The sequence below is a fragment of the Candidatus Streptomyces philanthi genome, assembly GCF_059553635.1.
In genome coordinates this window covers 1-92371 of the sequence record NZ_JCANQV010000001.1, presented here as the reverse complement: position 1 = coordinate 92371, position 92371 = coordinate 1, and the positions used below count along the sequence as shown (strand labels likewise).

The following is a 92371-nucleotide window of genomic DNA, read 5'->3' as shown; positions in this document are numbered from 1 at the left end:
TGGAGGGTCCGCCGTCCCGTTCCGCGGTGCGTACCCCGTCGTCCGGTTCCCCCGGGGACGGGCCCGCGACCGGGCCGGAGCCGTCGCCCGCGCTGCCGGTGCTGCGGGAGGGGTCCGGTGGGGCGGAGGTGGCGCGGCTCCAGCGCAGGCTGGGGCAGATCGCGCTCTACTTCGCGCCGGCCGACGGCCGCTACGGCGCGGCGCTGAGGGATGCCGTCGCCTATTACCAGCGTCTCTACGAGGTGCGCGGTGATCCCCTGGGCGTCTACGGGGCGGCCACCCGTGTCTCCCTGGAGTCCCGGACACTGACCCCGTAGCGGAGGCGCGCACTCCGCTGACCAGGGGCGGTTGTCGCTGCCCGGACGCGCTTTGTATCGTGTTGGAACAAAGTGGTTCCGCCCGCACTCCCTGACCGGCGGGCGGAGCCGCTTGTTCCCCCGCAGCACCCCTCGCCCCGCCGCGCCCAGGAGCCCCGCCGATGACGGCCACCACCACGCTCACCGCCCGCGCGCTGCTCCTCGACATGGACAGCACGATCGTGAACTCCGAGGCCGTGGTCGAGCGCTGCTGGCGCCGCTGGGCCGCCGAGCAGGGCCTGCCGGCGGACGAGGTCCTGGCCGTGGTCCACGGCCGGCAGGGCTGGGCCACGATGGCCGCCCTGCTCCCCGACCGCCCCATGGAGCTCCATCTGGCCGACAACCGCCGGATGCTGGAGCAGGAGACCTCCGACGTCGAGGGCGTCGTACCGGTACCGGGGGCGCCCGCCTTCATGGCCGCCCTCGACGCGCTTCCGCACGCCCTGGTGACCTCCGCCGACATCGCGCTCTCCGACGCCCGGATGGGCGCCGCCGGACTGCCCATGCCGCCCGTGCGGATCACCGCCGAGAGCGTGAGCGCCAGCAAGCCCGACCCGGAGGGCTTCCTCAAGGGCGCCGCCGAGCTGGGGTACGCCCCGGAGGACTGCCTGGTCTTCGAGGACTCCGAGGCCGGGATAGCCGCCGGGCGGGCCGCCGGGATGCGGGTCGTCGGGGTGGGCGAGCGCGCCGCGGCGTTCGCGCCGACCGTCTGCGTGCGCGATCTGACGCGGGTCCGCGTCGAGGCGCTCCCGGACGGCACGATCGCCCTGCACTTCACGGTCTGAGGCCGCGGGCGCGCCCCGGCGCCCCTCAGCCGGCGATCGCCTCGTACAGGCTCAGCCCCGCCAGCACCATCATCACCGCTGCGGCGACCTTGGTGATCAGCCGCAGCGGTACGCGCTTGAGCAGCGTGCGCCCGCCGACGATGCCCAGCCCGGCGACGGCCCACAGGCCCAGCACGGCGCCGACACCGACCGAGAGCGGGTCGGCGTAACGGGCGGCGAGGTTGGCGGTCATGATCTGGGTGAGATCGCCGAACTCGGCGACCATGATCATCGTGAAGCCCGCCCCGGAGACCTTCCAGAAGCTCTGGTCGGCGGGCGTCTTCACCTCTTCCTCGTCGTCGTCCTTCTTGAACAACAGGACGGCGGCCCCCGCCAGGAAGAGCACCCCGACGACCGCCTGCACCGGACGGTGCGGCAGCAGGGCGAGCGCGCTTCCGGCGGCGATGGCCAGGACGACATGGACGAGGAACGCCGCCGCGACTCCGGCGAAAACGTACGACGCCCGGTAACGGGTGCCGAGCATCAGGCTGGCCAGGGCGGTCTTGTCGGGCAGCTCGGCGAGGAAGATGACGCCGAAGACGACGGCGGCGACGGAGAGACTGAACACGGGAACGGGATACCTCGATCGGTCGGGCCGCACCGAGGAGGCCCGCCTTGAGGGGTCGCTTCGGCACGGCAGCGTCGGACACTGCGGCCGAAGGTCTCGCTGGCCCGTCGCGCGCGACGGGCCTCCGGGCGCCGGCCCACCGCGTCGTCGGGCGACGGGCGGGCAGTATGTCGACGGTCCGGCGAAGAGCTACTCCCCTTCTGCTGACGTCGAGGGTACGCGGTGCAGCCGTCCGCGCGCGACAAGCTCCAGCACCACCGCGACCGCCACCGCCTGCACCGCCATCAGCGCCACCAGCACGAACAACTGGACCGCACCGGCCTGTACGGGCGAGGCGCCGCCGAGCAGCATGCCGACGAACGCTCCGGGCAGCGTGACCAATCCCACCGTCCGGGTCTGGTCGAGCCCCGGCAGCAGGGCGTCGGACGCGGCCGGACGGGCGATCTCCAGCCGCGCGTCGCGGTCGAGCAGCCCGAGCGCCAGCCCCGCCTCGACCTCCCCGTGCCGCGCCTCCAGCTCGTCCAGCGCGCGGCGGCCGCCGAGGACGGTGGCGGTCAGCGCGCCGCCGATGAGGATGCCGGTGACCGGGATGAGGGTGAGTCCGCGCGGCGGGACCAGGCCGGTCGCCAGCAGAAGGCCGACGACGGGCACGACGCCCGCGGCGATCGGCGGCGCCGCCCACCACCACGTCCCGTTGCGGGTGATCCTGCGCCCCGCGGTGCGCACCGCCACGGCGAACATCAGCACGAGGAATCCCAGCAGCCGCGGCAGCGCGCCCACGACCCAGCCGATGAGGAAGGAGACCCCGGCGAGCTGGGCGGCCGCGCGCAGTCCGGCGACCGCGATGGCCCGGGCGTGCCCCAGGCGTGCCACGGCGGCGACGGTCACGGCGGCGGCCAGGAGGACGACGAGAACGATCCCCAGGGTGAGATTGACCGGCAGCAGCACGGGCCCACTGTAGGGGGCGCGTGCGCCGGTGCATTCCAACCCCTCGGCAACCGCACGCACATGCCTTGCCGTCAGATGGTTGATTCTGACGTGACCATGTCGTCACCCTGTTACCTGGCGCCCGTCCGGTGGTAACCCCACGCCTCCACCATGGGCCCGCGCAACACCTCAACTTCCCCCCACTTCATGGGAGTTCGGATGCCGAAACTCTACGCGCGTCGAGTCGCCACCGCCGCGGGATCGGCCATGGCACTGGCCTGCACCCTGATCCTGGGCGCGCCGTCCGCGCAGGCGGCGCCCCCCACCCCGCCGGACGCGGCCACCGCGCGCACGTACCTCACGCAGATCAAGGAGCAGGCCGAGGGATCGCTGGACGGCTACAGCCGCACCAAGTTCCCGCACTGGATCGACCAGGGCGACAACTGCAACACCCGCGAGGCCGTACTCAAGCGCGACGGCCGCGACGTCCAGCAGGACGACGCGTGCAAGGCGGTGAGCGGTACCTGGGTCTCGCCGTACGACGGCGCCACCTGGACCAGCGCGTCGGATCTGGACATCGACCACGTCGTCCCGCTGGCCGAGGCGTGGCGCTCCGGTGCGAGCAAGTGGACCACCGACCGCCGCAAGGCGTTCGCCAACGACCTGACGCACCCCCAGCTGCTCGCGGTCACCAACTCCGTCAACCGGAAGAAGGGCGACAAGGACCCGGCGAAGTGGATGCCGCCGAAGGCGTCGTATGCGTGTGAGTACGCCCGGATGTGGGTGGACGTGAAACATGTGTACGACCTGACGGCGGACACCGAGGAGAAGGCGGCCCTGAAGAAGATCCTGGACGGCTGCTGAGCCTCCGGGAGGTGACGACGCATCACGGATGAGGCCGCCCCGGGCACCCACCGGCCGCCACACGGCGCCGCCGGCACATGCCCGGGGCGGCCTCCGTCCGTTCACCGGTACACATGGAACCGGTGAGCGTACGCGTCACCCGGCACCCTCCGAGCAACCCAATTGGTTCAGACCAAAGGTCCCTTATGAGAGGAACTTGAACTTGCAAGCATAATAAGGCGTCCCTAACCTGGGACTTCATCGGTTCCGTCCCCCTCAGAAACCGAAGGAGCCCCTATGTCGGTCCCTCATCTGTCCGGCGGCCCAGCGCCCGCGAGGTTCACCCCCCACGCCCTCGGCCTCTTCCGTGTCGTGACCGGTCTGCTCTTCTCCTGCCACGGCATCGCCTCGCTCTTCGGCGTGCTCGGCGGCGCGGCCGGCAGCGGCGGGAGCGTCCCGACGGGCAGCTGGCCGATCTGGTACGCGTCCGTCATCCAACTCGTCGGCGGCACGCTGGTGCTGCTCGGCCTCGGCACCCGCACCGCGGCCCTGATCTGCTCCGGCTCGATGGCCTACGCCTACTTCTCGACCCACCAGGCGTTGGGGCTGCTGCCGATCCAGAACGGTGGCGAGGCGTCCGCGATGTTCTCCTGGGCGTTCCTGCTGCTCGTCTTCACCGGGCCGGGCGCCTGGGCCCTGGACAGCCTGATAACCCGCTCCCGCGGTCACGAGGAGTCCGCCGCCGAGGCGCGGCGCGAGCCGACCGCCGTCTGACCACCCCCAGGTCACCGCACCGGGCGTCCGCTCACGCCCGGCGCCACCGGCCCGTGCGACCGACCGGCCTCCGTCGGCCCGGTCGGCCGCCCGGGCCGGCCCCTTGAGATGAACGGCGTGCCGCTCACCCCGGACGGGTCGTCGCGCTCACCCCCCGAACGGGACGTTGACGCAGGCCAGCCGCCTCCCGGCCGCCCCCGCCCCGCCCGGCGCCCGGCCCGTGGCACGTTCATGGAGCACCACGGAGCGCGCCGCGCCCGGCCGGAACCGCCAGCCGTGCCGCGACTCCGCGGCGGCCGCCCCGCCGTCATCGGTCGCCACATCCAGCCACACCTCGTTGTCCGGATTGGCGTACGCCGGGTCCGCCGACGACCGCTGGGAACTCTCGCGGTCCTGATAGTGCGGCCCGGAGTCCTCCGGCCGCGCCCCGCACGCCCCGGTGTGCACATGCGCCCCGTACACACGCCGGGGGCGCAGGCCGCTCACCCGCAGCGCGACCGTCGTCGCGTTCCCCTCGGCCGACTCCTCCACCGCGATACGGGCTCCCGCGGGCACCGCCTCCTGGTCATAGGTGACCGCACCGGACGGGATGAAGGCGGTGGGCGGCGCGAAGCGCGCCTCCACCCGCACCTTCACGGCCCGCGCGTCACCGCCGTCCGCCGGCGCCCCGTCCGCCACCGCGGACACCGACGGCACCACGGCCGCCACGACCGCCGCCGCCACGGGCCAGACACGTCCCGCCCGCCCCGGCCGCCACCACGGACCCGGCGGGCCGACGCGACCCACTCGCCCCTTGCTCATCGCCCTTCTCCTCAGCTCGGTCCGCGCACTCGCGGCACACCGGGGCATACCCATCGATATGCCACCCACTGCCGAGAGGCTTCCCCGCCGGACCGCCGGGGAGTGCCATGCGGACGGGTGACAGCACCCCAGGGGCGCGCCACCAAACCGGGACACACGGGTGTGACGCGGACAACAACGCTTGCCCCGGGCAACGAATTGTCCGGGTCCCGGCGTACGCTGTGAGGGCTGTAAAGCCGCCCCTGCCGCCCCTGCGACGTCGCGGCGGGGTCCGGACCGGGAGAAGAGACGTTGGTGGAGAGCCTGGGGATCAGTGCCACCCCTTGGCTGTATGTGATCGTCAGCCTCTCGGTCGTCCTCGATGTCTTCGTCCCGATACTTCCCAGCGGCATCCTGGTGATCACGGCGGCCACCACGGCCGCCGGGGGCGCGGCCGGGACGGTCGGCGCCGTCCACGGCGGTGGCGATCCGGCCGCGATGATGCCGCTGGTGCTGTGCGCGGCGTCCGCCTCCGTCCTGGGCGATCTGATCGCCTACCGGCTGGCCTGGCGCGGTGGCGCCCGATTCGACCGCGCGATCAGCCGCTCCCGCCGTCTGACCGCCGCGCAGGAACGTCTCGGCACGGCCCTGGCCCGCGGTGGCGGCGGCATCGTCCTCCTGGCCCGGTTCGCCCCCGCGGGACGCTCGGTGGTGAGCCTGGGAGCGGGCGTGGCGCACCGTACGGCGCGCGAGTTCCTGCCGTGGTCCGCGCTCGCCGGTCTGATCTGGGCGTCGTACAGCGTGGGCCTGGGTTATTTCGGCGGCCAGTGGCTCGGCGCCTCCTGGCTGAGCACCGGCCTCTCGGTCCTCGCCCTGTGCGTCGCCGGCTCGGTCGCGGCCTTCCTGGTACGCCGCCCCGAACGGCACCCGACCCGCTGACGGACCCGCCCCTGGTCAACGCCGCGCCGCCGGCCGCGGCGCGGGCGTCCGGTGAGTGCACGGCCCTGGCACTGGGCCACCGGCCACACTCCCCGCACTCCGGTCCCGCCCCCGCCTCCCGGTACGGCACCCGGCCTCCCGCGCCATGGCCGGACGAGGCGTCCCTGGCGCTGTCCCCGGACGATGCCGCCCCTCCACCCGGGACGGTGCGCCATGCACCCGCCTCCGGTACCGGATGACACGGCGCGGCCCGGCGGCGTGCCGGGCCGCGTGGTGCTCCCCTCGGTGTTACGCGTCGCCGTCCGCGCCCTCGGGCCGGTCGGCGGGGACGACGGCGATCGGGCAGAGCGCGTGCAGCAGGACGGCGTGCGCCACCGAGCCGAGCCGGGGGCCGATCGGCAGCCGCCTGCGGTGCCGCGCCACGACGACGAGTTCGCTCTCCTGGGAGGCGTCCACCAGCAGTCCGGCGGCGTCCGCGCCCCGCAGCACCACCTCGACGGCGACGTCCGGGTACCGCTCGCGGTGCGGTGCCAGCACCTCCGCGAGCTGCTGCTGCAACGACTCCTCGTACCCCTGTTGCGATGCCTCGTAGGCCGCGACGTACTCGAAGGCCGGCGGCATCAGCATCGGCCAGGTGTAGCCGGAGAGCACCTTCAGCCGGGCGCCCCGGCGGCTCGCCTCGGCGAAGGCGAACCCGATCGCGCCGGGCTCCTCAGCGGTCGCGTCCACGCCGACCGCCACCTGCCTGCCGTCCGGTCCGGGGGCGGTGCCCTCGGCCGCGCGCCCGGAGCCGGCCCGGTCGGGGCGCGGCACGACGACGACGGGGCAGGCGGCGTGCGCGGCGCAGGCCAGGCCGTTGGAGCCGAGGAGCAGGCTGGCGAAGCCGCCGCGGCCGCGCGAGCCGAGCACCAGCAGCTGGGCCTCGGCCCCCAGTGCGGGCAGCAGGTTGTCGGTCAGCCCGCTGAGGGCACGGAACTCGATCTCCGGCAGATCGCCCTTCTCCGCCGTCAGCTTCTCCCGCAGTTCGTTCAGCACCAGGTCGCCGGTCCCCGCCGCCGCGGCGGCCGCGCCCTCCCTGGTGACATACGGCCACACGTGCACCGCCTGCAACGGCGCGGAGCGCAGCCGGGCCGCCTCCGCCGCCCAGCGCAGCGCCCGCTCGCTGTCCGGAGATCCGTCGACCGCGACAATGACCGGCAGGGTGTCCATGTACGCCTCCATACGACCAGCAGTGTGCAGTATGTCCTGCTCTTTTCATCCTCCCTCCCACCGGGCGCCCCCGACACGGGGCGAAAGTCCCGCCCTACCGGGGGCCTTGCGGTGCACGGCCGCCTCGACGCCGCCCTCAGCGCCCGGCACGGAGTAAAGTCGACCGTCACCACCCCGCCGTACCACTCCCGCAGGCCGCGCCGACCCGCGCCGCGCGAGCCGGCCCACCGCGTCCCCGCACCGGCGCCCGGAGGCGGTCCGAACCACTATCGCGAGGCACATTTCGGTGAACTCTCCGCCGGTCGTCGAATGGACCGAGGCCGACGAGGCCCGCACCGCCCGTTGGCGCTCCGAGAGCGGCGCGCCGCCCCCGCGCCGGATCGTGATCGCGGACGACCGGACCAGGGCCGACGCCGCGTACAAGCTCGCCTGCGAGGGCACGGCGCTGCTGTGGCGGGGCGATTTCCACAACGCCCGGCAGCTGCTGGACGCGATGGCCCGCCGCATCGACCGCCGGCCGCGCAAGGCGCCGCCGGCCGACCCCGCGCTGGCGTTCCACCGTCACCGCGCCGCCCAGAACCACCGTGCCCGCATCCTGGGCATGCTGCTGGTCCCCCTCGGCCCGGACCTCACGATCCCGCTGCACCGCGCCCCCGACGTCCGCGCGGCCTGCGCCCAGGCGTACGGGCCGCCGCGGCCGGAGGCATCCGGGCCGGGCCAGGACGAGCGGACCGCGACGGACTCCCTGGTCGCGCTCCGCGAACTCCTCGGCCTCATCGGCGCGTACGAGTGGCGCCGCAAGGGCGTGCCGGTCCCCGCACTGGGCGGCGACCGCATCCACCCGCACTACGGCGTCTTCTCACCGGCCCGCGGCGAATACGTCGACCTGGTGGCGCGGGCGCCGCTGCCCGCGCGGGACCTGGCCTTCGACATCGGCACCGGCACCGGCGTCCTCGCCACGGTCCTGGCGCGCCGCGGGGTGGCCCGCGTCGTGGCCACGGACCAGGACCCGCGGGCGCTGGCCTGCGCCCGGGACAACACCGAACGGCTGAGCGTCGCCGGCCAGGTGGAGGTGATCGAGGCCGATCTGTTCCCCGAGGGCCGCGCCCCGCTGGTCGTCTGCAACCCCCCGTGGGTGCCGGCGAAGCCGACCTCGCCCGTCGAGTACGCGGTCTACGACCCGGGCAGCCGGATGCTGCACGGCTTTCTCGACGGCCTGGCGGATCATCTGACGCCGGGCGGTGAGGGCTGGCTGATCCTCTCCGACCTGGCCGAACACCTCGGTCTGCGGCCCCGTTCCGCTCTGCTCGACGCGTTCGCCTCGGCCGGGCTCCGGGTCGTGGACCGGCTCGACATCGCGCCGCGCCACCCCCGGGCACAGGACGCCTCCGACCCGCTGCACGCCGCCCGCGCCGCCGAGGTCACCTCCTTGTGGCGTCTGGCCGCGGACGACTGAGGACCCGCCATGGACGTTCGGCATCTCCTCACCCGCGCCCGGCGCCTCGCGGCGACCGCGACTCCCGGGCGGCGCCGTCTGCTCGGGATCGCCGGGCCGCCGGGCGCGGGGAAGTCCACGCTCGCCGCCCATCTCGTGGCCGGGCTCGCGGGGCGGGCGGCGCTCGTCCCGATGGACGGCTTCCACCTCGCCGAGGCCGAACTGCGACGGCTCGACCGCCTCCACCGCAAGGGCGCGCCCGACACCTTCGACGCCGACGGCTACGCGGCGCTGCTCACCCGCCTGCGCTCCCCCGAGCCGGGAACCGTCGTCTACGCCCCCGCCTTCGACCGCCGTATCGAGGAACCGGTCGCCGGAAGCATCCCCGTGGCCCCGCACCTCCCGCTCGTCATCACCGAGGGGAACTATCTGCTGCTCGACACCCCGCCGTGGACGCGGGCCCGCGCCCTGCTCGACGAGGTCTGGTACGTCGATCTGGACGACGCGGAACGGGTCCGCCGCCTGATCGGCCGTCATGAACGCTTCGGCAGGCCGCGCGCCGACGCCGAGCGCTTCGTCCACGTCTCCGACGAGGCCAACGCCCGTACGGTGGCGGCCGTCCGGCACCGCGCCGACCTCGTCGTCACCTTCTCTCCGGGGGAAGCACCGCCACCGGCGGATGCCTGAATACGGGCGGCCTTCCGCCCCGCCGACCCCGCACTCACCCTTTCGTGGGAACGCCCTTGCCACACCTTCCAGAAAGACATCACCGATGTCATCATGACATCATGAGTGTCGACGAGGACGAGAGCGAGCCGCCCACCCGCACCGCCCCGGCCGGACGGACGGTCACCGATTCCCTAGGGGTTGAGCACCTTCTCCACGACGTCATCCGCCGCCTGTGGCCCCTGCACCGCACGATCGTCCGCGCCGTCGAACGCGAGCTGACCGGCACGGGCATGACCGCCGGCGAACACGCTCTCCTGGACGCCCTCCAGGCACAGGGCCCGCGGACCGTACCGCAGTTGGCCCGCACCCTGGGCCTCGACCGGCAGCCGGTCCAACGCTGGGTGAACCACGCCTCCGACCTGGGCCTGGTCGTCACCGCCCCCAACCCCGCACACCGCCGCTCACCCCTCATCCAGCTCTCCGACGAAGGGGACGAGGTGATACGCGGCATCCAGGGTTTCGAGCGGGCGGAGCTGCGCGAACGGCTGGCCGATGTGTCCTCGGACGAGATCACCACCACCCTCCGCGTCCTCGACCGGCTCGGCGAGGAGTTCCGGCACCTCGTCGGCGCCTCCCCCACCCCTGCCGGGGGTTCCGGTCACCCCGCGCACTCCGACACTTCCCGCGCACCGGACACCCCCACCACCTCCGCACACGCCGAAGGCCCGGGCACCACCCCTCCGCCTCACCGGACCCGCCACGCAAAGGACGGCACCGAGCAATGACCCACACCACGCCCACCTGGACCGAGGTCGAGAACGGCACGGTACCGATCACCGACGGCGAGCTGTTCTACGAGGCGGCCGGCACGGGCCCCGCCGTGGTGCTGATACACGGCGGGATGCTCGACCAGCGCATGTGGGACGAGCAGTTCTCCTGGCTCATCGGATCAGGGCTCCGCGTGATCCGCTACGACGCCCGCGGCCACGGCCTGTCCTCCAGCGTGTGCGGCGACTACGCCAACCACGACGATCTCAGGGATCTGCTCGACGCCCTCGCGGTCCCGCGCGCGGTGCTCGTCGGCCTCTCCCACGGTGCGCGCATCGCCCTCGACACGGCGCTCGCCCATCCGGCCCGTGTGACGGCCCTCGCGCTGGCCGCTCCCGGCATCAGCGGTCGCGCCTTCACCGACCCGTTCCTCCTGGAGAACATCAAGGAGCAGGTCGCGGCGGTCGACGAGCCGGACGGCACCGAACGGTACGTCGAGCACTTCCTGCGGATGTGGGTGGACGGTCCGCACCGCGACCCGTCCGCCGTCGATCCCGCCCTGCGCGAGCGGATGCGCGCCTCGGCCCAGGCCAATGCCGAGGTACACGCCGACGGCCTGGGCGCCGGCATCCCCCTTGAGGTCGGCGCCTTCGACCGGCTGTCGGAGATACGGGTCCCCACGGTCGTCCTGGACGGCGACCTCGACAGCTCGGACATCTCCTCCAACGCCCATGCGATAGCCCTGGCCGTCCCGGGCGCCCGACGGGTCCGCGTCCCCAGCGCCGGCCACATGGTCAACCTGGAGAACACCGCACTCTTCGATCACGAGCTGCACGCCTTCCTCAGCTCGCTGACCTACTGACCACGGGTCCGACGCGGCCCCCGGCCGTGCCCGGCGCACTGCCCCGATGGCGTAACGGAGGGGCGGGCCGGTCGCTCGACGACCGCCCCGCCCGTCCGGGTTCCCGCCCCGCTCCGGCGGGCGGATATGCCTTCTCTACTGGTGACTCACTTGCGGATCAGCAGCACGATCGCGGCGGCCACCACACCGAGAACCAGCGCGGCCACGCCGTACACCAGCCGGTGGGAGCGCAGAACCGGAAGGAAGCGGTCGACCGCGTAGCGGCCGGGGCCGGTCAGCGCGAGCGCGCCCGCACCGGCGGCCAGGATGATCTCGTACTCCACCCCGTCGGGCAGGAAGAAGCCGGAGCCCCACTTCACCGCAAGGGCGTTGATCATGATGCCCAGCACGGCCGCCGCGGCGAGCGGGGTGAACAGGCCGACGGCCAGTCCCAGGCCACCCAACGTTTCGCTGAGCCCGGCGATGACCGCCATGGTCTTGCCCGCCGGATAACCGCTCATGCTGAAGAACTGCCCGGTACCGTCCAGGCCCGGCCCCCCGAACCAGCCGAACAGCTTCTGGACGCCGTGAGCCGCCATCGTGAGCCCGATCACCAACCGGAACACCAGCAGTCCGACGTCGTAACCGTGCGAGGACGACGCGAGAGGCATCCGCTCCCCGGCGCGCGAGGTCTGGAGATTGGTCAGGGGATTCGTCATGACAAGGGCTCTTTCCCAATATCGGGGACACAACGGGCCGGCGGGCGGACCGCCAACCATTTACTTGAAACTTCAAGTCATCACTTTCGACCATACACAGCAGCCCCGCCAGGAACAACCGTCACCAGGAGAAAGGCCCTCAAACCAGACATTCACGCAATATTCGCTCGCGACCTGCCCGACGCCCCGAGGTAAGGGGAGACCTGCGACCACGGGCCACTCGCCTCACCCGAAACTTCCACGCCCCCAAGGGACTTCACCTACGATGACGGCCCCGTCGCTCCGGTGCCCCCACAGAAAGGCCCCTGTCCGCCCGCAGGCGTGCACGCATGTATGCACGTCCATCACAGAGAGCACCCGGCCCACGTGATCCAATTCAGCATCGGCAAGCTCGACGAACTCTCCGAGGACGGCCCGGCAGGACGCCCCTGCCTCGGCTGACGTGAGGGCATGCCCCCGGAGATCATTTACGCCTTGAACAGGGGCTGCTGGAGCCTCGGGGAGGAGGCCGCCTCCCATACGATCGCGCTCTTCGCCTCGGCGGGCGACGGCATCGTCCGCCTCGCCGTCGGCATCACGCGCATAGCCCCGTGGGCAACACCGCGCTCAAGGCCATCGAGGGCACCGCCCTCGGCCCCGGCCACCCGGTCCACGACCGCTATGTCGACAAGCCGGCGCCCGAGCAGCCGACCCAGCCCTTCCGCTACACCACCGCCGTCTGCGGCGTTCACGCCAAGGGAAAACACACCCCCTGCCCGTCACCGGCGAAGTGGATGATCTCCGTCGACGGCGACCATCCGGACCACCTTGCCTGCGGCCAACACATCACGGCCCCCTTGCACGGCGCCGCACCCCCTTTCCGCGCGACACCCTTCCGCTGACCGGAGGAGCCACCGCCGCCCCTGCGCCGAGCCCTCCGCACCGCAAACCCCTATCAGTTTCCTCACCGCCAATCCGGATATGTCTCCGCCCACCCACCAGCCCTTTCCCAAAGGACCGATTGACCGGCAGTCATTCCCCGCCCTCGGGCCAGCCTTTTCCCTCCCCCACAGACCGACGGCGTAAAGCAGCCGTGAGCCCCCTCTCCGGCTACCTCGCCTCGACCTCGTAAGCGGTCATGGCAAGCAAACGCCGTCGAAGACCTCGCCAATTCCAGCGGAGGGTCAACGGCGTCGTTCCGCATCAACGCGTCAGTCCGGTAGCGCCAACAAACCATCAGGTCATCCCGGTATCTCCGCCCCCGGGAAGCACACCCCGACAGTCATCCCTCCGCCGCTCGCTCGGCGCGCCATGCCTCCGCCGCCTCCGGGCAGCAAAGCGGCCTCCCCGCCTCGTCAATCGACCCCAATTCCGGGTAAATGTGGGCGAGATCAACGGTCAGTATTTCGCGCGGCAGATCGCAGATGCCGCACATCAGGTGCACTCCACTGCGATAGGTGCGGTCGCTCACGCGGCTGCCCGCCTCAGTCGCGGCAGGCAGCACCACATACACACGGATGGGCACCCCGGCGCCCCGTATGACGAAATCCAACACGGTCTCGCCCGTCGCCCACACACAGCAGTCGACGGTCGCGGGGTCGATGCCCAGCGCCTCCCGCCACGCCTCGAAATCGAGGGCGGTCCATACCTGCATATCGATGGTGCAACGCCCGGCCATGTACGCGCCGGGCAGTTCCGGGTGCGCCTCCGCCAGATCGGACAATGCCCGCAACGCTGGGCGCTGCTCGTGCAGGGTCGGGGTCATTGTGCTCACGGGAAGCGCCTCCGATTCTGGATCCGGTGGAGAAGCACGGACCGCGGGGGTCGCGCCAGGGGCGAGCCGGTTGACGTCCCCGGCTTGTTTCGGGGAAGGCCAGGCGTTCGGGCCTGCTCGGCAAACGGCTCGTTGGCGCCGAGGGGCGATGTGCGGCGTTTGTCCTCCCGGGTTCGGGCGGTCAAGCAGCCATCGGTGTGAGCGTAGATCGTTCGGACCTGCGCATCCTCTCCCGGATCTTGCACCACGACCACGTTCCCCTCACAGGCCCCCGACCACCGGGGCAATGCACCGCGGCCGTCGAGGCGGTTCGCGAAGGCGGTGAGCCGTGCACCAGGGTGGATGACCGACCGGCCCCCGCTCCGTAAGCGCGGCGGCATCAGGACCGCCTACCGCGCGGCCCACCACCCGCAACCGTAAGGCCTCCCACACCGGCGGCGACAACGGTCCTGACTCCCCCGCCAGTTCACTCGCGCCACGGACAACGGCCCAGAATCACAGCTGTTTCGGCCGACGAGGGAGCGAACACTGCCCGCTCTTCGGGACAAATCCATGGAAGATTCCGGCCCGCTATGTCGGGCAGGGAACGACGACCTGGACGGCGGCCTGCAGGCACTGAAAAAGATCGGACCGAAGGGGCTCGGCTTCGATTTTCTGGACGATTCGTGTGCACATTTCCAGGAAAAGTGGGAGTACGGCCTCAAGCAGGTCCGGGAGTGCGTGAAGACTCTCGCGACGATCTGAGGCAGGTGCAGAAGAACTACACCGGGACCGAACAGGCGAACATGGAAAGCATGGGAGCGAAGGGCTGATGGTCGGCGCAGAAGGCAACTGGCCCGGGCTGGGCTTCGACCCGGCACCGGGCGACGGCGGGACAGCCCATGGCCTCTCCACCAGCCTCGCCAAGGTCTCGGAGCGTCTGATGCACGTCCACGACGTGCTGGACAAGATCTCCAAGGGGAAGGGCGAGTGGACCGGTGAAGCCGCCGACGCCTTCGCCGGGAAGCTCGGCAAGTTGCCGGGATATTTGAAGGACGCGGGGTCCTTAGCGTGACCGCAGCTGTGGTGGGCGTGGCGGCCCTCTTCCTGCCCATCCTGGCACCGGTGGCGGTACTCCTGAGCGTGGCCGCTTTCGCCGGTCACGCCGCCCAGTACGCCGGGAAGGGCCAGCTCTGGCCGCCGGGGAAGAACATCAACAACTGGCTGACGCTGGGGGGACGCCCTCGGCGCCATCCCCGTAGTGGGAGCGGTCGGTCGTGGCCTGGCGTCGGGCGCGAAGGGCGCCAAGTTCGCCACCGGGGCAGCCAAGGTGACGCAAGGTCTGCGGGCGGGCGCCGTAGGTACGTCTCGGGGCGTGGCCCAGGGGTCGAAGGCAGCGATGGAGAACCCACTGTTCGCCAAGGGAGTCAGCCGCGCCGCAGCCGAGCTGGGAGCGAACCCCGCTGTGGCCGGGAACATCGCCAAGGGAGCTCAGGGAGCCTCGCAGCTCGGCCTGACGGGGCCGACGGCCGCCACTTTGTTCACCAGTGATCAAGGCGTGGGGGACGCTGCCGCCAAGACCACTGGCGCCAACAGCGTGATCACCGGCGCAGGCGGCCTATTCGGTGGCGGAAAGTCCGGTGCGGCCGGTGCACTGATCGGCATCGCAAACATGTTCGGTGCGGCCAAGGTGGGAGCAAATGGCTGAAGCCACTACGCCCTACACGGCCCCTGAATCCGCTGCACCCCTGCCCACCGTCCCCGTCCCGCTGTGGTTCGCCCTCCGCGAGGGCTTCACGGAGCTGCCCTTGGACGAGCCTTCGGACGAGCGGATGGCACGCCTCGCCCAGATCATCAACAACCTCTACCCGGACGAGTCCCCGGAACAGAAGCTGACCTATGTGGTCAACAGTGAGCTCATGCTGCTGGAGCTGCTGGAGCAGGACGCCGTCCACGTCTCCAGTTGCCTCTATCGCGTGGACGAAGACGAGCCCACGCTCACCAACGGCATGTTCAGCGTCTTCGTCCGCGACCAGCCCACCGGGCCGCCCGAGACTTTCGCCCGACGCACTGCGGCCGAGCTCGCGTCCCAGGACGTCGGCACCGGTGAATACCGTGAGGTGGCCACGATGCTGCTGCCGTGTGGGCCCGCCGTCGGTGTGGTTGAGGAACGCCAGGCGCCGGGCGCGGGTCGTTAAGTGGGCGACGAGGCAACCGGGGACGAGGAGAGGGAACTGATCCGCCAGGCGCAGCTCTTCCTCCCCTTCCCCAACGGGCGCCAGATCGCCGTCTTCTGTTTCACGACCAACGATCTTGAAGAGTGGGAAAGCTACTTCCCGTTCCTCACCCACATCCTCGGGTCGATCTCCTTCAGCCAGCCCACGCTGGCAGTGCCCCGCTCGCCGGATGCGGAGGCGGAGGCGGAGGCGGAGCAGGTGGCCGCCGAGATTGCCAACGTCTTCGGATGACGACTGCCGCCACATCGGTGATCATGGTGACGAGACTTCAGCCTGGGCTGTGGTCTCGTCGCCTGTAGTGGCTCCTGCGCCCGGTGTTGCCATCGGTGCCAGCGTGACCGGTCCAGGACGTGGTCGACTCTGCGACGAGCAGGCTTTACGGGGCGGGGGAACGAACGAAAGCCCAGGTCGGCACACGGCCTGACCTGGGCTTTTCGCTGGTGGAACTGGTGGGCGCAGACGGGTTCGAACCGCCGACATCTGCTTTGTAAGAGCACACCCCTTCCGCGCGCGTCGGTGTGGGCCCTTGTGAGCCTCAGTCGGTTTCGAGGGGCCCGGCCTCTCGGCCCCAAAGTGAGTTTCAGGCAGCCGCGATGAGTCTCGGTGAGGGGGTTTTGTGGACTCTATGTGGACCCTGGCTCCAGAGGGTCACGAAACGACCCGGAGTCCACATTCACCGCCTAGAGCTGCGCGAACCCGCTCCCGGGACCCTTCACTCTCATGCGTGTAGACCCACGTAACGCGGCCCCCACGGTCCTGTCCGAGCACCGTCTGCGCATCCTTCTCCGGCACCCCCGAGGCGTGCAGGCGTGTCGTCACCAGGTGGCGATACTCGTAGATCCTCGGCCACCACTCAGTGCGCCCCGTCTCCGGGTTCACGACCTGCCGGGCCACCCCTGCTTGCGTGATCGCTGCGCGCCACACGCGGCCGCTCAAATTGTTGGTGTTGAGAGCTTTCCCCTTCGGGCCGCGGAAGACCAGCTCCTCAACGTGCAGATCGGTTCCGTCGCCGATCGCGGATCGAGTCCGCGCGGGCTTCCACTTCTCGACCATGTACGTGACAGCCGAAGCCGCTCGCGGGGTGAGCGGCACTGTGCGGAACCCGGCCTTGGTCTTGGGAGCGGCCTGGCGTCGAAGCTTTCCGTCGTCACTGACGATGATCTCTTTGATATGGACCACCATTTCTTCCCAGTCGACGCAGTGCAAGCGGAGTCCGGCGTATTCCCCTGGCCGCATTCCCGTTTCGTGCGCAAAGTCCCGCAGGATGACCTGGTAGTACGGAGGGAGCGCCGCATGAATCAGTTCGTACTGTGCGGCAGTCGGCGGCTTAAGATCGTCAGGGTGTCTTTCTTTCCGCGTCGCCGTAACCTTCAATTTAACGGCAGGATTTTCGGGAATCCTTTTACCATCCAAAACCGCTGTCTCCAGTAGGGCGACGAGAACTTCTTTGACGCGTTTCTGGGTTTCGTGGCCCTTCACTTCTTTTGTGAGCCACGCTTGTAGTTCCGTGAGTTCCAGGTCCGCGATCCTGTACCCGCCCCATCGCGGTTCAATGTGCACGCGCCAGACGCCGTGAATGCGGTTCCGCGTGGTGACGCGCCCCTGATGCCGACGGATCTCCCACCACGTGTCCCACCAGGCTGACAGCCTGATCTGCCCGCGCTTCGGGTCGACGTACGTCCGCTGGCGGACCTGGGTGCGCACCTCATCCAGGAACTCGTCCGCCTCTTTCTTCTTCTTGAAATTCTTCGCTCGCTGCTTTCCCGTGGGGTCTCGATAGCGGGCTTGCCATGTTCCAATGCAATCGCGCCGGCTTTTGCGTTCACCGTGCTCGGCCGGCGGGTAGTGCTCCAGACATAGGCTGCAACCACAGTATTTACTGCGGTTCTGCCTGGGGTTATTGAAAGCCCTAGGCGCCATAGCGCGTCACCGCCTCGGCCTGCCGCTGCTGGGGAACTCGCGGGAGGATCCGAACGGCCTCTCCGCAAAAGCACATTGGGATACCGGGATCAGGCTGTGGTATAGCGAGTTCCCTGAGGATCTCTCGCACCATGCGGAGGGTGTAGACCTCGGAGAGGTAACTCGGCAGAGTGATCACCTTTTGCCGGTGATCCCATGGGACGGTAGGCAGGAACGGCGCGTACTGGACGCGGATGCACACAGAGACCCCCGGGCAGGCTGCGGAACACGTTTCGTGCGGCTGCTGGCTGGCCGTGGGGGAGGACATCGGCCTGTGTCGAAGTTATCGCGATTTAGTTCAGGATGCGACCACCCTGAACGCCCATCTTCTCACGGAGAGTGAGAGGTTCAGGTGGACCGGTTGCTGTCGCGCCAGGCCCGGAACGTGGTCTCCGCCAGCTCCTGCTGCTCTGCGGTGAGGTCCCGGAACATCTCCAGGATTCGCTCCTCGGCGTCCGGGCTCAGAGGGCCGGGCGACTTGCGGCCGGCGGCCGCGAAGATCTCCTGCTCGGAGAGCTTTGGGAAGGCCGCGGCGAGGGCGCGCAGGTTGTCGACGCGGGGGCCGCGGCCGGTGCCGCGTCGGCGGTTGACCCAGCCGTTGACGGTGGCCGGAGCGACGCCGATCCGTCGCGCGATCTCGCTTTCGCTGACGCCGTAGGTGCCTTTGAGGCGGGCGATGAGCTGCGCGAGGTCTTCGGGTCGCTTCTCGGTGCTCGTCACGCTGTAAGAGTGCACGCTGATCTTCTACTTTCGCAAGCGAAAGTAGGAGCGTGGCGCAGAGTGGCGCAGACCGATATGCGCTCCCGCGGCCTCCCCGCCGCGTGGTGGAGCGGTGGCGTATGCCACAAAGTTAGAACTTATGTTCGGAAAGCTCCTCCCCTGAGCGCAAGTCCCTGAAACTCACGACGCCACACTTGCGCTCACTGTAACTGACACAGTAAAACTGTAACAGCGACCGAGAGGCCGCCCCAACCGTCACTCGGTGCGAGGTGCCACGCATGCCCACCCTGATCCGCAAGAGCGAAGGCCAGGCGCTCCGGGTCGCCATGCAGGCGGCCGGACTCTCCGGCCCCAAGCTCGCCGCAGCCACTCGGGCCGCAGACCCGAGCGGGAAGGGCATCAGCCCGGCGATCGTCGGGCGGCTGACTGGGCAAGGGACGTCGGCGCGCGAGCGCTGCCGTCTGCGCACCGCACGACTGATCGCCGAGGCACTGGGGCGCCCCGTCGAGGACCTCTTCGTCGCGCCGTCAACTGCAACTGACACAGTGAAAAAGTAGAAGGGATTCCAGTTCATGGCAACCGACCTCGCCGAAAGGGCTTCAGCTCTCCGCCCCATCGGGATCACGCCGCTCCTGACCACTGACCAGCTCGCCGCGTACTACGGCGTCACCCGCTGGCTCATCAACGAGTGGGTCAAGCGCGGCTGCCCCGTCGAGCCCACCGCGTTCCGCGGTCGGCGGTTCGACCTGGACCGCGTGAAGTCCTGGACCGCCGCGAACTCGAACTCGCAGCTCGACGCGGCCTGAACGAAATCGGGGCCGCCCGGACGGCTTTCCGGTGCGACCCCTACGGCTCACCTCACCAACCAGAAATGAGGCTCACCGTGAGCAACATCATCCCATCCGAAACGCTGCGCGAGCAGCGGCCCGCGCTGCGGGCGCTGGACCGCCTGGCGGAGCAGCACCCGGGCCTGCCCAGCGCGTACATCGCTGGGACCCGCGACCTTGATGTCCAGGTGCGGTCCGCCACGCACTTCGAGGCGTGGCGCGAGGCGCTGGGCATCGACCCCATGGCCGTCGACAGCCGCGAGTGGACGACGGGCGAGACGGTGCTGGAGTTCGTGGCACGGGAGGACGAGGCTGGCGCGCCGGTCCGTGTGTACGTGGTGCTGCCCGCCCTGCCTGCCGAGGCCGTGGCGGTGGCCGCGTGATCTGGCTCCTGATCTGGATCTCCCTCGGATTCCTCGTCTTCTGGCTCCTCACGCTGCTCCTCGACTTCCTCGGAGGCACCGATGGCCGCTGACCACACGCCCGTGACCGGCCCGTTCCGGATCGGCGTCAGCCGCACCCCGGCTGGCATCGCTCTCGACGTCTCGCACTTCATCGAGTCCCTGATCGTCGAGCTCGTCACCGAGCACGCCGACGCTCTCGCCGAGATCCTCGCGGAGCAGGCGGAGGACCGCCCGTACGACGGTCACCGTCCCGAGACGCTGCTCGTGGAGCAGCTCGTGGACACGCTGGACCCGCGCATCCCGGTGTACGGCGCGCAGTGCCGTGTGCTGGCTGATCGGATCCGGGCGTTGGCGGGGCCGGTGCCGGTCCCGGCTCAGCGTGCCGCTGAGGGGGGTGCGGCGGCGTGAAGGACCGTACGTACCGCTCCGGGACCCACTTGATGTGCGGCTTCTGTGACCTGCTGCGCGAGGAGCTGACTGCCGATATCGCTCGCGTCTACCCGGAGCTGGGGACGACCGACGAGCTGGGCATCCCGCTGTGCTGCGATGAGGCGGCCAGGGTGTGGCGCGCGGCGCGGCGCACCGTGATCCGTGTGGAGCTGGCCGCGACTGGCGGCTGGCGTGTCCGCTGGCGTGAGGGCGGCCGGCAGCGGTCCCGCACGTGGGAGACGCGCCGCCACGCCTCCGGGTTCGCGGACTACCTCGCCACGGGCGGTGAGGCATGAGCGCCCGCGACGACATCCTGGCGGGCCTCCGCGCGGCGGAGGGCTCGGCTGTCGGCGACGTGACGGCCGAGGAACTGCTGGCTTCCTACCGCACCGAGGTGCTGCGCGAGGCCGCCGACTCCCTGGACGAGTCTGAGCGCCTGCGCGGCCTCACCGACGACCACATGCGTGACGTGTACGCCGCCGCGAACGAGCTGCGCCGGATGGCGGCCGAGGCCGGGAAGGACACCCGCAAGGGCGAGTCCACCCGCGCCGCCGCTCCGGCGCCGTACGGGCCGGATCGCTGCATGCACGGCGTCTCCATCAACGTCGAGTGCGGCGGTTGCGACGCGCTCGGGCAGATCGGTGGTGGCGCTGTATGACGACGACCGTGCTGGCCGGGGCACACGCCCCGGCCGCCGGGCCGACCATCCTCGGCTGGTTCGCGCCTGGCTCCCCCGAATGGCACGCCGCCCGCGCCGCCGGCATCGGCGGCAGCGAGATCGCCGCCGTCCTCGGCCTCTCCCCGTACGAGAGCCAGTTCTCCCTCTGGCACCGCAAGAAGGGCTGCGTCGCGCCGGCCGAGGAGACCGACGTCATGTACTGGGGTACCGCCCTGGAGCCCGTCATCTGCTCGGAGTTCGCCCGCTGGCACCCCGAGTGGGACGTCCAGCCCGCGCCGACCTACGCCGCAGCCGACCGGCCCTGGCAGATCGCCAACCCTGACCGGCTCCTCTCCGATGGCGGCGAGACCGCCGCGCTCCTGGAGGCGAAAACGTCGCGGGACGACATCGGCTGGGGTGAAGAGGGCACGGAGGAGATCCCGGTGCACTACCGGGCCCAGTGCCTGCACTACCTCGACGTCCTCGGCCTCGCCCGGTGCCACGTCGCCGTGCTGATCGCCGGGGCGGACTACCGCGAGTACGTCGTCGAGTACGACCCCGTCGACGCGCTCCAGATGCGGGCGGCCGGCGCCGAGTTCATGCGGTCCCTCGCCGCCAACGAACGGCCGGAGATCGACGGGCACAGCGCCACCTACCAGACCGTCCGCGAGCTGCCCGAGGGCCTGGACGACATCGACGTCGAGATCCCGACCCGGCTCCGCGACCGGTGGCACGCCGCGCAGGACGCCTTCTGGGCCGCCGAGGACGAGCTGACCGCCTGCAAGGGCGAACTGCTCGACGCGATCGGCACCGGTCGCCGCGCGGTCTGTGAGCGCGACCGCGTCGCCACCCGCACCGTCCGCAACGGACGCACCTTCCAGCTTCTCCCCGCCCGTACCCGGAGGACCCGATGACCACCGAGACCATCAGCAACGCCGTTGCCGTCCGCGAGTCCGGGCCCGGCGCCATGGTCGAGCACTACAAGGCCGACCTCGCCCAGGTCATGCCGAGCCACGTCAAGCCCGACACCTTCGTCCGGCTCGCCGTCGGCGTCCTGCGGCGGGACCGCAACCTCGCCCAGGCCGCTCAGAACAACCCCGCGGCGCTGATGGGCGCCCTCATGGACGCCGCCCAGCTCGGGCTCACCCCGGGAACTGAGCAGTTCTATCTCGTCCCCCGGAAGACCAAGGGCCGCATGGAGGTTCAGGGCATCCGCGGCTACCAGGGCGAGATCGAGCTGATCTACCGCGCCGGCGCCGTCTCCTCCGTGATCGTCGAGACCGTCCGCCAGGCGGACCACTTCCGCTACTCGCCAGGCCGGGACGAGCGCCCGAACCACGAGATCGACTGGGACGCCGAGGACCGCGGCCCGCTCCGGCTGGTCTACGCGTACGCGGTGATGAAGGACGGCGCCACGTCGAAGGTGGTCGTCCTCAACCGGGCCCAGGTCATGGCGGCGAAGGCCATGTCGCAGGGTTCCGACTCGCCGTACTCCCCGTGGCAGCGCCACGAGGAAGCGATGTGGATGAAGACCGCCGCGCACCGGCTGACGAAGTGGGTGCCGACCAGTGCCGAGTACATGCGGGAGCAGCTCCGCGCTGCGGCCGAGGTCGCCGCCGAGCAGCAGCCGACCGTCGCGCCCGCCGCCCCGGTGCCGCAGCCCGCGGTTGATGACGAGGGTCCGATCGAGGCGGAGTTCGTCGACGCAGACGAGGTGCACCCGTGACCACCCGTCCTCACGGCTACGCCCGGTACCGGCTCGACGGCTGCCGCTGCTACACCTGCGGATACGCCCGCAGCCAGTACGACGACAACCGGAACCGCGCTCTGGCATACGGCACCTGGCGTCCCTGGGCTGACGCCGAGCCCGTGCGAGCCCACGTGCAACACCTCCAGGCGTGCGGCATGGGCCTGCGGACCATCGCCGCCGCCGCGGGTATCGACCGCAAGCGTCTCCAGGCCGTCCTCGGCGGGCGCCCTGAGCGTGGCACCGGCCCGCAGGAACGGGTCCGTCCGGCACTCGCCGCCGTCGTGCTTGCCGTCGAGCCGACTCTCGACACCCTGGCGCCGAGGACGATCATCTCGGCCACCGGGACCACCCGGCGTCTCCAGGCGCTCGTCGCCGGGGGCTGGCCGCAGGACAAGCTCGCTGCCGCGCTGGGGATGACCCCGGGGAATTTCGGCGGGGTCATTACGGCGGCCCGAGTCACGGTGCAGACCGCTCAGGCGGTCCGAGACCTCTACGACGCCCGGTGGCGTACCGATCCCGCCGAGCACGGCGCTTCCCCGGGCGGGATCACTCGGGCCCGGCGCCGGGCGGCCGCCGCCGGGTGGGCGCCCGTCGGGGCCTGGGACGACGACTCCATCGACGACCCCGCGGCCTTCCCGGACTGGACCGGCCGCTGCGGCACCCCCGCGGGCTACCGCGCGCACTTCTCGCTGAGCATCCCGCTGTGCCAGCCCTGCCGCAGCGCCCGCTCGGCCAGCCGCAGCAGCCAGTGCGAGGTGGCGGCATGACCTCCCACGCCTTACCGCGCCCGTGCGGCGCGCTCGGCCAGCACTCGGGGCGGGTACGCCCGTACCCCTGCGGCTACCGGTGCTCCGCTCACGCTCCGTGGGCGCTCGCCGGGCGCCCCGAGCCGCAGCCCGGCCCCGGCTGGCCCACCGACGCGTGGGAGACGCCGTCTCCGCAGTCTGCCTCCACCCTCATCGATGAGCGTGCCGTCGCCTCCGGCAAGCGCCGCTCCAGCTCTCACGTCTACCGCGCCGCGCAGATCGCCGTCGGCGCCCGGAAGGACCACCCATGAACCCTCCCTGGCACACCGGCCGCCTCGCCGGCTTCGACCTCGAAACGACCGGCATCGACGTCGAGAACGACCGCATCGTCACCGCCTGCATCGTCCACTGCGGTGGCGGACAACCCACCCAGTCCGCCACCTGGCTCGCCGACCCTGGCATCGAGATCCCCGAGGGCGCCGCGGCCGGGCCCCGGCCCCGCCTCTACCGCGTCGCCGGGCTCGACATCAGCCTCACCGGCACCGGCATCGCCACGGCCGGTGGAACCGTCCGCGTCCCTACCAAGGGGCGCCGCAAGGACAGCATCACCGACCGGCATGCCCGGCTCCGCTACATCGCCGCCCGCGTCATGGACGAGATCGGCACCGTCGACCTCGCGTGCGTCGAAGGCCCGTCCCACGCCTCCATGGGCCAGGCCGGGCACCACGACCTCTCCGGCCTGTGGTGGCGCATCGTCGGCGCCCTGACGGACCGGGACATCCCCGTCGCCGTCATCCCGCCCATGAGCCGGGCCAAGTACGCGACGGGCCGCGGCAATTCACGGAAGGCCATCGTCCTCGACGCCGCCCGCACGCGGTACGGCGCGATCCTCCCGAGCGACGACGAGGCCGATGCCCTCATCCTCCGCGCCATGGGCCTCGACCACCTCGGCCAGCCCCTCGCCGAGGTTCCCGACGGCCACCGCGCAGCCCTCGCCGGCTGCCAGTGGCCCGTCCTCCCGCACCTCTGATCCATCCGCACGGCCCAGGGGCGGGACGCCCAACGCCCCGCTTCTGGGCACCAGCCAGGAGACGCCGCCATGCCGTGGTTCAAGATCGACGACGCGTCGCACAGTCACCCCAAGTTCATCAAGGCTGGCAACGCCGCACTCGGCCTGTGGCTGCGCTGCGGCGCTTACGCCGCCCAGCACCTCACCGAAGGCGTCGTCCCCGGCGTGGTCGTCCAGCTCTACGGCAGCGCCGCCCAAGTACGGAAACTCCTCGCTGCCGGCCTGTGGCACGAGCACGGCCACGAGTGCACCCGATGCCCTCAGCCGCCCGCAGGCGACTACATGATCCACGACTTCTTCGAGGGCGGCCGGAACGTCACGAAGGCACAGCACGAGGCCAACAAGAAGAGCGCCGCCGAGCGCGCCGCGAAGAGCCGCGCGAGCCGAAAGAGCAGCAAAAAAGCCGAAGATTCTTCCGCGAAAAGTTCTTCAAACGAAGACGAATCCTCCGAGAAAACTCCTCAAAAAGACCCCCGCTTTTCCGGATCCGCCGCAGGTCAGGAGGGATCGTCACACCGCACGCCTGCTGACACCGTCACACCTACCCAAGCCAAGCCAAGCCCTCCGTCTCCTCCAGAGGAGGAGACGGAGGAAGGACAGCTAGCTACGCGCGCGGGCGCGAGCACGACCGACATCGCCTACATCGGCGACCGCCCCCAAATCCCCGCCGCCTCCCAGCCCCTCGTCGCCGCGCTCCAGGCCGCACGCCTCCACGTCGGCTGGGACCTTCGCCCCGAGGAATGGCTCCTCATCGAGGCCCTCATCCGCCGCTGCGGCATCCCCGCCCTCGTCGCCTCCGCCACCGCCAGCTGGCAAGGCGCCCGCACCACGCCCCGCAGCGGCAAATACTTCCTCCCCGCCTGGCGAGCCTTGCCCTCCGCCGCCGCGGCCCCGGACGGCCTGCCAGCAGCCGTAGGCGGCGCGGTCATCCCCTTCGGCCCCACCCCCCGCCCCTCGACCACGGACCAGCGCGTCCAGCAGGCCATCGACCTCGGCCGCGCCATGCAGGCCCGCCACGACCAGGAGCACCAGTGATCACCTACGAGCAGATCGGCGAACTCCTCGGCCTCGCCGCCGCCCGCGACCAACGGACCGTCGGCCAGGCCGACATCCTCGCCTGGCACGACGACCTCAACGCCGCCAGCATCACCTACGCCGACGCCCGCGCCGCCCTCACCGCCTTCTACATCGCGCAAGGCGACCTGCGCCCCGAGGACCGCTTCCGCGTCACCACCCCCGACGTCATCCACCACGCCCGGCGCCTCCGCCGCGAGCGCCTGGCCAACTTCACCTACGAACCTCCCGTCGGCGACGCGGACCCGCACTACCTCGCCCGACTCCGCGGCCAGATCGCCGCCGTCGTGAACGGGAACGCCCCGACCGCCATGACCGCACCTGCCCTTGAGGGCGGACCGCACCCGACGGTCCTCGGGGCGCTCACCAGCGTCGGACGAGAAGTGCCAGACGAAGAGCAGGACGCGGTCGTCGCCCAGATCCGCCGCCCCGGCCCCCTCGGCGTCGAATGCCCCACCTGCCACGCCCCCATCGGCCGGCCCTGCAAGACCCGGCCGCGGAAGAACACCCCGCGCCCGCACGGCGCCCGCCGCCGCATCGCCGCCGGCCAACCCGCCACCACCGAAACCCCTGCCGAGATCGAGCGCCGCCGCGCCGCCGCCCTCGCCTACCTCTCCCGGGAGGGCGCATGACCGGCGCCCCGATGCCGCCCGAACTCCGCCGCAACCGGCCGCCCGCACTCACCGTGCCGTGCCCGTACTGCCGAGCCCAACCCGGCAACCGCTGCACCACCCCCAGCGGCCGGCGATACACCGCCCCGCACCCCTCCCGCCTCGACCACGACCGGAGAGCCCGATGACCCATCAGCCCACTGACCACCTACCGCCCGACACCGCTCACACTGCGCTCTCCGAGGTGCTGCGCATCGTCTCCGACTGGTGCATCGAAGCCAACGACGTCGGCGGCATCGACGCGGAAGACCTCGCATGGCGACTGGAGCAGGCGGGCCACCCACTGCCCGACGCGGAGGAGGACCGGTGATCAGTGACGCCGCCCTCGCCGTCATACGAGCCGCCCTCGACGACTACCAGCTCACCACCCCGCCGTCGCACGCCACCCCCGACGGCCAGACCACCCAGATAGCCCACTACCTCACCAGCAGCGGCTACACCATCACCCCCAACACCCCCGAGAACGGCCGCAAAGACCCCTCAGGGCGGCGAACAGGGGTCGCCGAACCCTTTCCGTGAACAACGCCCCGAACGGCCGTCAAAACGCCATACAGAGCCCTCACTCAAACGACACACAGAACGGACACCCATGACCACCAACGCACTACCCCACGACCCCTACATCACCGCCGTCACCACCGCCCTCACCGAAGCTGGACTCCCGCCCACCGACCACACCTGGACCGACGACTGCGAGACCCGCGGCACCTGGCGCTACCTCAACGCGACGATCACCCTCGACCCCAGCAACGTCATCGGAGAAGACCCCGACACCGTCCCTACGGGCACTCCGTGGCCGCACGGCCTACTGCTCATCTGGGAGTGGCACACGGGCCGCGAGGACGGCATCGAGGCCGGCCCCCTCTGGGAGTTCGCCGCACTGAACTCCGACGGCTCCAACCAGTACCCGACGGGCCTGCCGGTGAACGGCTACGCCTCGCCGGATGACGTGGCCGAGGCGGCCCGCCTGGTGGTCAACGGACAGATCCTGCCGGGCCACTTCCACAACTTCGGCCGGCCCGGTTGGGACGGCGGCCTCATCGGCGGGAGCAGCAGGTGGGGACGTGCCAGCGAGCTGGAGGCCGCGTGCACGGCGTGGGGCAAGGACGAGATCGCGTGACCGACCACCACATCCACCCCGGCCAGACCTACCGCAGCTGCGACCCCCGCAGCTCCACCCGCATCCGCATCACGTCGTACGAGCCCAGCCACGCGCACGCATGCGTCGTCGACGCCGTCACTGGGAAGCGGCCCCGCTGGATCCTCGTCCACTCCCTGCACGCCAGCCCGACCACCGCCACAGGGACGCCCCGCCGCACCGGATACGCCCTGGAGACCGACGAGTGACCCGCTGCGGACTGTGCGGCCGGCGCCTCCGCCGACCCGCCGCCGACGGCCTCGGCCCCGTCTGCCGCCGCGCCCTCCGGCTCCGCCCGCGGGCGCCAGTGACCGTCCCGGAGACCCCAGTGACCGCAGTCCCCGGGCAGCTCCCGCTCCCTATCCCGACCCCCACCAGGAGGACCACCTAATGACCACCCGTCGCTTCACCCGCGAGCAACTCGGCGCCCTGGGCGTACCGCCGTACGCCCCCGAGGAAGTCGTGTACAGCGACGTCCTGATCGCCGACGAGCACGTCACCACGCTGAAGTACACCCAGCTCCGCAGGTGCATCTTCCGCTTCGACGGCCTCGCTTACGCCGTCAAGTACGAGGCAGCTCTCGACACGGGCGCCTTCGAGGTCGGCGACGGCGGCCCGGCCCACCACGGCTGGCACGGCGACACCGTCGAAGCGACCCGCGTCGAGCCGCGCGAGATCACCGTCATCCGCTGGGAGCCCGTCAAGGAAGGCGCCTGATGACCAACGACCAGCTCGCGACCCTCGCGACGTTCGCCGCCCTCTGGCCCGTCCTCGCGGCTGGCCACGCCCTCGCCGACCACGTCCTCGGCCAGACCGACCACCAGTCGGCGAGGAAAGCCGCGCCGTCCCGAGAAGATGTTGAACTCTGGGGAGAGAACCCCCGCTGCGGGTGGGGTGCGTGCCTCGCGCACGTCGCCCAGTACCACCTCGTCCTCGGCGTCCTCATCGCCCTCGCGTGGGCCGTGCTCCCGCTCCAGGTGACGTGGGTCGGCCTCGCGGCCGGGCTCGTCGTCTCCGCGAGCACGCACGCGCTCCTGGACCGCCGGTGGCCGGTGCGCTGGATCCTGGAGCACACCGGCTCGCCCCACTTCGCGGTCCTGAAGTCGGGAGGGATGAATGGCCCGTACCTCGCTGACCAGGCCCTGCACAAGACCGCCCTCCTCATTGCCGCGGGGCTGATGTCCCTGCTGTAACCGCCGTCCGGACGGCGTCCGCGACCACCGGACAGCCTTCGGACAAAGCATCCGGACACGCCCCTCACCTGCACGGACATCGTCCGGACACCACAACGGGCGCGCCGACCGCCACGGCCGGCGCGCCCACCCCGAACAGATCACCGCACAGCAAGGACGCCCCATGGAAGCCGCCTTCTTCCCCACTTTCCTCGACGCCCTCGCCCCCGGCGAGCACACCCCCTGCTACGGCAACGCCGACCTGTACGTCACCAAGGACGGCGACTTCGGCCGCCTCCGCGCCACCTCCGCCAGGACGCTCTGCGCCCAGTGCCCCGTCCAGCAGGAGTGCGCCGACTGGGCCCTCCGGACCGGCGAGCCCGACGGCATCTGGGGCGGCCTCACTCCGCAGGAGCGCCTCGCGATCCGGAGGCGCAGCGTCAGGCCGCCGCAGGCCGAGTGCGGCACCGAGACCGCCTGGCGCGCCCACCTCAGCCGTGGCGAAGCCTGCCACCGCTGCCAAGTCGAGCAGGACGCGCGGATACGCGAGGGGCGCCTCGACCGGCTCGCCGTTGAGCACCAGCGGGGCGGCAGCGTGGCCGGGTACCGGCTGGAGCTGCTGCTCGGACTCCCGACGTGCGCAGCCTGCCGGGCCGCCCGGACCGCGTACTACCAGGGCCGCCCCCGCACTCCCAAGTGGTACCGCCGCAGCGCCACGTCCGTCCGGACGGCCGCCTGACACGTCCGGACACCCTCACGAGACACCCGGACACACCCCACCTGACCAGCACGGACACCCATCCGGACACCCCGGGCAGACAGTGTCCTCACCCGAACGGACAACCGTGATCACCATCCTCGTTATCGTCGCCATCGCAGCCTGGCTCCTCTACCGCGGCCAGCATCCGAAGACCGGCGCTGGCGCCTCCGCCGAAGCCCGCGCACGCCAACTCCGCACCCCGCTCATCCAGTTAGCCGACGCGTTCGGCATCCAGACCCGCCGCGGCCGCCAGGCCGCCCGCTACCGCGCCGGCGCCGAGGGGGAGCGCCGGACCGCCGCCCGCCTGGCCCCGCTCCGCCACGAGGGATGGGTGGTCCTCCACGACCGCGCGCTGCCCACCGGCCGCGCCAACATCGACCACCTCGCGATCAGCCCCCGCGGCACCGTGATCCTCCCGGATACGAAGCGGTGGTCCGCCAAATGGCGTGTCCGCGTCGTCGACGGCCGGCTCTTCCACGGTGACTTCGACGTGACCGAACGCCTCCGTGGAATCCGCCACGAGACCGCTACGGTCTCCACCGTCCTCGGCGTCCACGTCACTCCGCTCGTCATCATGGACGGCGCCCCCGTTGAAGGCGGCGAACTGGTGCTCGGCGGCATCCGCATCGTCCCCGCGGACCGCGCCGTCGATGTCCTCCGCGAACTCGGGCAGATCCCGGGGCAGCGTCAACCCGCGGAACTCGCCCGCCAGGCGGCGCGGCTGCTGCCGGAGTACACACGCGCACACCGGTAGCAGCACCCGAAGCAGAACAGCCCCGGCGATGAGCCGGGGCTGCTTACGTTTCGAACCACACCCGCCCCACCCATCACAGATTTGCGCTTCTAGGCACACCGCTGACCCGCGACGCCTATAGAGAGTGATGGGCCTGCCAGGGCCCGCGACCCGAAGGAGACTCTCATGACGGCAAGCACAGTGGACTCGGAGACGGTAGCGGTGGGCGTAGCCCAACGGCCGGGCACAGACCTGCCCTGCGCTGACGGAGCCCACACCCACCAGCAAGGCGACCAGGTGTACGCGGCCGTCGTGGACGGCGCCGGCCACCACGAAGAAGTCGTCGACTTCGCCAAGCACGCGCCGCCCGCGATCACCCTCATGGGAATGGCCATGGGCGGACTCACCGGCCTGATCACCGCCGGACGGATGGCAGATGCATACGACCGCCCGCCGCACATGTCCGCGATCGTCGCCTCGATGGAGCCAGGGCGGCCCACGAGTGTGCACTGGATCGGCGACTGCCGCGCCTACGGCTGGGATGGGAAGGCTCTAACCCTGTGGTCGCGCGATCAGACCATGGGCGAGTGGCTGCGCTGGAACGGCGGGGAGACCATCGAGATCGTCCCCGTCGAGGTCGCGGAGAGCCAGGACAACTGGGCGCGGCTCGGCCTCGCGCAGGCCACGGAGATGACGTGCCGCCAACTGGAGATCCCCGAGGACGTCCCCCTGGTGCTGCTCGTCAGCGACGGGATCTCCGACCAGGTAGACCAGGAGACCGCCGAGGCCCTGTGCCAGCAGCACGTCGACGACCCGCAGGCCCTGGCGGACGCGCTGGTCGCTGCTGCCGAGGACGGGGACGACGGATATCGCGACGACGCCACGGCGGTCGTCCTGCTGCGGCGCGCTACCTGAGAAGGCCGGGCTCCCCGGCGCGCGGCCAGCTCCTCCTCGGCCGCGGCGAGGGACTACCCCCGCGGGGGTAGTCCCAGTCCCGGCTCATCGCCAAGGCTGCTGGCGTTCCGGGCCACACCCTCGACCAGACGAGGTCTGGGAAGGTCCTCACCCCAGGGGGATGACGTCGAGCACCGCGACGGACTTGTGGGTGTGGCTCACGAAGATCAGGGCCACGGCCCCCTCGACGACCACCGAGCGGTTCCACTCGTCAGCCTCCCCGCGGGCGCGGGTCTCCCCGATCGGGTCGTAGCAGGCCGCCTCCAGCGCCAGCGTCAACGCCTCGCTCGCGGCAGGAGGGAGTCCGTCATGGATCGCCTCGGTGCCGGGGTCGTAGATGAGCCGGTACAACGCGCTGACCTCCCGGTCTGCCTGGATCACACGGCCGCCGGTGAGGTCGGCATGCAGATGCAGGCAGAGTATCGGATCGGCGACACTCCGTTACGCGGAACGAATCAGGCGGCACCGCGGGCACGGATCCGGTCGGCGTCCTCGGCCAGCCGATCAGTCCGGTCGACCCATTCCCCGGGCAGCGTTTCCCCGCGAGCCTCATGCTCGGCGAGTGCACGGCCCCGGTCGGCGGCAGCCAGGATGCGCTTGGCGACCGCCTCCCACTTCTCCGCCACGACCACGAGCCGGTCCACCGGAGCCTTGTTGATCTCGCTCAGGAAGCGCTGGGAGAGGGCCGGGTCGCCGAGGGCTTCGCAGATCGACTCGATGGTCCACTCGGTGGTCATGCCCGCCTCCTGGTATGGGATCACCAATCGTCTGCACGATAGCGCACGGGCAGGCGCGCAAAGCGGCGAAATATGCCACCGGCAGGTTCCATATCCCCTGTTCAGGGGGCACTCGTGAAACGGCGGAGCCCCCGCAGCAGCGGGGGCTCCACGCCTGTCTGTCGGCCGTCAGGTCCGGTCGACCTGCGTGACCCGCACGCTCTTGATGTCCGCGATCTTCCCGTTCTCGATCTCCGCGTCCAGCGGGGCGATGTCGCCCTTCTTCACCTTGCCCGCGCCCAGCTTGTCAGCGGTGATCCCCGTCGTGCCGAGCACGTCGCCGTCGGCGTCCAGGAACTCCAGCCGTGCGAAGTAGTCCGCGGCCTTCGGGCCGGTGTTGTGGACCTCGTAGTGGACCACGTACGCCTTCTTCCCCCAGACCTCGTGGTCCTCGACGCCCGCCCTGGTGATCTTCACGTCCTTGGAGGCGGCCGGCTTCTCGTCGCTGTCCGTCGCAGGCGGCTTCGCCTCCGCCGCGGCGGTTGACAGCGGTGTGGTGTCCTTCTTCGCCACCTCGTCGCCGCCGGAACATCCGGCCAGCAGGCCGCCGACGACAGCAGTCGCGGCGAGCGTGAGCGCGATCCTGCGCATGATCCCCTCCAGTGCCACGCGGCGATACCCCCGGCACCTGTGATCCGCGACGGCTCCCGCCGGACGGTACCGGCCAGCACGCCCCTCTTGGGGTAAAACGCGCAACTCCGCCCCCACCGGCACCCGGCGGAGACGGAGCTACCGCTACTCGCCGCGGTCCTCCCGGGGCCAGCGCGCGCTCTTGTCCCGAGGTACGGGATACAACAGCGCGAACCGATCTGCCGGCGTGCTGGTCCGGTTCACCTCAACCACCCGATCTCCAACACGCGAGATCCGCGTCACGATCAGCACAGGCAGACCAGCCCCTATGCGCAGCTCTCGCTGCTCACGGTCGCTTGCTGGGCGGGCCGACACAACCTCCTCCCACTCGATCGCCTCGCCGAGATGCTCTTCGATCCGGTCATAAATGCCACCAGGGCCCGTCTCCGCTGCCCCCAGGACCGGAAGCTGGCCGACGAGCCACATCGGCAGGTAGGACGTGGCGAGCTGGGACGCATACTCGGCATCCGGGGGGCCGACGGCGCGATCCCGGACCGTGACGTGCTCGCCCCGAGGGGTCCCGAGGATGTCGGCGATGTCGTCCGGCGGCACTGCGACTTCTCGCGTCGGCGTGCCGATGCCACGCCAGTCCTGCGCGGCCGGGTCGAAGTAGTAGCCGATCTCATCCCGGTACACACTTCGGTCCCTGATGAGAGTGGTCGCAGGGGCCGGCGGCCTAATGAACGTGCCTTGGCGCCGGATTGTGTAGAGCAACCCTTCCGCTACCAAGTGCTTGATCGCGCGGGTAATCGTCGCGCGCGCCGCGCCGTACCGCACCCGCAACTTCTCAATACCTGGGATCGGGCGGCCGACTGGCCAGGTACCTGCTTCTACGTCGCGTCGGAGCCGCGCTGCTACGTCTCGGTAGCTGGCCATCTCGTGGTCCTCTCGGGTCATCTTCCCTCCTACCCTACCTAGACCCCACCTACATGGGGTAGTGTGGTCTGTGTCAGAAAAGCAAGTGGCCCTGACCCGGTCTCGCACACCAGGTCAGGGCCTTGCGAACCCCTACCTGTCCAACCAGGAGGAACCCGCATGGCAACGAAGCCTACCCTGACTAGGACCGGGCTGTCGGTTTTGACCGCCCACCCGCGCCGCCGCATCGCCCGGCGCCACCTCAACGCCGCCGCCCGCGTCGACCGCGGCGTCCTCTACACCACCATCAGCGCCGGAATGATCCTCATCCGCCGCTACCTCGTCACCCGCGGCGCCAGCGTCGAGTTCGCTGACCGCTACGGCTCCGCCTTCGGCCGCGTCGCCGCCAAGGCCTACCGGGCCTCCCGCGACGCCGAACCCCGCCGCGCATGGTCCGACTCGACCGGGAAGTGGCGCCGCGTCATGGGCTACCTCCCCGAGGACACCCCCGTCCTCGACCGCGCCCTCGCCGTCTACCCCCGCACTGCGGGCCTCGCCCAGGAGCTGGGGGTGGCGGCGTGAACCCCGAGTACTACTGCGGCGCCTGCCGCAGCTGGCACGCCGGCCCCTGCAACATCACACACCGGCGGTAAGCGCTGATGCCGATCTGCTGCGGTCGCCCCATGGTCCGCCAGGGCCCCGACTACTGGACCTGCGACATCTGCTACGGCTCCTACCAGGGCGCCGGAGGCATCTGCCCGACGACCGTCGCCCTCCTGGCCGTCCTCGCGCTCAAGGGGGTGACCCGGTGACCCGCCGCCCCACTCCTCCGCCGCCGCCCCGCCAGGAAAGCCTCTGCCCCTGGTGCGGCACCTCGAACGAGCCGCCCTGCTGCAAGAACTGCGGACGCATCTTCGCGTGAGTGTCGCCGCTCGCCTTCCGCAGTGACAACCGCCCCGATGGTCGTGCCAGGTTCGACCTCCGGCCGGGGCACTCCCAAACCGCTCACCAGGAGCCTTCGCATGCCCAAGACCACCGAACCCACGGCGCCCGTCGCCATCATCCGCTACCTGAACCTCGGCGGCGCCACCGTCGAGATCCGCCCGCACCGCTACACCACCCGGTCAGGGCCGGGCCGCGCCTACATCGCCGAGCCGCGCGAGGTCGACGGCTACGTCTGGATCTGCCGCGGCTGCGGCACCGACGGCAAGACCTCCACGCGCGGCCACATCCGGCTCGACAACGGCTGCTACTTCCCTGCCGAACTGCCGGAGGCACGCGAGGACGCCAACACCCACGCCGCCATCTGCCGGGCTCTCCCGGCCATCGAAGGGGCGTAGGTGTGGACACCATCGGCGCCCTGAGGGTGGTCGCTATCGTCCTCGGCATCCTCATCTGCCTGCGGACCCTCATCCTCTCGGCTGCGGCGACCTTCCATTTCGTCCACGTCTGCCGCCCGCGGCACACCTCGTTCTGCTGCCTCACCTGCGATCGCATCGACCGCGTGTGGCTCCTCCGGCGCCTCTGACGGCTCTCCCCTCACCGTCCGTCCCGTACTGGCGGTGAGGGGAGCCGGAAAGCCCAGGACCGGCCACCGACCACTTCGGAGACGCCATGACCACGCAACACGCCACCATCCGCGGTCCCCAGGACCTGCGCCAGGACGACCTCGTCCTCTACCGCGACCCCATCCGCTACTGGGCTGGGGACACGCCGCACACCTTCGTCTGCCGCGTACGGGCTTACTACGGGGGCCAGTACGACCTTGTCTCCCTGAAGACCGGCCGGGTCTGGGAGAGGCCGCAGATCGCCTACATGCGCCGCGTCCTGCCGGAGGAGGCAATGCGGGACATCGACACCGCGCCCCTGCACGACCCGGCGGCGATCGCCGGGCTGGAGTCGGCCTCGGCCGCCTGGCTCCGCCGGCAGGCACACGCCTGACCACCACCTCTCACCCCGAAGTTAGGAGAAAAGGATGAGCACCAGCACCACCTGGCCCGTGGGCGTCCTCGCCCGCTACCTCACCGTCGCCAGCGCCACCATCGACATCCGCTACGACAACGGCCTTCTGCGAGCCGCGTGCGGCGGCGAACGGTGCCCGTGGCAGGACCGTAGGGCCCCCGAGGTCTTCTACAACGACGGCCCCGAGGAGAGGGACAGGAAGATCGCCCAGGTACTTCCGGACCTCCAGCGAACCGCCCAGTCGCACGCCGAGAAGTGCCGCGCGATGACCCGCCCGGAGGCGTGAGATGCGGTTCCTCTACTTCCTCGCCTTCGCCTGGCCGATCGTCCTCGCCGCCTACTTCCTCGGCGCCCACTTCGCCCGCTGAGCCGACGGCCACCCGGGCCGTCCCCGTCCCCGTCCGCCGGGGCCGGGTGCGGTCCGAGGAGCCGCCGGCTCGATGCGCTCGCTCCACTCCCCACCAACACCGCACTGGAGACCGCCATGCTCCCCTGCCGTCTCAAGGCCCGACTCATCGCCGCAGAGGCCCGCCGGATCGACCGCGCCGCCGCCGTCTACCTCGCTCTCCGGGCTACGAACCCGGACTACGCCGAGGTCTACGCCGAGCGCAAGGCCCGCCGCATGAAGCGCCGCGAGCGCCTCCTCAAGCACCTGTAACGACGATCCCGAGGACACCCCATGGACACGTCCGGACACCCGGACACCGACACCGGGCAGCCCCGCATCCCCGGCGTCCGGTACCGCGAGGCCAAGCGGCACCGGACCGAGACCACCACCATCGACGGCATCAGCGAGACCCGCGACGTCGAGTACACGGTGTACGAACCGATCCCCCCGCGCGACCTGGACGCCATCGTCCTCCGCGCCGTCACCGGCGTTGCCATCGGCGTGACTGCGCTGTCGGTCGCCGGGACCACCGCGAGCATCGGTGGCCTCCTCGGCCACCTCATCCCGACCCCGGTGGCCTACTCCGTCGCGCTGGTCTTCGATTTCGTCTGGCTCGCCTGCCTGGGCGTTGAATGGCTGGAGCGCCTGGACCCGAAGCGTGCTCGGCCTGCCTGCGTAGCTGGTTGGTTCGCCCTCCTGATCAGCATGGGCGCCGTCGCCGCGTACGGCGCCACCCTGCACCAGCCCGTCGCAGGAGCCGCCGGTGCCGCAGTCGGCCTCCTCGCCAAGGGGCTGTGGACGCTCGTGCTCCGGCACTACGCCGTGCCGCTCTCCGATGGTGTCGCCCACTGGCTGCGCCGTCGCCGGGAGAAGATCACCGCGGCGACGGCAGTCTCCGCACAGCTCCGGCGCCTGGACCGGCACGAGGCGTACATGCGCGCGGCGTACGGGACGACCGCCGTGACGGCCGCCGAGGTCACGGAGATCAGCCCGCCGTCCGCGCCTGTCCGGACAGCGCCCGCGCAGGTGTCCGCGCCGGTGGTCGAGTCCGTGCCGGTCGCGGCTCCGCCTCAGCCCCCAGCGAGCGTTCCCGCCCCCGCTCCCGCCCCGCGTCCGGACACGCAGGACAGCACGTCAGCGACCGCCCCCGTGCCGTCCCCGCGCCCGACAGACACGGCCCCGCCCACGTCCGGACAGGGCGTCCAGGACACCATCCCGGATACGTCTCCGGCCGTGGTCGCGCCGATAGGGCAATCCATCGCCGCCACTATCCGGACCGCTCTCGCCGACACCCCTGGCATCACCGACGAAAACCTCCTCGACCGCATCCGTAGCGTTCACGGCGACCGGTCCAACCTGGCCGACACCGTGACCCGCACCCGGCGCCGCATCGAGCGGAAGAAGGCGTCATGACCGCCCTCGTCGCGGTCGGCGTCTGGTGGTCGGTCAGCGTCCTCGCGCTGGCCGGCCTCGCCGCCACCGACCACCAGGCCGTACTCCCCGCCGTGCGGAAGACCGCCACCCTCCTGCCGCTCGCCGTCATCGTCGCCCTGATCTGCGCCCTCGGAGGCCACCATGCCTGAGAAGCCCGCCCCCTTCGTGGCCGTCACCCCGTTCGCGTTCGGGGACCCCGGCGACATGCTCGTCGCCCCCAAGAAGAAGCCAGCGCCCAAGGCAGAGAAGAAGAAGCGGCTGCCGGGGTCCGAGAAGACCGCAGGCGACGCAGTCCTCTACACCTCGCCCACCGAGCTGCTGGCAGACGCGAAACGCGAAAAAGACCGGAAGAAGCGGGAGCAGCAGGGAGCACGCGTCCGGCTGATCAAGGCACCCCGCCCCGCCCCGCAGCCGCCCGCCACCGCCGTCCCACCGCGGCTGGGCGAAGAAGAGTGGGTCAACCCGGGAGTGCCCCGCAGGCAGGTAGCGCCGCCCGCCCCGCCGAAGCCCACCGCCCCGCCGATCGGCGGGGCCCGCCTCCCCACCCCCGGCACCACCGTCGCCCTCGACGACCGCACCACCGGCTGGTGGCACACCCCCACCGCGCCCACAGGCACGCCCGAGGCGACCGAGGAGGTCGAGCCTGCGGCCGCGCCGCCCCCGGAAGCCTCCAGCGAGCTGCCCAACGCACCAGCGGTCGACCTTCAGAAGGACACCACCACGCAGCCCGACGCTGCCGATGAGGCGGCAGAGGAAGGGCAGGAGGCCCCCCGAGGAGAGACGCCCCCTCCGACTCCGGCCTCGTCCTCGTTCACGGAGAACCCTCGCCTCCGCGCCCTCGCCTTCAACGCCACTGCGGCCGCCATCGGCTACGGCATCGGTCTCGTGGGCCTGGCCAGCCACGTCTACCCGTTCGCCGACGAGCACCCCGAAACCGCCGCCGCATGGCCCCTCACCATCGTGGGCGCCTGCGCGGGCTGGAAGCTGGCCCGTACCGCCGCGGTCCAGGCGACCCTCCCTGGGGCCGTGGGGACGGTGGCCATGGTGGGGATGCCAGCCTTCGCTGCGGCGGCCGGGCAGCGGTGGACACCTGCCGCTATGCGGTGGTTGGCCGAGCAGGGCTCAGCTATCGGTCTCGGCCCCAGCACCGTCTCCCTGCTCGTCACCGCACTCGGTATGTGCGGCGGCCTGTGGTGGCTCGTCGACCGCCGGACACGCGCGTGGCACTGGACGTGGCGGCTCGCCGCCCGCGTCCCGCTGGCCTCCGCCCTCCTCTCGACTGCCCTGTACGCCCCTGGCACCTTCTCCTGAAAGCGGCACGACTATGAACTTCCTCGGCTCTATCACTCTGCCTGGCCTTGCCCTTGCTGCTGCCCTTGCTCTCCTCTTCGGGCTCCGCGGCTCCGACCGCATTAAGATCAATACGCGAGACAAGGCTGGAATCTGGGGCATCGTCACCGGCACCCTGTGGATTGCCGCAGGCGGGACCTGGGCCAACATTGCTACTGGCATAGGGGACATCCCCAAGTCCGTTATCGGGCAAGGTGGCTTCTGGGGCAACCCGCAGGCTGGTGGCACGGCCCTCATCCTGACGATCCTGATCTTCGTCCCGAAGTGGAAGCGGCTTGTATGGCCCGCCCTTCTGGGAATTGCCGCTGCGGTCATTTACGGGAGCGCGGGCGGCGTGTGGAGCATCTTCTCCAATGCGGTCCGTATGGGTATCGCAAAGCTCACGGGCGCCCTGTGATGCCCCTTCTGGAGATCTGCCGCGAATGCGCGGCCCCATTCCGGGGAATGCGGGTGATCGCTGGGTCGAGGGTTCTCCTCACCCCGGTTGTGCGGTACGTGGTGCGAGCACTTGTCGCGTTCGTCGACGGGCGCCCCGCTGGGGATGCCGGCGGGAAGAAGAAGGGGCCCCGGAAGAAGGGAGAGAAGGCCGCACCGGCCGATGACACCTCGAAGGCGCCGGAAGCACCGTCGCCGTCCGGTGGAGATCGGCTGGAGCGGCTCGGGATTCTTGCCCTCGCGTTGCTGGTCGGGTTCTCGGTCCTCGCTGCGGCGGCCCGCGCGGCCGCCGCAGCGCTGGCCCCGTATTCGGTGTACGTCCCGTACGCGCTGGCTGGGTTCGCCTCTGTATGGATTGTGGTCGCGTCGGCTGTGGCGCCACCGAAGCCCAAGAAGGTGAAGAAGGCGAAGAAGGGGCAGGTGGGGCGCCCCACCTCTCAAGTTGATCTTGAAAAAACGGCAGGGGAGACGCGCGACCCCGCGAACCCCGCCACCCAAAACGATCATGAAAAAAATGCGGGGGAGCAGCACAACTCAACAGACCCCGCCACCGCCCGCATCCAGGCCGCCGACATCTGGCTCACCCGCCACGTGATCACCGCCGTCCACGACGCCGTCCGTGCCGGCCGACGCGGCGTCCACCTCGCCACCATCCTGGCCAACACCCCCGGCCTCACCTGGGAAGCGGCCACCCTCCGAGCCCACCTCGACCGCCTCGGACTCCCCCACCGGCGCACCCTCAACATCCGCGGCGTCGGCAACACCGGGGGGATCCACGCCGACGACCTCCAGGAGGCCCTGGGAATGCCCCTGGAAGACGCTCTCCGCGCCCTCCCGGACACCCCCCTCTCTACCCTCTCCACCACCCCCGCCGAGAGGGCAGAGGAGGCCCCCGCCGAGGGGCCGGACGAGGGGCCTGTCGACACCCCCGCCGAGGCCCCCGCCAGCCCCCTCTCCAAGGGGGCCGTCAGGCCCGCGCTCGCCCGCTTCCTCCGCCCTTCCGCCGCCCGCTCCCCCGAGACCGCCCCGTAACCCCTACGGGCCCCATCTACCACCCCGGTAGATGGGGCCTGACCTGCGTATCTACCAGTTCATCAACCATCCATCTACCACCCCATCTACCGTGTCATCTACCACTCGCCCGACCGCCAGGACCCCCCCGATGCCGTACTGCTACCGGTGCCCCATCTGCGGCACCGAGTCCACCCCGTACGTGACCCGCCTCGCCGCCGAGCAGCACGGGGCCCGGCATCGGAAGCGCCGGCACTACGGCGACCGCCCCATTGGTGAGCGGATCGCCCGCGTCGCCTACCGGGGGCCGCAAGACGGCAATTGGGCCCCTATCGCGATCGTCGGCGCTCTGATCCTCATCGCCCTCATTGCCAAGATGCTCTGACCATCTCGGATCTGCCGATCAGGAGGACCACGCAATGCCCGAGACGCACAACTCCGTCGAATCCAGCAATGCCCAAGCGAACGGCGAGGCCCTTCGCGGGGCCTCGCCGTTCGCTGCTCCTGGGTATCCGGTACGCGCCCCTACCCTCGTCGCAGAAGGGAGTGTGCGGCATGGGGAAGAGCATGATACGCAGGGACGGGGCCCGCGCCCGAGAGCTAGAGATCGTCCGACTCAGAGTCCGGGGGCACTCATTCGACGAGATCGCGGAACTCGTCGGGTACCACGACAGATCAGGCGCGAAACGGGCGTGGGACCGCGTCATGGCCCGCGAACTCGCCGACCAGGCGCCGGACCGAGCCCGCGCCGCGCAGGAGGAGCTAACGCGTACGGACTGGATCATCGCCTCCATGGCGCCCCGAGTCGAACAAGGCGATTCGAGGGCCGCGCAGGTGGCCCTCAACGCGATTGAACGACGCTGCAAACTCCTGGGACTGGATGCGCCACTGCGCGTCAGCGTGGACGCCGAACAACTCGGATCCGAAATCATCGGGCTAATGGCCGACATCACGGAAAACTCCGATGGCAGCTCCTCCTGATTTCCGCCACATCACACGCCAGATCCACGACCTCGTCCACGCTGGCGACGTCCAAGCGCTTCGGCAAATCCGCGACCAGCTTAAGAATGAGGCGGACCGCCGCGCCGTCGGCCGGCGCGCGGAGCGGTATGCCTCCGATCCGGTCGGCTGGGTCGAAGGGCGCCTCGGCCAGGTGGTGTGGTCCCGGCAGGGGCAGGTGCTGGGGTCCGTACGGGACCATCGGCGGACCGCGGTACGGTCCGGGCACGGCGTCGGGAAGTCGTGGACGGCAGCCCTCGCCGCATGCTGGTGGCTCGACGTACACCCGCCCGGCACCGCATTCGTCGTCAGCACGGCGCCGACATTCGCACAGGTCCGCGCAATCCTTTGGCGGTACATCCGACGCCATCACAAGGCCGCCGGGCTGCCAGGCCGCGTGAACCAAACCGAGTGGCTGATCGGCGACGAGCTGGTCGGCTACGGCAGGAAGCCGGCCGACCAGGACGAGTCCGGGTTCCAAGGAATTCACGCTCGGTACGTCCTCGTCATCATCGACGAGGCATGCGGCGTCCCTGAGCAGCTCTGGGTCGCGGCGGACGCACTGACGACCGGACCGGATTGCCGGATCCTCGCGATCGGCAACCCGGACAACCCCGCGAGCCATTTCCGGAAGGTCTGCGCGCCGGGCTCCGGCTGGCACACCATGGGCATCAGCGCATTCGACTCGCCGAACCTGACCGGCGAGGAGGTGCCAGAGGAGATGGCCCTCGCTCTCGTCGGCCGACCGTGGGTGGAGGAGAAACGGAAGGAGTGGGGCGAGGACAACCCCCTCTACCGCAGCAAGGTCCTCGGAGAGTTCAGCGATGACGCCCCGACCCAGGTGGTCCGGGCCTCCGACGTGGCCGCGTGTCGTATCGCCCCCGACGAACCGCTGGAGAGCGACGTGCTCCTCCCCGTCGAGCTGGGCGTCGACGTCGGCGGGGGGTCGGACGAGACGGTCATCCGCGAACGCCGCGGCCGCCGCGCCGGCCGGGAGTGGCGTGCCCGTACGGACCGGCCGGAGCGGATCGCGCCGATGGTGCTGTCCGCGATCCGGGAGACCGGCGCAACGAGCGTGAAGGTCGACTCGATCGGCGTCGGCTTCGGCGTGATCGGCGAGCTGCGGAACGCTGCCCAGCGCGGCGAGCACGCGGCGGCGATCCGGGCCGTGAACGTTGCCTCCGCGGCGAGCCGGCCCGACCGGTACGTGAACCTACGCGCCGAACTCTGGTGGGAGATCGGCCGGGAGCTGTCCGCCGACGGCGGGTGGGACCTGTCCGCGATGGAGAACGCCGACGTCACCGTCGCTCAGCTCCTGGAGCCGCGGTGGGATCTCGACCCGCGGGGTCGGATCCGGGTGGAGAAGAAGGAAGAGGTGATCAAGCGGCTCGGCCGGTCGCCGGACAACGCCGATGCGCTCCTGCTCGCCTTCGCCCACGGACAGACCGCAGACGCGATCAGCTCCCCTGCGGGGGTGTCCCTCTCCCAGGTCGGGCACGCGCGGCCGGGAGGACTCGGCGCGATCAGCCTCGGACGTAGCGGACACCTGCGCTGACACAGGTCCGGACAGTGTCTGCGCTGGTCATCACGGTGTCCGGCGTCGCCGTCCGATCGCCCCGGCGTCCGCCCGGACATGCCCCCGGACACAGCCCGGACGGTGTCCGGGGAACCACGGCGTACACGCCCTTACCCTCCGAATGTGGCCACCCAGCAGATCATCATCGCGCTCCTCACCCTCGGCGCCATCGCCCGGACGACGCGCTTCATCGTCGACGACACCCTGTTCCAACCCGTCCGTACTGCCGTCGGGAAGCGCGGCGGCCGGCGATTCTTTGTATGGCTCGCCGACCTGATGGCGTGCTCCTGGTGCACGAGCATCTGGGTCTCGGCCGCCGCCGCGGTCGCCCACTGGCTGTGGCACGACACCATCGCCTTCCAGTACGTCGTCGCCGCGCTGACCGCGTCGTACGTCGTCTCCTTGGCCGCGTCGTGGCTGGACTCCCCGCCCCCGCCGCGGCACATCGTCCTGGACCCGCTCGCCGTCGACATGGCCGTCCGCGACCAGCGGCGCTGACGAGGAGGAGCAGCGATGGCATGGTGGAAGCTCCACAAGGCCCACAGACACGACGAGGCGGGCCGGCCGGTGCCCGGGGGCGCCGTCTTGGCCTCCGCCGCGCTCATCTCCAAGGACCAGGTCCGCACCGTCGTGGGGAAGCGCGAGGACTGGCAGGCCGAGGGATGGGACTTCTACCGCGCCGTACCCGAGCTACGGGCCGGAGTTACGTGGGCCGCGAACGGGTGCAGCCGCGCGCGCTTGTACGTGGGCAGGATCGACCCCGACGGCTCCAGCGATCCCATCCCTGTCGATTCCGACGGCGACGACGTCACACCGGAGCAGGTCGCGACGCTCCTCGCCCCGCTGGAAGAGCTGGCCGGCGGGCAGCTCGGGCAGTCCGAGATGTTGCGGCGCCTCTCCGTCCTCCTCGACGTGCCCGGAGAGTCGTACCTCCTCGGCTACGACGATCCCTCGACCGGCGCGCGCCGGTGGCTCGTGTGCTCCCCTTCGGAGATCACCAGCGTCTCGGGCGGCGGCACAATTCGCGTGCAACTCCCGGAGTCGGCGACCGCCCGCGTCGACCTGCCGCTGGAGACGTGCACGCTCCTGCGGCTGTGGCGGCCGGACGCCGAGATAGCCCACCGGGCGGACTCCCCGGTCCAGGCCCTCCGCGACCCGCTCCGCGAACTCCAGGGCCTGTCAGCTCATGTACTCGCGACGGTGGAGTCCCGACTCGCGGGCGCCGGCCTGATGCTGCTCTCCGACGACGTCGCCCCCGCGACACCGCAGCAGTCCGACGGGCCCAACCCACTGCACTCCAACCCGGTGGCCGCCGCGCTGCTGGAGTCGATGGCGACGCCGCTGAAGAACCGCGATAGTGCTGCCGCGATTGTCCCGCTGCTGCTCACCACGCCGGGCAGCCCGAAGGACAAACTGCTGTACGAGACCTTCGCAACCGATCTCGACGCGAACGTGCTCCCGCTGCGCGAGGCGGCGATCAAGCGGATCGGTACCGGCCTCGACATGCCGCCAGAGATCCTGACCGGTCTCGCGGAGACCAACCACTGGAACGCATGGCTCGCGGACGAGACCGGCATCAAAATCCACCTGGAGCCCAAGCTCGGCTTGATCGCAGAAGCGTTGACCGAACGGTATTTCCGGCCTGCCTGGGCGGCACTCGGCGTCCCCGACCCCGAGGCGTGGGCGTGCTGGTACGACACCAGTGAATTGCGACAGCGGCCGAACAGGGCGCCCGAGGCCGCCGAAGCGCACTCTCGCGGCGTGCTCTCGGATGCCGCGTATCTGCGGGAGTTGGGCTTCAGCTCCGAGGACATGCCAGACGACGAGGAGCAGCAGCGCCGTCTCCTGCTCCAGCTCGCCACCAGCCACACGCAGCTCGCGCCGGCAGCGCTGGAGGCGCTCGGCGTGCATCTCCCGGGCAGTGTCCGGACGGCGGTTGCGGACGCCGTCCGGACGCCGGTCACGGTGTCCCGGCCGCCCGCCGAGCCGGAGCTTCCGCGCAACTCGCCGCCAGCTCTGCCCGGTGTCACCGCGTCGGCCGCTGCGGAGGAGTGGCGGATCACCTGCCTCGACATGGCCGTCCGCCGAGCGCTGGAGCGGGCCGGGCAGTGGCTCCTCAACCGGGGCGGGAGGGCTCTCCGCGGCCAGATGCGCGACGTGCCACTGCACCGCATCCACGTTCACCTCGCCGCCGGTCAGGGCCAGCTCGACCAGATGCTCACCGATGCCTACCGGGAATTCCGCGCCGCGACTCCCGGCGAAACGTGCCTCCACCAGGCCGTCGACCGATACGTGAGGACTCTGCTCCTCGCGCGTGAGGAGCACCGTCGCGACTATCTCGCCCGTGTTCTCGCGCAGGCGGACGGGTGCGCCGAGGAGGCCGCCTGATGGCCGCCCGTGATCCGTGGTTGGCTGCGCGGATGCACGACCGCGCCCGTGTCGCCGAGGCGGAGCAGGCACTCGGCCCGGCCGTACGCGCCGCGGTGGGCGAGTTCCTCGCCGAGGTGCGCGCTGGGCTCGGCCTGGGCCGCGCGGTGACCGCCGCCGCGACGCCAGACGGCGGGGAGCCGGACTGGAGCGGGTACCCCGATGCCGGACTGTGGCGGCGCCTCGTACAGCAACACATCGTGCCAGTCTGGCGGCGGATCTGGTGGGGCGCCTACGGCAGGACCGCACCGCAGGCCCCGGCCGGGGCCGGAGAGCCGCGCGGGGATGATGAGGCCGAGGCGCTGGTGGAACGGCTGCGGGGATGGCCGGGGCGGGTGTGGGACCGAATGCGCCGTACGTGGCGCGACGGCCTCGCCCGCGGGGAGTCTCCGGCGCGACTACGCCAGCGAGTTGCTGAGCTGGCGACACTGGAGGGCTGGACCGGCGACGCCGCCGGCATGACCCGCACCGAGGTGATCGGCGCGCTCAACGCTGGCAGCCTCGGGGCCGCTCTGGACGACCAGGCCCGCACCCGGAGGCCCTGGGTGAAGGCGTGGCTGGCCACGCATGACGACCGGACACGCCCCACTCACCGGGCCGCCGACCGGCAGGAACGCCCGCTCGGTGAACCGTTCAGCGTGGGCGGGGACCGACTCCAGTTCCCCGGCGACCCCCGTGCCCGCGACTTCGGTCAGATCGCGAACTGCCGGTGCTCGATGACCTTGCGCCCGGCGCCCGACCAGTAGGAGAACTGCTGTGCTCATCCCCTGGACCTCAGCCCTCGTGGCCGCCGCGGAGTCCGCGGCGGTCGATATCGCTGACGACGGCACCTGGACCGGCACGATCGCGCTGGTCAACGAGTGGTCCGCCGACGGCCGGATGCTCCAGCTCGCCGAGGACGCGCCAGTCGATGTCCGGCCGCTTCCGCTGCCCGTGACCGTCCAGTACGTCACCGGCCGGGGGCACGACGGTGCCACCGTCGGGCTGATGACGCTGGACGAGGTGTCGCGGGACGGCTCGCGGCTGCTCGGCCGGGGCCGGATCGACACCGAGGACCCGCAAGGCGCGGCACTCGCCCGAAAGATCAAGAACGGGTTCTTCCGCTTCGTCAGCGCGGACATCGACCGGGCCGCCGGCCGAATGGTGTGCGTCGGCGAGGACGGCGACGGCGCGGAGGCCGGGGAGCTGTACACGCAGTGGCGCATCATGGGCGCGAGTCTCTTGGCTCACCCTGCGTTCCCCGAGGCGCAGATCGGCATGGCTGACCGGTCCGACGGCGCCCCGGCGGAGGCCGAGGAGGACGGCGATGCGGTGACGGCCGCCGCGTTCCGGTACGACGGCTGGGAGCCGCCCACCGAGTGGTTCCGGGCGCCCGACCTGGCCGACCTCCAGCCCGTCACGGTGGACGACGACGGCCGCGTCCGCGGCTACCTCGCCGCGTGGGGCGTCGCGCACCGCTCGTACCCCGGCCGCGCCGTCACGCCGCCGCGGTCGGCCTCCGGGTACGCGCTGTTCAACTCACGTCCGATCGCGACGTCCGAGGGGCTGGTGGACGTTGGCCTGATCACCATGGGCACTGGCCACGCCGCCCTTGGCCTCGATCGGCAGTCCGCCGCGGCACACTACGACCACACCGGCACCATGGCGGCCGTCGTGCGGGCCGGGGAGGACTCGCGCGGCATCTGGCTCGCGGGCGCCGTCCTGCCTGACCTCACGGACGAGCAGCGGCTCCGCCTCAGCCTGTCGCGGTTCTCCGGAGACTGGCGGCAGGAAGACGGCGGTCTCGAACTCGTCGCCGCCCTCGCGGTGAACACCGAAGGTTTCCCGGTACCGACCAGGAGGCGGACCGATCAGGGTGACTACGCGCTCGTCGCCGCCGGGGCACTCCCCGCTCCCGTCGAGGCGGTCAGCGCCCCGGGCATCGCCGAGCTGGTGGACGCCGTGCTCACTGAGCAGGACCGCCGGGCCCGCGCAACGGCTGCCGCGGACCGCGTCCGTACGGCCCGCGCGGCAATGGCCGCTCAGCGTCTGCGTGCGCCGCGGGTGACGCAGCTCGCCGCAACGGCGGACGCTGAGCTGGCGAACTGGGTGGAGAAGGCGGGTGGGTTGCCGAAGTACATCAAGCGGATCGCCAAGCACCTCCAGGAGAAGGGCATGACGGAGTCGCGTGCGATCGCGACGGCCGTCAACGCCACCAAGAAGATGTGCCGGACCGGCGACTTGAACTTCCCGGGCCGACAGAACGTGAACCCGGGATCGCGCGCCGAGGCGTGCGCGGCCGTTGCTGAGTGGGAAGCGAAGCGGGCCAAGTCGCGCGCCTCGTCCTGACGAGAAAGGGACCGATCATGGGATGCAACTGCGGCGGACGCTCGGGAGGGCGCGCCAGCATTATCAACAGCGGTATCCACAGCGTGTGGAGGCACACCGACCCCTACGGCGGTCAGGTGTCGTACGCCACCCAGAAGGGCGCCGAGATCGCCCTCCGGGCCCGCGGTGGACGAATCGAGGAGATCGACCCCCGAACCGGGAACGCGATCTCCAAGTAGACCACCGCGTACACGCCCTTACGATGTGATGACTCCGCTGGCTGGTGGGCCGGGAGCTGACGCCACGATCCCTGAAAGGGGCCGAAGCCGTGAGCTTCCTTGACGACGTCCTCGCCCAACTCAGCGAGGCCCCGGCCGACCAGCACGCGGATATCCTCCGCGAGACCATCGCCAGCGCCAGCGACCTCGACCCGTCCGCCGTCACCGCCGAGATCCTGAACCGCTTCGACGCCGCGACCGAAGGCGACGGGCCGACCGACGACAAGACCGTCACACTCCTGGAGCACTTGGCCACCGTCGCCGATGCGGTCACCGAGCACCAAGCGGCGATCGACGCCCGCGCCGAGCGGGCCTCCGCCGCCAGCGACCGCCTGCGCAGCCTCCAGGCCCCGGCCGCCGAGACGGATGCCGCGCCCGAGACGCAGCCCGACGCCCCGGCAGAGACCGCTGAGGCACCGGAGCCCACCACCGAGCCCACGACCGCGCCCGCCCCGGAGCCGGTTGCCGCCTCCGTCCGGCCGCGCGTCCCCCTCGGCCTGCACAGCACCACACCGCCCGCACCCGACGCGGACGGCCGCACGACCCACACCCTCGTCGCCGCCGCCGACGTGCCCGGCTTCGCCACCGGGCAGCAGCTCGGCGGCCTCGCGGACTTCGGCCGAGCGTGGGAGCAGCGGATGATGCCGCTCATCTCCTCCGGCGGCCGCGGCGGCGGCCGGCAGCGCGTCGGCGTCGCCCGCATCCAGCGGGACATCCCGCAGGAGTTCACCATCCGCGACGACCGCGAGGCCGACGAGGTCATCAAGCGCGCGACCGACGAGACCCAGCTCACCGGCGGCAGCCTCGTCGCGGCTGGCGGCTGGTGTGCCCCGTCGGAGACCCTGTACGACCTGTGTGACCTGCGGATCACGCAGGACGGCATGGTCAACCTCCCGACCGTCACCGCCAGGCGCGGCGGCGTGCGGTATCCCGCAGATTTCGACTGGGCCGCGATCTTCGGCGCCTGGGAATCCGCCGGATTCCACCAGACCGAGGCCGACGCCATCGCGGGCAAGGAGAAGCCCTGCCTGGAGGTCCCCTGCCCTGACGACATGATCGAGTGCCGTCTCGACGTCGACGGCGTGTGCCTGCGCACCCCGATCCTCACCGAGCGCGGCTGGCCCGAGAGGGTCGCGCAGTTCACCGAGGGCGTCCTCGCGATCCACGCGCACAAGCTCAACGCGTGGAAGATCGCGAAGATGGAGGCCATGTCGACGGCGGTCACCATGCCGGCCCCGGCCGCTCCGGACCCGAACGCGGCGATCGTCGACCCGCACGGCCCCGGCATGGTCGAGTCCGTACTCAGCATGCTGGAACTCCAGGTCTACTACCAGCGGTACCGGGAGCGGCTGTCGCCGACCGCGACGCTGGAGATGCTGGCGCCGATCTGGCTGAAGCCGATCCTGAAGTCGGATCTGCGGAAGAAGCAGGCGATCGAGCGGCGCTGGTCCGTGCCGGACGGCGACATCGACGCCTACCTCCGGTCGGTCGGCGTCAACCCGCAGTGGGTGTACGACTGGCAGGACGCCTACGCTGACCAGGACCCGGCCGGGTTCGGTGGCGAGGCGGTGCCGACGGTGTGGCCGGGCGAGGTCAAGGTGCTGCTCTACCGCGCGGGCAGCTTCTTCCAGCTCCAGGCCGACGTCATCAGCCTCGATGGCGTCTACGACCACGCCAGCCTTACCCAGAACATGTACACGTCATTGTTCACTGAGGAAGGCGTGCAGGTCTGCATGCGCTGCGGCGTCTCGTACGTCGTGACAATCCCGCTCTGCCCGAGCGGGCTGTCCGGCGGCCTCCAGACCACGAGCTGCGCCGCGCCTCCCGCGCCGCCCGCTGGCTGACCCCGTAGACCGGGCGGCTCGCCTGGCTCCGTGATGCACCCGCCGGGGCCTCCCCCGAGGCGAGCCGCCCTCCCCCTTCTTGAGAGCGCGGAGGCGCTATGACTACCCCACCCCCTCCTGCCCGCGGGGCGCGGACGGAGGTCGATCCGCCCGCTGTCGAGCCGTACTCCTACGGCCTGCTGGCGGCTGCGCAGGTTGTGACCGGTGATGGCCGGTGGCAGGCCGGCGGCGTCGAGTACCCGACTTCTGCGTGCGCTCAGGGCGGGTACGTCCTCGGCGCGTGCCCTGTCCCCGGCGAGGACGGTGCGACCAGCCACGACAAGCCTGTGACGGGCGCCCCGGAGTGGGTGGACGGCTCGGCGCCGTTCACGGTGTACTCCCGTGTCGACTGCTCCTCTGTCGGGTTCACCGCGGCGTCCGCGACGGCGCTGGCCCGGCTGCGGTACGTGGAGCAGCGCGAGGTCGAGCGGTTCTTCTCCGCGCAGGTCCTCGGCGCGAGCGACCCGCGACTGCCGGTCGGCTCGGAGCCCGTTCCGCTGCTGGTGGCGCTCGGCGCGCTGGAGCAGGATGCCGCTCTGCGCTATGCCGGGCAGCCGGTGCTGCATGCGCCGCGGTGGGCTCAGCCGTGGTGGACGCGGGATCGGCTCGTCTCCCAGCAGGGGCCGGTGCTCCGTACGGAGCTGGAGTCGGCTGTCGTGTTCGGGGGCGGGTACTACGACGTGCCGTCGGCTCCGGCCGATCCGGCCCCGGCGGGCGGGCAGTTCTGGCTGTACGCCACGGGCTCCGTACGGGCGATCCGGTCGGAACCGTTCGTCCACGAGACGTTCACCCCAGCCACCAACCAGCGTCTCGCCATCGCCGAGCGCACCTACGCGCTGGATCACGACTGCTACGTGGCCGCCGCGCTGGTGTCCCTGAACGGCGCCGGGGGTGCCGCTTGATGACGACTTTCTACCCCGAGGCAGACGAGACGCTGCCCGCCCTCGTGCGGCGCGTCCTGCCCGGTCTGACCCCCGAGGTGAGGGCTCGGGTGCAGGTGGTGACGGGTGGTGAGCGTGCTGGGCTGGTGGTCCCCGAGCACGCCACCCCCGTCGCCGAAACGCCGACCGCTGTCGCCCCGTCCGCGAGCGATCCGCCGGCCAGCGAGCCGAACCCCGCCGAACCGCCGACCGCCCGCCGCTCGCGGCGCCGCGCCACCCCGAAGGAGAACTGATGGCCTGTCCCTCCCTGCTGCGCGGCGTGGTGCTGCGCGCGACCCGACTGGACGCCTGTGGGCGGCCGATGTACGGCGACTGCAACCAGGTCGTGTCCGACGGTTTCATCACCGTGAAGATGTCCGCCGAGACCGAAGAAGGCGAGGACATCAGCGTCACGAAGGCCAACGGTCAGACGTGCATCGCCGAGTCCGGGTGCGAGCAGTTGTCGCACTACACCACGGAGATTGAGTTCTGCGAGGTCGATCCCGATCTCGTGCAGATCATGAACCCGTCGTTCGAGATCTACCGCGACGCTGACGGCAATCCGATCGGCTGGGACGACTCGGTCGAGCTGCGGTGTGACACCGGGTACGCACTGGAGGTCTGGAGCAATGTCTACGCTGGGGCCTCCGACGCGTGCTCCGGCGCCGGAAGCAAAGGGCAGTGGGGGTACCTCCTACTGCCGTGGGTCGTCGGCGGCGCGCCGGGTGACCTGGAGATCGGCAACGACGCCGTGAGTTTCACCTTCAACGGCCGCACCAAGGTGGGGAGCGGCTGGCGCAAGGGCCCGTACAACGTGCAGGCCGGGCCTGGCGGCATTCCGTCGCCGATGCTCAAGCCGATCGGGCCGAAGGTGCCTCGCCGCTTCTTCGTGACGACGATCCGGCCGCCCGAGGCGGAGTGCGGCTGCCAGCCCGTGGACCGGCCGACCCCGGACCCGGCAGACCTGTACGTCACCGGCATCGCGAACGAGTCGCCGCGCCGGACCGTGCGCTTCCGGGCGGACAACCACGGATTCGGCCCCGTCACAGTCGACTTCAGCGACGGCTCGCAGCCGCAGGAGGTCGCCGACGGCGCCTGGGTCACCCACGTCTACACCGGCGACGGCGAGCACACGATCCGGGCGTGCGACAAGGAGACGCCGGTCATCTGCGCTGAGCGGCCGGTGACGATCCCGCTGCCGGCCGACGAGCCGACGCTCACGCTGGAGACGAAGAACGCCGCCAACCCGTATGAGGTGACGGCGGTTGTCGGGCTGCCGTCGCAGTCTGACGGCTCTGCGCTGATCGACTGGGGCGACGGTACGGAGCCGGAGCAGATCACCGTCGGCGCGGACGGCACGGTGTCCGTGCTGCACGTCTACAGCGTCCCGTCCGTCTACACGGTGATGGTGCGCCGCGGCGACATCGACACGTACCGCACCCGTGAGGCGATCCTCGTGCCCGGCCAGGGCGAGGGCGGTACGCCGCCGCAGGTGACGGCCGAGCCGGACCTGTCGGACGCGTCTGGCCGCACGGTGCTCCTGCACATCGACAACACTGGCACGCCCACCAGCACCCCCGAAGCGACCGCCGCCCCGGACCCGGCTGACCCGTCCGGCAAGACGGTGCAGCTCACCGTCGACAACACCCCCACGGCCTGAGAGGACCACGACCATGGCAGGACCCACCACGATCGACTGGGGCGACGGCTCGGCGCCGGAGGACGGGCCCGAGAAGGGCGACATCTCCCACAAGTACACGAGCGACGGCCCGAAGAAGATCACCATCACGGACACCGCCGACCCGAGCAAGGCGACCACGATCGAGGTCACCATCCCGCTCGGCGGCTCCGGCACCCCGAAGGTCACTGCGGTAGCTGACCCGGCTGACGCCACCGGCAGGACCGCGAAGGCGACGTGGTCGGGGTTCCCGACCGGCACGGTCTCGGTTAACTGGGGTGACGGCACCCCAGCGCAGACCGGCCAGCCCGCATCGGGGGCGCTCTCCCACGCGTACGGCGATGGGGTGGCGGACGAGCAGACCATCACCGTCACCAGCGAGAGCGACGCCACCAAGAAGGCGATCGCGTCCTTCACGCCGGCCGCGCCGGCCCCGGACCCGAGTGTGACCGCGGAGACAGACCCGGCCGACGAGTCCGGTCGTACCGTGGCGATCACGCTGGCAGACTTCCCGGCCGACGGGGCGGTGAGCGTCACCTGGGGCGACGGCACCGAGGCGGAGACCGTCCCCGCGGGGACCGCAGCCGCCAAGCATGCCTACGGCCAGGGCGTCGAAGGCGAGCAAACCATCACCGCCACCTCGGCAACGGACCCGTCGAAGACCGCGACGGCCACCTTCACCCCGAAGGCGGCGGAGCCGGAGCCGGAGCCGTCGGTCACCGCCGCTGCTGACGCGGGCGACGCGACGGGCCGCACCGTGGCCGTCGCCCTCGCCGGTTTCCCGGCCAGCGGAGCGGTGCGCGTCGACTGGGGTGACAGCACGGCGGCCACGGAGGTGCCGGCCGGGACGACGACGGCCACGCACGCGTACGCCGCGGGTGTTGAGGGCGAGCAGACGATCACGGCGACGTCCGCGACCGACGAGACGAAGACCGCGGCCGCGAAGTTCACCCCGAAGCCCTCGCAGGAGCCGGAGCCCCAGCCGTCGCTGACGGCGGCGGCTGACCCGGCGGACGAGACCGGGCACACCGCGACGATCACGCTCGCCGGGTTCCCGCCGGAGTCGCCGGTCTCGGTGGACTGGGGTGACGGTGGAGCGGTGGAGGAGATCGCCGCGGGGGCGACGAGTGGCTCTCATGCGTACGACGCGGCGGTGACCACGGAGCAGACCATCACCGCGACGTCGGCCGGGGACGCCACGAAGATCGCGTCGGCGACATTCACTCCGGGCGGCGGCGCCGCGCTGCGGGCCGCGCGGAAGCGCAAGTAGAAGAAGGGGGCCGGTCATGCCGGAGGTGCTCGATGGGCCGTGCGGTCCGTGGCCGCTTGACGCGTCATGCTGCCCCGGCTGGCCGGCCGATCCGTCGGAGTGGTCGCCGGGCCAGCGGGCGGCGGCGGAGATCGCGACGGATGTGCTGTGGCGGCTGACGGCGGGGCGGTACGGGCTGTGCGAGGAGGTGATCCGGCCGTGCCGCCGGGGGTGCGATGAGCCGCCGCCGGCGGCGGGTACGGGGTCGCCTCTGCGGCCGGTGCTGGATGCGGGGCGTTGGTATAACCGGCCGTGCGGCTGCGGCCCTTCGGGGTGCTCGTGCGTGCCGCTATGCGTGATCGACCTGCCGGGCCCGGTGCACGAAGTGCTGGAGGTGAAGCAGGACGGACAGATCGTGGACGCGTCCGGATACGTCCTGCACCGGACACCGTCCGGAGGCCGCCTTGTCCGGACAGGCGGGGAGTGTTGGCCCTTCTGCCAGGACCTTCGTCGTCCGGACACTGATCCGGACACGCTGTCCGTCCGGTATCTGCGGGGCCTGGATGTGCCCGCCGCGGGGCGCCGGGCGGTCGGGCAGCTCGCGTGCGAGATAGACAAGCTGTGCGCGGGGACGGGCGGATGCACCCTGCCGACGGGCACCAAGAGCGTGACCCGCGAGGGCGTGACGTACGAGGTCGTGCCGCCCGGCTCGTGGCCGGAGACGCTGGAGGCGCATTTCCCGCAGGCGTGGGCGTGGGTGCAGTTGGTCAACCCGCACCGTCAGGCTCAGCCCGCGGCTGTCTTCTCGCTCGACCTGCCGCCGGCCCCGGTGGCGGCGCGGTACCGGCCGGAGGCGACGTGGTGACGACTCCGAACGACGTGCTGCTGCCGGACACGGATCCGCTCCTCGGGCCGGTGCTCTCCGGGCTGACCGCGTGCCTGTGCGCCGTGCTCGCCGACGGCGGCCGCCCGACGTGCGCCTGCTGCCTTGTCTGGGGTAGCCAGCCGCCGGCGCAGGACTTCTGCGCGTGCGACTGCGCCTCCGGGCACGGGCAGGCGTGGGTGCGCGTGGTCCGCCAGGAGCCGGCCGTCGTGGACCAGCGTCGGCGCCGCTGCCAGGTGTGGCGGATGGAGACGGTCATCGAGGTCGGCGTCGCGCGGTGCGTGGCTGTCGTGGCGCCGGATGGGCAGAGCGCGCCGACGTGCGAGCAGCGTGAGGCGGATGCGTGGGGGTTGGTGTTGGACCAGCGGCTGCTGCGGGAGGCGGTGGCGTGCTGTTCGGCGCTCGCTGACGTGCAGGTGCGGCCGGGGCCGGTCACGCCGATGGGTCCGCAGGGCGGCTGTGCGGGTGTGACGATGCAGATCACGGTGGAGGTGTAGCGGTGGAGGGCACGACGGCTCTCGTGTGGATCCTGCTCGGCGGGTGCGTGGTGGCGCTGGCGACGGTGCTGGCGCGGGCTCGGGTGGAGATGGCGCGGATTCAGGCGGACGCGGAGCGGCGGCGGAAGTGAGCGTCCGAGTCGAGACGGATGTCGACGAGGCCGCCGTCGCGCGGCTGGTGGCGGACATCGTGGGCGAGGTGACGACCGAGGTGGCGAACGCCGCGCGGCGCCGCTGCCCGGTCGATCGCGGTCCGCTGCGGGCGTCGATCCGGGCTGAGACCCGGCAGCGGGGCTCGGAAGTCGTCGGCGAGGTGTGGTCGGCCCTGGAATACGCCGCCTACGTGCACGAGGGCACGGGGATCTACGGGCCGACCGGCCGGCCGATTCGGCCGGTGCGAGCCCGGATGCTGTCGTGGGAACAGCGCGGCGTGGGCCGGGTGTTCGCGCGGGAGGTACGCGGGCAGCGTCCGCAGCCGTTCTTGGCGGATGCACTGGAGGAGGTCTCGCCATGGCCGGTCGACAGGACCACCCGGTACTGACCCCTAACCTGCGGCCATGACTACCGAATTCACCATCGACGGCGACGCCGGCCACGACCCCGATGCCCTGCCTCTCGTTTCTGTCCGTATCGACGGTGAGGTCTACGAGGCCCACTGCCCGAAGGACAGCGTGGGCCTCCTGTTCGCCGACCTCGCGGAGCGTGCCGAGGACCCGGCGGAGCAGCGGCGGATTGTGGAGCAGATGCTCCGCATGGTCCTCGGGCCCGACGACGCCGCGGCAGTGATGGACAAGGTGCTCGACATGGGCAACCGCCGTGTGGGGATCGGGTACGTCACCGACCTCGTCCAGCGCATCGCGGAGCACTACGAGCCACTGCTGCGGGCCCAGCGGGAGGAGATGGGGATCTCAGAGCCGTCGTCGGGCCGCTCCCAGCGTCGGGCCGGGGCGAAGATGACCACAGCGAAGAAGCCGCGGGCGTGAGGTTCGGCCCCGCCGTGCCGGGGCCACTGCCCATCACCATCGACGGCCGCTCCTACACCCTCGTCATCCCCGACGGCCGAACCCTCGCCGGTATCGCCGCAGCCGGCCAGTGGCCGCTCCTCGTCCCCGGCCTCATCGGCGAGGAGGACCGTACCGAGGTCGAGGCGCGACTCCGCGACCCCGCCGACCGGCTCGGGCTGTACGCGTGCTGGCGGATCGTGCTCGGTCTGGCGCCGGAGGTGTTCGGCGTGGAGTGGTGGGCGGCGCAGCGGCTGTGTGCGTTGGCTCAGGAGCGGTGGAGGGACTGGTCCGCGTGGTGCGTCCGCCGCGGCATCGACGTCGACGCAGCATCCGGGCATCGGATCGTGTCGTCGGTGTGGGCGTGGGTCACCGACAGCATCCAGGAAGAGAAGGACCTCGTCCGCGCCGAGCGGGAGATCTTCGATCCGCCGCCCGAGCTGCGCCGAACTCGCGCGGTGGTTCCGCGAGGGTTCTCTCCAGAGGAGTTGGAGGCGCAGGCTCGGCAGCTCGCCGCGTACGCCGATGACCCTCACGAGTAGGTGTTATCCCAAAGGCGCCGACGGCCGCCTTCCCGACCGCTACGGTCGCCGCATGGACTGCGAACACGCGCCCCCGCGCGTCTACGGCTGCTACCCCGACGATCCCCACCCCGGGCCGGAGCCTGGCCACGTCTACCGGGAGTTGGTCGGCGGCCCGCTCGACGGCCTCCTCCTGGACGTGACGGGGATGACCGACGCTGAGATCGCCGAGGGCGCCTACCTGATCACCGAGCACGGTGCACACGGGCCCGGCGGTCGGGCCGCGTACGGGCCGCGCGACGGCGATCCGGCGGCCCCCTGGGCGTGGGAGGGGGCTGTGTCGTGACGGACGACCAGCACACCGCCGATCTGCGGGGCGCGCTCCGGCAGGCGATCGCCTGGCTCCACTTCTGCGCCGGGCGGGAGGCCGCCTCCGACCCGGCGGTCGCGGCCTGGCTGACCGAGGCCGCCGACGGCATGCAGGGCCTCCTGGCCCGCACCGCGCCTGAGGGCGGACCTGAGGGGGGTGCGGGGTAGGGCCAAGCGCGCTTCATCTACCTGTGGGCCGGGTTCGCGCCTTCCTCTTGCTTCATTGTCATAGCTATGGCTAAGTTGGCCGCGAAGCCGTCCGCGACCGAGGGGTACGCAATGACCGAGCAGATCACCGGCGACTGGGCCGACGTCGCACGCAGCAGGGGCTGGGAGCCACTGGAGCCCGCTCCTCGCCGCCTGGACTGGTGGCGGCTGCGCTGCGTCAAGTGCGGTGCGGAGGACCGTCGCCAGTACGCGGCGCTCTCCCGGTGCCTGCACTGCCGCCCGCTGACCGCCAAAGAACAGGCGAAGGCGGACGAGCTGGCTCGTACCGCGGAGGCCCGGGTCCGTGACGCGGGCTGGGAGCCTACGGAGCCGTTCCCCGGCGCCGTGAGGGCCGGATGGTCGCTCAAGTGCCTGGAGTGCGGGGAAGTCGTGCGGCGCGAGTCCACCCCCGCCGTGGTCCGGCCCTGTGTGCACCGGAACCCCGCACCCAGCGACCCCGTCTGGTACACCGAGTGGCGGCAGCAGTACGAGGCCGGTGACACCGAGGCTGACAGGGACTGGCTGTGGCGCAATGACTGGGAACCGGTGCCCGGATTCCCTAGGCAGGCAGACGCCCCGGTACCGGTCCGGTGCATCCGCTGCGGCGCCGAGCGGGAGATCCCCCTGGGTGAGATCGTGCTCGCCGGGGAGACGCTGCCCGCATGCCATCACCCTGAGGGCAAGCCCCGGCGCCTGACCCCGGAGGAGGTCAGCCGACGTCGTGCGTCCCTCAGGGCGTTCAAAGACGACCGGTGCGAGCAGGAGGCGGTGGAGGCGGGCTGGGAGCCGCTGGAGCCCCGGCCCGCGCAGACCACCTCCCGCTGGCGGGTCCGTTGCACCAAGGCCGAGTGTGACCTGGAGGTCTACGTCCGGGTGTCCGAGCGACAGCACACCAAGCCGTGCAAGCACACGCTGAACACTACCGAGAAGCGGGGCCATGCCAAGTTCGAAGCGGCGGGCTGGACGGTACTGCGCCGCCCCGTCCGGGGTGGCCTGTCCACGAAATGGGACATCCGGTGCCCTACCTGCGGATACGAGACACAGCGCAAGGTCACCACGAAAATCGCCCCGTGCACGCACCCCGGCGCCCAGGGGGCCCAGTGACGATCGCGACGACCGTGTACGGCACCTGGAGCAGCATCGTCGATGCCTTCTCCAGCAGCCCGGACTGGGACGTCGACGCGCTCGTGGAGCCCAGCCCCACGTACCCGCTCCTCGTCGCCTCCGGAGCACTGATGGCGCTGCGCGCCGCCTACCGGGCCGAGATCGACGCGGCCCTGCCGCCCGATGTCTCCCTGTGCGGCGAGCGGTTCATCGGCCCCGCGGCCCCGGCTCCCGGGGAATGGGACGGCTATCCGCAGGGCAAGGACGGCCGCCTGGACATCCGGGCCTGCGTGAAGGCGGTTGATCTTGACGCGCTCGTGGACCGCCACGAGGTCATCACGCTGGAGCAGATCGGCCGCTCCGAACTGCGATCCGCGGCCGCCAACCCGTCGTCGGCCGCCAGCAAGGCTCTAGGCCGCCTCGGGCTCAAACCTCTGGCCCGCTGCCAGATCGACGGCCGCGGCCAGGCCGTCGCTGTCTACTACCTGCACGATGTACGGCAGGCCCTGGGCAGCAGGAGGGGCCGCGGCGCCCGAACAGATCTGTCGAAGACATCCTGAGCCGTCCCGCACCGACACTTGCCGCCGCCAGGACACCCACGACGACCTGGCGGCGGCGTTAGCCGCCCCACGGCGCGGTAGGCCGACCACCGTGTACACGCCCGAGGATGGGCCCGGGGGCAGGCCAGGGGGCGGTGCGGGGTAGGGCTAAGCGCCCCCTCATCGCACGGCGCGACGACCTCCGCGTGCGCGCCCTTGCAACGGGGGCGACGACCAGTAGATCAGCAGCCCGCAAGAGCCTCGCGCAGCGCTGTCATGTCCAGGTATTCGATCTCGACCTGCGTACACGTGTCGGCGCCGTACTCGTCATCCCACTGCGTGCTGTAGACCGTCGTGGTCGGCGTTTTCAGGGTGATGTGGGTGGGGGTCTTGCTGATGACGACCCCTCGGCGGTCGGGGATCCCGAGCGCTCGCCAGTCCGTCCACCCCTTGTGGGCGATCACCTGGTCCAGGGCGGCCACCAGGGGCGCCGCGTGGGCGATGGGGACACGCAGGGTGTGCAGGTCAATGTGCTCGATCTCGCTGCGGGCGGTCGCTTCCTTGGAGTTGAGGTAGAAGGACTCGCTGCGGATCTCCGTGGAGTACGGGCCCATGGCTCGGGTGGACTCCTGAATGGCTCCCATGACTACTTCTCCTTCAGGTCGGTGCGGGCGCCCTGGCCGGGCATGGCCTTCCGTGCGGCGTCGGCGTCGCTCCGGTTGTAGAGCATTGCTCCGGTGGCGAGGTCCCGGTCTACGGGAGGTACGTGCGCCAGGATGCTGCGGGCCCTTTTCGGGCTGACGCCCCATGAGGCGGCGCACTGGCGTGCGGTGACGAGTGCCATGCAAGGAACTTACGGGCACCATGCCCGGAAGTCAAGTGGTCGGGCACCGCGTACGCGCCCGTATCCTGACGCATAGCCGCTGGCTGGTGGGCCGGGCACGCACCCCGTGACGCACGGGGATGCCGTGCATGCCTGGAGGTGCCCGCCGATGCCGCAGGTCGGCCGTACCTCCGTCCAGATCACCAGCGACACCGCCGCCTACGCTGCCCAGCTTCGCGCCGAACTCACCCGTGCCGGGCGCGACGCTGGGCAGGCCCTCGACGACGCCGTCCAGCGGGCCGTACGCACCACGGGCGAGCGCGCCGGCCGCCAAATCGGCCGCGACATTCAGCGGGCACTCCGGACCGTACGGGCACAGGTCCGCGTCGAGCCAGACTTGCGCCGGTTCGAGGCCCAGCTCCGGCAGCAACTTCGTGCCCTTCCCCCGGTAGCGGTCCCGGTCCGCCCGGACACCACGCGCTTCCGCCGCCTGCTCCAGGCCGAGCTGCGCGGCCTGGACGCCGTACGGGTGCCGGTCACCCCGGACACGGCGCGGCTCCGCGCGGAACTCCGGCAGGCGATACGAGACGTCACCGCGACCGTTCGCGTCGAGCCGGACGTCCAGCGGCTCCGGCGGGAGTTGGAGCTGGCGGCGCGCGGCGTCACGGTCACGGTGCACCTCCGGCCCGACGCGACGCGCCTGCGTGCCGAGCTGGCTCGTCTGCGGCTGACGCCGATCGAGGTTCCGATCCATGCGGACTCCGCTGGGCTGGGCCGTCTCGGCTCCCTGAGCGGCCAGGCCGCGGGTGGTCTGGATCGCCTGGGCTCCAGCGCCGCCGCGGCGGAGGGCGGCGTGCTCACGCTGGGCCGGGCGCTGGTCGCGCTCGGGCCGTCCGTGGCGGCGTTCACCAGCCAGCTCGTCCCCGCAGTGGGCATCCTCGCGGCCACCCCGACGACGATTCTTGGGGCTGTCGCCGCGTTCGTGTCGCTGCGGGTGGCCCTGAGCGGGACCGGCGACGCGTTCAGTGCTGCGCTGCACGGCGACGCGAAGGAGTTCGGCGAGGCGCTGGAGGACCTTTCGCCCAAGGCGAGGTCCGCGGCCCGCGAGGTGCGTGCCCTCCAGCCTGCTTTCGACCGGCTGAAGGAGAGCACTCAGGACGCGTTCTTCGGCCAGCTCGCCGGGGACATCGCCAAGACCGCCGCCGCGCTGAGCCCACTGCGATCAGCGATGGCGGGGGTCGCCGCGGGGTGGGGGCGGATCGCCTCGGCGTCGCTGGCAGCCGTGCGGGCGCAGTCGTCGGTGTCGGCGCTCGGGAGCGTATTCGGCGCGGTGCGCCGCATGCTGGATGCGATGGCCCCCGCGATCCAGCGGATGCTCCAGGGCTTCATCGCGATGGGCGGCGCGGTCGCGACGGCTTTCGGCGGCCGGGCGGCGACGGCGATGGCCAACCTTACCGCGCGCTTCGGGGACTTCATGGCGCGGGCGGCGCAGTCTGGGCAGGCGGTGGCCTGGGTCCAGGGCGCGATCACCGTCTTCCGTCAGCTCGGCGCCGTACTCGCGCCGCTCGGCGGAATCATCGCGGATGTCTTCGGCGCCCTGGCGGCCGGTGGCGGCGGGGTGCTGGGTGCGCTCGGGCCGGCGCTTCAGACTCTGCGGTCCCTGGTCCAGCCGCTCCTGCCGACCATCGCCCAGCTCGCCGCGCTGATCCAGACGGTTCTGGGCACGGCGATGCGGGTAGCGGCGGCTGCACTAGGTCCGTTCATCAAGGCTCTCTCCGGCGGCCTCCAGCAGGTGCTTCCGGTGGTGTCCCAGGCTTTCACGCAGCTCGGGGCCGCGTTGCAGCCGGTGGCGCGCGAGTTGGGCGGTGGTGCGCTGGCGGCGGCGGTTCGTGCGCTGGTGCCGGTGGTGACCGCGCTCGCCCCGGTGGTCGCCAGCCTGGGGAAACTCTTCGGCGCGGTGCTCGGTGCGGCCCTGAAGATCGTTACACCTCTCCTGGCCCCCCTGGGGCAGGCGATCGGCGGCGTGCTGACTGCGCTACAGCCGCTGGTCCCGGTCGCTACGCAGGTGGCGTCCATGCTGGGTAGCCAGCTCGGTTCCATGGCGCAGGCACTCGTGCCGGTGCTGACGTCCCTGGCCGGCGTCGTAGCCCAGGTCACCAGGGCCGCGGTGCCGCTCGTCAGCCAGGCCCTGCGGGCGCTGCTGCCGCTGCTGCCGATGCTGGCGGGCAACTTCCGGGCCATGGTCGGGGCCATCGCCCCGCTGATCCCGCCCGTCGGGGATCTGCTGGTCAGCATGGCGCCGCTGCTGGCGCTGCTGCTCCGCCTCGCCACTCCCGTGATCAAGGTCGCGGCGGCTTTCGCGAGCTGGGGGCAGCTCACCATCGTCGTGCCGGTCGTCGCGAAGATCGCGTCCGTTGTCGGTGACGTGATCGGCGTGCTCGCGTCCTTCGAGTCCGCCGTGGCGTCGCTGCCAGGCCGCATCATCTCGGCGCTGTCGTCGCTCGGGTCGACGGTCGGAGGGTTCTTCTCCTCTCTGTGGCAGTCCATCACCTCCGGCGTCTCGACGGCGGTGTCCTCCGTCGTCCAGTTCTTCTCCGCGCTGCCGGGCCGGGTTGTCGCTGCTCTCCAGGCGCTGCCCGGCATGCTGTACGAGGCGTTCACCTCGGCGATCGCTAGTCTGGGGATCGTCGTCCTGAGCGCCTTGGCTGGCGTGGTCTACGTGTTCACAGAGCTGCCGGGGAAGATCGTCTCCGCTCTGTCGTCTCTGGGCAGCACGATCGGCTCGTTCTTCGGCAACGCCTTCTCCTCGGCGCTGGCGGCTGTCCGGTCGTTCATCGCCTCCGTCGGGTCGTTCTTCGCCGCGCTGCCTGGTCGCGTCGGGTCGGCGCTGGCGGCCCTGCCCGGCCGGGTGGTGTCCGTCTTCCGCTCGGCAGGGTCTTCGGCCCTGAGCGCGGTGCGGTCGCTGGGCTCGTCGGTGGTCTCCTTCTTCTCCGCGCTGCCGGGCCGGATCGGGTCGGCTCTGTCGTCGGTCGGGTCCCGGATCGCCGGGGTCTTCAGCCGGGCGTGGGACGCGGCCAGGTCGGCGGTCGGCTCGCTGATCTCCGGCATCGCCTCCATGTTCACGTCGCTACCGGGCCGGATCGCTTCGGCGCTCGGCAACATCGGCGCCACGATCGTCAACAAGATCAAGAGCGGCCTCCCATCGGCCGTGCGCGACCTGCTGCCCTTCGCTGACGGCGGCATCGTCCGCGTAGCGACTCCCGCACTCATTGGCGAGGCAGGCCCCGAGGTCGTCATCCCGCTAACACGTCCGCGGCGTGCTGCCGAGCTGGCGCAGCAGTCCGGTCTCCTGGACCTCCTCGCCCGGCATGGCGCCGGTGGCAGGGGAACGCAGATCACGAACAACTGGAACATCAGCTCGCGTATGTCCGATCCGATGGTGCTTGCGCAGCACCTCCAGGGGCAGATCGCCCGAGCGGCGGGGGTGTAGCGGATGCTCGCGGACTACATGGACCTGGCGGGCAGCGAGATCGTCAACTCGGCCCGCGCCGCCGTGTACGCGCGGGCCCGCGGGGTGCCGGTGCAGTGCGATCCGTGCCCGGAGCTGCCGGCCGCGCTGGGGGACATGCCGTACGTGGATCCGGCGACGGACGAGGCGCCGTGGTTCGACCGGGCGGTCCCGGAGTCCGCAGGTGTCCTCGGCGTCCTCGGGCTCAGCGTGGCCGGGTTCGACTCCGCTCCGGTCAGCCGCGAGCCGACGCAGCTCATCGGGGACGGTGCCGCACTCGGCCCGATGCGGCGGAAGCATCGCGAGATCGCGTACACGGTGCTGCTGATCGCCGTGGACGAGTGCTCGCTGTCGTACGGGCTGGAGTGGCTGGCCAGCGCGCTCCAGGGCAGCGCGTGCGGTCCGGCGACGTGCGGCGGTGACGAGTTGTGTGTCTTCTCGTGCTGCCCGACCGACGGCTCGCGAGAGCTGCGGCACGTCTACGACGTGGGGCTTCTTGACGGCCCGCAGGTCACCGAAACGAAGTACCTCGGCTCGGGCGCGGTCTTGGCGACCGTCACCTTCAGCCTCGCCGCAGGTACGCCCTGGATCTACCGCGAGCCGCTGGTCACGCGGTCAGACGGCTGGGTGTCGCTCGGCGGTGGCGAGATCGTGCCGTTCGTGGACCCCGATCAGGTCTACGACGAGTGCCTGACGCCGCGCCCGTGCTTGGAGGACCCGCTGTGCCCGTCACCGGCCCTGCCTCCTCGGCCGCCGGCGCCGGTGAGCCCGTGCTATCCGACGGGCCTGGGGGATTTCCGGCGGACGCGGATTCAGGTGTCGCCGCTGGAGCAGCCGTCGTGGCTGGAGACGGTGCCGGTGCTGGAGGTGGAGACCGGCGAGCACGAGATGCGGCGGTTGATCGTGCGGTTCTGGGCGAATCCGCAGGGGTCCCCCTGCGGGGAGTACAACGATCCGTGCAACGCGTGTACGGACATGGTGATCAGCTACCTGCCGGGGGGCTCCACGCTGACGGTGGACGGCCGTGTCCAGCGGAGCGTGGTGGAGTGCCCGCAGGAGCCGATCGGCACGGCGACGGCCCCACCCACGATCTTCGGGGCGCAGGGCGCTTCCTTCCAGTACCCAACGTTCAGCTGTCCCACGGGCCTGTGCGTGGAGATCTGGTCGCGGCTGGACTTCACGGCGCCTGACGCGCGGGCACGGGTGCTGCTGGTGCCCCGATCGGATGTGGGGTGACGCAGATGCTGGGGTGCGCAGAGAACTACACCGCGGCCATCCACTGGCGCGGCGGTGCGCAGGCGTTCGTGGCGGAGTCGGCAATGGCGGGCCTCACCTCGTGCACTTGGGGGCGGACGTTGAACGACGTCTCAGAGGCCCAGATCACGGTGGCCAAGGGCGGGCCGGGGCCGGACTGCTGCTCGGCTCTCGGGCAGGTGGAACCGTGGGTTCACGAGCTGACGATCTACCGGGATGGTGAGTTGGTGTGGCAGGGGCCGGTCACCAAGGTGACGGAGCACCGGGACAGCATCGTTGTGGACGCGCAGGACGTTTTCGCGTGGCTGGACAAGCTGGTGAACACGACGCTGATCCGCTACGTGGACGCGTCGGGGCCGGACGGCCGTTACCGGGCGCCAGTCACGCACATCGCCTGGAACGTCCTGCGGCTGAACTTGCGCGACGAACTGTCGCAGCCGCACGACTATCCGCAGGTCATGGACTACATCGTCCGTCGCGACCCGAGCGAGCGTGTCCGCTTCGAGAAGGACGGCACGCACAACAAGTCCATCTGGAACACCTACGTCGGCGACATCTGGCGCGAGCTGGCGAAACGTGGCCTGACGTGGACTGCGGTGGGGCGCTCCCTGCTGCTGCGGGGTCGGCCGACGGACTCAACGGTCGCGCTGGCCCGGCTGGAGCTGGACCACATCCTCGGGGACGTCGAGGTCATCAAGGACGGCACGAGCGCAGCGACATACGGGTGGGCCACGACTCAGCAGGAGCAGGACATCGAGGACGGTCTGACGGTCGGCACGGGCCGCACGGGCACGCCGTACGGGCGCCTGGACACCCTGGTGAAGGTCCAGGGGCAGGACACGAGCGCGGCCGATCTTCGGCAGGCGGCACGGGAGGCAGTCGCCGGCCGGTATCCGGTGCCGATGACGATCAGCGTGCCGGACGGGAGCCGGCTCTCCCCGCTGGCCCCGGTCGGAGTGGAGGGGCTCGTGCCGGGCGAGCGAATCGACGTGCTGGCGGCCGACTTCTGCATGCCGGTGGCGCAGGGGTTCGCTCTCACAGACGTGGTAGCGGAGTGGGGCGATGGCGGCGAGAAGATCGGGATCACGCTCGTGCCGCTCGCGGATGTCGACGAGGCGGTGGCGTCGTGAGCGCGCCCGTAGCGGGCCAGCGGGCCGGGCAGAGGCCGATGCGCGCGGCCGTCGCAGCGCAGCGGGCCCTGGGCCGTATGGCTGCTGATCAGTCGTCGGTCTCTGGCGAGCTGATCGTGAACATCAGCGGCCGTTGGTACCGGCAGCACATCGACGACCGTGGGCAGATGCACCGGGACCCGATCCCGGCCCCATGAGAGGAGAGTAGACATGGCCAGGTGTGGATGCTCAGGGAGCTGTTCGTGCGTCGTACGCGGAGCAGCGCCGATCACGGTGACGGGCAACGGGTCCGTGCAGCAGCCGTACGTCGTCGGCCTCGGGCAGGACGGGCAGACGGGCTGCGAGGCGATCACCGCTTGCGTGGCGCAGAACCTCGGACCCGGTCTGGCGTACGACAAGGGCACCGGAAAGATCCAGGCGCGGCTCTCCCGCGACGCCGGGCAGACGCTCCGATTCGGGTCGGACGGCGGCCTGCTGGACACCGCAGGCGGCGCCCCGTCGCCGGAGACGTGCGGGCGGACGATCGATTCCCTGCCGGCCGCGCCCGACGTGGTAGGGGCGTACGCGCTCGCGGGCCTGCACAACCCGTACTCCAGCCCATACGGGGTCGATTACTGCCTCGCGCACCAGGTGGACATCATCGGCATGTCGGTGGCGACCACTTCGGACGACGTGGGCGTGGTGAGCGACTACGACGACTGCAAGATCACCGAAGGCAGATCGTCCGTCTACGTGACGCAGGACATCCGGCGGATGAGCGCGTCCACGGTGAACAGTACCTACAACTACGCAGGCAACGTGGACGATCCGATCGCCTACCAGAGGCCGCAAGGCGCCCCCCGCAGTGACCGCCGCGGCGGCTGGTACGGGTGGCTGGCTCAGCGGTACCACCAGCCGCTGCTGACGGACATGCTCAACAAGGTCGGCGGCAAGGCCGTGGTGATGCTCCAGTGCCACCTGCCGGAGGGGGCGGCGCACCCGACGGAGGCAGAGAACATCGGCGGGGCGATCCGGTCGGTGCTCCAGTGCTGCGCGCAGGCATGGGCGATCATCGCGGTCCGCGAGTTGGAGACGGCCACGACGGTCGTGAACGCGGGCATCACCGCGTGCGTCGTGCCGCCGCGCGCCAAGGTGTACGGCGACACCCGTGTACCCATCCCGCCTGCGGACGTGGTGGCGAGCGGTGCCACCTGGGTCATCTTGGATGACCTGTACCACAACAAGGTCTACGAGGCGTACCGGGACGCCGGGCTGAATGTCCTGATGTGGGGGAACTCCCGGCACTCCTGGAGGGACCGGGTGCAGACGCTGGGCATCAGGGGCGGCTACGTGCTGGACCCGGTGTACTACCGGGGGCCCGAGGAGCACGACTACCGCGGCGAGGTCGACCCGTGGGAGCACCGCCGACCTGGGGTCGGGCAGCTGACGTACCGGACGGATCACCGCGACGTGATCTCCACCGGCGGCTACGTCCGCGGCCGCGCGGAAGCCGGCGAGCAGGGGCTCATCATCCCGGGCGGCTACGGCGACGGACAGGGACGCCCGAGCATCCTGATCGGCTGGCTGTGCCCGCTCCCGGATCCGAACAACTACACGCTGAGCTGGGCAATGAAGTGGAACGGGCTGCCGAGCCCCGCCTCGGCGACCACGAAGATGGGCATGCTCTTCGGTGCTGCGAGCGACGCGGATACGTACGAGTGGCCGCAGAACGATCCGGTCCTGAACCCGCTGCGGGTCCTTCCCGGCCAGACGGCGATGTACCGCGCCTACCAGCGGACGAACGGCGAGATCGGGCTGGCGAAGTGGGTGCAGGGCGAGTACCAGTACCTTGCCACGAAGTCGTCGCCGGCCATCGCGGCAGGGGTGTGGAACGACTACGAGCTGCGCGTGCAGCCCGACAGGATCACGCTCACCCGGATCACCTCTGGCGGTACGCGGTACACGGTGGCTGCGGCCGATACCGAGTACCGCGGCCCGTACTTCTTCCTGGAGAAGGAGGAGTCCCTGGCCGGTCAGCCGGAGCACCGCTTCGAAGCGAAGGTCAAGAACATCGCGTATCGGGCCGGCGGCTGAGCCGCGCCCGCAGAAAGGAATCTCCATGATCAAGGGTGTCGATGTCAGCTCGTACAACACGTCCTACTCCGCGGACGGCCAGGACTTCGTGTTCGTCAAGGCGACCGAGGGCCGCTCGTACATCAACCCGCACCAGTCGGCGCAGGCGGCGAAGGCCCGCAAGGCGGGGGCCGTGGTGGGCTTCTACCACTTCCTGTGGCCCGGCAACATCGCGGCGCAGGCACGGTACTTCGTCGAGAAGTGCGCCTCGGTACAGGGCGACCTCCTGGCCGCCGACTGGGAGCGGACCGGCTCTGGCACGGCGGCGAGTTGTGCGGAGAAGGACCAGTTCATACGCGAGGTGAAGCGACTCAGGCCCGGTCACCGGGTGCTGCTGTACTGCAACCGGGACTTCTGGTTGAACCGGGACACCTCGTCGTATGCCGGGGAGGGGCTGTGGATCGCGGACTACGTCACGGCCGGGCGGCCGCGGGTGAAGGGGAAGTGGCTGATCCACCAGTACACGGACCGGCCGCTGGACAAGGACGTCGCGGACTTCCCGAGCAAGGCCGCGCTGAGGGAGTGGGCGGGCGGCAGCAGCGGAGGAAGCCGGCCGTCGGTGGAGCTGGCCAAGGTCGTCGCCGCGGCCAAGGCCGACCCACCGAAGGCCGGCACGCCGGTGTCGTACGTCGGCGTCCGTACGGTCGAGGCTGCCCTCGCTGACGAAGGTCTCCTCGCTCGGGGGTACGTCGATGGGCACTTCGGTACGCAGACCAAGGCCGCGTACGCGACGTGGCAGCGCAAGCTCGGCTTCTCCGGCCGTGACGCGGACGGCATCCCCGGCAAGACCAGCCTCGCCCGGCTCGGGGCGAAGCACAACTTCGACGTGAAGGGCTGACGATGACGACTGCTGCATTCTGGAAGGCGACCGTAGAACGCGTCCTGCGCACCTTCGCGCAGGCGCTGATCGCCGTGCTGGGGGCTGGTTCCTTCGGGCTGCTGGACGCGCCGTGGGGCGCCGCGCTGAGTACGGCGGGGATGGCCGCGGTGCTGGCGCTGCTGACGGCCGTGGCAGCGTCCGGGCCGGCGGGCGGTCCCGGGATCACGGAGATGGTGAAGCGGAGACCGGAGGTCGGCCAGTGACTGAGCCGCAGGCGGTCGCGGCGGAGTTGGCCCAGCTCCGCGGGGAGATCGCGACGGGTCTGGCCGAGATCAAGGGCCAGCTCGCCGTCATGGCAGAGCGGACTAGCCGGACCGATCAGGATGTCGCGGATCTGCGGACGGAGGTGGACGAGCTGAAGCGCCGCCGGTGGCCGCTGCCGGCCGTCGGCGCGTTGACGGGGCTCGCTGCTCTGGCGGTTGCTGTGGTCGAAGCGACGACTCGGTGAGCATGCCAGCTGCGCGAGCTACCGGGTACGCAGGATCTCGTCGGCCTTGTCGAGAGCGAGGTGCCAGGGGAATGGCCGTCGTTCTCCGGGCTGGTTGGGCTCGAACCCTCCCCGGCCGTACAACATGTTCACGCCCGCCCCGCGCAGTGTCGCAATGGACTGGTCGAACTGGGGATGCTTCGCGTAGGCCGCGTTGACGCACGGCATCGCCACCATAGGGATCCGCTTGCCAATGCCCTCGGCGACGACGCCGATCACGAACTGGTTCGTGAATCCGAGCGCCCATGAGTTGATCGAGTTGAAGGTCGCGGGGGCGAACAAGATGGCATCGGCCCGCGGCCACGCATCGCTGGCCCCCGGGGCCTTGTACTCGGAGCGCACGGGGTGCCTGGTCAGTTCCTCGATCGCGGCGATGTCGTCGGCGAGCCAGCGGTAGGCCGTCGGCGTCAGGCCGACGCACACGTCGTACTCCTGCTCCTGGAGGCGGCGTGCGACGTCCGGGACGTCGTGCACGGGTGGGGCGGCGGACCCGAACAGATACAGCACAGGGCGCGTCATGTGGCTATCCCACCACACGCAACCGCCCCTGAACCGGCGGGGTTCAGGGGCGGAGGTGCTGCTCCCGCGTGCGCGGGTATGTTCCAAGTGGCTGCAAGGAACCTGGAGACCATTATGCCTTCTTACGGCGACGAGCACACGGGTGCCCGCATTCGGCGCGAGCGGAAGCGGGCCCACCTGACGCAGCGTGGGTTGGCAGCCCGCATCCCGTACTCGTACAGCCTGCTGAATCAGGTGGAATGCGGTGCGCGGTCAGCGAGCGACGACTTCCTCGTCGCGGTGGCCGGCGCGCTGGGTATCGACGTCACGGTGCTGCTGGGAGACAAAGGCATGAGCAACGACCGCCTTGCTGACTTAGTGCGGCCGATCCGGGCCGCCCTCGCTCTCTACGACCTGGAGCCCACGGGCACGGTCACACGGACGGCTGACCAGCTCGCGGTAGCGGCTGACGGCGCGTGTCAGCAGGTGCGCGCCACACACCTCCGCAAGGCGTCGGCCGCCCTGCCGGGCATCATCGGCGACCTCACCGCCCTCGCCGTCTCGGCGCCGTCGACGCGCACCTGGCAAGCGCTGGCGTCGAGTTACCGCACCGCGGCCGACATCTCTCTGAAGGTCGGCTATCACGACCTGGCCGCCGTCGCCCTGGACCGCATGGGCTGGGCCGCCGAGCGCGCCTCTGATCCGTGCCTGGGAGCGATCCGCCAGTACAAGCGGGCACTCGTGCACAAGGCCGGCGGCGGGGGGCCGGACCTCGGCCGCCGGTTGATCGAGTCGGGGCACGCGATGCTGGATCAGCAGAGGTCGAGAGAGGCGTGGGCGGTCAAGGGGCAGCTGCACCTCGGCTTGTCGGCGGTGGCCGCGCGAGGCGGCGACGGAAGCGCGGTCGAGAGACACATTGCGGCTGCCCGCGAGATCGCGAAGCGGGTCGGCGGGGAGGCCGGCGAGGTGCACTGGTTGTCGTTCGGGCTGCGGAACATCGCGCTGCACGAGATGGGGGCGGCGTTAGCCATGTGCCGGTATGACCAGGCGCTCACCCAGGCGCGGAGCATCAAGCTGCCGCCGGCCGCGCTGACTTCCCGGCGCGCTCGGTACCTGGTGGACCGGGCCACCGCCGAGATGGAGACCGGGCATCCGAATGCATCCCTACAGCACCTGGTGGAGGCGCGGCGGATGGCCCCCGAACAGACCCGGTACCACCCCGGCACGCGCGCAGCGATCACGGGCCTGGTGCACATGGCCCGGCGCACTCCGGACACCCTCGGTCACATGGCCGCCTGGATCGGCCTGTAACTGCGCGCGCTCACAAATCTGTGAGCGTTGTGAGCGTGGAGGGGCGTCACGCTAGCCCCGTACCTGCCCGTTAAGGCGAAATGGGGGCAATCGTGAAGCCCGAGGAGCACACGCAGCACCGGCCGTCACCAACCGACTCGGTCGACGTGGAGGTCATACGGGCGTCCGTCGGCCGTGCGACGGCGCTGCGCAGCGACTCGCGGTCGCTTGTCGAGTTGGTGGAACTGGTCCGGGTGCTTCAGGGGCACGTCGAGGCGCTGCTGCCAGTCGCCGCGGCAGCGACCGATCGCCTGTGGCACGGCAGCATGGAGTGGTCCGTCGCTGCTGGGCGACTGGGCGGCATCCGCTTCGATTTGAGGAGTCAGACCACCCCCGACAGCCTGCTGGGCGCTCGGGCGCAGGTCGGTCGGCTGGTCCGCGACGTCGACTGGCTGCTTTGCCATCTGAGTTCTACGAAAGAAGACGGCCAGTGATCTGTTGCCGATGTGACAAGCCCATCGAACGCGGCGAGAAGTTCACCACACATGTGCACGACCGGCCGTCGGGGGCGCCGGTCATCACGTACTCGCACGCGGTGCTGTGCAAGCCCCTCCCCGTGCAGACGACTCTGCTCAGTCGGTTTCGATCCCGATGACGAGGTCCGCGAGCGGGATGCCCAGCGCGTCGGCGATGAGCAAGAGGGTGTCGAGGACCGGGCTGGCGTGGCCCTGCTCGATCCTGTTGATGGTCTGCCGGTCGACGCCGGCGCGCTCGGCGAGTTTCTCCTGGGTGAGGTTGGCGTGCAGGCGTGCTGCGCGGATGCGGCCGCCGATAGCCCGGCGCCGGGCGACAACCCGGGCAGGTGGCGGGACAGGGGATGGCACCTGTCCACGCTCGGGTGATCATGGAGTGAAGTCTGTATCGTCAACCGTACTTTTTTGGATCTTGTGCACGATGCGCATGTGATCCAGTTCGAAGCAGGGTGACCGCCGGCGTCCACGTATCCGCCGTGAGCGGCCATTCCTGGCTCTGATTCGGTCAGAGCGCACCGCCCCACCCCGTACGCGGGGTGGGGCGGTCTACGTTTATACGAGCGGTCCCCGCCGACTACCTCGGCGGGGACCGCTGCCTGCGGGCCGGGCCTCCCCGCCCGGCGCCGCAGGATGCGGCGAGCACGTATCTGGCGCGTGTGAGGAGCCACGCCAACCCTCGCCATCAGGGCCACTGTAGACGGCACGGACTTGCTGCGGGACCCAAATGGAAGATCCGCTTCGGGGAGTCCTCGTGGGGATGTGGACTCTATGTGGACTTTGATCTTGGCGACAGATCTCGCTACGACGCACTAGACGCCGTTGACCTGCACCTGGAGCTGGTGGGCGCAGACGGGTTCGAACCGCCGACATCTGCTTTGTAAGAGCAGCGCTCTACCGCTGAGCTATGCGCCCTGGATGAGCCGACAGACTACCTTGCCTTCGGGGCGGAACGGCAAACTCGTGCGGGAAACGTGAACTCCTGGGCTCGGTCGTTCGTTTCCGTCAAGTGGGAGAATGGCATCCGGCCAGGGGCGATGCGATCGGGAGAGGGATGTGACGGCGAGATACACGCGGCCGCGGGAGCAGCGAGGACGCCGTCGGGTCCGCGGGGGTCCGGTCCGTGATGTGGTGGCGCTCATGTTGCTGCCGTTGCCGCTGTGGGCGGCGCTGGCGCCGGCCGCGTTCGCGGGCGGGGGGACGCGGCGCTGGTTCGGGCGCGGGGAGAGTCAGCGGGCCGAGGCGCAGGCCGCGAAGGACGCGGCCGCGGCGGCGTTCTACGAGCTGGACACCACGCAGCGGGAACTGCGGATCTCCATCGAGACGATCACCGCGGTCGACGGTTCGCCGCAGGCCGTGCAGGCCGCCGCGGACTTCGAGCGGTTCGAGCGGCGGATCGACGAGATCAGCCAGGCGTACATCGCCTCGGTGGACGCGCACGATCTGGACCGCGACGATCTCGACAGCGGGGCGGCGGCGCGGGCACGGGCCGATCTGGCCCGGGCGAAGGACGATCTGGAACGGACCAAGATCGATCTCGACCGGTTCTCGCAGACACTCGCACCGTTGTTGCAGGCCGCGGAGACGGAGCTGGCGCGTCTGGCGCCGGCCGTGGAGCGCGCCCGGCAGGCCCTGCTGGCGGCGAGCAACGCGCTGGACGCGGCGCGCGGGCAGGGCCTGAGGGCCGACGATCTCGCGGCTCGGCTGGCGGCGCTCGCGCCAGAGCTGACCAAGCTCAATCAGGGTGCCGGGCAGCACGGCGTACAAGAAACGATCCGGCGCGCCGACGAGGTGCTGCGCAAGGCCGAGGAGGTACGGGCGGAAGCCGGGCGGCTGCCGGAGCGGGCGGCGGAGATCGACAAGCGGCTGGCCTCGCTGCGCACCCGTACGCAGGCGGTCGCGAACCGCGCCGAGCAGGTCGAACCGGTCCTCAGCGAGCTGCGGCGGCGGTACAGCGCGGCGTGCTGGCAGGACCTCCAGCACGTACCGGAGCGGGCGGCGCAGTCCGTGCGGCGGGCCGAGGCCACGCTGGGTGAGGCGCAGCAGGCGCGCGACGAGCAACGGTGGGCGGACGCGACCAGCCGGCTGGCGACGGTACGGGCGCTGCTGGACACCACGGGCGAGTCGGTAGCGGCGGCCGGTGAGCGGCTGAAGCGGCTGGACGCGGTGTCGTTCGACCGGCAGCAGGAGGTGGACCGGACGCGCTTCGCACTCCGGGACGCGCAGCGACTGGCGATGGCCGGCCGCCACACCGCCGATCCGCGGCACGCCCGCCCGCTGGACGAGGCGGTGGCGCGCCTGGACCGGGCGGTCGCGGGCTTGGACGGCCGGCACCCCGACTGGTGGCACTTCCTGACCGAGACCGAGGCCGTACGGGAGACGGCGGCACGGGTGGTGCGGGAGATCCGGGAGGAACGGGGCGGCACGGGGGTGTGAGGCGGTGGACGCGGGGGCATCCGGTCTCCGGTCTTCGGTCTCCGGTCTCCGGTCTCCGGTCTCCGGTCTCCGGTCTCCGGTCTCCGGTCTCCGGTCTCCGGTCGTGCGACGCAGGGTGGAGGCAACGGGTTCCCTTGACGTGTCCGGGCGGGGCCCGCTCCTACAGCTATTCCGTACGTGCATCCCTCTCCGTGATCGCGTACACGTCCCTACGCGCTGTGTACGTCCGCACGCGCAGGAGCGCGCCCCCGTCCTCCCGGCGCGTTGGCGGGACGTCGGGTGGGGGCGGATGCTGAAGGGGAGTACGGCCGGAGCGGCACCTCTGCGCGAAGGAGGCCGGACATGGCTACCGCGAGCACCCCACGGACCGGCCCGAGTGGTCTGTACGGGCCGTCGAACCTGTTCCGCAAGGGCAGACTGCGGCACACACGCCTCAACGAACATCTGCCGGTGGATCACCGGCTGAGCAAGGTCTACCGCGTCGGCGCCGGGTTGATGGGGCTGGTACTGCTCGCCTTCGGCATCCTGGGGCTGGTTCACAGGATCGGGTTCTTCGACACCGGTGGCGCCACGGTGGCCGGGCTGAACACCAACGGTGCGCTGAGCGTGCTGTCGATCGTCGTGGGCGCGATCCTCTTCATCGGGATGGTGATCGGCGGGAACTTCGCGTCGACACTCAATGCCGTGCTCGGCGTCCTGTTCCTGCTGAGCGGGTTCGTGAACCTTGCGCTGTTGCAGACGAGCGCGAACTTCCTCGCCTTCCACATCCAGAACGTGCTGTTCAGCTTCGTGGTCGGGCTGATGCTGCTGGTGTTCGGGCTGTACGGCCGGGTGAGCGGAGGGTTGTCGCACGACAACCCGTACTGGCAGACGCGGCATCCGGAGGAGGTCCGGCGGCTGTCCCAGGAGTTGCGGCATCCGCTCAGCGGGGCGGCTGTGGCGCGGCAGGCGGAGCTGAACCGGCGCCGCGCGGGCATGGAGCGGAGCGAGGAGGAGCGACGCCGGGATCTCGGTGAACCCCCGCGGGAATGAGGACTGCCGCTGTCGCGGAGGCCGTGGGGGCGGAATGCGGGACTGCGGGGCGCGGAGCGTCACACCAGACGCAGCACGCGCACCCGCCACGCTTGGAGCAACTGGCTTACCCCGTACCGGAAATACGAAGTACCAGACGCATCGGGTGCACCACTGGCCCGATGCGTTTCATCTTGCGGGCAGGCCCTGGATTTTCCGCCGAAAATAATTGCTAATTAACGACTTCTTGTGCGACCATAGCAATCAGCGGATCACGGAGCGTCACGATGATCGGGGGAAGTGATGACGCAGCAGGTAAGCACAGCTTCGTACGTCGGGCGGGGTGTCCACCGAACGGCGGTGGAGGCCCTGGCCGAGCGGATCTTCGACGGTACGTACGCCGAGGGGGACACCCTCGATGTGCGCGGACTGATGGCGGAACTGGACGTCAGCCAGACGGTCCTGCGCGAGGCGGTCAAGGTGCTGACCGCCAAGGGGGTGCTCGACGCCCGGCAGAAACGCGGCACCTTCGTCCGTCCCCAGGAGCAGTGGAACCTGCTCGACGAGGACGTGCTGCGGTGGAAGCTGGCCGCGGGCGCGCCACCCGCGTTCTTCGCCGATCTGCACGCTCTGCGGCGCGCCGTGGAGCCCTCCGCCGCCGCGCTCGCCGCGCGGTACCGCACCGACGCCGATCTCCGGGCCCTGGACGCCTCGCTCGACGCGATGGCCGCGGGCGGCCGCGATCCGGCGCTGCGGGTACGCGCCGACGCGTCCTTCCACACCGCGCTGCTGACCGCCTCGCACAACCGCTTCCACTCACAGATGTACCGGGTGATCGTGCCCGTACTGATGGAACGCGACCGTGCGGTGCACTCCGGTGGGGTTCACGCCCCGCATCCCGCGCACGCCGAGGTCGTCACCTCCATACGTGACCGGGACGCCGCGCGGGCCTCGGCCTCGATGCTCGCCCTGCTCGACCTGGCCGCCCGCGACCACCCGTAGCGGCGGCCGGCGGACCGTCTCCCGCGGGCCGCCGCGACCGGCAGTACGACGCGACGAAAGGACGGCACGTTCATGAGGATCAGCCGTATCGAGACGTTCCTCGCCCCGCCGCGCTGGATGTTCGTCCGGGTGGAGACCGACGAGGGTGTCGTGGGGTGGGGGGAGCCGGTGGTCGAGGGAAGGGCCGAGCCGGTCCGAGCGGCCGTCGGTGTGCTGTCGGAGTATCTCGTCGGGCGGGACCCGGAACGCATCGAGGACCACTGGCAGGTGATGACCAAGGGCGGCTTCTACCGCGGTGGTCCTGTGCTGTCCTCCGCCGTCGCGGGGCTGGACCAGGCACTGTGGGACATCAAGGGCAAGCGGTGCGGCCTCCCGGTCCACCAGTTGCTCGGTGGTCCGGTGCGCGAGAAGGTCCGCGCGTACTCCTGGGTGGGCGGGGACGATCCGGGGGCGGTGCGGGAGGCGCTGGCCGCGCAGATCGAGGCGGGTTTCACGGCCGTCAAGATGAACGGCTGCGGACCGATGGGCGCTGTCGCCACCCGCGCCGAGATACGGGCCTGTGTACAGCGCGCCGAGGTGGCACGGGAGGTCCTGGGCGACGAGCGGGACTTCGGGCTCGACTTCCACGGCCGGGTCTCCCCCGCCAACGCCCGCCGTCTGCTGCCGCTGCTCGCCGACGCCGCGCCGATGTTCGTGGAGGAACCCGTCCTTCCCGAGCACGAGCACGCCCTCCCGGACCTCGTCAACGCCTCGCCGATCCCCCTCGCGCTCGGCGAACGCCTCTACGGTCGGCGGGAGTTCCTGGCCCCGCTTCGGGCCGGGGTGGCGATCGTGCAGCCGGACGTCTCCCACGCGGGAGGCATATCGGAGCTGCGCCGGATCGCCGCGCTCGCCGAGGTGTACGGGGCACAGCTCGCGCCGCACTGCCCGCTCGGCCCCGTCGCACTCGCCGCCTGTCTCCAGGTCGCCTTCACCACACCGAATTTCCTGATCCAGGAGCAGTCCCTCGGCATCCATTACAACCAAGGGGCGGAACTCCTCGGCTATGTCGCGGACCCGGAACCGTTCCGCTTCCACGACGGTTCGCTGCTCCGTACCGACCGGCCGGGGCTCGGCGTGGAGGTGGACGAGGCGGCCGTCCGCGCGGCCGACGCCCGGGGCCATGCCTGGCGCAACCCGATATGGCGCGACGGGAACGGCGCGTTCACCGAATGGTGAGGGGCCTCGCGATCCGCCGCCGGGCGGAGAAGCCCGTCACGGGCGCGCGGGTCGGCCTGGGGGCGTGGCCCGGCACGGGCGCGCGGGCCGCCCCGGGCACATGGGCCAGCGAGGGCGCGCGGACTGCCACAGACAAGCGGGCCGCCCGCCGCAAGGCTCCCCGCAGGGGCGCCCGCCCCCGCCGCCGACGCCGTACCAAACGCCCGATGCCACTGCCCGAACCGTCTGCCCGCCCCCTCCCCAGCACCCCGCCCTCGCCCCCTCCCGTAACCAGCCTCCTGACCAGCAGCCACCCGCTCACGGCGGAGAAAGCAGGAATCTCCATGGACTTCACCACAGCGCTCCGGGCCGAGCGGCTGGTGGCCATCGTTCGCGGCCGGGACGCCGAGGCGTCCTTCCGTACGGTCATGACGCTCGCGGAGGAGGGCATCGCACTGATAGAGGTCTCGCTCAGCGGGACCGACGCCCTCACCGTGATCCGGCGGGCCCGGGCCGCCCTGGGCGACGAGGCATGGATCGGGGCCGGCACGGTCCGTGGCGCGCGGGACGCCCGCCTGGCGGCGGAGGCCGGGGCGAACCTCATCGTCACGCCCGGTCTCGGCGCCGGGGTGGAGGAGTCCGTGCGGCAGGGACTTCCGGTCCTCGCCGGGGTGCTGACGCCGTCGGAGGTGATAGCCGCCGAGGCCCTGGACGTCGCGGCGCTGAAACTGTTCCCGGCGTCGATGGGCGGGACCGCGTATCTGAGGGCGCTCCGCGCACCCTTCCCCGAGCTGCCGTTCGTCCCCGTCGGCGGGGTGGACGCGGCCGGGGCGCAGGCGTATCTGGCCGCGGGTGCCGTGGCGGTGGGCGTCGGGTCCCCGCTGGTCGGTGACGCGGCGGACGGCGGCGACCAGGCGGCGCTGCGGGAGCGGGCCGCCCGGTTCCGGGAGGTGTGCGCGCGATGACGGACCGCCCCGACGTCCTCACCTTCGGCGAGACGATGGTGGCGCTGCGCGGCAGCGGCCCGTTGCGGCTCGGGGGCACGATGCGGGTCTCCGTCGCCGGTGCGGAGAGCAATGTCGCGATCGGGCTGGCCCGGCTCGGCCACCGGGTGCGCTGGTCGGGCGCGGTCGGGGCGGACGAGGCCGGGGAGCTGGTGCTGCGTACGCTGCGCGCCGAAGGGGTGGAGGTGTCCGGGGTCCCGGCGGACCCCGGTGCGCCGACCGGGCTGCTCCTGTTCGAGCCCCGGCTGCCCGAGCTGACCCGGGTGCACTACTACCGCGCGGGCTCGGCCGCCTCCCGGCTGGCCCCGGAGACCGTCGAGCGGGCGTTCCTCGCGGCTCCACCGCGGGTGCTGCATCTGACCGGTATCACCCCGGCACTCGGCCCGTTGGCGCGCGCCGCGGCGGACGCGGCGCTGCGCCTGGCCGGGCGGTACGGCACTCTGGTCTGCCTCGACGTCAATTTCCGTTCCCGGTTGTGGAGCGCCGAGGCCGCCGGGCGGGTCCTGCGCGGCTGGGCTCCGCACGCCGATGTGCTGATCGCGTCGGACGACGAGCTGCCGCTCTGTCTGCCGCCGGCCGAAGGCACGCAAGACCCCTCCCTGGAGGAGCAGGCCGCGCTGCTGCGGGGGCTGGGGACGAGTGAGGTGGTGGTGAAGCTGGGTGCGGAAGGGGCGACGGCGTTCACCGCCGGGGGCGCGCTGCACCGTCCCGCGAAGTCCGTACGGGCGGTGGACCCGGTGGGGGCGGGCGACGCCTTCGTGGCCGGTTATCTCTCGGCGCTGCTGGACGGTGAGGACATAGCCGGGCGTCTTGAGCGGGCGGTCACCACGGGGGCGTTCGCGGTGGCCTGCCAGGGGGACTGGGAGGGGGCTCCCACCCGCGCGGAGCTGGGCCTGCTGGGCGCGGGGCCCGGCAGCGTCGTCCGGTGAGGGGAGGCGCGGTTAATGTGTGGCCATGCCTCGTTACGAATACCGGTGCCGTCCCTGTGACACCACCTTCGAGCTGAACCGGCCGATGGCCGAGTCCTCCGCCCCGGCCGTCTGCCCGCAGGGGCACGAGGACACGGTGAAGCTGCTCTCCACGGTCGCCGTCGGCGGCTCCGCGAGCGCCCCCGCGCCCTCCGGGGGCGGCGGAGGCGGTTGTTGCGGAGGCGGCTGCTGCGGCTGAACGGTCCCACGGGGCCGGACCCGGCGCACACCGCGGGCACGGTCCGGCACCCGGGTGGGCCGCCCGCCCGCTCGGGGGGCGCCCCGCCTCCGGCCCGAGGCCGCGCCCCGATCAGCCCCCTGCGCGGACCCCCGCCCGCTCCGCGAAGCCCCGTACGATCCGTTCGCCCGCCGCGACTCCGCGCTCGGTGAGTGCGGTGATGTGCGGGGCCTGCCAGCCGGTGTCGGCCAGTTCGCCGTGGCCGGGGCGCCAGCCGTGGTCCGCGGCCAGCAGCAGGTCGGCGTCGAGCAGTGAGTCGCCCGCGGCGAGGACCGTGTCCGCTCCGGTGCGGCGGGCGACCTCCGCGACGGCCGCGCTCTTGGTGAGCGGTTCGGGCACGGCGTAGAGCTTGCGTCCTTGCAGGGAGACGGTCCAGCCGCGGTCCGCGGCCCAGGCGGTGAGTTCCTTCACCCAGGTGTCCGGCAGCAGCGGGCGGTCGACGACGAGGTAGGCGAACAGGTCCTCCGCGGTGCGTGCCTTGAGCAGCCAGGAGGGGTCGGCGGTGCGGACGAGACGGGCGTGGATGTCGTCGAGCGGGGCGCACCGTTCGGCGAGCCGCCGGGCGACGGTGCGCTGCCAGTCGCGGTCGGAGACGCCGTCGGCCAGGAGGTGTCCGCCGTTGGCACAGACCGCGAACCGCGGCGGCGGGCCGGGGAGCCGGACACGCAGGTACTGCTCCCGGGTCCGGGTGGTGGCCGGGACGAAGGGGACGGTGGTGGCGAGCGTGGTGAGCAGTCCGGCCGCCGTCTCCGTCATGTAGGACAGCGGCCTGTGCTCGTAGACCTCGACGCAGAGCAGCCGGGGGGCCTCGGCGTCGGGCCCGGTGAGGTGCAGCGCGGCCGCGGAGTAGATCAGGGTGCGGTCGAGGTCGCTGGCGACGATCGTGGTCATCGGGACGCCACTGCCTTTCCGTCGGCTCCGGTGGCCCCGCGGGTGTAGCGGGGGTGGATCAGTCCGACGCAGCTGTAGGGGAGGTCGTCGGTCTCCTCGACGGGGACGCCGCGCTGTTCGGCCAGGAGGCGGACATGGTCGAGGTCCGTTCCGGCGCCGCGCCGGGCGAGGATCTTCCAGGGGACGCGGCGCAGCAGGACGCGGGTGGTCTCACCGACGCCCGGTTTGACGAGGTTGATGTCGTGGATGCCGTGTTCCTCGCTGATCCGCTCGACGGCCGCCCAGCCTGCCCAGGTCGGTGACCGGTCGGCGGCCGCCAGGGCCGCGGCGTCGGCGTCGACGGCCCCGGCGACCTCGTCGAAGTGCTCGCCGACGGCGTCCAGGAAGGTCCGGGAGACATCGGCGTCCGCCAGTTCGCGGTAGAACTTCGCGCCGTGGAAGTCGTCGGGGCCGACGAGGTCGTCGCGCAGCACGGTGCGCGATATCAGTCCGGAGACGGTGGAGTTGAGGCAGGCGGAGGGGATGAGGAAGTCCTCGCGGGTCCCGTAGGTGCCGACGCAGCCGCCGGGGTCGGCGAGGACGGCGATGTCCGGGTGGAAGCCGGGGAAGTCGGCGAGGGCCGCGGTGAGTTCGCGGGTGATGGCGCCCTTGCCGGTCCAGCCGTCGACGAAGACCACGTCGGCGGGGTCGTGGTGGGCGGCGAGCCAGCGCAGCGCGGTGGTGTCGATGCCCCGGCCGCGGACGATGGAGACGGCGTAGTGCGGCAGGTCGAGGCCGTGCGCATGGCGTGCCCAGCGCCGCATCAGCACGCCGACGGGGGTGCCGGCCCGTGCCAGGGAGACCAGCACCGGGCGCGCTCCCGGGCGCCCGCGGCGCAGCGGGTGTTCGCGCAGGACGGTCTCGGTGACGGTGCCCACGGCGCGGGCGATCCGGCCGGCGGAGGTCCGCAGCGCGTCGTGGAACAGTTCCTGGTAGCGCGCGGACGGCTGGTACTCGACGGGCAGCGACTCGGCGTAGTGGGCGCCGCCGCGCTGGATGGCCTCCTCCCGCTCCTCCGTGGGCGCCTCCAGGGGCACCGAGGAGAGGTCCTGGAGCAGCCAGCCGACCTCGTCGGGGGCGTAGGAGGAGAAGTGGGGGCCGCGCAGCGGTTCGGGCAGGGGCCGGGACGTCCGTCGCGGAGCGGTGGGCCGGGCGGCGGCCGGGAGGTGGGCGGGGACGACGGCGAGCAGCAGGCGGTCGGTGTGTGCGGCGAGACGGGCCAGCAGCCCGTCGGGGGCGTGCAGCGCGGGCCGGTCGCCGTGGGTGTCGACGACGGCGACGACGGCGTCGAAGCGGCGCGCGGGGTCCTTCCCGGCCGCGACGTTGTAGGCGTACCGGTCGCCGGGGCCGTCCGCCGGGTCGTCGTGCGCGGGGAAGGAGAGCCGGGTGCGGATGGCGTAACCGGGGTCGTCGACGGCGAGGACCGGTGAGCGGGTGGTGGTCGAGAAGTACACCTCCGTCCGCCCGGTGGGGTCGGTGTCGAGGGCGCGGGCCAGGCGGAGCGGGGCGTACATCAGTTCCTCGTTGCCGAGGACGAGGACGCGGCGGGCGTCGCCGAGGCGGGCCCGTATCCGTGCGGCCATGTCCGGGAGGGCGGCCTCCAGCCGCTGCCGGTGGTCGGGGGTGAAGCCGTGGCGTCCGCCGTCGGGGAGGTCCGCGGGCCAGCCGAGGTCGACGCGTACGGGGGTGGCCGCCGGGGCGGGTGAGGTGTCGGTGACAGGCGGGGTGTCGTGGGCGGCGACGAGGTCGCGGCCGCGATCGAGGACGTCGGGCGGCAGGCGGACCCCGCCGCGTGCCAGGGCCACGAGTTCGACGCGGGCGCCCAGGTCGGCGGCGGTCTCCTCCAGCCGCAGGCGGTCGTCCGGGGAGCGCAGGTCGACGAGGGCGACGATCACGTACCGCCGGCGCGGGTAGCGGGAGTGCAGGGCCCTGATGGTGTTGAGGACGGTGGTGCCGGTGGAGAACTCGTCGTCGACGAGCACCAGCGGCCCGTCCCCGGCGAGCAGCGCGGGGTCCTCGGGGAGCAGCAGGTGCGAGGTGGCGTGGCTGTGCTCCTCCTCGAAGCCGCCGGCCGTCCCGACGCCGGGCACGGGCCGGCGGGTGGAGTGCAGGTACGGGGCGAGCGCCAGGCCGTCCGCGACGGAGTGTCCCAGGGCGGTGGCGGTCTCGGCGTAGCCCAGGACGACGGCGCGGGCGGCGTCCTCGTCACCGAGCAGGTCCCGCACCCTGCGGCCGAGGCCGACGCCGGTGTCGTGGACGAGCGCGGGGCGCTGCGGTACGTGCTTGCCGAGGACGTTCGACACGAGCAGATGGGCGCGCCGGGGGTTGCGCCGCAGGGCGAGGCCCAGCAGTTCCGGCAGCCGCTCCTCGCCTTCCAGGGCGATGCCGAGCCGCCGGGTGACCCACTCTCCCGTCCACACCACGCGTGCGGTCTCCTCCGTCATGTCGTTCGTCGTGTCCCTCATGTGCTGGATGCGGTGGCCGCTGGTGTGTCAGGTGTGGCGGGTGCTCGCGGTGAGCAGTTCGACGAAGCCGACGCCCTCGCGCGCCACACCGAACGCCTCGGCGCGCAGCAGTGTCCGCTCGGCCCAGGCGCGGTGCGGCTTCACCTCGTTCATCTTGTTGGTGTAGGCGGAGCGCAGGACGCCGCCGTCGCCGCGTTCGGGCCGCAGGATGTCGGCGGCGTCGCTGAACTCCTCGTGGCTGACGACGGAGAGGGCGTGCACGGGCGCCACGTGGGAGGGGTGGATGCAGGTCTTGCCCTGGAGGCCGTTGGCGCGGTCGAGTTCGGTCTCGCGCAGCAGCCCGTCCATGTCGTGCTCGATCAGGTCGGCGCGTAGTTCCTCGGCCCGGCCGAGGAAGGGGCTGCGGCGCAGCTGGGGCTTGAACATCCGCTCGTGGAGCCGGAAGTACTCCCACACGGGCCCGGTGACGGTGAATCCGGTGCCGTCGGCGCGGCCGAGGAGGTTGACCACGTCGCCGATGACGGAGGCGACGATCTGCACGTCGTACGCGGTCATGTCGGGGGCGCGGCGCAGGCCGTAGGCGGAGCAGAGGTCGGTGACGCCCAGGCGCAGGGCGAGGACGCGGTCGCGGTGGGTGCCGACGGCGCGGGCGATGCCCGCCAGGGTCGCCTGCCGGGTCTCCAGGTGCAGCAGCTGGGGCGATTCGAGGACCGGCATGGCGAACAGACGGTGTCCGGCGGCCGCTTCGGCCTTGCCCAGCTCCTCCAGGAACGGTGTCCCGCGTTCCTCGGTGAACTTGGGGAGGACGAAGCCGGAGAGCCGGCGCGCGGTGGGGCCCATGCGCCGTACGAGGTCGGTCATCTGGCCCGGGGCGCGGACGCGGACGAACAGCAGGGGCAGGTCGGCGCCGGCGGCGGCCGCCTCGTCGAGCAGGCGGAACTGCCGTACGAGGTTCTCCTCGCCGGTCGCGACATCGGCGTCGCCTATGGCGTCCTCCAGGCAGAGCACCATGGAGATGACGCCGTGCGCGGCCTGCTTGAGGACGTCGGTGGCGAGCTGCGGGCGGGTGGCGGGGCTGTAGAGCGTGGCGCCGAGGGCGACCGCGAGCAGACGGGCCGGGGAATCGGGGGTGAACTCCGTGGGTTCCTGATGGAAGAGTCCCTTCCGAACATCGGGCGGAAGATGCCCAAAGTGACGCATATAACTCCCCGTATACAGGCGTGAACCGGGCACCGCCGCCACATCCCGTCGTCTGGATCCAGCCGGTAATCGTACGTGCGGCCGGGCGCCGAAAGTTCCCCCGGGCCGGAAAACGTCGCGCCCTCCGAGGGCGGACCGGCGCTCTCCCGCAGCCGGAACGACCGCGCCGGGCGGGCCCCGCGTTGTCCCCCCACGCACCGGGAAGGCAGGATTGCGACATGACGCACGCGATGCAGAAAGGGTCGAACGTACCTCTCGACGCCACGGCCGTACGGGCGGTCCTGCGCTGGACGCCCGGTCCGGGCGTCCCCGACGTCGATGCCTCGGCGCTGCTGGTGGGAGCCGACGGGCGCGTGCGCTCCGACGAGGACTTCGTCTTCTACAACCAGCCGCTGCACCCCAGCGGCCGGGTCCGGCATCTGCCCACCTCCCCGCTGGCCGACGGCCTCGCCGACGTCATCGAGGCCGAGCTGTCCGGGCTGGACGACTCGGTGGACCGGATCGTGCTGGCCGCCTCGTCGGACGGCGGCCCGTTCGCCCGCGTACCGGACCTGCGGGTGCTGCTGTACAACGCGACGGCGGACGACGGTGAGCCGCTCGCGATCTTCGACGTGGTGCCCGACACGGGCGAGGAGACCGCCCTGATCTGCGGCGAACTGTACCGGCGCGCCGACGCCTGGAAGTTCCGCGCGCTGGGACAGGGGTACGACAGCGGCCTGGTGGGACTGGCCACGGAGTTCGGGATCTCGGTCGACGACGGCGACGGGGACGCCGGCGAGCGGGAGCCCGCGCCCGAGGCGGACGGTCCCGCGCCCGTCCCGCCCGCCGCCCCTTCCGAGACGACCACCGCGTTGGCGCCGGAGGCCGACGCCGTCACCCGGCAGGTGACGGACCACACGCCCGGCCCGGCCCCGGCCCCTCCGCCCGAGCCCGTCCCCGCCCCCCTGCCCGACCCGGTACCGGAGCCCCGCTCCGCCGCCCCGCTGCCCCCGGCACCTCCGCAGCCCGCCGGAGGGTACGGCTACCCGCAGCCGGCCACGGGCGGATACGGCTATCCGCAGCACGTCCCCCCGCCGCCGGCCCAGCCGCCGCAGCCCGCCTACGGGCAGCCCGGTCCGCCGCCCCCGCAGTACGCGCCGGCCGGCTACGGCTATCCGCAGTCCCCGCCCTACGGCTATCCGGCGCAGCAGCCGCAGCCCGTGGTGCCGGACCCGTCGTTCACGCTGCCGCCGCAGGGGCCGCAGTTCCAGCACCGGTAGCGGCCCCGGGGCTCAGGACTTGTAGCCCCGGGCCCAGTGCAGCCCCCAGCCGTACAGCCGGTCCAGTTCGGCCTGGAAGCCGTAGACGTACTTGACCTCGCGGCGCGCTATCAGCCCGTCCTTGGTGTTCTCCAGCATGAGGATGGCGCAGGAGCGGGCCTGCGGGGCGCGCTCGTCGAGCCGGATCTCCATCCGGGGGCCGGTGGTCGGGTAGAGGGTCACCACGGCGTGGGTGCGGTCGAAGGCCGGTGTGCCGTCGTAGATGTAGACGAAGACCAGCAGCCGCTTGATCTCCTCGCGGCGGTCCATGTTGATGTAGAGCGTCTCGCCGGAGCCGGAGCCGAACCGGTCGTCGCCGCTGAGCTTGACGTACGGCGGGCCGTTGAGGTCGCCGAGGAAGTCGCCGAGCGGCTGCACCACGCCCTTGGTGCCGTCCTTGAGCTCGTAGAGGCAGGCCAGGTCCAGGTCGATCTGGACGACGGCGGGTCCCTGGGCCTGCACCATCTGGGGCTTGAACAGTTCCCGGGGGGACCGCAGCAGGCTGCCGGTGCGGCGGGGGGCGCGCTCCCCCAGGTCCGAGGTGCGCATCTGCCAGCTGAGGTTGACCCGCATATGGCCGGTGTCCGCGCCCTGCTTGGTCAGCGAGACCACCGGATGGCGCTTGGTCAGCTCGACGACGTACGACGCTCCTCCGCCGTCGAACACCGTCGTACCGCCGCCGCGCCGCCAGTTCCCCAGGAACGACACCTTGCCCACCCCATCGCTCGGTCCTGTGCCATGACATCGGGGCGGCCCGAGGTCCGCACCTCCGGCCGCCCCGTCAAGAGCGTTCCTCCGTCAGGCCCGCGTCACACGCCGGAGGATACTTCCGCCGCCGGCCGCCGCGCACCGTCCTCGCCGTCATCGCGCCGGTTGCGCAGGACGGAGGAGCCGAAGGAGAGGGCGATCAGTACGACGCCGATGAGGCCGGTGACGACCTCGCTGATCTCGTACTGGATGGTGAGGAGCAGGATGACGGCCAGCGCGCCGATGGCGTAGTGCGCGCCGTGCTCCAGGTAGACGTAGTCGTCCAGGGTGCCCTTGCGGACGAGGAAGACCGTCAGCGAACGGATGTACATCGCGCCGATGCCGAGGCCCAGCGCCATCTCGAAGATGTCGTTGGTGATGGCGAACGCGCCGATGACGCCGTCGAAGGAGAAGGACGCGTCGATGACCTCCAGGTAGAGGAAGAGGAAGAACGCGGCCTTGCCGGCCAGGCCCACGACGGTGCCGTTCTTCTTGGCGGGGCGCCCGGCGGCGTCCGCCTCATCCTCCTCGTCCTCCTCCAACTTGTCCTCGAAGTACCCGGAGATGCCACCGACGATGAGGTAGGTGAGCAGGCCGGCGACGCCGGACAGCAGGACCGTGGCGCTCACGTCGCCGGCGCCGTGCGCCGCGGAGGTGGCCACCGTCATCGAGGTGACGAGCAGGACGACCAGCGCGACGATGACGGACAGCATGTCGAGCTTGCCGATACGGGCCATCGGCCGCTCTATCCAGGCCAGCCAGTGGTGTTCCCGTTCCTCGAAGAGGAAGTCGAGGAAGATCATCAACAGGAACATCCCGCCGAATGCGGCGATGGCGGGATGGGCGCTGGTGACCAGCTCCTGATAATGCGCCTTGTCATGGATGGCGAGATCGACCGCTTCGAGCGGACCGAGTTTCGCGGTGATGGCGACGATGACGACCGGGAAGACCAACCGCATACCGAATACCGCGACAAGGATGCCGACCGTCAGGAAGATCTTCTGCCAGAAGGCGTTCATCTTTCGCAGGATGCCCGCATTGATGACGGCGTTGTCGAAGGAGAGTGAAATCTCCAGGATCGACAGGATGCCCACGACCGCGAGCCCTTGCCATCCCCAGAGAACACCCGCCAGGGCGAGGCCGAGCACCGTTACGGCGAACGACCAGCCAAAGGTTTTCAGGAGCACTGCTCAACCATTCCCTTGATGTAGGGGCCCCGGCACGCGGCGCGGCGCTTTACGAAACGTTGACCCCGAAGTCTAGAGCGATGCCCCGCAGGCCCGAGGCATACCCCTGGCCGACGGCACGGAACTTCCATTCGCCGTTGTAGCGGTAGACCTCTCCGAAGATCATCGCGGTTTCGGTCGAGGCGTCCTCGCTGAGGTCGTAACGGGCGAGTTCCGCGCCGCCGGTCTGGTCGACGATACGGATGAAGGCATTGCCGACCTGTCCGAAGCTCTGGCCGCGCGCGTCCGCCTCGTGGATCGACACCGGGAAAACAATCTTGTCGACCTGTTCGGGGACCTGGGCCAGGTCCACCAGGATCGTCTCGTCGTCGCCCTCACCCTCGCCGGTGAGGTTGTCGCCGGTGTGCTCGACCGATCCCTCGGGGCTCTTGAGGTTGTTGTAGAAGACGAAGTACTCGTCCGCCAGGACCCGGCCCGAGCGGCACAGCAGTGCGCTCGCGTCGAGGTCGAACGGCGCTCCCGTGGTGGAGCGCGCGTCCCAGCCGAGGCCGACCATGATCTTGGTGAGGTTCGGGGCGGCCTTGGACAAGGAGACATTGCCTCCCTTGGCGAGCGTGACGCCCATGATGTGCGCTTCCTCTCCGTAGCGGGGCGGGCCGGGTGCCGTCGCCGGCCCGTGGGTCCGTCAAGCGCGTCCGGCGCCGCACTCCCCGGGCGGGGTGTACGGCGCCGGACGCGGGCGTGTGCCTGGACGGCACGGCGGGGCGGGCCATGGGGCACCACCGGAAGGCGGTGCGCCACGGGCCGCTCCGCGGGGGCGGTGGCCTCAGACGTTGACGCCGAAGTCCTGCGCGATACCGCGCAGACCCGAGGCGTAGCCCTGGCCGATGGCCCGGAACTTCCACTCCGCGCCGTTGCGGTACAGCTCGCCGAAGACCATGGCGGTCTCGGTCGAGGCGTCCTCGCTGAGGTCGTAGCGGGCCAGCTCCGAGCCGTTCGCCTGGTCGACGACGCGGATGTACGCGTTGCGGACCTGGCCGAAGCTCTGCTGGCGGTTCTCGGCGTCGTAGATCGACACCGGGAAGACGATCTTGCTGACGTCCGCGGGGACCCCGGCGAGGTTGACCTTGATGGCCTCGTCGTCGCCCTCACCCTCACCGGTGAGGTTGTCACCGGTGTGCTCGACCGAACCGTCGGGGCTCTTGAGGTTGTTGAAGAAGACGAAGTTCTGGTCGTTGGCGACCTTGCCCTGGTCGTTCGTCAGCAGGGCGCTGGCGTCCAGGTCGAAGTCCGTACCGGTGGTGGTCCGCGCGTCCCAGCCCAGACCGACGAGCACGGCGGTCAGATTGGGGGCTTCCTTCGTCAGCGAGACGTTGCCGCCCTTGCTGAGGCTGACTCCCACGGGTCCTCCCATAGGTTCGAGGGGAACATAACGGTGTGCGCCCCCAACGTGCATGGCATCGGATCAACGAACCGATCCTAGTGAGCGGTTCCCGCCGGCCGGAGAAATCGCGGCTGCATGTCGGACGGCCGGCCGCGGCGGGCGCACGGCGCCGCCGGCGCGCGTGCCGCCGCGCCGCGGCCGGCCGTCGGGCACCACGGCTCAGAGCGCTTCGAGCGCCTTGACGTAGTCGTTCAGGTCGCGGGCGTCGGGCAGGCCGTTGACGACCGTCCAGCGCACCACGCCCTCCTTGTCGATGATGAAGGTGCCGCGGACCGCGCAGCCCTTCTCCTCGTCGAAGACGCCGTACGCCCGCGAGACCTCGCCGTGCGGCCAGAAGTCCGACAGCATCGGGTACTCCAGGCCCTCCTGCTCCGCGAAGACGCGCAGGGAGAACGGGGAGTCGTTGGAGACGGCCAGCAGCTGGACGTCGTCGTTGACGAACTTGGGCAGCTCGTCGCGGAGCGCGCACAGCTCGCCCGTGCACACACCGGTGAAGGCGAAGGGGTAGAAGAGGAGAACGACGGCCTTCTCGCCACGGAAGTCGGAGAGCTTGACCAGCTCGCCGTGCTGGTTCTTCAGCTCGAATTCCGGGGCCTTCGCGCCGACCTCGATCGCCATGGGGGTTCCCTTCCACTCACGCTCAACAGGTTGGGGCCAACCCTACGCGCCGGGGCGCACGCGCCGGAGGGCGTCCCCCCGCAGCACCGAGCCCCCTCCGGTGCGGCCCGGAGGGGGCTCGGCGGGGCCGTCGGGGACGGGAGGGCTCAGCGCTTGCCGGACTTGCCCGCCTTGGGCGTCACCAGCCGGCTGCCGGACCAGTCCTTGCCGGCGTTGATGCTCTTGGTCTGGGACAGACCCGCGGTCTGCGCGGCCTCATTGATGTCGCTCGGCTCGATGTAGCCGTCGCGCCCGGTCTTGGGGGTCATCAGCCAGACCGGGGCGCCCTCGTCGATCAGGCCGATGGCGTCCACCAGCGCGTCCGTGAGGTCGCCGTCGTCGTCCCGGAACCACAGCAGGACGGCGTCGGCCACGTCCTCGTAGTCCTCGTCGACGAGTTCCTGGCCGATGACGGACTCGATGCCTTCACGGAGATCTTGCTCGACATCGTCGTCGTAGCCGATCTCCTGGACCACCTGTCCGGGCTCGAACCCCAGCCTGGCGGCAGGGTTGGTCCGCTCCTCCGCGTGGTCCGCGGTCGCGCTCACGGATTGCCTCCTGTCATGTTTCGGAAATGCTCTGTGTGCCCCGCGCGTGCGCGGAGCATTGGGCGTAGTCCACACGGGCGGGGCGGATCGCGCAAGTACCCGGCCGCGGAGACCGCCGAAACGGTGACGTTTGGAGGCGTCTCGGCGCAACTGCGACCCCACCGGGACAGGGGGAAGTGATTCACACCACAGCATTCTGCCGGGTTTGTCGGGCAGGCGCGCGAGTGCCGTGTCCGGCGATTGTGTTCCGTTGCACCCGGACCTGTATTCGGGGGGTGCCCCGCCGCACGCGGGGACGTGTCCGCAGGGGCGTATGGTTGCAATTTGGCCGACCGAAAAAGCGGCCTTTCCGCGCCCGTCTCCGAGGGGCCGTTACCCGCCGGTAGAGGTGACGTATCGCGAAGTCTCGGTACACGATGGAAGACGGCGCGAACCGCAGACAGTCTCCGACGCCGTGCGCAGCATCCATCGCGAGCAGAGCACGAAACGTCCCGAACACGAAGGAACAGCGTGGCTTCCGGATCCGATCGCAACCCGATCATCATTGGCGGCCTTCCCAGCCAGGTCCCGGACTTCGATCCCGAAGAGACCCAGGAATGGCTCGACTCGCTCGACGCTGCCGTCGATGAGCGAGGCCGGGAACGTGCCCGCTACCTCATGCTCCGCCTGATCGAGCGTGCGCGCGAGAAGCGCGTGGCGGTGCCGGAGATGCGCAGCACGGACTACGTCAACACCATCGCCACCAAGGACGAGCCGTTCTTCCCCGGCAACGAGGAGATCGAGCGCAAGGTCCTCAACGCGACCCGGTGGAACGCGGCCGTCATGGTCTCCCGCGCCCAGCGGCCGGGCATCGGCGTCGGCGGCCACATCGCCACGTTCGCCTCCTCCGCCTCCCTCTACGACGTGGGCTTCAACCACTTCTTCCGGGGCAAGGACGACGGCACCGGCGGCGACCAGATCTTCTTCCAGGGCCACGCCTCCCCCGGCGTGTACGCCCGCGCCTTTCTGCTCGACCGGCTCTCCGAGGCCCAGCTGGACGCCTTCCGCCAGGAGAAGTCCAAGGCCCCCAACGGTCTGTCCAGCTACCCGCACCCGCGGCTGATGCCGGACTTCTGGGAGTTCCCGACCGTCTCGATGGGCCTCGGCCCCATGGGCGCGATCTACCAGGCCCGGATGAACCGCTACATGGAGCACCGCGGGATCGCCGACACCTCCGGCTCCCATGTGTGGGCGTTCCTGGGCGACGGCGAGATGGACGAGCCGGAGTCGCTGGGCCAGCTGTCCATCGCGGCGCGCGAGGGCCTGGACAACCTCACCTTCGTCGTCAACTGCAACCTCCAGCGCCTGGACGGCCCGGTCCGCGGCAACGGCAAGGTCATGCAGGAGCTGGAGTCGCAGTTCCGCGGCGCCGGCTGGAACGTGATCAAGCTGGTGTGGGACCGCTCCTGGGACCCGCTGCTCGCCCAGGACCGCGACGGTGTGCTGGTCAACAGGCTGAACACCACGCCCGACGGCCAGTTCCAGACGTACGCCACCGAGACCGGCGCGTACATCCGCGAGCACTTCTTCGGTGACGACCACCGGCTGCGCAAGATGGTCGAGAACATGACCGACGACCAGATCCTCCACCTGGGGCGCGGCGGTCACGACCACAAGAAGATCTACGCGGCGTACGCGGCGGCCAAGGCCCACAAGGGCCAGCCGACGGTGATCCTCGCGCAGACCGTCAAGGGCTGGACGCTCGGCCCGAACTTCGAGGGCCGCAACGCGACCCACCAGATGAAGAAGCTGACGGTCGAGGACCTCAAGGGCTTCCGCGACCGGCTGCACCTGCCGATCCCGGACAAGGACCTGGAGGACGGCCTGCCGCCGTACTACCACCCGGGCCGCGACTCCGAAGAGATCCAGTACATGCACGACCGCCGCAAGGCGCTCGGCGGGTACGTCCCGACCCGTGTCGTGCGCGCGCAGCCGCTGCCGCTGCCCGACGACAAGGTCTACGCGGGCGCGAGGAAGGGCACCGGGCAGCAGAAGATCGCCACGACCATGGCGTTCGTCCGCGTGCTCAAGGACCTGATGCGGGACAAGGAGATCGGCAAGCGCTTCGTGCCGATCGCGCCGGACGAGTACCGCACCTTCGGCATGGACGCGTTCTTCCCGTCGGCGAAGATCTACAACCCGCTGGGCCAGATCTACGAGTCGGTCGACCGCGACCTGCTGCTGGCGTACAAGGAGTCGCCGACCGGCCAGATGCTGCACGACGGCATCACGGAGGCCGGCTGCACCGCCTCCCTGATCGCGGCGGGCTCCGCCTACGCGACGCACGGCGAGCCGCTGATCCCGGTCTACGTCTTCTACTCGATGTTCGGTTTCCAGCGCACCGGCGACCAGTTCTGGCAGATGGCCGACCAGCTCGCGCGTGGATTCGTCCTCGGTGCGACCGCCGGCCGTACGACCCTGACCGGTGAGGGCCTCCAGCACGCCGACGGCCACTCCCAGCTGCTGGCCTCGACCAACCCGGCGTGCGTCGCCTACGACCCCGCGTTCGGCTACGAGATCGCGCACATCGTCAAGGACGGTCTGCGGCGGATGTACGGCGAGAACTCCGAGGACGTCTTCTACTACCTGACCGTCTACAACGAGCCCATCCAGCACCCCGCGGAGCCGGCCGGCGTGGACGTCGACGGCATCCTCAAGGGCCTGTACCGCTTCAAGGCGGGCGAGCGGGGCGAGCACGCGGCCCAGATCCTCGCCTCCGGCGTCGCGGTGCCGTGGGCCGTCGAGGCCCAGCGCATCCTCGCCGAGGAGTGGAACGTCAAGGCGGACGTCTGGTCGGCGACCTCCTGGAACGAGCTGCGCCGCGAGGCGGTGGCGGCCGAGGAGCACAACCTGCTGCACCCGGAGGAGGAGCAGCGCGTCCCGTACGTGACGCGCAAGCTCCAGGATGCCGAGGGCCCGAAGGTCGCGGTGTCGGACTGGATGCGGTCGGTCCCCGACCAGATCGCGCGCTGGGTGCCGGGCGCCTACCAGTCGCTGGGCGCGGACGGCTTCGGCTTCGCCGACACCCGCGGCGCGGCCCGCCGCTTCTTCCACATCGACGCGCAGTCGATCGTGCTCGCCGTGCTCACCGAGCTGGCGAAGGACGGCAAGGTCGACCGTTCGCTGCTCAAGCAGGCCATCGACCGCTACCGGCTGCTGGACGTGACGGCGGCCGACGCGGGCGAGGCCGGCGGCGACGCCTGATCCCCGCGGGTCACAGCCCTGCCGCGCCCCCGGACGGAGTTCCTCCCGTCCGGGGGCGCGGTGTTTTCCCCGCTCAGCTCTCCCAGATCTTGAACGCCCGGATGCGGTACGGCGCCTCCGGGAGGTACGTCCCCGTCCCCGGATAGGTGTCGAACTCGCCGGTCTCGGCGCAGTCCTGGCTCTGGTAGGTGGTGACGGGACGTCCGGTGCGGTTGGCGAGCGAGGCGGCGGTGGTGCCCCCGGGGAGGGGGACACAGCTCTCGATGTCGGTGTCGGCCAGTTCGTGGGTGCGCCGCGCGCCGGCGAAGTGCGGGCGCGGC

114 protein-coding genes, 1 tRNA gene and 2 pseudogenes are annotated in these 92371 nt (G+C 71.1%); 90 read left to right on the top strand and 27 right to left on the bottom strand.

The features are described 5' to 3' along the window. Together AC51EU_RS00585 and AC51EU_RS00580 are read left to right on the top strand one after the other, a co-directional pair. The coding region (locus AC51EU_RS00585) for a peptidoglycan-binding domain-containing protein (protein ID WP_496264568.1) at positions 1–317 on the top strand (317 nt) is incomplete at its 5' end. A 161-nt stretch (positions 318–478) separates the two neighbouring features. Further along, positions 479–1141, top strand: coding sequence for an HAD-IA family hydrolase (locus tag AC51EU_RS00580; RefSeq protein WP_496264567.1), 663 nt, complete (start codon positions 479–481; stop codon positions 1139–1141). A gap of 25 nt (positions 1142–1166) precedes the next feature. On the opposite strand, the gene AC51EU_RS00575 is transcribed toward AC51EU_RS00580, so the two are convergent. Together AC51EU_RS00575 and AC51EU_RS00570 are read right to left on the bottom strand one after the other, a co-directional pair. Beyond that, the gene (locus AC51EU_RS00575; protein ID WP_496264566.1) at positions 1167–1748 is read right to left on the bottom strand and encodes a TMEM165/GDT1 family protein; all 582 of its coding nucleotides are present in this window, start codon (positions 1746–1748) and stop codon (positions 1167–1169) included. 189 nt (positions 1749–1937) lie between these two features. After that, positions 1938–2696, bottom strand: a complete 759-nt coding sequence (locus tag AC51EU_RS00570) for an ABC transporter permease (RefSeq protein WP_496264565.1) — start codon at positions 2694–2696, stop codon at positions 1938–1940. A gap of 198 nt (positions 2697–2894) precedes the next feature. Between AC51EU_RS00570 and AC51EU_RS00565 the strand changes: the two genes are divergently transcribed. Continuing rightward, positions 2895–3539, top strand: coding sequence for an HNH endonuclease family protein (locus AC51EU_RS00565; RefSeq protein WP_496264564.1), 645 nt, complete (start codon positions 2895–2897; stop codon positions 3537–3539). Between the two features lie 276 nt (positions 3540–3815). Beyond that, positions 3816–4292: a DoxX family protein gene (locus AC51EU_RS00560; RefSeq protein WP_496264563.1), complete on the top strand. Its 477-nt coding sequence runs from the start codon at positions 3816–3818 to the stop codon at positions 4290–4292. A 147-nt stretch (positions 4293–4439) separates the two neighbouring features. Here AC51EU_RS00560 and AC51EU_RS00555 read toward each other — a convergent pair whose 3' ends face one another. Further along, positions 4440–5093 carry a superoxide dismutase family protein gene (locus tag AC51EU_RS00555; RefSeq protein ID WP_496264562.1) on the bottom strand — a complete coding sequence of 218 codons (654 nt, stop codon included), beginning with the start codon at positions 5091–5093 and terminating at the stop codon, positions 4440–4442. A 291-nt stretch (positions 5094–5384) separates the two neighbouring features. On the opposite strand from AC51EU_RS00555, the gene AC51EU_RS00550 reads away from it, so the two are divergent. Beyond that, positions 5385–6011, top strand: a complete 627-nt coding sequence (locus AC51EU_RS00550; RefSeq protein ID WP_496264561.1) for a DedA family protein — start codon at positions 5385–5387, stop codon at positions 6009–6011. 288 nt (positions 6012–6299) lie between these two features. Here AC51EU_RS00550 and AC51EU_RS00545 read toward each other — a convergent pair whose 3' ends face one another. Next, a complete protein-coding gene (locus AC51EU_RS00545) occupies positions 6300–7220 on the bottom strand; it encodes a universal stress protein (protein ID WP_496264560.1) in 921 nt (306 codons plus the stop codon). A 286-nt stretch (positions 7221–7506) separates the two neighbouring features. Here AC51EU_RS00545 and AC51EU_RS00540 point away from each other — a divergent pair, with 286 nt between their 5' ends. From AC51EU_RS00540 to AC51EU_RS00525, 4 genes are all read left to right on the top strand, one after another. Continuing rightward, positions 7507–8676: a methyltransferase gene (locus AC51EU_RS00540; protein ID WP_496264559.1), complete on the top strand. Its 1170-nt coding sequence runs from the start codon at positions 7507–7509 to the stop codon at positions 8674–8676. 9 nt (positions 8677–8685) lie between these two features. Next, positions 8686–9342, top strand: a complete 657-nt coding sequence (locus tag AC51EU_RS00535; protein WP_496264558.1) for a nucleoside/nucleotide kinase family protein — start codon at positions 8686–8688, stop codon at positions 9340–9342. A 101-nt stretch (positions 9343–9443) separates the two neighbouring features. Further along, positions 9444–10109, top strand: coding sequence for a MarR family winged helix-turn-helix transcriptional regulator (locus AC51EU_RS00530; protein WP_496264557.1), 666 nt, complete (start codon positions 9444–9446; stop codon positions 10107–10109). Further along, on the top strand, positions 10106–10954 hold the full coding sequence (locus AC51EU_RS00525) for an alpha/beta fold hydrolase (protein ID WP_496264556.1): 849 nt from the start codon (positions 10106–10108) through the stop codon (positions 10952–10954). Before AC51EU_RS00530 ends, AC51EU_RS00525 begins: the two co-directional genes overlap by 4 nt. A 146-nt stretch (positions 10955–11100) precedes the next feature. Here the strand turns inward: AC51EU_RS00525 and AC51EU_RS00520 are convergent, their stop codons facing one another. Then, positions 11101–11652 (bottom strand): DoxX family protein, encoded by a 552-nt coding sequence (locus AC51EU_RS00520; RefSeq protein WP_496264555.1) that lies wholly within the window; start codon positions 11650–11652, stop codon positions 11101–11103. Positions 11653–12242: 590 nt separating this feature from the next. On the opposite strand from AC51EU_RS00520, the gene AC51EU_RS00515 reads away from it, so the two are divergent. Further along, positions 12243–12533 (top strand): hypothetical protein, encoded by a 291-nt coding sequence (locus AC51EU_RS00515; protein ID WP_496264554.1) that lies wholly within the window; start codon positions 12243–12245, stop codon positions 12531–12533. 380 nt (positions 12534–12913) lie between these two features. Here the strand turns inward: AC51EU_RS00515 and AC51EU_RS00510 are convergent, their stop codons facing one another. Continuing rightward, the gene (locus AC51EU_RS00510; protein ID WP_496264553.1) at positions 12914–13396 is read right to left on the bottom strand and encodes a hypothetical protein; all 483 of its coding nucleotides are present in this window, start codon (positions 13394–13396) and stop codon (positions 12914–12916) included. Positions 13397–13957: 561 nt separating this feature from the next. On the opposite strand from AC51EU_RS00510, the gene AC51EU_RS00505 reads away from it, so the two are divergent. The 5 genes from AC51EU_RS00505 to AC51EU_RS00485 all read left to right on the top strand — a co-directional run bounded on the left by AC51EU_RS00505 (position 13958) and on the right by AC51EU_RS00485 (position 15852). Beyond that, a complete protein-coding gene (locus tag AC51EU_RS00505) occupies positions 13958–14149 on the top strand; it encodes a hypothetical protein (RefSeq protein ID WP_496264552.1) in 192 nt (63 codons plus the stop codon). Between the two features lie 67 nt (positions 14150–14216). Beyond that, positions 14217–14459, top strand: coding sequence for a hypothetical protein (locus AC51EU_RS00500; RefSeq protein WP_496264551.1), 243 nt, complete (start codon positions 14217–14219; stop codon positions 14457–14459). 324 nt (positions 14460–14783) lie between these two features. After that, positions 14784–15092: a hypothetical protein gene (locus AC51EU_RS00495; protein ID WP_496264550.1), complete on the top strand. Its 309-nt coding sequence runs from the start codon at positions 14784–14786 to the stop codon at positions 15090–15092. After that, entirely contained in the window at positions 15085–15582 is a 498-nt protein-coding gene (locus tag AC51EU_RS00490; protein ID WP_496264549.1) for a hypothetical protein, read from the top strand. Before AC51EU_RS00495 ends, AC51EU_RS00490 begins: the two co-directional genes overlap by 8 nt. Then, entirely contained in the window at positions 15583–15852 is a 270-nt protein-coding gene (locus tag AC51EU_RS00485) for a hypothetical protein (RefSeq protein ID WP_496264548.1), read from the top strand. A gap of 417 nt (positions 15853–16269) precedes the next feature. Here AC51EU_RS00485 and AC51EU_RS00480 read toward each other — a convergent pair whose 3' ends face one another. Further along, entirely contained in the window at positions 16270–17541 is a 1272-nt protein-coding gene (locus AC51EU_RS00480; RefSeq protein ID WP_496264547.1) for a tyrosine-type recombinase/integrase, read from the bottom strand. A gap of 387 nt (positions 17542–17928) precedes the next feature. After that, positions 17929–18300 carry a helix-turn-helix domain-containing protein gene (locus AC51EU_RS00475; protein WP_496264546.1) on the bottom strand — a complete coding sequence of 124 codons (372 nt, stop codon included), beginning with the start codon at positions 18298–18300 and terminating at the stop codon, positions 17929–17931. A 278-nt stretch (positions 18301–18578) separates the two neighbouring features. Here AC51EU_RS00475 and AC51EU_RS00470 point away from each other — a divergent pair, with 278 nt between their 5' ends. From AC51EU_RS00470 to AC51EU_RS00365, 22 genes are all read left to right on the top strand, one after another. Next, the gene (locus AC51EU_RS00470; RefSeq protein WP_496264545.1) at positions 18579–18857 is read left to right on the top strand and encodes an XRE family transcriptional regulator; all 279 of its coding nucleotides are present in this window, start codon (positions 18579–18581) and stop codon (positions 18855–18857) included. Positions 18858–18872: 15 nt separating this feature from the next. Further along, positions 18873–19106 carry a hypothetical protein gene (locus tag AC51EU_RS00465; RefSeq protein ID WP_496264544.1) on the top strand — a complete coding sequence of 78 codons (234 nt, stop codon included), beginning with the start codon at positions 18873–18875 and terminating at the stop codon, positions 19104–19106. 77 nt (positions 19107–19183) lie between these two features. Further along, the gene (locus AC51EU_RS00460) at positions 19184–19510 is read left to right on the top strand and encodes a hypothetical protein (protein ID WP_496264543.1); all 327 of its coding nucleotides are present in this window, start codon (positions 19184–19186) and stop codon (positions 19508–19510) included. Positions 19511–19591: 81 nt separating this feature from the next. Next, entirely contained in the window at positions 19592–19939 is a 348-nt protein-coding gene (locus AC51EU_RS00455; protein WP_496264542.1) for a hypothetical protein, read from the top strand. Beyond that, the gene (locus AC51EU_RS00450) at positions 19936–20256 is read left to right on the top strand and encodes a hypothetical protein (RefSeq protein WP_496264541.1); all 321 of its coding nucleotides are present in this window, start codon (positions 19936–19938) and stop codon (positions 20254–20256) included. Before AC51EU_RS00455 ends, AC51EU_RS00450 begins: the two co-directional genes overlap by 4 nt. Then, entirely contained in the window at positions 20253–20618 is a 366-nt protein-coding gene (locus tag AC51EU_RS00445; protein WP_496264540.1) for a hypothetical protein, read from the top strand. The genes AC51EU_RS00450 and AC51EU_RS00445 overlap by 4 nt, the downstream gene beginning before the upstream one ends. After that, entirely contained in the window at positions 20615–21532 is a 918-nt protein-coding gene (locus AC51EU_RS00440) for a YqaJ viral recombinase family nuclease (protein WP_496264539.1), read from the top strand. Before AC51EU_RS00445 ends, AC51EU_RS00440 begins: the two co-directional genes overlap by 4 nt. Continuing rightward, positions 21529–22344, top strand: coding sequence for a recombinase RecT (locus AC51EU_RS00435; RefSeq protein WP_496264538.1), 816 nt, complete (start codon positions 21529–21531; stop codon positions 22342–22344). The genes AC51EU_RS00440 and AC51EU_RS00435 overlap by 4 nt, the downstream gene beginning before the upstream one ends. Beyond that, positions 22341–23135, top strand: coding sequence for a hypothetical protein (locus AC51EU_RS00430; protein ID WP_496264537.1), 795 nt, complete (start codon positions 22341–22343; stop codon positions 23133–23135). The genes AC51EU_RS00435 and AC51EU_RS00430 overlap by 4 nt, the downstream gene beginning before the upstream one ends. Further along, complete coding sequence (locus AC51EU_RS00425) at positions 23132–23425, top strand: hypothetical protein (RefSeq protein ID WP_496264536.1); 294 nt, start codon at positions 23132–23134, stop codon at positions 23423–23425. Before AC51EU_RS00430 ends, AC51EU_RS00425 begins: the two co-directional genes overlap by 4 nt. Then, a complete protein-coding gene (locus AC51EU_RS00420; protein WP_496264535.1) occupies positions 23422–24144 on the top strand; it encodes a hypothetical protein in 723 nt (240 codons plus the stop codon). Before AC51EU_RS00425 ends, AC51EU_RS00420 begins: the two co-directional genes overlap by 4 nt. A gap of 69 nt (positions 24145–24213) precedes the next feature. Next, positions 24214–25218 carry a mucin-2 gene (locus tag AC51EU_RS00415; protein WP_496264534.1) on the top strand — a complete coding sequence of 335 codons (1005 nt, stop codon included), beginning with the start codon at positions 24214–24216 and terminating at the stop codon, positions 25216–25218. Beyond that, complete coding sequence (locus AC51EU_RS00410) at positions 25215–25889, top strand: zinc finger domain-containing protein (protein WP_496264533.1); 675 nt, start codon at positions 25215–25217, stop codon at positions 25887–25889. Before AC51EU_RS00415 ends, AC51EU_RS00410 begins: the two co-directional genes overlap by 4 nt. Positions 25890–26052: 163 nt before the next feature. Next, positions 26053–26238, top strand: coding sequence for a hypothetical protein (locus AC51EU_RS00405; RefSeq protein WP_496264532.1), 186 nt, complete (start codon positions 26053–26055; stop codon positions 26236–26238). Next, positions 26235–26447 (top strand): hypothetical protein, encoded by a 213-nt coding sequence (locus tag AC51EU_RS00400; protein WP_496264531.1) that lies wholly within the window; start codon positions 26235–26237, stop codon positions 26445–26447. The genes AC51EU_RS00405 and AC51EU_RS00400 overlap by 4 nt, the downstream gene beginning before the upstream one ends. 70 nt (positions 26448–26517) lie before the next feature. Continuing rightward, positions 26518–27048 (top strand): hypothetical protein, encoded by a 531-nt coding sequence (locus AC51EU_RS00395; protein WP_496264530.1) that lies wholly within the window; start codon positions 26518–26520, stop codon positions 27046–27048. Further along, complete coding sequence (locus AC51EU_RS00390; RefSeq protein ID WP_496264529.1) at positions 27045–27275, top strand: hypothetical protein; 231 nt, start codon at positions 27045–27047, stop codon at positions 27273–27275. Before AC51EU_RS00395 ends, AC51EU_RS00390 begins: the two co-directional genes overlap by 4 nt. 181 nt (positions 27276–27456) lie before the next feature. Continuing rightward, a complete protein-coding gene (locus AC51EU_RS00385) occupies positions 27457–27783 on the top strand; it encodes a hypothetical protein (RefSeq protein WP_496264528.1) in 327 nt (108 codons plus the stop codon). Continuing rightward, complete coding sequence (locus AC51EU_RS00380; RefSeq protein ID WP_496264527.1) at positions 27783–28259, top strand: hypothetical protein; 477 nt, start codon at positions 27783–27785, stop codon at positions 28257–28259. The genes AC51EU_RS00385 and AC51EU_RS00380 overlap by 1 nt, the downstream gene beginning before the upstream one ends. Before the next feature lie 163 nt (positions 28260–28422). Next, complete coding sequence (locus AC51EU_RS00375) at positions 28423–28977, top strand: WhiB family transcriptional regulator (protein WP_496264526.1); 555 nt, start codon at positions 28423–28425, stop codon at positions 28975–28977. A gap of 106 nt (positions 28978–29083) precedes the next feature. After that, the gene (locus tag AC51EU_RS00370) at positions 29084–29752 is read left to right on the top strand and encodes a nuclease-related domain-containing protein (protein WP_496264525.1); all 669 of its coding nucleotides are present in this window, start codon (positions 29084–29086) and stop codon (positions 29750–29752) included. A 165-nt stretch (positions 29753–29917) separates the two neighbouring features. Beyond that, positions 29918–30646 (top strand): SpoIIE family protein phosphatase, encoded by a 729-nt coding sequence (locus AC51EU_RS00365; RefSeq protein WP_496264524.1) that lies wholly within the window; start codon positions 29918–29920, stop codon positions 30644–30646. 147 nt (positions 30647–30793) lie between these two features. Here the strand turns inward: AC51EU_RS00365 and AC51EU_RS00360 are convergent, their stop codons facing one another. From AC51EU_RS00360 to AC51EU_RS00345, 4 genes are all read right to left on the bottom strand, one after another. After that, positions 30794–31066, bottom strand: coding sequence for a hypothetical protein (locus AC51EU_RS00360; protein ID WP_496264523.1), 273 nt, complete (start codon positions 31064–31066; stop codon positions 30794–30796). A gap of 74 nt (positions 31067–31140) precedes the next feature. Next, positions 31141–31422 (bottom strand): hypothetical protein, encoded by a 282-nt coding sequence (locus AC51EU_RS00355; protein WP_496264522.1) that lies wholly within the window; start codon positions 31420–31422, stop codon positions 31141–31143. Positions 31423–31590: 168 nt separating this feature from the next. Continuing rightward, positions 31591–32052 carry a hypothetical protein gene (locus AC51EU_RS00350; protein WP_496264521.1) on the bottom strand — a complete coding sequence of 154 codons (462 nt, stop codon included), beginning with the start codon at positions 32050–32052 and terminating at the stop codon, positions 31591–31593. A 144-nt stretch (positions 32053–32196) separates the two neighbouring features. After that, complete coding sequence (locus AC51EU_RS00345; protein WP_496264520.1) at positions 32197–32988, bottom strand: GntR family transcriptional regulator; 792 nt, start codon at positions 32986–32988, stop codon at positions 32197–32199. A 138-nt stretch (positions 32989–33126) separates the two neighbouring features. Between AC51EU_RS00345 and AC51EU_RS00340 the strand changes: the two genes are divergently transcribed. From AC51EU_RS00340 to AC51EU_RS00170, 35 genes are all read left to right on the top strand, one after another. Continuing rightward, on the top strand, positions 33127–33528 hold the full coding sequence (locus AC51EU_RS00340; protein ID WP_496264519.1) for a hypothetical protein: 402 nt from the start codon (positions 33127–33129) through the stop codon (positions 33526–33528). A gap of 101 nt (positions 33529–33629) precedes the next feature. Further along, positions 33630–33758, top strand: a complete 129-nt coding sequence (locus tag AC51EU_RS00335) for a hypothetical protein (RefSeq protein WP_496264518.1) — start codon at positions 33630–33632, stop codon at positions 33756–33758. A gap of 210 nt (positions 33759–33968) precedes the next feature. Continuing rightward, entirely contained in the window at positions 33969–34286 is a 318-nt protein-coding gene (locus tag AC51EU_RS00330; protein ID WP_496264517.1) for a hypothetical protein, read from the top strand. A gap of 2 nt (positions 34287–34288) precedes the next feature. After that, positions 34289–34474, top strand: coding sequence for a hypothetical protein (locus AC51EU_RS00325; protein WP_496264516.1), 186 nt, complete (start codon positions 34289–34291; stop codon positions 34472–34474). An 86-nt stretch (positions 34475–34560) separates the two neighbouring features. Then, entirely contained in the window at positions 34561–34887 is a 327-nt protein-coding gene (locus tag AC51EU_RS00320) for a hypothetical protein (protein ID WP_496264515.1), read from the top strand. Positions 34888–34921: 34 nt separating this feature from the next. Next, a complete protein-coding gene (locus AC51EU_RS00315; protein WP_496264514.1) occupies positions 34922–35194 on the top strand; it encodes a hypothetical protein in 273 nt (90 codons plus the stop codon). 198 nt (positions 35195–35392) lie between these two features. Then, complete coding sequence (locus AC51EU_RS00310) at positions 35393–35566, top strand: hypothetical protein (protein ID WP_496264513.1); 174 nt, start codon at positions 35393–35395, stop codon at positions 35564–35566. A 21-nt stretch (positions 35567–35587) separates the two neighbouring features. Then, entirely contained in the window at positions 35588–36709 is a 1122-nt protein-coding gene (locus AC51EU_RS00305) for a hypothetical protein (protein WP_496264512.1), read from the top strand. Beyond that, entirely contained in the window at positions 36706–36879 is a 174-nt protein-coding gene (locus AC51EU_RS00300; protein ID WP_496264511.1) for a hypothetical protein, read from the top strand. The genes AC51EU_RS00305 and AC51EU_RS00300 overlap by 4 nt, the downstream gene beginning before the upstream one ends. Further along, positions 36872–38041: a hypothetical protein gene (locus AC51EU_RS00295; protein WP_496264510.1), complete on the top strand. Its 1170-nt coding sequence runs from the start codon at positions 36872–36874 to the stop codon at positions 38039–38041. The genes AC51EU_RS00300 and AC51EU_RS00295 overlap by 8 nt, the downstream gene beginning before the upstream one ends. Positions 38042–38054: 13 nt before the next feature. Continuing rightward, entirely contained in the window at positions 38055–38477 is a 423-nt protein-coding gene (locus AC51EU_RS00290) for a hypothetical protein (protein WP_496264509.1), read from the top strand. 98 nt (positions 38478–38575) lie between these two features. Continuing rightward, positions 38576–39547 (top strand): hypothetical protein, encoded by a 972-nt coding sequence (locus tag AC51EU_RS00285; RefSeq protein WP_496264508.1) that lies wholly within the window; start codon positions 38576–38578, stop codon positions 39545–39547. 91 nt (positions 39548–39638) lie between these two features. Beyond that, positions 39639–39911, top strand: coding sequence for a hypothetical protein (locus AC51EU_RS00280; protein ID WP_496264507.1), 273 nt, complete (start codon positions 39639–39641; stop codon positions 39909–39911). Positions 39912–40231: 320 nt separating this feature from the next. Next, positions 40232–40507, top strand: coding sequence for a hypothetical protein (locus AC51EU_RS00275; RefSeq protein WP_496264506.1), 276 nt, complete (start codon positions 40232–40234; stop codon positions 40505–40507). A 415-nt stretch (positions 40508–40922) separates the two neighbouring features. Further along, entirely contained in the window at positions 40923–42080 is a 1158-nt protein-coding gene (locus AC51EU_RS00270) for a hypothetical protein (RefSeq protein ID WP_496264505.1), read from the top strand. Between the two features lie 144 nt (positions 42081–42224). Further along, on the top strand, positions 42225–42599 hold the full coding sequence (locus AC51EU_RS00265; RefSeq protein ID WP_496264504.1) for a DUF1360 domain-containing protein: 375 nt from the start codon (positions 42225–42227) through the stop codon (positions 42597–42599). A gap of 15 nt (positions 42600–42614) precedes the next feature. Beyond that, the gene (locus AC51EU_RS00260) at positions 42615–44489 is read left to right on the top strand and encodes a hypothetical protein (protein ID WP_496264503.1); all 1875 of its coding nucleotides are present in this window, start codon (positions 42615–42617) and stop codon (positions 44487–44489) included. After that, a complete protein-coding gene (locus AC51EU_RS00255; RefSeq protein WP_496264502.1) occupies positions 44489–45274 on the top strand; it encodes a putative phage head morphogenesis protein in 786 nt (261 codons plus the stop codon). The genes AC51EU_RS00260 and AC51EU_RS00255 overlap by 1 nt, the downstream gene beginning before the upstream one ends. 10 nt (positions 45275–45284) lie before the next feature. Continuing rightward, positions 45285–46856, top strand: a complete 1572-nt coding sequence (locus tag AC51EU_RS00250; protein WP_496264501.1) for a hypothetical protein — start codon at positions 45285–45287, stop codon at positions 46854–46856. Between the two features lie 17 nt (positions 46857–46873). After that, entirely contained in the window at positions 46874–47074 is a 201-nt protein-coding gene (locus AC51EU_RS00245) for a hypothetical protein (RefSeq protein ID WP_496264500.1), read from the top strand. A gap of 89 nt (positions 47075–47163) precedes the next feature. After that, positions 47164–48957, top strand: a complete 1794-nt coding sequence (locus tag AC51EU_RS00240; protein ID WP_496264499.1) for a major capsid protein — start codon at positions 47164–47166, stop codon at positions 48955–48957. 98 nt (positions 48958–49055) lie between these two features. Next, entirely contained in the window at positions 49056–49898 is an 843-nt protein-coding gene (locus tag AC51EU_RS00235; protein WP_496264498.1) for a hypothetical protein, read from the top strand. Beyond that, complete coding sequence (locus tag AC51EU_RS00230) at positions 49898–50170, top strand: hypothetical protein (protein WP_496264497.1); 273 nt, start codon at positions 49898–49900, stop codon at positions 50168–50170. Before AC51EU_RS00235 ends, AC51EU_RS00230 begins: the two co-directional genes overlap by 1 nt. A 26-nt stretch (positions 50171–50196) precedes the next feature. Then, a complete protein-coding gene (locus tag AC51EU_RS00225; RefSeq protein ID WP_496264496.1) occupies positions 50197–51576 on the top strand; it encodes a hypothetical protein in 1380 nt (459 codons plus the stop codon). Between the two features lie 13 nt (positions 51577–51589). Further along, the gene (locus AC51EU_RS00220) at positions 51590–52864 is read left to right on the top strand and encodes a hypothetical protein (RefSeq protein WP_496264495.1); all 1275 of its coding nucleotides are present in this window, start codon (positions 51590–51592) and stop codon (positions 52862–52864) included. Positions 52865–52880: 16 nt separating this feature from the next. Further along, on the top strand, positions 52881–53708 hold the full coding sequence (locus AC51EU_RS00215; protein WP_496264494.1) for a hypothetical protein: 828 nt from the start codon (positions 52881–52883) through the stop codon (positions 53706–53708). Beyond that, positions 53705–54223, top strand: a complete 519-nt coding sequence (locus AC51EU_RS00210; RefSeq protein WP_496264493.1) for a hypothetical protein — start codon at positions 53705–53707, stop codon at positions 54221–54223. Before AC51EU_RS00215 ends, AC51EU_RS00210 begins: the two co-directional genes overlap by 4 nt. Positions 54224–54225: 2 nt before the next feature. Further along, on the top strand, positions 54226–54354 hold the full coding sequence (locus AC51EU_RS00205) for a hypothetical protein (RefSeq protein ID WP_496264492.1): 129 nt from the start codon (positions 54226–54228) through the stop codon (positions 54352–54354). Next, positions 54351–54764 (top strand): HK97 gp10 family phage protein, encoded by a 414-nt coding sequence (locus AC51EU_RS00200; RefSeq protein WP_496264491.1) that lies wholly within the window; start codon positions 54351–54353, stop codon positions 54762–54764. The genes AC51EU_RS00205 and AC51EU_RS00200 overlap by 4 nt, the downstream gene beginning before the upstream one ends. A 16-nt stretch (positions 54765–54780) precedes the next feature. Further along, positions 54781–55206: a hypothetical protein gene (locus AC51EU_RS00195; protein WP_496264490.1), complete on the top strand. Its 426-nt coding sequence runs from the start codon at positions 54781–54783 to the stop codon at positions 55204–55206. Beyond that, a complete protein-coding gene (locus tag AC51EU_RS00190; RefSeq protein ID WP_496264489.1) occupies positions 55203–55766 on the top strand; it encodes a hypothetical protein in 564 nt (187 codons plus the stop codon). Before AC51EU_RS00195 ends, AC51EU_RS00190 begins: the two co-directional genes overlap by 4 nt. 52 nt (positions 55767–55818) lie before the next feature. After that, positions 55819–56091, top strand: coding sequence for a hypothetical protein (locus tag AC51EU_RS00185; RefSeq protein WP_496264488.1), 273 nt, complete (start codon positions 55819–55821; stop codon positions 56089–56091). Next, the gene (locus AC51EU_RS00180; protein WP_496264487.1) at positions 56088–56282 is read left to right on the top strand and encodes a hypothetical protein; all 195 of its coding nucleotides are present in this window, start codon (positions 56088–56090) and stop codon (positions 56280–56282) included. Before AC51EU_RS00185 ends, AC51EU_RS00180 begins: the two co-directional genes overlap by 4 nt. 111 nt (positions 56283–56393) lie before the next feature. Next, positions 56394–57425, top strand: coding sequence for a hypothetical protein (locus tag AC51EU_RS00175; protein ID WP_496264486.1), 1032 nt, complete (start codon positions 56394–56396; stop codon positions 57423–57425). Further along, positions 57422–57985: a hypothetical protein gene (locus tag AC51EU_RS00170; RefSeq protein WP_496264485.1), complete on the top strand. Its 564-nt coding sequence runs from the start codon at positions 57422–57424 to the stop codon at positions 57983–57985. Before AC51EU_RS00175 ends, AC51EU_RS00170 begins: the two co-directional genes overlap by 4 nt. A 221-nt stretch (positions 57986–58206) precedes the next feature. Here the strand turns inward: AC51EU_RS00170 and AC51EU_RS00165 are convergent, their stop codons facing one another. Continuing rightward, positions 58207–58608 carry a hypothetical protein gene (locus AC51EU_RS00165; RefSeq protein WP_496264484.1) on the bottom strand — a complete coding sequence of 134 codons (402 nt, stop codon included), beginning with the start codon at positions 58606–58608 and terminating at the stop codon, positions 58207–58209. Between the two features lie 2 nt (positions 58609–58610). Further along, the gene (locus AC51EU_RS00160; protein WP_496264483.1) at positions 58611–58808 is read right to left on the bottom strand and encodes a hypothetical protein; all 198 of its coding nucleotides are present in this window, start codon (positions 58806–58808) and stop codon (positions 58611–58613) included. Positions 58809–58956: 148 nt separating this feature from the next. Between AC51EU_RS00160 and AC51EU_RS00155 the strand changes: the two genes are divergently transcribed. From AC51EU_RS00155 to AC51EU_RS00125, 7 genes and pseudogenes are all read left to right on the top strand, one after another. Beyond that, positions 58957–62277 (top strand): hypothetical protein, encoded by a 3321-nt coding sequence (locus AC51EU_RS00155; protein ID WP_496264482.1) that lies wholly within the window; start codon positions 58957–58959, stop codon positions 62275–62277. A 3-nt stretch (positions 62278–62280) separates the two neighbouring features. Then, the gene (locus tag AC51EU_RS00150; protein ID WP_496264481.1) at positions 62281–63531 is read left to right on the top strand and encodes a hypothetical protein; all 1251 of its coding nucleotides are present in this window, start codon (positions 62281–62283) and stop codon (positions 63529–63531) included. After that, positions 63528–64679, top strand: coding sequence for a hypothetical protein (locus tag AC51EU_RS00145; protein ID WP_496264480.1), 1152 nt, complete (start codon positions 63528–63530; stop codon positions 64677–64679). The genes AC51EU_RS00150 and AC51EU_RS00145 overlap by 4 nt, the downstream gene beginning before the upstream one ends. Before the next feature lie 273 nt (positions 64680–64952). Next, positions 64953–66752: a hypothetical protein gene (locus AC51EU_RS00140; protein ID WP_496264479.1), complete on the top strand. Its 1800-nt coding sequence runs from the start codon at positions 64953–64955 to the stop codon at positions 66750–66752. Between the two features lie 25 nt (positions 66753–66777). Further along, positions 66778–67320, top strand: a pseudogene (locus AC51EU_RS00135) (glycoside hydrolase family 25 protein); the annotation flags it as partial. 311 nt (positions 67321–67631) lie between these two features. Beyond that, positions 67632–67874, top strand: a complete 243-nt coding sequence (locus AC51EU_RS00130) for a holin (RefSeq protein ID WP_496264478.1) — start codon at positions 67632–67634, stop codon at positions 67872–67874. After that, on the top strand, positions 67871–68119 hold the full coding sequence (locus AC51EU_RS00125; RefSeq protein WP_496264477.1) for a hypothetical protein: 249 nt from the start codon (positions 67871–67873) through the stop codon (positions 68117–68119). Before AC51EU_RS00130 ends, AC51EU_RS00125 begins: the two co-directional genes overlap by 4 nt. 18 nt (positions 68120–68137) lie before the next feature. Here the strand turns inward: AC51EU_RS00125 and AC51EU_RS00120 are convergent, their stop codons facing one another. Then, positions 68138–68677 (bottom strand): flavoprotein, encoded by a 540-nt coding sequence (locus AC51EU_RS00120; RefSeq protein WP_496264476.1) that lies wholly within the window; start codon positions 68675–68677, stop codon positions 68138–68140. A gap of 114 nt (positions 68678–68791) precedes the next feature. Here AC51EU_RS00120 and AC51EU_RS00115 point away from each other — a divergent pair, with 114 nt between their 5' ends. Then, entirely contained in the window at positions 68792–69967 is a 1176-nt protein-coding gene (locus tag AC51EU_RS00115) for a helix-turn-helix domain-containing protein (RefSeq protein WP_496264475.1), read from the top strand. 92 nt (positions 69968–70059) lie between these two features. Continuing rightward, positions 70060–70440, top strand: coding sequence for a DUF6415 family natural product biosynthesis protein (locus tag AC51EU_RS00110; RefSeq protein WP_496264474.1), 381 nt, complete (start codon positions 70060–70062; stop codon positions 70438–70440). Positions 70441–70578: 138 nt separating this feature from the next. Here AC51EU_RS00110 and AC51EU_RS00105 read toward each other — a convergent pair whose 3' ends face one another. Together AC51EU_RS00105 and AC51EU_RS00100 are read right to left on the bottom strand one after the other, a co-directional pair. Continuing rightward, complete coding sequence (locus AC51EU_RS00105) at positions 70579–70830, bottom strand: helix-turn-helix transcriptional regulator (RefSeq protein WP_496264473.1); 252 nt, start codon at positions 70828–70830, stop codon at positions 70579–70581. Between the two features lie 486 nt (positions 70831–71316). Further along, positions 71317–71391 (bottom strand) — tRNA-Val (locus AC51EU_RS00100). A gap of 141 nt (positions 71392–71532) precedes the next feature. On the opposite strand from AC51EU_RS00100, the gene AC51EU_RS00095 reads away from it, so the two are divergent. From AC51EU_RS00095 to AC51EU_RS00065, 7 genes are all read left to right on the top strand, one after another. Then, the gene (locus AC51EU_RS00095; protein WP_496264472.1) at positions 71533–72912 is read left to right on the top strand and encodes a coiled-coil domain-containing protein; all 1380 of its coding nucleotides are present in this window, start codon (positions 71533–71535) and stop codon (positions 72910–72912) included. A gap of 342 nt (positions 72913–73254) precedes the next feature. Next, complete coding sequence (locus AC51EU_RS00090) at positions 73255–73944, top strand: DUF4383 domain-containing protein (protein WP_496264471.1); 690 nt, start codon at positions 73255–73257, stop codon at positions 73942–73944. A 282-nt stretch (positions 73945–74226) separates the two neighbouring features. Next, positions 74227–74925, top strand: coding sequence for a FadR/GntR family transcriptional regulator (locus AC51EU_RS00085; protein ID WP_496264470.1), 699 nt, complete (start codon positions 74227–74229; stop codon positions 74923–74925). 72 nt (positions 74926–74997) lie between these two features. Then, entirely contained in the window at positions 74998–76143 is a 1146-nt protein-coding gene (gene dgoD, locus AC51EU_RS00080; protein ID WP_496264469.1) for a galactonate dehydratase, read from the top strand. Positions 76144–76466: 323 nt separating this feature from the next. Then, the gene (locus tag AC51EU_RS00075; protein WP_496264468.1) at positions 76467–77087 is read left to right on the top strand and encodes a bifunctional 4-hydroxy-2-oxoglutarate aldolase/2-dehydro-3-deoxy-phosphogluconate aldolase; all 621 of its coding nucleotides are present in this window, start codon (positions 76467–76469) and stop codon (positions 77085–77087) included. Then, positions 77084–78055 (top strand): sugar kinase, encoded by a 972-nt coding sequence (locus AC51EU_RS00070; protein WP_496264467.1) that lies wholly within the window; start codon positions 77084–77086, stop codon positions 78053–78055. The genes AC51EU_RS00075 and AC51EU_RS00070 overlap by 4 nt, the downstream gene beginning before the upstream one ends. Before the next feature lie 25 nt (positions 78056–78080). After that, positions 78081–78293, top strand: coding sequence for an FmdB family zinc ribbon protein (locus AC51EU_RS00065; protein ID WP_496264466.1), 213 nt, complete (start codon positions 78081–78083; stop codon positions 78291–78293). Between the two features lie 111 nt (positions 78294–78404). Here the strand turns inward: AC51EU_RS00065 and AC51EU_RS00060 are convergent, their stop codons facing one another. Genes AC51EU_RS00060 through AC51EU_RS00050 form a run of 3 tightly spaced genes read right to left on the bottom strand, consistent with a single transcriptional unit; the run spans position 78405 to position 82927 of the window. Further along, positions 78405–79223 (bottom strand): HAD family hydrolase, encoded by an 819-nt coding sequence (locus tag AC51EU_RS00060; RefSeq protein WP_496264465.1) that lies wholly within the window; start codon positions 79221–79223, stop codon positions 78405–78407. Next, positions 79220–81727: a phosphoribosyltransferase gene (locus AC51EU_RS00055; protein ID WP_496264464.1), complete on the bottom strand. Its 2508-nt coding sequence runs from the start codon at positions 81725–81727 to the stop codon at positions 79220–79222. Before AC51EU_RS00055 ends, AC51EU_RS00060 begins: the two co-directional genes overlap by 4 nt. Before the next feature lie 27 nt (positions 81728–81754). Further along, positions 81755–82927 carry an HpcH/HpaI aldolase/citrate lyase family protein gene (locus AC51EU_RS00050; protein ID WP_496264463.1) on the bottom strand — a complete coding sequence of 391 codons (1173 nt, stop codon included), beginning with the start codon at positions 82925–82927 and terminating at the stop codon, positions 81755–81757. Between the two features lie 218 nt (positions 82928–83145). Here AC51EU_RS00050 and AC51EU_RS00045 point away from each other — a divergent pair, with 218 nt between their 5' ends. After that, positions 83146–84186 carry a TerD family protein gene (locus AC51EU_RS00045; RefSeq protein ID WP_496264462.1) on the top strand — a complete coding sequence of 347 codons (1041 nt, stop codon included), beginning with the start codon at positions 83146–83148 and terminating at the stop codon, positions 84184–84186. Between the two features lie 12 nt (positions 84187–84198). On the opposite strand, the gene AC51EU_RS00040 is transcribed toward AC51EU_RS00045, so the two are convergent. The 6 genes from AC51EU_RS00040 to AC51EU_RS00015 all read right to left on the bottom strand — a co-directional run bounded on the left by AC51EU_RS00040 (position 84199) and on the right by AC51EU_RS00015 (position 88808). Next, the gene (locus AC51EU_RS00040; protein ID WP_496264569.1) at positions 84199–84933 is read right to left on the bottom strand and encodes a TerD family protein; all 735 of its coding nucleotides are present in this window, start codon (positions 84931–84933) and stop codon (positions 84199–84201) included. 101 nt (positions 84934–85034) lie between these two features. Next, entirely contained in the window at positions 85035–86159 is a 1125-nt protein-coding gene (locus AC51EU_RS00035; RefSeq protein WP_496264461.1) for a DUF475 domain-containing protein, read from the bottom strand. 49 nt (positions 86160–86208) lie between these two features. Further along, the gene (locus AC51EU_RS00030) at positions 86209–86784 is read right to left on the bottom strand and encodes a TerD family protein (RefSeq protein ID WP_496264460.1); all 576 of its coding nucleotides are present in this window, start codon (positions 86782–86784) and stop codon (positions 86209–86211) included. A 201-nt stretch (positions 86785–86985) separates the two neighbouring features. Then, a complete protein-coding gene (locus tag AC51EU_RS00025; RefSeq protein WP_496264459.1) occupies positions 86986–87561 on the bottom strand; it encodes a TerD family protein in 576 nt (191 codons plus the stop codon). A 201-nt stretch (positions 87562–87762) separates the two neighbouring features. Next, entirely contained in the window at positions 87763–88221 is a 459-nt protein-coding gene (locus AC51EU_RS00020; protein ID WP_496264458.1) for a peroxiredoxin, read from the bottom strand. A gap of 146 nt (positions 88222–88367) precedes the next feature. After that, a complete protein-coding gene (locus AC51EU_RS00015; protein ID WP_496264457.1) occupies positions 88368–88808 on the bottom strand; it encodes a DUF3052 domain-containing protein in 441 nt (146 codons plus the stop codon). Between the two features lie 510 nt (positions 88809–89318). Here AC51EU_RS00015 and aceE point away from each other — a divergent pair. Next, positions 89319–92051 carry a pyruvate dehydrogenase (acetyl-transferring), homodimeric type gene (aceE, locus tag AC51EU_RS00010; RefSeq protein WP_496264456.1) on the top strand — a complete coding sequence of 911 codons (2733 nt, stop codon included), beginning with the start codon at positions 89319–89321 and terminating at the stop codon, positions 92049–92051. Positions 92052–92124: 73 nt separating this feature from the next. Here aceE and AC51EU_RS00005 read toward each other — a convergent pair. Beyond that, positions 92125–92371: pseudogene (locus AC51EU_RS00005) on the bottom strand (peptidase inhibitor family I36 protein); the annotation flags it as partial.

Coding starts and splice junctions, on each gene's coding strand:
- AC51EU_RS00580 (WP_496264567.1), top strand. CDS start 479: ATGACGGCCACCACCACGCTCACCGCCCGCGCGCTGCTCCTCGACATG.
- AC51EU_RS00565 (WP_496264564.1), top strand. CDS start 2,895: ATGCCGAAACTCTACGCGCGTCGAGTCGCCACCGCCGCGGGATCGGCC.
- AC51EU_RS00560 (WP_496264563.1), top strand. CDS start 3,816: ATGTCGGTCCCTCATCTGTCCGGCGGCCCAGCGCCCGCGAGGTTCACC.
- AC51EU_RS00555 (WP_496264562.1), bottom strand. CDS start 5,093: ATGAGCAAGGGGCGAGTGGGTCGCGTCGGCCCGCCGGGTCCGTGGTGG.
- AC51EU_RS00545 (WP_496264560.1), bottom strand. CDS start 7,220: ATGGACACCCTGCCGGTCATTGTCGCGGTCGACGGATCTCCGGACAGC.
- AC51EU_RS00535 (WP_496264558.1), top strand. CDS start 8,686: ATGGACGTTCGGCATCTCCTCACCCGCGCCCGGCGCCTCGCGGCGACC.
- AC51EU_RS00530 (WP_496264557.1), top strand. CDS start 9,444: ATGAGTGTCGACGAGGACGAGAGCGAGCCGCCCACCCGCACCGCCCCG.
- AC51EU_RS00525 (WP_496264556.1), top strand. CDS start 10,106: ATGACCCACACCACGCCCACCTGGACCGAGGTCGAGAACGGCACGGTA.
- AC51EU_RS00520 (WP_496264555.1), bottom strand. CDS start 11,652: ATGACGAATCCCCTGACCAATCTCCAGACCTCGCGCGCCGGGGAGCGG.
- AC51EU_RS00510 (WP_496264553.1), bottom strand. CDS start 13,396: ATGACCCCGACCCTGCACGAGCAGCGCCCAGCGTTGCGGGCATTGTCC.
- AC51EU_RS00505 (WP_496264552.1), top strand. CDS start 13,958: ATGGAAGATTCCGGCCCGCTATGTCGGGCAGGGAACGACGACCTGGAC.
- AC51EU_RS00500 (WP_496264551.1), top strand. CDS start 14,217: ATGGTCGGCGCAGAAGGCAACTGGCCCGGGCTGGGCTTCGACCCGGCA.
- AC51EU_RS00495 (WP_496264550.1), top strand. CDS start 14,784: ATGGAGAACCCACTGTTCGCCAAGGGAGTCAGCCGCGCCGCAGCCGAG.
- AC51EU_RS00490 (WP_496264549.1), top strand. CDS start 15,085: ATGGCTGAAGCCACTACGCCCTACACGGCCCCTGAATCCGCTGCACCC.
- AC51EU_RS00480 (WP_496264547.1), bottom strand. CDS start 17,541: ATGGCGCCTAGGGCTTTCAATAACCCCAGGCAGAACCGCAGTAAATAC.
- AC51EU_RS00470 (WP_496264545.1), top strand. CDS start 18,579: ATGCCCACCCTGATCCGCAAGAGCGAAGGCCAGGCGCTCCGGGTCGCC.
- AC51EU_RS00465 (WP_496264544.1), top strand. CDS start 18,873: ATGGCAACCGACCTCGCCGAAAGGGCTTCAGCTCTCCGCCCCATCGGG.
- AC51EU_RS00455 (WP_496264542.1), top strand. CDS start 19,592: ATGGCCGCTGACCACACGCCCGTGACCGGCCCGTTCCGGATCGGCGTC.
- AC51EU_RS00445 (WP_496264540.1), top strand. CDS start 20,253: ATGAGCGCCCGCGACGACATCCTGGCGGGCCTCCGCGCGGCGGAGGGC.
- AC51EU_RS00440 (WP_496264539.1), top strand. CDS start 20,615: ATGACGACGACCGTGCTGGCCGGGGCACACGCCCCGGCCGCCGGGCCG.
- AC51EU_RS00435 (WP_496264538.1), top strand. CDS start 21,529: ATGACCACCGAGACCATCAGCAACGCCGTTGCCGTCCGCGAGTCCGGG.
- AC51EU_RS00425 (WP_496264536.1), top strand. CDS start 23,132: ATGACCTCCCACGCCTTACCGCGCCCGTGCGGCGCGCTCGGCCAGCAC.
- AC51EU_RS00420 (WP_496264535.1), top strand. CDS start 23,422: ATGAACCCTCCCTGGCACACCGGCCGCCTCGCCGGCTTCGACCTCGAA.
- AC51EU_RS00415 (WP_496264534.1), top strand. CDS start 24,214: ATGCCGTGGTTCAAGATCGACGACGCGTCGCACAGTCACCCCAAGTTC.
- AC51EU_RS00405 (WP_496264532.1), top strand. CDS start 26,053: ATGACCCATCAGCCCACTGACCACCTACCGCCCGACACCGCTCACACT.
- AC51EU_RS00395 (WP_496264530.1), top strand. CDS start 26,518: ATGACCACCAACGCACTACCCCACGACCCCTACATCACCGCCGTCACC.
- AC51EU_RS00385 (WP_496264528.1), top strand. CDS start 27,457: ATGACCACCCGTCGCTTCACCCGCGAGCAACTCGGCGCCCTGGGCGTA.
- AC51EU_RS00380 (WP_496264527.1), top strand. CDS start 27,783: ATGACCAACGACCAGCTCGCGACCCTCGCGACGTTCGCCGCCCTCTGG.
- AC51EU_RS00375 (WP_496264526.1), top strand. CDS start 28,423: ATGGAAGCCGCCTTCTTCCCCACTTTCCTCGACGCCCTCGCCCCCGGC.
- AC51EU_RS00365 (WP_496264524.1), top strand. CDS start 29,918: ATGACGGCAAGCACAGTGGACTCGGAGACGGTAGCGGTGGGCGTAGCC.
- AC51EU_RS00355 (WP_496264522.1), bottom strand. CDS start 31,422: ATGACCACCGAGTGGACCATCGAGTCGATCTGCGAAGCCCTCGGCGAC.
- AC51EU_RS00350 (WP_496264521.1), bottom strand. CDS start 32,052: ATGCGCAGGATCGCGCTCACGCTCGCCGCGACTGCTGTCGTCGGCGGC.
- AC51EU_RS00345 (WP_496264520.1), bottom strand. CDS start 32,988: ATGACCCGAGAGGACCACGAGATGGCCAGCTACCGAGACGTAGCAGCG.
- AC51EU_RS00340 (WP_496264519.1), top strand. CDS start 33,127: ATGGCAACGAAGCCTACCCTGACTAGGACCGGGCTGTCGGTTTTGACC.
- AC51EU_RS00335 (WP_496264518.1), top strand. CDS start 33,630: ATGGTCCGCCAGGGCCCCGACTACTGGACCTGCGACATCTGCTACGGC.
- AC51EU_RS00330 (WP_496264517.1), top strand. CDS start 33,969: ATGCCCAAGACCACCGAACCCACGGCGCCCGTCGCCATCATCCGCTAC.
- AC51EU_RS00320 (WP_496264515.1), top strand. CDS start 34,561: ATGACCACGCAACACGCCACCATCCGCGGTCCCCAGGACCTGCGCCAG.
- AC51EU_RS00315 (WP_496264514.1), top strand. CDS start 34,922: ATGAGCACCAGCACCACCTGGCCCGTGGGCGTCCTCGCCCGCTACCTC.
- AC51EU_RS00310 (WP_496264513.1), top strand. CDS start 35,393: ATGCTCCCCTGCCGTCTCAAGGCCCGACTCATCGCCGCAGAGGCCCGC.
- AC51EU_RS00305 (WP_496264512.1), top strand. CDS start 35,588: ATGGACACGTCCGGACACCCGGACACCGACACCGGGCAGCCCCGCATC.
- AC51EU_RS00300 (WP_496264511.1), top strand. CDS start 36,706: ATGACCGCCCTCGTCGCGGTCGGCGTCTGGTGGTCGGTCAGCGTCCTC.
- AC51EU_RS00295 (WP_496264510.1), top strand. CDS start 36,872: ATGCCTGAGAAGCCCGCCCCCTTCGTGGCCGTCACCCCGTTCGCGTTC.
- AC51EU_RS00290 (WP_496264509.1), top strand. CDS start 38,055: ATGAACTTCCTCGGCTCTATCACTCTGCCTGGCCTTGCCCTTGCTGCT.
- AC51EU_RS00275 (WP_496264506.1), top strand. CDS start 40,232: ATGGCCCGCGAACTCGCCGACCAGGCGCCGGACCGAGCCCGCGCCGCG.
- AC51EU_RS00260 (WP_496264503.1), top strand. CDS start 42,615: ATGGCATGGTGGAAGCTCCACAAGGCCCACAGACACGACGAGGCGGGC.
- AC51EU_RS00255 (WP_496264502.1), top strand. CDS start 44,489: ATGGCCGCCCGTGATCCGTGGTTGGCTGCGCGGATGCACGACCGCGCC.
- AC51EU_RS00245 (WP_496264500.1), top strand. CDS start 46,874: ATGGGATGCAACTGCGGCGGACGCTCGGGAGGGCGCGCCAGCATTATC.
- AC51EU_RS00235 (WP_496264498.1), top strand. CDS start 49,056: ATGACTACCCCACCCCCTCCTGCCCGCGGGGCGCGGACGGAGGTCGAT.
- AC51EU_RS00230 (WP_496264497.1), top strand. CDS start 49,898: ATGACGACTTTCTACCCCGAGGCAGACGAGACGCTGCCCGCCCTCGTG.
- AC51EU_RS00220 (WP_496264495.1), top strand. CDS start 51,590: ATGGCAGGACCCACCACGATCGACTGGGGCGACGGCTCGGCGCCGGAG.
- AC51EU_RS00215 (WP_496264494.1), top strand. CDS start 52,881: ATGCCGGAGGTGCTCGATGGGCCGTGCGGTCCGTGGCCGCTTGACGCG.
- AC51EU_RS00195 (WP_496264490.1), top strand. CDS start 54,781: ATGACTACCGAATTCACCATCGACGGCGACGCCGGCCACGACCCCGAT.
- AC51EU_RS00185 (WP_496264488.1), top strand. CDS start 55,819: ATGGACTGCGAACACGCGCCCCCGCGCGTCTACGGCTGCTACCCCGAC.
- AC51EU_RS00175 (WP_496264486.1), top strand. CDS start 56,394: ATGACCGAGCAGATCACCGGCGACTGGGCCGACGTCGCACGCAGCAGG.
- AC51EU_RS00165 (WP_496264484.1), bottom strand. CDS start 58,608: ATGGGAGCCATTCAGGAGTCCACCCGAGCCATGGGCCCGTACTCCACG.
- AC51EU_RS00160 (WP_496264483.1), bottom strand. CDS start 58,808: ATGGCACTCGTCACCGCACGCCAGTGCGCCGCCTCATGGGGCGTCAGC.
- AC51EU_RS00155 (WP_496264482.1), top strand. CDS start 58,957: ATGCCGCAGGTCGGCCGTACCTCCGTCCAGATCACCAGCGACACCGCC.
- AC51EU_RS00150 (WP_496264481.1), top strand. CDS start 62,281: ATGCTCGCGGACTACATGGACCTGGCGGGCAGCGAGATCGTCAACTCG.
- AC51EU_RS00130 (WP_496264478.1), top strand. CDS start 67,632: ATGACGACTGCTGCATTCTGGAAGGCGACCGTAGAACGCGTCCTGCGC.
- AC51EU_RS00120 (WP_496264476.1), bottom strand. CDS start 68,677: ATGACGCGCCCTGTGCTGTATCTGTTCGGGTCCGCCGCCCCACCCGTG.
- AC51EU_RS00115 (WP_496264475.1), top strand. CDS start 68,792: ATGCCTTCTTACGGCGACGAGCACACGGGTGCCCGCATTCGGCGCGAG.
- AC51EU_RS00090 (WP_496264471.1), top strand. CDS start 73,255: ATGGCTACCGCGAGCACCCCACGGACCGGCCCGAGTGGTCTGTACGGG.
- AC51EU_RS00085 (WP_496264470.1), top strand. CDS start 74,227: ATGACGCAGCAGGTAAGCACAGCTTCGTACGTCGGGCGGGGTGTCCAC.
- dgoD (WP_496264469.1), top strand. CDS start 74,998: ATGAGGATCAGCCGTATCGAGACGTTCCTCGCCCCGCCGCGCTGGATG.
- AC51EU_RS00075 (WP_496264468.1), top strand. CDS start 76,467: ATGGACTTCACCACAGCGCTCCGGGCCGAGCGGCTGGTGGCCATCGTT.
- AC51EU_RS00070 (WP_496264467.1), top strand. CDS start 77,084: ATGACGGACCGCCCCGACGTCCTCACCTTCGGCGAGACGATGGTGGCG.
- AC51EU_RS00065 (WP_496264466.1), top strand. CDS start 78,081: ATGCCTCGTTACGAATACCGGTGCCGTCCCTGTGACACCACCTTCGAG.
- AC51EU_RS00060 (WP_496264465.1), bottom strand. CDS start 79,223: ATGACCACGATCGTCGCCAGCGACCTCGACCGCACCCTGATCTACTCC.
- AC51EU_RS00055 (WP_496264464.1), bottom strand. CDS start 81,727: ATGAGGGACACGACGAACGACATGACGGAGGAGACCGCACGCGTGGTG.
- AC51EU_RS00050 (WP_496264463.1), bottom strand. CDS start 82,927: ATGCGTCACTTTGGGCATCTTCCGCCCGATGTTCGGAAGGGACTCTTC.
- AC51EU_RS00045 (WP_496264462.1), top strand. CDS start 83,146: ATGACGCACGCGATGCAGAAAGGGTCGAACGTACCTCTCGACGCCACG.
- AC51EU_RS00030 (WP_496264460.1), bottom strand. CDS start 86,784: ATGGGCGTCACGCTCGCCAAGGGAGGCAATGTCTCCTTGTCCAAGGCC.
- AC51EU_RS00020 (WP_496264458.1), bottom strand. CDS start 88,221: ATGGCGATCGAGGTCGGCGCGAAGGCCCCGGAATTCGAGCTGAAGAAC.